106 protein-coding genes (1 of these 106 cut by a window edge) are annotated in these 106,895 nt (G+C 68.4%); 35 read left to right on the top strand and 71 right to left on the bottom strand.

Features of this window, described 5'->3' with window-relative positions:
* Positions 1 to 207 precede the first annotated feature (207 nt).
* Complete coding sequence (locus tag AC0685_RS27920) at positions 208 to 1,002, bottom strand: TetR/AcrR family transcriptional regulator (RefSeq protein ID WP_478228247.1); 795 nt, start codon at positions 1,000 to 1,002, stop codon at positions 208 to 210.
* Between the two features lie 68 nt (positions 1,003 to 1,070).
* Between AC0685_RS27920 and AC0685_RS27915 the strand changes: the two genes are divergently transcribed.
* A complete protein-coding gene (locus AC0685_RS27915; protein WP_478228246.1) occupies positions 1,071 to 3,788 on the top strand; it encodes a DEAD/DEAH box helicase in 2,718 nt (905 codons plus the stop codon).
* Positions 3,785 to 4,945, top strand: coding sequence for an SWIM zinc finger family protein (locus tag AC0685_RS27910; protein ID WP_478228245.1), 1,161 nt, complete (start codon positions 3,785 to 3,787; stop codon positions 4,943 to 4,945). The genes AC0685_RS27915 and AC0685_RS27910 overlap by 4 nt, the downstream gene beginning before the upstream one ends.
* Here the strand turns inward: AC0685_RS27910 and AC0685_RS27905 are convergent.
* The 6 genes from AC0685_RS27905 to AC0685_RS27880 all read right to left on the bottom strand — a co-directional run bounded on the left by AC0685_RS27905 (position 4,882) and on the right by AC0685_RS27880 (position 9,549).
* Positions 4,882 to 5,529, bottom strand: coding sequence for a DUF4865 family protein (locus AC0685_RS27905; protein ID WP_478228244.1), 648 nt, complete (start codon positions 5,527 to 5,529; stop codon positions 4,882 to 4,884). The genes AC0685_RS27910 and AC0685_RS27905 overlap by 64 nt on opposite strands.
* 25 nt (positions 5,530 to 5,554) lie before the next feature.
* A complete protein-coding gene (locus AC0685_RS27900; protein ID WP_478228243.1) occupies positions 5,555 to 5,983 on the bottom strand; it encodes a hypothetical protein in 429 nt (142 codons plus the stop codon).
* Positions 5,984 to 6,295: 312 nt separating this feature from the next.
* Complete coding sequence (locus AC0685_RS27895) at positions 6,296 to 7,915, bottom strand: acyl-CoA dehydrogenase family protein (RefSeq protein ID WP_478228242.1); 1,620 nt, start codon at positions 7,913 to 7,915, stop codon at positions 6,296 to 6,298.
* Positions 7,899 to 8,504: a TetR/AcrR family transcriptional regulator gene (locus tag AC0685_RS27890; RefSeq protein ID WP_410646765.1), complete on the bottom strand. Its 606-nt coding sequence runs from the start codon at positions 8,502 to 8,504 to the stop codon at positions 7,899 to 7,901. Before AC0685_RS27890 ends, AC0685_RS27895 begins: the two co-directional genes overlap by 17 nt.
* Before the next feature lie 32 nt (positions 8,505 to 8,536).
* Entirely contained in the window at positions 8,537 to 8,995 is a 459-nt protein-coding gene (locus AC0685_RS27885) for a peroxiredoxin family protein (protein WP_478228241.1), read from the bottom strand.
* 20 nt (positions 8,996 to 9,015) lie between these two features.
* Positions 9,016 to 9,549 carry an RNA polymerase sigma factor gene (locus tag AC0685_RS27880; protein ID WP_478228240.1) on the bottom strand — a complete coding sequence of 178 codons (534 nt, stop codon included), beginning with the start codon at positions 9,547 to 9,549 and terminating at the stop codon, positions 9,016 to 9,018.
* Between the two features lie 144 nt (positions 9,550 to 9,693).
* Here AC0685_RS27880 and AC0685_RS27875 point away from each other — a divergent pair, with 144 nt between their 5' ends.
* The 4 genes from AC0685_RS27875 to AC0685_RS27860 are packed head-to-tail and all read left to right on the top strand — an operon-like array spanning position 9,694 to position 12,227.
* On the top strand, positions 9,694 to 10,050 hold the full coding sequence (locus AC0685_RS27875) for a mycothiol transferase (protein ID WP_478228239.1): 357 nt from the start codon (positions 9,694 to 9,696) through the stop codon (positions 10,048 to 10,050).
* A gap of 2 nt (positions 10,051 to 10,052) precedes the next feature.
* Positions 10,053 to 10,820, top strand: coding sequence for an NAD(P)-binding domain-containing protein (locus AC0685_RS27870; RefSeq protein ID WP_478228238.1), 768 nt, complete (start codon positions 10,053 to 10,055; stop codon positions 10,818 to 10,820).
* Entirely contained in the window at positions 10,817 to 11,575 is a 759-nt protein-coding gene (locus AC0685_RS27865) for a putative protein N(5)-glutamine methyltransferase (protein ID WP_478228237.1), read from the top strand. Before AC0685_RS27870 ends, AC0685_RS27865 begins: the two co-directional genes overlap by 4 nt.
* Positions 11,576 to 11,585: 10 nt before the next feature.
* Positions 11,586 to 12,227 (top strand): class I SAM-dependent DNA methyltransferase, encoded by a 642-nt coding sequence (locus AC0685_RS27860; protein WP_478228236.1) that lies wholly within the window; start codon positions 11,586 to 11,588, stop codon positions 12,225 to 12,227.
* 1 nt (position 12,228) lies between these two features.
* Here the strand turns inward: AC0685_RS27860 and AC0685_RS27855 are convergent, their stop codons facing one another.
* From AC0685_RS27855 to AC0685_RS27845, 3 genes are all read right to left on the bottom strand, one after another.
* On the bottom strand, positions 12,229 to 13,068 hold the full coding sequence (locus tag AC0685_RS27855) for a class I SAM-dependent methyltransferase (protein WP_478228235.1): 840 nt from the start codon (positions 13,066 to 13,068) through the stop codon (positions 12,229 to 12,231).
* 95 nt (positions 13,069 to 13,163) lie between these two features.
* Positions 13,164 to 13,520, bottom strand: a complete 357-nt coding sequence (locus AC0685_RS27850; protein WP_478228234.1) for a VOC family protein — start codon at positions 13,518 to 13,520, stop codon at positions 13,164 to 13,166.
* Positions 13,521 to 13,546: 26 nt separating this feature from the next.
* Positions 13,547 to 14,071, bottom strand: coding sequence for a DUF4303 domain-containing protein (locus AC0685_RS27845; RefSeq protein WP_478228233.1), 525 nt, complete (start codon positions 14,069 to 14,071; stop codon positions 13,547 to 13,549).
* Positions 14,072 to 14,690: 619 nt separating this feature from the next.
* Here AC0685_RS27845 and AC0685_RS27840 point away from each other — a divergent pair.
* Positions 14,691 to 15,671, top strand: coding sequence for a tyrosine-type recombinase/integrase (locus AC0685_RS27840; RefSeq protein ID WP_219151799.1), 981 nt, complete (start codon positions 14,691 to 14,693; stop codon positions 15,669 to 15,671).
* Position 15,672: 1 nt separating this feature from the next.
* Here AC0685_RS27840 and AC0685_RS27835 read toward each other — a convergent pair whose 3' ends face one another.
* Complete coding sequence (locus AC0685_RS27835; protein ID WP_478228232.1) at positions 15,673 to 16,056, bottom strand: hypothetical protein; 384 nt, start codon at positions 16,054 to 16,056, stop codon at positions 15,673 to 15,675.
* Between the two features lie 66 nt (positions 16,057 to 16,122).
* On the opposite strand from AC0685_RS27835, the gene AC0685_RS27830 reads away from it, so the two are divergent.
* The gene (locus AC0685_RS27830; RefSeq protein WP_478228231.1) at positions 16,123 to 16,902 is read left to right on the top strand and encodes a glycerophosphodiester phosphodiesterase family protein; all 780 of its coding nucleotides are present in this window, start codon (positions 16,123 to 16,125) and stop codon (positions 16,900 to 16,902) included.
* Positions 16,903 to 16,961: 59 nt separating this feature from the next.
* Here AC0685_RS27830 and AC0685_RS27825 read toward each other — a convergent pair whose 3' ends face one another.
* Positions 16,962 to 17,636, bottom strand: coding sequence for a transglycosylase family protein (locus AC0685_RS27825; RefSeq protein ID WP_378436328.1), 675 nt, complete (start codon positions 17,634 to 17,636; stop codon positions 16,962 to 16,964).
* A gap of 270 nt (positions 17,637 to 17,906) precedes the next feature.
* Here AC0685_RS27825 and AC0685_RS27820 point away from each other — a divergent pair, with 270 nt between their 5' ends.
* From AC0685_RS27820 to AC0685_RS27810, 3 genes are all read left to right on the top strand, one after another.
* Entirely contained in the window at positions 17,907 to 19,307 is a 1,401-nt protein-coding gene (locus tag AC0685_RS27820; protein ID WP_478228230.1) for an MFS transporter, read from the top strand.
* A gap of 30 nt (positions 19,308 to 19,337) precedes the next feature.
* Positions 19,338 to 20,096 carry a thymidine kinase gene (locus AC0685_RS27815; RefSeq protein WP_478228229.1) on the top strand — a complete coding sequence of 253 codons (759 nt, stop codon included), beginning with the start codon at positions 19,338 to 19,340 and terminating at the stop codon, positions 20,094 to 20,096.
* Between the two features lie 226 nt (positions 20,097 to 20,322).
* Positions 20,323 to 20,670 (top strand): RNA polymerase-binding protein RbpA, encoded by a 348-nt coding sequence (locus AC0685_RS27810; RefSeq protein ID WP_005151365.1) that lies wholly within the window; start codon positions 20,323 to 20,325, stop codon positions 20,668 to 20,670.
* 83 nt (positions 20,671 to 20,753) lie between these two features.
* Here the strand turns inward: AC0685_RS27810 and dapA are convergent, their stop codons facing one another.
* Positions 20,754 to 21,644, bottom strand: a complete 891-nt coding sequence (gene dapA, locus AC0685_RS27805) for a 4-hydroxy-tetrahydrodipicolinate synthase (RefSeq protein WP_478228228.1) — start codon at positions 21,642 to 21,644, stop codon at positions 20,754 to 20,756.
* A gap of 73 nt (positions 21,645 to 21,717) precedes the next feature.
* Between dapA and AC0685_RS27800 the strand changes: the two genes are divergently transcribed.
* Positions 21,718 to 22,719 (top strand): LysR family transcriptional regulator, encoded by a 1,002-nt coding sequence (locus AC0685_RS27800; protein ID WP_478228227.1) that lies wholly within the window; start codon positions 21,718 to 21,720, stop codon positions 22,717 to 22,719.
* On the opposite strand, the gene AC0685_RS27795 is transcribed toward AC0685_RS27800, so the two are convergent.
* From AC0685_RS27795 to AC0685_RS27785, 3 genes are all read right to left on the bottom strand, one after another.
* Positions 22,612 to 23,397: an SDR family NAD(P)-dependent oxidoreductase gene (locus tag AC0685_RS27795; protein ID WP_478228226.1), complete on the bottom strand. Its 786-nt coding sequence runs from the start codon at positions 23,395 to 23,397 to the stop codon at positions 22,612 to 22,614. The genes AC0685_RS27800 and AC0685_RS27795 overlap by 108 nt on opposite strands.
* A 67-nt stretch (positions 23,398 to 23,464) precedes the next feature.
* Positions 23,465 to 24,730, bottom strand: coding sequence for a sigma-70 family RNA polymerase sigma factor (locus AC0685_RS27790; protein WP_478228225.1), 1,266 nt, complete (start codon positions 24,728 to 24,730; stop codon positions 23,465 to 23,467).
* 43 nt (positions 24,731 to 24,773) lie between these two features.
* Positions 24,774 to 25,157 carry a DUF4406 domain-containing protein gene (locus tag AC0685_RS27785; RefSeq protein ID WP_478228224.1) on the bottom strand — a complete coding sequence of 128 codons (384 nt, stop codon included), beginning with the start codon at positions 25,155 to 25,157 and terminating at the stop codon, positions 24,774 to 24,776.
* Positions 25,158 to 25,208: 51 nt separating this feature from the next.
* On the opposite strand from AC0685_RS27785, the gene AC0685_RS27780 reads away from it, so the two are divergent.
* A complete protein-coding gene (locus tag AC0685_RS27780) occupies positions 25,209 to 26,006 on the top strand; it encodes a DeoR/GlpR family DNA-binding transcription regulator (RefSeq protein ID WP_340681915.1) in 798 nt (265 codons plus the stop codon).
* Here AC0685_RS27780 and AC0685_RS27775 read toward each other — a convergent pair.
* Genes AC0685_RS27775 through AC0685_RS27765 form a run of 3 tightly spaced genes read right to left on the bottom strand, consistent with a single transcriptional unit; the run spans position 25,960 to position 29,966 of the window.
* A complete protein-coding gene (locus AC0685_RS27775; RefSeq protein ID WP_457954448.1) occupies positions 25,960 to 26,727 on the bottom strand; it encodes a polyprenol monophosphomannose synthase in 768 nt (255 codons plus the stop codon). The two genes, AC0685_RS27780 and AC0685_RS27775, sit on opposite strands and share 47 nt — an antisense overlap.
* Before the next feature lie 26 nt (positions 26,728 to 26,753).
* Entirely contained in the window at positions 26,754 to 28,346 is a 1,593-nt protein-coding gene (gene lnt / locus AC0685_RS27770) for an apolipoprotein N-acyltransferase (protein WP_478228223.1), read from the bottom strand.
* A 9-nt stretch (positions 28,347 to 28,355) separates the two neighbouring features.
* A complete protein-coding gene (locus AC0685_RS27765) occupies positions 28,356 to 29,966 on the bottom strand; it encodes an amidohydrolase (protein WP_478228222.1) in 1,611 nt (536 codons plus the stop codon).
* Positions 29,967 to 30,108: 142 nt separating this feature from the next.
* On the opposite strand from AC0685_RS27765, the gene AC0685_RS27760 reads away from it, so the two are divergent.
* Positions 30,109 to 31,515: a KamA family radical SAM protein gene (locus tag AC0685_RS27760; protein WP_478228221.1), complete on the top strand. Its 1,407-nt coding sequence runs from the start codon at positions 30,109 to 30,111 to the stop codon at positions 31,513 to 31,515.
* Positions 31,516 to 31,969: 454 nt separating this feature from the next.
* On the opposite strand, the gene AC0685_RS27755 is transcribed toward AC0685_RS27760, so the two are convergent.
* From AC0685_RS27755 to AC0685_RS27720, 8 genes are all read right to left on the bottom strand, one after another.
* Positions 31,970 to 32,149: a hypothetical protein gene (locus tag AC0685_RS27755; protein WP_478228220.1), complete on the bottom strand. Its 180-nt coding sequence runs from the start codon at positions 32,147 to 32,149 to the stop codon at positions 31,970 to 31,972.
* Complete coding sequence (locus AC0685_RS27750) at positions 32,146 to 32,823, bottom strand: hypothetical protein (protein ID WP_478228219.1); 678 nt, start codon at positions 32,821 to 32,823, stop codon at positions 32,146 to 32,148. Before AC0685_RS27750 ends, AC0685_RS27755 begins: the two co-directional genes overlap by 4 nt.
* 40 nt (positions 32,824 to 32,863) lie before the next feature.
* A complete protein-coding gene (locus tag AC0685_RS27745) occupies positions 32,864 to 33,220 on the bottom strand; it encodes a hypothetical protein (RefSeq protein WP_478228218.1) in 357 nt (118 codons plus the stop codon).
* A 20-nt stretch (positions 33,221 to 33,240) separates the two neighbouring features.
* Positions 33,241 to 33,540, bottom strand: coding sequence for a hypothetical protein (locus AC0685_RS27740; RefSeq protein WP_478228217.1), 300 nt, complete (start codon positions 33,538 to 33,540; stop codon positions 33,241 to 33,243).
* Positions 33,537 to 33,815: a YbaB/EbfC family nucleoid-associated protein gene (locus AC0685_RS27735; protein ID WP_478228216.1), complete on the bottom strand. Its 279-nt coding sequence runs from the start codon at positions 33,813 to 33,815 to the stop codon at positions 33,537 to 33,539. The genes AC0685_RS27740 and AC0685_RS27735 overlap by 4 nt, the downstream gene beginning before the upstream one ends.
* A 149-nt stretch (positions 33,816 to 33,964) precedes the next feature.
* Positions 33,965 to 35,638 (bottom strand): cation:proton antiporter, encoded by a 1,674-nt coding sequence (locus tag AC0685_RS27730; RefSeq protein ID WP_478228215.1) that lies wholly within the window; start codon positions 35,636 to 35,638, stop codon positions 33,965 to 33,967.
* Between the two features lie 159 nt (positions 35,639 to 35,797).
* Positions 35,798 to 36,493, bottom strand: a complete 696-nt coding sequence (locus tag AC0685_RS27725; protein WP_478228214.1) for a glycoside hydrolase family 12 protein — start codon at positions 36,491 to 36,493, stop codon at positions 35,798 to 35,800.
* Between the two features lie 38 nt (positions 36,494 to 36,531).
* Positions 36,532 to 39,519 (bottom strand): glycoside hydrolase family 3 protein, encoded by a 2,988-nt coding sequence (locus AC0685_RS27720; protein WP_478228213.1) that lies wholly within the window; start codon positions 39,517 to 39,519, stop codon positions 36,532 to 36,534.
* A gap of 249 nt (positions 39,520 to 39,768) precedes the next feature.
* Between AC0685_RS27720 and AC0685_RS27715 the strand changes: the two genes are divergently transcribed.
* Both AC0685_RS27715 and AC0685_RS27710 read left to right on the top strand, forming a co-directional pair.
* Positions 39,769 to 41,976: a glycoside hydrolase family 3 C-terminal domain-containing protein gene (locus AC0685_RS27715; RefSeq protein ID WP_478228212.1), complete on the top strand. Its 2,208-nt coding sequence runs from the start codon at positions 39,769 to 39,771 to the stop codon at positions 41,974 to 41,976.
* A 38-nt stretch (positions 41,977 to 42,014) separates the two neighbouring features.
* Positions 42,015 to 43,022 carry a LacI family DNA-binding transcriptional regulator gene (locus tag AC0685_RS27710; RefSeq protein WP_478228211.1) on the top strand — a complete coding sequence of 336 codons (1,008 nt, stop codon included), beginning with the start codon at positions 42,015 to 42,017 and terminating at the stop codon, positions 43,020 to 43,022.
* A gap of 260 nt (positions 43,023 to 43,282) precedes the next feature.
* Here AC0685_RS27710 and yicI read toward each other — a convergent pair whose 3' ends face one another.
* The 5 genes from yicI to AC0685_RS27685 all read right to left on the bottom strand — a co-directional run bounded on the left by yicI (position 43,283) and on the right by AC0685_RS27685 (position 49,912).
* On the bottom strand, positions 43,283 to 45,535 hold the full coding sequence (gene yicI / locus AC0685_RS27705; RefSeq protein WP_478228210.1) for an alpha-xylosidase: 2,253 nt from the start codon (positions 45,533 to 45,535) through the stop codon (positions 43,283 to 43,285).
* The gene (locus AC0685_RS27700; RefSeq protein WP_478228209.1) at positions 45,532 to 46,344 is read right to left on the bottom strand and encodes a carbohydrate ABC transporter permease; all 813 of its coding nucleotides are present in this window, start codon (positions 46,342 to 46,344) and stop codon (positions 45,532 to 45,534) included. The genes yicI and AC0685_RS27700 overlap by 4 nt, the downstream gene beginning before the upstream one ends.
* Positions 46,341 to 47,225 (bottom strand): carbohydrate ABC transporter permease, encoded by an 885-nt coding sequence (locus AC0685_RS27695; protein WP_478228208.1) that lies wholly within the window; start codon positions 47,223 to 47,225, stop codon positions 46,341 to 46,343. Before AC0685_RS27695 ends, AC0685_RS27700 begins: the two co-directional genes overlap by 4 nt.
* A complete protein-coding gene (locus tag AC0685_RS27690) occupies positions 47,222 to 48,499 on the bottom strand; it encodes an ABC transporter substrate-binding protein (RefSeq protein ID WP_478228207.1) in 1,278 nt (425 codons plus the stop codon). The genes AC0685_RS27695 and AC0685_RS27690 overlap by 4 nt, the downstream gene beginning before the upstream one ends.
* A gap of 237 nt (positions 48,500 to 48,736) precedes the next feature.
* On the bottom strand, positions 48,737 to 49,912 hold the full coding sequence (locus AC0685_RS27685) for a carboxylesterase family protein (protein ID WP_478228206.1): 1,176 nt from the start codon (positions 49,910 to 49,912) through the stop codon (positions 48,737 to 48,739).
* A gap of 26 nt (positions 49,913 to 49,938) precedes the next feature.
* Here AC0685_RS27685 and AC0685_RS27680 point away from each other — a divergent pair, with 26 nt between their 5' ends.
* Positions 49,939 to 50,862 (top strand): LysR substrate-binding domain-containing protein, encoded by a 924-nt coding sequence (locus AC0685_RS27680; RefSeq protein ID WP_478228205.1) that lies wholly within the window; start codon positions 49,939 to 49,941, stop codon positions 50,860 to 50,862.
* Between the two features lie 10 nt (positions 50,863 to 50,872).
* On the opposite strand, the gene AC0685_RS27675 is transcribed toward AC0685_RS27680, so the two are convergent.
* From AC0685_RS27675 to AC0685_RS27640, 8 genes are read right to left on the bottom strand one after another with little or no spacing between them, the layout of a single operon-like run.
* The gene (locus tag AC0685_RS27675; RefSeq protein ID WP_478228204.1) at positions 50,873 to 51,868 is read right to left on the bottom strand and encodes an amidohydrolase family protein; all 996 of its coding nucleotides are present in this window, start codon (positions 51,866 to 51,868) and stop codon (positions 50,873 to 50,875) included.
* 1 nt (position 51,869) lies between these two features.
* Positions 51,870 to 52,391 carry a 3-hydroxyanthranilate 3,4-dioxygenase gene (locus tag AC0685_RS27670; protein ID WP_478228203.1) on the bottom strand — a complete coding sequence of 174 codons (522 nt, stop codon included), beginning with the start codon at positions 52,389 to 52,391 and terminating at the stop codon, positions 51,870 to 51,872.
* Positions 52,388 to 52,816: a RidA family protein gene (locus AC0685_RS27665; RefSeq protein WP_478228202.1), complete on the bottom strand. Its 429-nt coding sequence runs from the start codon at positions 52,814 to 52,816 to the stop codon at positions 52,388 to 52,390. Before AC0685_RS27665 ends, AC0685_RS27670 begins: the two co-directional genes overlap by 4 nt.
* Positions 52,813 to 53,580 (bottom strand): 2-keto-4-pentenoate hydratase, encoded by a 768-nt coding sequence (locus AC0685_RS27660; RefSeq protein ID WP_478228201.1) that lies wholly within the window; start codon positions 53,578 to 53,580, stop codon positions 52,813 to 52,815. The genes AC0685_RS27665 and AC0685_RS27660 overlap by 4 nt, the downstream gene beginning before the upstream one ends.
* Positions 53,577 to 54,584, bottom strand: coding sequence for a 4-hydroxy-2-oxovalerate aldolase (gene dmpG, locus AC0685_RS27655; RefSeq protein WP_478228200.1), 1,008 nt, complete (start codon positions 54,582 to 54,584; stop codon positions 53,577 to 53,579). The genes AC0685_RS27660 and dmpG overlap by 4 nt, the downstream gene beginning before the upstream one ends.
* Positions 54,581 to 55,513 carry an acetaldehyde dehydrogenase (acetylating) gene (locus AC0685_RS27650; RefSeq protein ID WP_478228199.1) on the bottom strand — a complete coding sequence of 311 codons (933 nt, stop codon included), beginning with the start codon at positions 55,511 to 55,513 and terminating at the stop codon, positions 54,581 to 54,583. Before AC0685_RS27650 ends, dmpG begins: the two co-directional genes overlap by 4 nt.
* Positions 55,510 to 56,301, bottom strand: a complete 792-nt coding sequence (locus tag AC0685_RS27645; protein ID WP_478228198.1) for a 2-keto-4-pentenoate hydratase — start codon at positions 56,299 to 56,301, stop codon at positions 55,510 to 55,512. The genes AC0685_RS27650 and AC0685_RS27645 overlap by 4 nt, the downstream gene beginning before the upstream one ends.
* Complete coding sequence (locus AC0685_RS27640) at positions 56,298 to 57,767, bottom strand: 2-hydroxymuconic semialdehyde dehydrogenase (protein ID WP_478228197.1); 1,470 nt, start codon at positions 57,765 to 57,767, stop codon at positions 56,298 to 56,300. The genes AC0685_RS27645 and AC0685_RS27640 overlap by 4 nt, the downstream gene beginning before the upstream one ends.
* A gap of 673 nt (positions 57,768 to 58,440) precedes the next feature.
* Here AC0685_RS27640 and AC0685_RS27635 point away from each other — a divergent pair.
* Complete coding sequence (locus tag AC0685_RS27635) at positions 58,441 to 59,787, top strand: MFS transporter (RefSeq protein ID WP_478228196.1); 1,347 nt, start codon at positions 58,441 to 58,443, stop codon at positions 59,785 to 59,787.
* Positions 59,788 to 59,797: 10 nt separating this feature from the next.
* Positions 59,798 to 60,526 (top strand): dienelactone hydrolase family protein, encoded by a 729-nt coding sequence (locus tag AC0685_RS27630; protein ID WP_478228195.1) that lies wholly within the window; start codon positions 59,798 to 59,800, stop codon positions 60,524 to 60,526.
* On the opposite strand, the gene AC0685_RS27625 is transcribed toward AC0685_RS27630, so the two are convergent.
* The 3 genes from AC0685_RS27625 to AC0685_RS27615 all read right to left on the bottom strand — a co-directional run bounded on the left by AC0685_RS27625 (position 60,513) and on the right by AC0685_RS27615 (position 62,045).
* Positions 60,513 to 60,746 (bottom strand): DUF6480 family protein, encoded by a 234-nt coding sequence (locus AC0685_RS27625; protein ID WP_478228194.1) that lies wholly within the window; start codon positions 60,744 to 60,746, stop codon positions 60,513 to 60,515. The two genes, AC0685_RS27630 and AC0685_RS27625, sit on opposite strands and share 14 nt — an antisense overlap.
* A 62-nt stretch (positions 60,747 to 60,808) precedes the next feature.
* Positions 60,809 to 61,750 (bottom strand): glycoside hydrolase family 43 protein, encoded by a 942-nt coding sequence (locus tag AC0685_RS27620; RefSeq protein WP_478228193.1) that lies wholly within the window; start codon positions 61,748 to 61,750, stop codon positions 60,809 to 60,811.
* Between the two features lie 37 nt (positions 61,751 to 61,787).
* Positions 61,788 to 62,045 carry a hypothetical protein gene (locus tag AC0685_RS27615; protein ID WP_478228192.1) on the bottom strand — a complete coding sequence of 86 codons (258 nt, stop codon included), beginning with the start codon at positions 62,043 to 62,045 and terminating at the stop codon, positions 61,788 to 61,790.
* A 95-nt stretch (positions 62,046 to 62,140) separates the two neighbouring features.
* Between AC0685_RS27615 and AC0685_RS27610 the strand changes: the two genes are divergently transcribed.
* A complete protein-coding gene (locus tag AC0685_RS27610) occupies positions 62,141 to 62,437 on the top strand; it encodes a DUF3040 domain-containing protein (RefSeq protein WP_478228191.1) in 297 nt (98 codons plus the stop codon).
* Positions 62,438 to 62,445: 8 nt separating this feature from the next.
* On the opposite strand, the gene AC0685_RS27605 is transcribed toward AC0685_RS27610, so the two are convergent.
* Genes AC0685_RS27605 through AC0685_RS27585 form a run of 5 tightly spaced genes read right to left on the bottom strand, consistent with a single transcriptional unit; the run spans position 62,446 to position 66,793 of the window.
* Positions 62,446 to 63,372: a universal stress protein gene (locus AC0685_RS27605; protein ID WP_478228190.1), complete on the bottom strand. Its 927-nt coding sequence runs from the start codon at positions 63,370 to 63,372 to the stop codon at positions 62,446 to 62,448.
* 20 nt (positions 63,373 to 63,392) lie between these two features.
* On the bottom strand, positions 63,393 to 63,758 hold the full coding sequence (locus AC0685_RS27600; RefSeq protein ID WP_478228189.1) for a dienelactone hydrolase family protein: 366 nt from the start codon (positions 63,756 to 63,758) through the stop codon (positions 63,393 to 63,395).
* Complete coding sequence (locus AC0685_RS27595; RefSeq protein WP_478228188.1) at positions 63,755 to 64,084, bottom strand: DUF8129 domain-containing protein; 330 nt, start codon at positions 64,082 to 64,084, stop codon at positions 63,755 to 63,757. The genes AC0685_RS27600 and AC0685_RS27595 overlap by 4 nt, the downstream gene beginning before the upstream one ends.
* Positions 64,085 to 64,139: 55 nt before the next feature.
* Entirely contained in the window at positions 64,140 to 65,234 is a 1,095-nt protein-coding gene (locus AC0685_RS27590; protein ID WP_478228251.1) for a M20 family metallopeptidase, read from the bottom strand.
* A gap of 50 nt (positions 65,235 to 65,284) precedes the next feature.
* Positions 65,285 to 66,793, bottom strand: coding sequence for an AbgT family transporter (locus tag AC0685_RS27585; protein ID WP_478228250.1), 1,509 nt, complete (start codon positions 66,791 to 66,793; stop codon positions 65,285 to 65,287).
* Between the two features lie 159 nt (positions 66,794 to 66,952).
* Here AC0685_RS27585 and AC0685_RS27580 point away from each other — a divergent pair, with 159 nt between their 5' ends.
* A complete protein-coding gene (locus tag AC0685_RS27580) occupies positions 66,953 to 67,951 on the top strand; it encodes an Lrp/AsnC family transcriptional regulator (protein ID WP_478228187.1) in 999 nt (332 codons plus the stop codon).
* Here the strand turns inward: AC0685_RS27580 and AC0685_RS27575 are convergent.
* The 3 genes from AC0685_RS27575 to AC0685_RS27565 form a co-directional block, all read right to left on the bottom strand.
* Entirely contained in the window at positions 67,932 to 68,963 is a 1,032-nt protein-coding gene (locus AC0685_RS27575; protein ID WP_478228186.1) for a TolB-like translocation protein, read from the bottom strand. The genes AC0685_RS27580 and AC0685_RS27575 overlap by 20 nt on opposite strands.
* Before the next feature lie 16 nt (positions 68,964 to 68,979).
* Positions 68,980 to 70,539 carry a discoidin domain-containing protein gene (locus AC0685_RS27570; RefSeq protein ID WP_478228249.1) on the bottom strand — a complete coding sequence of 520 codons (1,560 nt, stop codon included), beginning with the start codon at positions 70,537 to 70,539 and terminating at the stop codon, positions 68,980 to 68,982.
* Positions 70,540 to 70,958: 419 nt separating this feature from the next.
* Entirely contained in the window at positions 70,959 to 72,527 is a 1,569-nt protein-coding gene (locus tag AC0685_RS27565) for a discoidin domain-containing protein (RefSeq protein ID WP_478228185.1), read from the bottom strand.
* 175 nt (positions 72,528 to 72,702) lie between these two features.
* On the opposite strand from AC0685_RS27565, the gene AC0685_RS27560 reads away from it, so the two are divergent.
* The 5 genes from AC0685_RS27560 (at position 72,703) to AC0685_RS27540 (ending at position 76,853) form a co-directional block, all read left to right on the top strand.
* Entirely contained in the window at positions 72,703 to 74,238 is a 1,536-nt protein-coding gene (locus AC0685_RS27560; protein ID WP_478228184.1) for a PucR family transcriptional regulator, read from the top strand.
* A 109-nt stretch (positions 74,239 to 74,347) separates the two neighbouring features.
* Positions 74,348 to 75,613 (top strand): NAD(P)/FAD-dependent oxidoreductase, encoded by a 1,266-nt coding sequence (locus AC0685_RS27555; RefSeq protein WP_478228183.1) that lies wholly within the window; start codon positions 74,348 to 74,350, stop codon positions 75,611 to 75,613.
* Positions 75,610 to 75,780: a transposase gene (locus AC0685_RS27550; RefSeq protein WP_478228182.1), complete on the top strand. Its 171-nt coding sequence runs from the start codon at positions 75,610 to 75,612 to the stop codon at positions 75,778 to 75,780. Before AC0685_RS27555 ends, AC0685_RS27550 begins: the two co-directional genes overlap by 4 nt.
* An 89-nt stretch (positions 75,781 to 75,869) precedes the next feature.
* Positions 75,870 to 76,328, top strand: coding sequence for a GreA/GreB family elongation factor (locus AC0685_RS27545; protein WP_478228181.1), 459 nt, complete (start codon positions 75,870 to 75,872; stop codon positions 76,326 to 76,328).
* Between the two features lie 81 nt (positions 76,329 to 76,409).
* The gene (locus tag AC0685_RS27540; protein ID WP_478228180.1) at positions 76,410 to 76,853 is read left to right on the top strand and encodes a DUF6389 family protein; all 444 of its coding nucleotides are present in this window, start codon (positions 76,410 to 76,412) and stop codon (positions 76,851 to 76,853) included.
* 76 nt (positions 76,854 to 76,929) lie between these two features.
* Here the strand turns inward: AC0685_RS27540 and AC0685_RS27535 are convergent, their stop codons facing one another.
* Genes AC0685_RS27535 through AC0685_RS27525 form a run of 3 tightly spaced genes read right to left on the bottom strand, consistent with a single transcriptional unit; the run spans position 76,930 to position 80,505 of the window.
* Positions 76,930 to 79,107, bottom strand: a complete 2,178-nt coding sequence (locus tag AC0685_RS27535) for a xanthine dehydrogenase family protein molybdopterin-binding subunit (protein WP_478228179.1) — start codon at positions 79,105 to 79,107, stop codon at positions 76,930 to 76,932.
* Positions 79,104 to 80,066 (bottom strand): FAD binding domain-containing protein, encoded by a 963-nt coding sequence (locus AC0685_RS27530; RefSeq protein WP_478228178.1) that lies wholly within the window; start codon positions 80,064 to 80,066, stop codon positions 79,104 to 79,106. Before AC0685_RS27530 ends, AC0685_RS27535 begins: the two co-directional genes overlap by 4 nt.
* Complete coding sequence (locus AC0685_RS27525) at positions 80,053 to 80,505, bottom strand: (2Fe-2S)-binding protein (RefSeq protein WP_478228177.1); 453 nt, start codon at positions 80,503 to 80,505, stop codon at positions 80,053 to 80,055. Before AC0685_RS27525 ends, AC0685_RS27530 begins: the two co-directional genes overlap by 14 nt.
* 222 nt (positions 80,506 to 80,727) lie before the next feature.
* On the opposite strand from AC0685_RS27525, the gene AC0685_RS27520 reads away from it, so the two are divergent.
* Entirely contained in the window at positions 80,728 to 81,303 is a 576-nt protein-coding gene (locus AC0685_RS27520; RefSeq protein WP_478228176.1) for a TetR/AcrR family transcriptional regulator, read from the top strand.
* A 32-nt stretch (positions 81,304 to 81,335) separates the two neighbouring features.
* On the opposite strand, the gene AC0685_RS27515 is transcribed toward AC0685_RS27520, so the two are convergent.
* The gene (locus AC0685_RS27515; RefSeq protein ID WP_478228175.1) at positions 81,336 to 83,075 is read right to left on the bottom strand and encodes a pyruvate dehydrogenase; all 1,740 of its coding nucleotides are present in this window, start codon (positions 83,073 to 83,075) and stop codon (positions 81,336 to 81,338) included.
* Positions 83,076 to 83,427: 352 nt separating this feature from the next.
* Positions 83,428 to 84,018 carry a cysteine hydrolase family protein gene (locus AC0685_RS27510; protein WP_478228174.1) on the bottom strand — a complete coding sequence of 197 codons (591 nt, stop codon included), beginning with the start codon at positions 84,016 to 84,018 and terminating at the stop codon, positions 83,428 to 83,430.
* A 120-nt stretch (positions 84,019 to 84,138) separates the two neighbouring features.
* On the opposite strand from AC0685_RS27510, the gene AC0685_RS27505 reads away from it, so the two are divergent.
* Positions 84,139 to 85,095 (top strand): helix-turn-helix domain-containing protein, encoded by a 957-nt coding sequence (locus AC0685_RS27505; RefSeq protein WP_478228173.1) that lies wholly within the window; start codon positions 84,139 to 84,141, stop codon positions 85,093 to 85,095.
* Between the two features lie 456 nt (positions 85,096 to 85,551).
* Here AC0685_RS27505 and AC0685_RS27500 read toward each other — a convergent pair whose 3' ends face one another.
* Positions 85,552 to 85,917 (bottom strand): ArsR/SmtB family transcription factor, encoded by a 366-nt coding sequence (locus tag AC0685_RS27500; RefSeq protein ID WP_478228172.1) that lies wholly within the window; start codon positions 85,915 to 85,917, stop codon positions 85,552 to 85,554.
* Positions 85,918 to 86,184: 267 nt separating this feature from the next.
* Here AC0685_RS27500 and AC0685_RS27495 point away from each other — a divergent pair, with 267 nt between their 5' ends.
* Positions 86,185 to 86,844 (top strand): hypothetical protein, encoded by a 660-nt coding sequence (locus AC0685_RS27495; RefSeq protein ID WP_478228171.1) that lies wholly within the window; start codon positions 86,185 to 86,187, stop codon positions 86,842 to 86,844.
* A 14-nt stretch (positions 86,845 to 86,858) separates the two neighbouring features.
* Here the strand turns inward: AC0685_RS27495 and AC0685_RS27490 are convergent, their stop codons facing one another.
* The 7 genes from AC0685_RS27490 to AC0685_RS27460 all read right to left on the bottom strand — a co-directional run bounded on the left by AC0685_RS27490 (position 86,859) and on the right by AC0685_RS27460 (position 97,105).
* Entirely contained in the window at positions 86,859 to 87,008 is a 150-nt protein-coding gene (locus AC0685_RS27490) for a hypothetical protein (RefSeq protein WP_185927105.1), read from the bottom strand.
* Positions 87,009 to 87,399: 391 nt separating this feature from the next.
* Complete coding sequence (map, locus tag AC0685_RS27485; protein ID WP_478228170.1) at positions 87,400 to 88,206, bottom strand: type I methionyl aminopeptidase; 807 nt, start codon at positions 88,204 to 88,206, stop codon at positions 87,400 to 87,402.
* A gap of 80 nt (positions 88,207 to 88,286) precedes the next feature.
* Complete coding sequence (locus tag AC0685_RS27480; RefSeq protein ID WP_478228169.1) at positions 88,287 to 89,657, bottom strand: aspartate aminotransferase family protein; 1,371 nt, start codon at positions 89,655 to 89,657, stop codon at positions 88,287 to 88,289.
* Complete coding sequence (locus tag AC0685_RS27475; protein WP_478228168.1) at positions 89,654 to 93,706, bottom strand: Pls/PosA family non-ribosomal peptide synthetase; 4,053 nt, start codon at positions 93,704 to 93,706, stop codon at positions 89,654 to 89,656. The genes AC0685_RS27480 and AC0685_RS27475 overlap by 4 nt, the downstream gene beginning before the upstream one ends.
* Positions 93,703 to 94,971, bottom strand: coding sequence for an aspartate kinase (locus AC0685_RS27470; RefSeq protein ID WP_478228167.1), 1,269 nt, complete (start codon positions 94,969 to 94,971; stop codon positions 93,703 to 93,705). The genes AC0685_RS27475 and AC0685_RS27470 overlap by 4 nt, the downstream gene beginning before the upstream one ends.
* A 329-nt stretch (positions 94,972 to 95,300) precedes the next feature.
* Positions 95,301 to 96,026: an ABC transporter ATP-binding protein gene (locus AC0685_RS27465; RefSeq protein ID WP_478228166.1), complete on the bottom strand. Its 726-nt coding sequence runs from the start codon at positions 96,024 to 96,026 to the stop codon at positions 95,301 to 95,303.
* On the bottom strand, positions 96,023 to 97,105 hold the full coding sequence (locus AC0685_RS27460) for an ABC transporter permease (protein ID WP_478228165.1): 1,083 nt from the start codon (positions 97,103 to 97,105) through the stop codon (positions 96,023 to 96,025). Before AC0685_RS27460 ends, AC0685_RS27465 begins: the two co-directional genes overlap by 4 nt.
* A gap of 171 nt (positions 97,106 to 97,276) precedes the next feature.
* Here AC0685_RS27460 and AC0685_RS27455 point away from each other — a divergent pair, with 171 nt between their 5' ends.
* On the top strand, positions 97,277 to 98,443 hold the full coding sequence (locus AC0685_RS27455; protein ID WP_478228164.1) for a sensor histidine kinase: 1,167 nt from the start codon (positions 97,277 to 97,279) through the stop codon (positions 98,441 to 98,443).
* On the top strand, positions 98,440 to 99,075 hold the full coding sequence (locus AC0685_RS27450) for a response regulator (protein ID WP_478228163.1): 636 nt from the start codon (positions 98,440 to 98,442) through the stop codon (positions 99,073 to 99,075). The genes AC0685_RS27455 and AC0685_RS27450 overlap by 4 nt, the downstream gene beginning before the upstream one ends.
* A 209-nt stretch (positions 99,076 to 99,284) precedes the next feature.
* Here AC0685_RS27450 and aztD read toward each other — a convergent pair whose 3' ends face one another.
* The 4 genes from aztD to aztB are packed head-to-tail and all read right to left on the bottom strand — an operon-like array spanning position 99,285 to position 103,424.
* The gene (gene aztD, locus AC0685_RS27445; protein WP_478228162.1) at positions 99,285 to 100,457 is read right to left on the bottom strand and encodes a zinc metallochaperone AztD; all 1,173 of its coding nucleotides are present in this window, start codon (positions 100,455 to 100,457) and stop codon (positions 99,285 to 99,287) included.
* A 26-nt stretch (positions 100,458 to 100,483) separates the two neighbouring features.
* The gene (aztC, locus tag AC0685_RS27440) at positions 100,484 to 101,383 is read right to left on the bottom strand and encodes a zinc ABC transporter substrate-binding protein AztC (protein ID WP_478228161.1); all 900 of its coding nucleotides are present in this window, start codon (positions 101,381 to 101,383) and stop codon (positions 100,484 to 100,486) included.
* Entirely contained in the window at positions 101,380 to 102,576 is a 1,197-nt protein-coding gene (locus tag AC0685_RS27435; protein ID WP_478228160.1) for a hypothetical protein, read from the bottom strand. The genes aztC and AC0685_RS27435 overlap by 4 nt, the downstream gene beginning before the upstream one ends.
* Positions 102,573 to 103,424, bottom strand: a complete 852-nt coding sequence (gene aztB / locus AC0685_RS27430) for a zinc ABC transporter permease AztB (protein ID WP_478228159.1) — start codon at positions 103,422 to 103,424, stop codon at positions 102,573 to 102,575. Before aztB ends, AC0685_RS27435 begins: the two co-directional genes overlap by 4 nt.
* Positions 103,425 to 103,471: 47 nt before the next feature.
* Here aztB and aztA point away from each other — a divergent pair, with 47 nt between their 5' ends.
* Together aztA and AC0685_RS27420 are read left to right on the top strand one after the other, a co-directional pair.
* The gene (gene aztA / locus AC0685_RS27425; RefSeq protein ID WP_478228158.1) at positions 103,472 to 104,191 is read left to right on the top strand and encodes a zinc ABC transporter ATP-binding protein AztA; all 720 of its coding nucleotides are present in this window, start codon (positions 103,472 to 103,474) and stop codon (positions 104,189 to 104,191) included.
* 40 nt (positions 104,192 to 104,231) lie between these two features.
* Positions 104,232 to 104,813 carry an SMI1/KNR4 family protein gene (locus tag AC0685_RS27420; protein WP_478228157.1) on the top strand — a complete coding sequence of 194 codons (582 nt, stop codon included), beginning with the start codon at positions 104,232 to 104,234 and terminating at the stop codon, positions 104,811 to 104,813.
* Here the strand turns inward: AC0685_RS27420 and AC0685_RS27415 are convergent.
* Positions 104,800 to 105,312, bottom strand: a complete 513-nt coding sequence (locus AC0685_RS27415; protein ID WP_478228156.1) for an alpha/beta fold hydrolase — start codon at positions 105,310 to 105,312, stop codon at positions 104,800 to 104,802. The genes AC0685_RS27420 and AC0685_RS27415 overlap by 14 nt on opposite strands.
* The gene (locus AC0685_RS27410; protein ID WP_478228155.1) at positions 105,309 to 105,467 is read right to left on the bottom strand and encodes a hypothetical protein; all 159 of its coding nucleotides are present in this window, start codon (positions 105,465 to 105,467) and stop codon (positions 105,309 to 105,311) included. Before AC0685_RS27410 ends, AC0685_RS27415 begins: the two co-directional genes overlap by 4 nt.
* A 297-nt stretch (positions 105,468 to 105,764) precedes the next feature.
* On the opposite strand from AC0685_RS27410, the gene AC0685_RS27405 reads away from it, so the two are divergent.
* A complete protein-coding gene (locus AC0685_RS27405; protein ID WP_478228154.1) occupies positions 105,765 to 105,947 on the top strand; it encodes a hypothetical protein in 183 nt (60 codons plus the stop codon).
* Here AC0685_RS27405 and AC0685_RS27400 read toward each other — a convergent pair.
* Entirely contained in the window at positions 105,893 to 106,507 is a 615-nt protein-coding gene (locus tag AC0685_RS27400; RefSeq protein WP_478228153.1) for a TetR/AcrR family transcriptional regulator, read from the bottom strand. The two genes, AC0685_RS27405 and AC0685_RS27400, sit on opposite strands and share 55 nt — an antisense overlap.
* An 87-nt stretch (positions 106,508 to 106,594) precedes the next feature.
* On the opposite strand from AC0685_RS27400, the gene AC0685_RS27395 reads away from it, so the two are divergent.
* Positions 106,595 to 106,895, top strand: the 5' portion of a protein-coding gene (locus AC0685_RS27395) for a nuclear transport factor 2 family protein (protein ID WP_478228152.1). Its footprint extends 161 nt past the window's final position; 301 of the gene's 462 nt are visible here — the first part of the coding sequence; the start codon lies at positions 106,595 to 106,597; its stop codon lies off the right edge, out of view.

Here is a 106,895-nt window from a genome sequence, read left to right as displayed (position 1 = left end):
ACGAGAGCGGCGACCCTGAAGGTCCGTGAAGGCCTCCTTCACTACCTTCAGGGTAGGCAAGGAGGCCTTCACGGACACATGATCAGCCCCAGCCAGATCCAGTAGGCACCCAAGATGCTCTTGGCCCTGACCCGAACCGCCACTCACGACCCCACCTCGGCTCTGCCGGCCCCTGGGGTCAACCGAGGGAAGGAGGCCTTCACGCGCTCAGGACGGCAGTTCCCGCTCGGACCCGCGTGCCTGCCCAGTGATCAGCTGCTCGACGCCGTCCAGGATCCGCGCCAGCCCGAACCGGAAGGTGTGCAGCGGCGCGCTCGCCGCACCGTGCGTCTCGCCGGCCGCCTGCCCGATCCGCGCCGCGAGCGGGAACAGCCCGGCGTCGGCTTCGGGGATCTCCGCGAGCACGGGCGCGCTGGCCGTCCACCACTCCATGTCCGTCAGCCCGGATCGCCGTACGAGACTCGCCGATTCAACCGAGCCGCGCGCGATGCCCTGGACGAACCCGTTGACCATCGCGACCACGGCATCCATTTCCAGGTCGGTGAGCCCGATCGCGTCGACGGCCCTCAGTTCGCGTTCGTGTTTGGCGAAGGTGTGCGGGCCTAGGGGGAGACGGCCGGTGGTGAGCTGGAGCATCCACGGATGCCGGTGGTACATCTCCCACGCGTCCTCGGCGAGGATCGTCATCGTGACCCGCCAGTCGTGGCTCTCCGGTGGATCGGTCAGTTCGCCGTGGACCCGGTCGATCATCAGGTCGAGCAGTTCGGCGCGGCCGGGGAGGTAGGTGTAGATCGTCATGGGGGAGACGCCGAGCCTCTCCGCGACCCGGCGCACCGACAGCGCGGTGATGCCCTCGGTGTCGGCCAGTTCGATCGAGGCGGTGACGATCTCATCGACGGTGAGCTTCGGTTTGGGGCCGCGGCGGGGTTTCTCGCGCACACCCCAGAGCAGTTCGATGGTCCGCCGTGGATCGCCCGTGCCGGTGTGGTCCGCGTCTGTCATCACGTTCTCTCTACGGTGTACAGAGTTGTGTTATCCTGAACTGTACACCGTACAGAGATTGGGGTTGAGTGGCGTCTCACGACGGTTTCGGCAGTGTTGTTTTCGAACCGAAGAATCCCCCTCGGACCAGCGGATTCGTCTTCTGGAACGCCGAGGGGAACACGCCGGGGACCGGGGAGGTGACAGTCGCTCTCCCCGAGGTCACCACGGTGCCGTGCGTTCGGCTCCCGATGGTCGAGGCGCTCCCCGCGCTGCTGCGGCTTCGTGAGAGCGGCGATCCCTCCGCGCGTTTCTGGAGCGCAGCGGCCACTGCGGCGTTGAAGCTCGCCGAGGCGGGCAGGCTGCTGCCCGGGCTCACGGAGTCCGATGTGGACGCCTGGCGCGCGGGGCCGCTGGAACCCGCGGACGCCGCTTGGCTGCGCGAGTTGTCCGAGGCCATGCCGGCGCGGGCACGAGCGATCCCGGGCGAGGGAAACCTGCTTCCCGCGCGGTATCCGTTGCTGCGTGCGTTCCTCGACGCCGTGGCCGACACCCTTCCCCGCACGCCCGCGGCCGCGCAGGCGGCGGGCGTCAAGGCGTTCGCCGCCGCACCCGCGCATCGTGTCCCGCAGTTGCGGGACTGGGCGGCCGAGGTCGCGGCAGGGCTGGACTCCGGCGTCCGGGTCTCGGTGCGGATCGAGGCACCGGGTGACGACTTCACGAGCGGCCGCTTCAGCGGGGTCGTCCAGGTGCACAGCCTCGCCGACCCCGGCGTCCTGATCGACGCCGCCGCGCTCTGGGCGGGCGACGACCGGTTCGGCCCGCGAGCACGGATCGACGTCATGCTGGCACTTCGCCGCGCCGCCCAGCTGTGGCCACCGCTGGAACCCCTGCTCAGCGCCGCGGTGCCCGATGAGGTCGTACTCGGCGACACCGACATCACCGAACTGCTCACCACGGCCGCGCCCCTGCTGGCCACGGCGGGTATCGACGTGCACTGGCCCGCCGATCTCGTCCGTGACCTGAGCGCGAAGGCCGTCGTCGGCGGCGGTGCCGCGCCGCCTGCCGACCTTCCGTCGTTCTTCGCCGGCGGCACGTTGCTGCAGTTCGACTGGCAGCTCGCGCTCGGCGGCGCACCCCTCACCGCGGCAGAGATGGACGCGCTGGCCGAGGCCCACCGACCTGTCGTGCGGTTGCGCGATCAGTGGGTGCTGGTCGATCCGGCGTTGGCGGCGAAGGCGCGGGATCGCGCGTTGAAGCCGCTCACGCCGATCGACGCGCTCGGCGCCGCCCTGAGCGGGACGGCCGAGGTCGACGGTGAACGCGTCGACGTCCTCACCGACGGCTGGCTCGCCGTGTTGCGGGAACGGCTGCTCGCGCCACCTGAGCCGCAGGCACCGCCGCGCGGGCTGGCCGCGACCTTGCGCGACTACCAGATGCGCGGCCTGCAATGGCTCACCGCCATGACGTCGATCGGGCTCGGTGGCTGCCTCGCCGACGACATGGGTCTCGGCAAGACGATCACGCTGATCTCGCTGCACCTGCATCGTGCGGACGGACCGACGCTGGTCGTCTGCCCGGCTTCACTGCTGGGGAACTGGGAACGCGAGATCACCCGGTTCGCCCCCGGTGTCCCGGTGCGCCGGTTCCACGGCACCGAACGCTCGCTCGAGGATCTCGACGGCGGCTTCGTGCTCACGACCTACGGCACGCTGCGCGCCGACCCGGAACCGCCGGCGAGTGTCCACTGGGGATTGCTGGTCGCCGACGAGGCCCAGCACGTCAAGAATCACCGCTCCGGCACGGCGAAGGCGTTGCGGACGCTGACGTCGTCGGCGCGGGTGGCGCTGACGGGCACCCCGGTGGAGAACAACCTCGCCGAGCTGTGGGCGATCCTGGACTGGACGACACCGGGCCTGCTCGGCACCATGGCCGACTTCCGCCGAGTGTGGGCGAAACCGGTCGAGTCCGGGAAGGACCCCGAGGCCGCGGAGCGCCTGTCCCGGCTGGTCCGGCCGTTCCTGCTGCGCCGCCGCAAATCCGATCCGGGGATCGCGCCGGAGCTGCCGCCCAAGACCGAGACCGACCGGCCGGTGACGCTCACCGCCGAGCAGGCGGCCCTCTACGAGGCGACGGTGCGCGAACTGATGGCCGAGATCGCCGGGAGTGAGGGCATCGCGCGCCGCGGCCGGATCGTCAAGCTGCTCACCGGACTCAAGCAGATCTGCAACCACCCCGCGCAGTACCTCAAGGAGCCGTCGGAAGCGGTGCTGGACGGGCGGTCGGGCAAGCTCGAGCTGCTCGACGAACTTCTGGGCACGATCCTCGCCGAGGACGGATCGGTGCTGGTGTTCACCCAGTATGTCGCCATGGCACGGCTGCTGGAACGTCATCTCGCGCAGCGCGGGATCGGCACGCAGCTGCTGCACGGCGGCACACCGGTGCCCAAACGCGAGGAGCTCGTGCGCCGGTTCCAGGCCGGTGAGGTGCCGGTGTTCCTGTTGTCGCTCAAGGCGGCGGGGACCGGGCTCAACCTGACCCGCGCCGATCACGTCGTGCACTACGACCGCTGGTGGAACCCCGCGGTGGAGGACCAGGCGACCGACCGCGCGTACCGGATCGGGCAGACCAGGCCGGTGCAGGTGCACCGGCTCATCGCCGAGGGCACGGTCGAGGACCGGATCGCGGCGATGCTGCGGGAGAAGCGTGCGCTCGCCGACGCGGTGCTCGCCGGCGGCGAGGCCGCGCTGACCGAACTGACCGACGCCGAGCTGGCCGAACTGGTCGAGTTGAGGAGCCGCCGATGAGCACGCCAGGCGACCGCGTCCGCGGTTTCCCCGCCTTCGGCGCCCAAAGCGGACGCGGCCAGTTCGCCCGCTCGTGGTGGGGCCGCGCGTGGATCAGCGCGATGGAGGACACCGCGCTGGATCTCCGTCAGCTCAAACAGGGCCGCAAGTACGCCGCGGCGGGCCGGGTCGGTCCGATCACGGTCAGCCCTGGGCGGATCGCCGCCGTGGTCGACGACCAGGAGGGCCAGTACCGCACCGAGGTCCGTCTCGCGGAGCTGACCGGCGACGAGTGGGACCGGTTCCTCGACCGGGTCGCCTCGCGCGCCGGGCATCTCGCCGCGTTGCTGGACCGGGACATGCCGCACGACCTCGTCGAGGCCGCCGACGACGCCGGGGTGCATCTGCTGCCCGGGATCGGCGACCTCGACCCGGACTGCGACTGCCCCGGCTGGGAGCTGCCGTGCCGCCATGCCGCCGCGCTGTCGTTCCAGGCTTCGTGGTTGCTCGACGCGGATCCGTTCGTGCTGCTGTTGATGCGCGGCAAGGGGGAGCGGGAACTGCTCGACGAATTGCAGCGACGCAACGCTCCCCGGTTCGTGCGCACCGGCGACGACGAAGTCCCGGCCGAGCGCGCGTACGCCGACGAGCCGGGTTCGTTGCCGGATCTCGCCGGATTCGCTCCCACTGGAGGCCCGACCGTGCCGGGTGCGCCCGGCATCCCGGCCGAGACCTTCGCCCTGCTGGTCGCCAACGCGAGCCAGATGGCAGGTGCGCTGCTGACGTCGCGGCCGAAGCTCACCCGTAAGCAGGACGCCGTCCGCCTCGCTGCGACTCATCCGGAGACCGTCGACAGGCTGCGCCCGGCCGAGAGCGCTGAGGACTTCGACCGTGCGGTGCTCGCCTGGCGGTACGGTGGCCGGACCGGTCTCGACGTCCTGGAGACCACGTGGACCCCGCCGCCGCAGGCGATGGGCCGGGCACGGGCCGCGTTCGCCGAAGTCGTGGACGACCCCGGCCAGGGGCTGGACGTCGAACGCAACCACTGCACCGTCCACGGAACCGGGGTGCAGGTACGGCTGGGCAAGGACGGTCTCTGGTACCCGTACCGGGATCAGTGGCCCGCCGGCCCGCCCGAAGCCGATCCCGGCGCGCTGTTCGCCGCGTTGCTCGGCTGATCCCACTGCCGTCCTCGCCGCAGCTGATCCAGGTGCGGCGAGGACAGGTGGAGGATCCGGTAACGAACCTCGTCCGACTCCGGCGCCTCGCCCGCCCACAGGCTGTAGCGGACGACCTGCCAGGTCCGCGGATCGACGGCGAGCGCGCCCGAATGCGCGCCGTCCTGGCGCAGATGCTCGCGAAGTCCGTCGAGTGCTTCGCCGAGGAAGGCGACCGGGTCGGTCTCGTCGGGGATCCGCACGACGTGCTTTCCCGCCGCGACCGGGGTCGAGCCGAAAGCGGGTCCTTCCTCGAACCCGAGCACGGTCCAGTGCTGCACGGCGGGACGCCCGAAGGATTCGACGATGCCGCTGAACGGACCGCCGAACAGGAAGGCGTTCATCCCGGCCTCGTCGTGCCACAGGTAGAAGGGCGAGTACTGGTTCAGCGTCGAGCCGTCGACGCCGCGCTCGCGGATCCCGTAGACCTTCAGCCCCAGACCGCCGAAGTCGTCGAGCAGATGCCCGCGCGTGGCGACGCGTTCGCGGATGATGCCCATGTCGTAGTCGGCGGGGAGGGTGATCTCGTACTGCATCGCATGCATGTCGTACATACTAGTAGGTACAGAGCTATTTCCGGTTGAGCCGGACGATCCCCTCGTCACCCTGCACCGCGACGACGGCGATCACCTGCCGGTTGATCTGGTGCACCATCCCCGGCGGACCCGACACCGCCTCGCCCATCCCGCCGGAAGCCGGAGCGAGACCCACCTTCCCGGACTGGACCGTGACCGCGAGCGGGCCGGCGCCGCCGTCGTTCGGGATCTGGTCGCCGGTCCGGACCAGCACCTCACACTCCCCATCCGAGCAGGCTTTCAGATTCCGCCCGTCCACCGCGACGAACGGCGCGCCGGACGGGGCCGCCGCCTCCATCAGCACACTTCCCGCGGAAGGCCTCGAACTCGCCGCGGCGAAGATCGGCGTCGGAGTCGCTGTCGCGCAGCCGGCGGCGAACAGCGCCAGGGGGACCAGGACCAGGCATCTTCGGCGATCGACCATGACCGACGAACGTAGCCGAAGCGCGAGCCCTTGCATGCACCCGAATTCCGCAATCGTGCGGTTGTTCGCAGTGCTCGGCGCCGGTCCGACCGGGGGAGTCGGCCGGACCGGCGCAGCACGTGGTCATGCGGGCACCGAGAGTCCGGAACGCGCGAAAAGGACTCACTTACCTGCGCGACACCTCGACATACCTCGGCAGGGCCGCCACCCAAGGAACTCAGCGAGGAGTGAAGGCCTCCTTGCCTACCTTCAGGGTAAGCAAGGAGGCCTTCACGGACGAGCCGTCATCGGGAGGCCGACCCTCCCGGCCGCTCAGACCTCCGCACGGGCGATGATCGCCCGCGTGTCCACTCCGGACGGAAGCGTCCCGAACGCGACACCCCAGTCGCCGCCCAGCCGCGACGCGCAGAACGCGTCGGCCACCGCCGGCGTCCCGTGCCGCACCAGCAACGAACCCTGCAGCACGAGCGCCATCGACTCGACCAGCCGCCGCGCCCGGTACTCGATGTCCGACAGATCCGACAGTTCCTTGCGCAGCCTGCCCACCGCGTCGTCCAGCCGCGCGTCGGCACCGGACGCCTGCTCGACCTCCGCGAAATACGCCGCCACCGACTCCGGCTGCTTCGCCATCGCCCGCAACGCGTCCAGCGCCGCGACGTTGCCCGAACCCTCCCAGATCGACATCAGCGGAGCCTCACGGTAGAGCCGCGGCATCCCCGACTCCTCGACGTACCCGTTCCCGCCGAGGCATTCCAGCGCCTCCACCGCGTGCGACGGACCGCGTTTGCACACCCAGTACTTCGTCGCCGCCAGCCCCAGCCGCCGGAACGCCTGCTCCTGCTCGTCCTCCGGCCGGTCGGTGGCCGACGCGAGCCGCATCCCGACCGTCGTCGCCGCCTCGGACTCCACGACGAGGTCCGCCAGCACGTTGCCCATCAGCGGCTGATCCACCAGATTCGCCCCGAACGCGCGACGATGCCGCGCGTGGTGGACCGCCCGCACGGCGCCGTACCGCATACCCGACGCGCTCCCGACCGCGCAGTCCAGCCGGGTGTTGTTCACCATCTCGATGATGGTGCGCACCCCGCGGCCTTCCTCGCCGATCAGCCAGCCGATCGCGTCGTCGTACTCGATCTCCGAGGACGCGTTGGACCGGTTGCCCAGCTTGTCCTTCAGCCGCTGCAACCGGATCCCGTTGCGCGTGCCGTCCGGCAGGATCCGGGGGAGCAGGAAACACGACAACCCGCCCGGTGCCTGGGCCAGCGTCAGGAACATGTCCGACATCGGCGCCGAGGTGAACCACTTGTGCCCGACGATCACATAACCGCCGTCGCCGAGCGGCCGCGCCGTGGTGGTGTTCGCCCGGACGTCGGAGCCACCCTGCTTCTCCGTCATCGACATCCCGGCGATGAGCCCGCGCTTCGAACTCGGCTCACGCAACCCGAAGTCGTACTCCGTCGCCGCCAGCAGCGGCTCGTACCGCGCGGACAGCTCGGGATTGAACCGCAACGCCGGAACCGCCGCGTACGTCATCGAAATCGGGCACGTGTGCCCCGCGTCGACCTGGCCCCAGACGTACATCTTCGCTGCCCGCGCCGCGTGCGCACCCGGCCGGGAATCCCGCCACGGCGCCGCGTGCAACCCATGGGACACCGCGACGTCCATCAGCTCGTGCCAGTGCGGGTGGAACTCGACCTCGTCGATCCGGTTCCCGACCCGGTCGTGCGTCCGGAGCACCGGCTCGTTCTCGTTGACCAGCCTGCCCCACTCCTGGGCCTGCTCGCTCCCGGCCAGCCTGCCGAGGGCGTGGACCTCGGCCACCGCCCAGCCCGCGCCCGCCCGCTCCAGCCCTTCCAGCAAGGCCGGGTCGGCGGCGACGTCGTACTCCGCCAGCGGCGGGACCTGATTGGTGACCTCATGAGTGCTCGGCATCGGAACCTCCCAAGGAACGCAGGACGAAAGTGCGCAGCCCGGACACCTCGTCCGCACTGCCGGTGGTCAACGGGCCGATCAGCACCTCGGCGGCCGCCCCGACGAGCGCCGCCGCGGTGACGTCCGCGTCCTGGGCGGGCAGCGCCCCGGACCGGACGCCGTCGGCCACGTGCTGGGCCACGACGTCACGGAAGGCACGCCGGAACACCAGCCGCTCGGCCTCGATCGGCGCGTCGACGGGCTCGGCCAGCAGCGCGTACGCCATCCGCGGCGTCTTCAGCGCCCGGCTCGCGAAGGTGTCGAAGACCGCCACGACCCGCTCGGCAGGCGTGCCGGGCCGCTCCGACACCTCGCGCACCGCCTCGACCTCACGCGTGACGACCTTGCGGAACAACTCCACGACCAGGGCGGCCTTGGTGGGGTAGTGGCGGTACACGCTCCCGACCGCCACGCCCGCCCGTTCGGCGACCGCCGACACCGAGCAACCCGCGTACCCGCGCTCGGCCAATTGCTCCATGGCGGCGGCGAGAACGGCGTCGCGCTGGGCGTCCAGGCGCTCCTGGACCTTCGGTGTACGTCGATACGGCACCCAAGAAGTGAAGCACTGATTCACACCTTCAGTCAACGCACCCTGGCGAGCCCCTCCACCGCCCTGGCGATGCCCTTCTTGTCATAAGCACTCGTCGGCATGGTCGCCGCATGGGCATGCCGGACCACCCCGTCCCGGTCGATCAGCACACTGCCCGACTGCTGCAGCATCTTCTTCGCCAATCCGAACGCCTCATGCGGCGTGCCGTTCCGGCCCGAGACCACCGGGAGCGACAACCCGCGCTTCGCCCGCCACGCCTTGGCCTCCGCCCGGCCCTCGGGAACCGCCACCAACACCCGCACACCGGCCGCCGCCAGCTCCTCGGACCGCGCCGCCAGGTCCTTCACATGGCCGGTGCACACCGGACACGTGGTCGAGCGCATGAAATAGATCAGCACTCCGGCCGTACCGCGGAACTCCGAAAGCCGCACGACCTGCCCGGTCGTGTCCTCCAGCGCGACATCAGGGACCGTGGAACCGATTTCGAGCATGAAAACTCCTCAAAAGAAGGTCAGGAAGCGGGGTCGTCGAGAAAGGCACGGACCGTCGCCCGCGCACGGTGCAGCCGGGACTTCATCGCGGCCGTGCTCAGACCGAGCGCGTCGGCGACCGCCCGGCCCGAATGCCCCTGGATGTCACGCATGATCAAGACGCGACGCTGGTCGGCGGACAACTCGGCGATCGCCGCGGCCACCCGCTGCGCCTCCAGCCGATCCAACGCGTCTTCCTCGGCCGAAACCACCGCGACGGAATCCGCCGGACCCGCACCACGCACCACCCGGCGCGCCCGACGGAGGCATTCGTTGCGCACGATCCGGAACATCCACGACGCGAGCGCACCCGTGGCCCGCAGCGTGCCGATCTTCCGGTACAGGATGATCAGCGCCTCCTGCGCCGAATCCTCCGCGTCCTCCGGCGAAGCACACAGCGACCGCGCGAACCGCTGCACATGCGGATGGGAACCCGAGACCAGCGCGGCGATGGCGGACGCGTCCCCGCCCTGCGCCGCCACGATCAACGATTCCCTCGGCCACTCGGCCTCCACGACAACCTCCTCCTGCGCCGAGCTTGTCCCGGCCCCTACAAGAGCCGCGACCCTCGCGAAAGGATTCAGCAGCCTCCACGTGACCCCGCTCACCCCAGCGGGCGCACCACGAACCCCACGTCACCCGATGGCATGATCGCCGCTATGACATGGACCGCCCCCGAGGTGACCCGGCCGTCCGGCGACACCGCCGCCGACGAGCCCCGCCTGCGCTACGCCGCACAGGACATCGAACCCCTCTACGACCCCGCCCTCGGCAAGGACCACGACTTCGAAGTCCTCGACGCCGCCAAAGCCGAAGAGGCATACGACATCCTCCTGGACGAGATCCGGCTCGCCGACGAAGCCGCCGCCGAAGGATCCCTCGACGACACCTTCGACCTCGGCGGGAACCCGTTCTCCCTGCGCATGCTCTACCTCCACATGATCGGCGAATACGCCCGCCACAACGGCCACGCCGACCTCATCCGCGAACGCGTCGACGGCCACACGGGAGCCTGACCATGGACTACGGATTCGTCGGCGCGGGCGAGATCACCGCCGCCATCGTCGAAGGCCTCAGCAAGGACATCACCGACCCGCCCTCGATCTTCCTCTCACCCCGCAGCCGCAGCGTCGGCCAAGAACTCTCGGCACGCTTCGCCAACGTCGAAGTCCGCGACAGCAACCAAGCCGTCCTCGACAGCGCCACGACCATCGTGCTCGCCGTCCGCCCGCCGATCGCCGAAGAAGTCCTCCGAGACCTCACCTTCCGGCCCGACCACGTCCTGATCAGCGCCCTCGCCGGCGTCCCCCTCGACCGGCTGCGCGACTGGGCCGCCCCCACCCGCGAAGTCGTCCGGAGCATTCCCCTGCCCCCGGCCGCGCGCCGCCAAAGCCTCACCGCGATGTACCCCGACAACCCCGAAGCCCGAGCCCTCTTCGACAGCATCGGTGGCAGCGTCGTCCCCGCCGCGGAGAAGGACCTCGACGTCTTCAGCGGCGCCACGGCCACCTTCGCCGCCCACCTCGACTACCTCGGCACCATCGCCGCCTGGATGACCGACCAAGGCATCGAGGACACCACGGCGACCGCCTTCACCAGCCACATCTTCGGCCAGCTCGGACACTCCCTCGTCCAGCAGAGCGGCTCCCTCGAAACCCTCACCGGCAAACACATGACCCCCGGCGGGCTCAACGAACAATTCCTCACCGACCTGCGCACCAACGGCGTCCCCGACACCGTCCGCCAGGCCCTCGACGGAATCCTCACCAGACTGCGAAACCAGTGACCGTCATCGAAAAGCTCCGGGCCGCCGGATGCGTCTTCGCCGAAGACGAAGCCCACCTGATCACCGCCGAAGCCCGCACCCCCGACGAACTCGACACCATGATCCAGCGCCGCATCGACGGCGAACCGCTCGAAGTCATCCTCGGCTGGGCGGAATTCCACGGACTGCGCATCACCGTCGAACCCGGCGTCTTCGTGCCACGGCAACGATCAGAACTCCTCGTCCGCCACGCCACCACCCTCGCCGGACCAGAAGCGGTCGTCCTCGACCTCTGCTGCGGCACCGGCGCACTCGGCGCCGCCATCGCCGCCGAACTCGGCGACATCCGGCTCTACGCGGCCGACATCGAGCCCGCCGCAGTCCGCTGCGCCCGCGTCAACGTCGCCCAAGCCAGGGGAGAGGTCTTCGAAGGCGACCTCTACACACCACTACCCGCGACGCTACGAGGCCGGGTCGACATCCTGGTCGTCAACGCCCCGTACGTCCCCACCGACGCCATCGCGATGATGCCGCCCGAAGCACGCGACCACGAACCTCGCGTCGCCCTCGACGGCGGGCACGACGGGGTCGACGTCCACCGCCGCGTCGCCGCCGAAGCCCCACAATGGCTCGCACCGGGCGGGCACCTGCTGATCGAAACCGGCGAAAGCCAGGCCGCGAGCACCGCGGAAGCCATGGCACACAACGGATTGACCCCCGAAGTGGTCACCGACGAAGCGCTGTACGCGACGATTGTTGTCGGTGCCCGGGTCTAGGGTCGCCGCCGTGACCGACTACCTCCAAACCACCCGCACCGCCTACGACACGGTCGCGGCCGACTATGCCGAACTGCTCCGCGACCACCTCGCCGGATCCACCTGGGACCGCGCCGTGCTCGGCGCGTACACCGAACTCGTCCAGGCCGCCGGAGGCGGCCGCGTCGCCGAAATCGGCTGCGGACCCGGCCGCATCACCGAGTACCTCCACCAGCTGGGCCTCGACATCCACGGCATCGACCTCTCCCCGGAAATGGTCGCCGTCGCCCGCAAGTGGTACCCCCACCTGGACTTCCGGGTAGGGGAGATGCCCGGTTTGTCCATTGAGGACGGTGCATTGACCGGCGTCGTCGCGTGGTACTCCATCATCCACACACCACGAGAGCGGCTGCCGGAGATCTTCGCCGACTTCCACCGGATCCTCGCCCCGGGCGGCCACCTGCTCGTGGCCTTCCAGGTCGGCGACGAAGTACGCCACATCGAGCACGCCTATGGGCACGACATCTCTTGCGACGCCTACCGCCTGTCGCCCGAGAAGATCACCGAGCAGCTGGGGGAGGCGAAGTTCAGCGTGCTCTCCACCCTCGTCCGTGAGCCGTCCGAGGAATTCGAAAGCACGCCACAGGCTTACTTGATCGCCCGCAAGCAGTAGCTCAAGGACGCCGAGCCTCGACGAGCCGGGCCGCCGAGCCGTAGAAAACGCCTCGGTCGGTCTGGTGCTCGGCGAGATCGGCTCGCAAGGCATCCACAGCCGCGGCGCGAGCGGCCTCATCCAGGTCGCTCAACCGGCCACCATGCTGCTCGACGATGAAGTCGGCCGCATCATCCACGTCGCGGCCGAAGTACATCGGCTTGTTCACCGCGGTACACCGGACGTCGGAGTACCCGGCAGACACCAGCAACTTCTCGGTCTCGCCCGGGTCGCTCAGCGCGAGATCCGACGACGGCACCGCACGGCCCGCCGCGAAGATCGTCCGGAACGTGGTGATCCATTCGTTGAGCCGCAACGGCTGCCACGTCAGCAGGACCAGACGGCCACCGGGCCGGGTCGCCCTGGCCAAGTTGGAGAACGCGGCCAGGGGAATACCGAAGAACATCGATCCATGCCTGCTGATCACCACATCGAACCGCGCCTCGGCGAACGGATGGATCTGCGCGTCCACCTGCGCGAAAGAGACATTGGGAACGCCTTCATCCTCGGCGAGCCGACGAGCGAGAACCAGCATCTCACCGGAGAGGTCGACACCCAGCGCGGAACCGTCACTGGCGAACCGTGCGGCGTCCCGCGTCGTCTGACCCGCACCGCAACCGACGTCGAGGACGTTGTCAGTCGGCCTGATGCCGGCCGCGGCGAAGAACGTGTCGCGATAAGCAGCGACACCGTCGTTGAAACGCTGCGCGCGCTTCGCCCAAAGAGCGCCGTCGTCACCGTCCCACGCCATCAACATCCGCTCGTTCGACGGATCGACATGCACAGCGGCGCTCTCGGACATTTCGACTACCCCCAGGTTCTCTTCCGAAAAACGACCCTAGCTGACGGAGTTCGGCCGGGACGTCAGCGAGCCTTTGATGGAACTGTTCGACCGGATCACCCGGCGTCTGGTCCCGTCCGACGCGAAGTAGCGTTGGCGATGTTGACCATCCAGGTGATCCCGAACTTGTCCACGAGCGCGCCGGCCTCGTCGCCCCGCACCTGCTTCTCCAGCCGCATGGTCACCGTGCCGCCGACGGACAACTTCTCGAAATGGCCGCGGAGTTCGCCATCGCCACCGAGGTAGACCGCGACGTTGTTGCCAGGGGAGTGCGGCACGTCCTCGACCTGGCCGTCAACGTCGCAAGCCATCAGCGTGTATCCGTGCGGGGTGTCGAGCTGGGCGTGCATGACCTTGTCAGCGTCGGGGGAGTCCGGCGAGCCGAAGTCCGCGATCCACCGAATACACGACATCCTGTGGCGGGTATTCGCCGCAGGATTCAGGCCAGGCCCCAGTAAGCCAGCCAAGCGTCCAACGCCGGCCCGGGCGGGTTGAGCCGACGAGCACGGGCGACGTTCTCCTCGTCGTCAGGAACGACCTCGGCCAGAACCAGCACGTTCCCGCGAGCTTCGCCGACACCGAACAGACCTTCGTCAGAGAGCCTGCGCAGCGCCGTCTCCATCGCACGAAGCCGAAGATCGAACTCCGCGTCGGAGGCATCGTCGTCGGCGATGTCGAACACCTCCGGCCGGGCGGCGAACAGCTCGCGGACCGGCTTCAGATGTTCCTCACCACCGATCGAAAACGGTGAATCGGCGTAGGAGTAGCGGACGTCGTCGGCGTCTGGTCGCTGTGTCAGCGCCTCGTGCGACCACGCCGACAGAGCCGGACCAAAGGCTTCGCCGGGCGTGGTCAGCGTGACGTAGTAGAACGTGTGGCCGGGGTTGTCGCGGAACAGGTCTGTGACGGCTGCACGAGTGGCCGTGGTCAACGCGTCGGCAAGGTCGGCTTCGGTAGGAATCACCAGGGCATCGAACCATGTCCCGCTTCAGCCTGAGGGAGGACATGTCCTGACCTTACTTGACCTTACTTGACATAATGTACATTATCGGCACTTTGGCTGACCTGGATAACGCTGGCCGAGAGGGGCCTCGATGCAGGCGCGAAGGGGTCCTTCGTCGCATTTCATGCAGTGAAAGCGCCCTTCGCCACGCCTGATGCGGGCATGGCTCCCTTTGGCTCACCCTGAACCGGGTCGCCACAGATCTCCTGAGGCGACCCATGGCACCCCCGGCGACGCGAAACGGAGGTCCGATCACCCAGCCTCAATACGTCACTGTGACGAATCGATGTGGGTCTCACGGAGCCATTGATGATCAATGGAGGCGTCAGGCGCGGTTGGATCTCGTCGAGTCGGCCAGTCTGGCGACGACATGGACCCAAGTGTCGCCTAGGTGGCACAAGTGTCACGAAAGGGTCGTTCCTGACGCTTTTCGTCCTGAATGACCCTTTCATGACACCCCGGAGAGCGACGGGCGAACCGGGATCCCCCGCGAGGGGTTTCCGGACCCATCACTCCGTTTCATGCATAATCACTATTATGCATGAAACGGAATATAACCGAGTGTAAGACTGTCGGTGCCATGCGGTACAAGATGTTCATGAGGGTTTCCGAGGCACAGCAAGCCTTTTTCGCCGCACGTCGTCCCCGTAAGGATTCTCCTCACACCACCGACGCCTACCGCCGCGACCTCGCCGGCATCACCGCACTTCTGCTTCGCGAACTGGACCGCTCCCCTGACGAACTCACTGTCGAGATGCTCACCGCCCAGGCGCTCCGCAACGCCTTCGGTGCCTTCGCAGACACCCACGCGAAGAGTTCGGTGCTCCGCGCCTGGTCGACCTGGAATCAGTTCCTCACCTTCTGCGTGTCCGACGGGTTGCTCGCGGGCAATCCGATGGGCGCGGTCGCCCGGCCGAAGGCGCCTCCGCTGACGCCGAAACCGTTGCGCGGTGAGGAAACCCCGGAGCAGCTGCTCGCTGCCGCCGCCGACGGCTCGCGCCGGACACGAGATCCATGGCCGGAGCGGGACGTCCTGGTGATCGCGCTGGGGCTGGTCGCCGGGCTGCGTGCCGCCGAGATGCGGGCCCTGACGGCGCGATCGCTGGTCGGCCGTCAGGGCGAGATGCGGCTGCACGTCCATGGCAAGGGAAGCCGCGACCGGTCGATCCCGGTGCAGCCGATCATGGAGAAGATCATCGAGGAGTACCTGGCCTCCTGTCGTCGGCGGTTCCCGCAGCAACGGTTCGGGCCCTCCACTCCCCTCCTCCGGGATCGTGCGGGCGAGCCGATCGGCCGCGGCGCGCTCGAGTACCTCGTCAAATCCTGCTATCGGTGGGCAGGCCTGCACGACCGCGTGCCGGTCGGGGCGAACCTCCACGCGTTGCGGCACACCTTCGCGACAAGGCTGGCGGAGGACGGCGCGACGGCGTCCGAGATCATGGCTTTGCTGGGGCACGCGAGCCTCGCGACCAGCCAGAACTACATCGAGGCGACCGGACGTGAGCAGCGCGCGGCGGCCGCGAGCAACCGGACGTACCGGGCGCTGGACGGGATCTTGTAGCTCAGCGGAGTTGTTCGAGGTTCTTGGCGGCCTGGGCGATCTCGCCGGCGAGGCCGCGGAGTTCGGCGACGGAAGCGCCGTCGTCGGCCGCGGTGACGACGTCTTCGGCGGCGCAGCGGAGTTGGAAGAGCCTGTCCTGCAGGGTGGCGATCTCGGTGTCGGAGAGGACGACAGCGTCTTCGGGGAGTCCGCTGCGTTGGAGGGCGGTGCGGCGTTCGTAGGCGCGCTGGCGGCAGGATTGCCCGCAGTAGCGGCGGCGCCTGCCGACGTTGCCACCTTGTTCGAGTCGCCGGCCGCACCATCCGCAGTGTTTGGGTACCCCCGCGCGGCGGAGTTCGGACACCTCTTCGGCGGATGTCTTCGGGTGTTCGGCCACTTCCCTCACGGATCAGACCCTAGCTGGCCATCCGGCGATCATGCCGAGGCCACGACCGAAGTGCACACTAGTGGGGTGCCGACACCGTTTCCGTACCTCGCCGACCCGCTCCCGCGTGCCTTCGCCCATCGGGGCTGGCACCTCGGTGACCTGGAAGGACTGGAGAACTCGTTGCCTGCCTTCCAACAGGCGGTGACGGAGGGTTATCGCTACCTGGAGACGGATGTGCACGCGACGTCGGATGGTGTGGTGGTCGTTCATCACGACGCGTCGTTGGACCGGACGACGGACGGCGCGGGGTTGATCTCCCGGCAGACGTGGGCTCAGTTGCGGACGGTCAAGGTCGGTGGCCGTGCGCCGTTGTCGCGGCTGGAGGACGTCCTCGAGGAGCTGCCGGAGGCGCGGTTCAACATCGATGTGAAGTCGAACGAGGCGGTGGCGCCCTTCGTGCGGGCGATCGAGCGGACCGGGGCGTACGACCGGGTCGCGGCGGCGTCGTTCTCCGACGCGCGGCTGGCGCGGATCCGGAAGCTGGCGGGGCCGAAGCTGGTTACCGCGATGGGGCCGCGTTCGGTGGCGGTGATGTGGGCGAACGGGTTCTTGCCGCTGGTGTCGTTGCGGGCCTTGTCACGGGGTGCGATGGCGCAGGTGCCGGTGCGGCAGGGGCGATTGAAGGTGGTGGACCGGGCGTTCCTGCGGCAGGCGACGCGTGGGGGTTTCGAGGTCCACACGTGGACGGTGGACGATCCGGCGGAGATGCGGCTGTTGCTGGATCTCGGGGTGCACGGGATCGTGACGGACCGGCCGGATCTGCTGCGTGACGTTCTTCGGGAACGCGGCGCTTGGCCTTCCTGATCCGCGTTTAGTCCTCTAAATGCGTTGTAAGCGCATTTAGAGGACTAAACGCGGGGACGTCATCGGGGTGCTTTTCCGTTCCAGGCGGCGTCCCAGGTCTTGGGTCCGAGCCGTCCTGAGTCGTTGATGCCGTTGGCTCGCTGGAGGGCGAGGACGGCTTCGCGGGTTTTGTCGTAGTAGCAGCCTGTTCCGGTGAAGCCGTAGCCGAAGGCGTTCATCCGCAGCTGGAACTGCTTCAGGGGTACCGCGCAGTCGCCGTAGGCGTAGACGACGCCGGGCCAGGCGGGTTTGGGTCCGCCTGGCGGAGCGGGCGGGGTGGGCTTCGGCTTGGGCGGAGGCGGTGGGGCGGGCTGTCCTCCCCCGCCGATGTAGGCGGAGTCGGCGTAGGACGGGACGCGTTTGCTGCGGCCGTCGCTGTCGTTGCGGAAGCCGAGTTTGCCGGCGCATTCCCAGGGTTGCCAGCCGCGCATGCGGTAGAGGTAGAGGGCCCGGTAGTCCTGCTCGCGGGGGGCGGCCTGGTCGGGTCGCCCTTGGCCGCCGACGCTGCGCCAGGTGGGCAGGTCGAACTGGTAGGCGCCGTAGTAGCCGTTGCCGGTGTTGATGTTGTAGCGCCCGCTCGATTCACACATGCGGAGCTTGGCCCAGTGGGAGCCGTGGGGATCCGCGGCGGCGGATCCGGTGGTGGCGATCTGCAGGCCCGTCACGGCGAGGGCGAGCAGGAGTGTTCTCGCCACTACGCGGTGTGCTGTGCGAAGGCGATGGGTCCTCATGAGCGGAACAGTAAGTATCAGCCCCGTGCTTCACAAGAGTCACAGATCGCTCACCAGCCTCACACGAAACACACGGGGATCGTGGCAGCGACACGCCGACAATGGTCGGGAAGGTGTCCGGGAAGGGTTCGTCCCGCGTCGAAACGAACACGGTCCGGACTCGTGCCGGACAGGTGGGTGTGATCACCAGTAGTCTCCCGCTGACCTCGACGTTCTCGACTTCAGGAGCAGTGCATGACGGTGGCCGGGACCCGTGATCGCAAGCGGGTGTGGCGGGCTTGGTACCTCTATGACTGGGCCAATTCGCCGTTCTATTCGTCGGTGATCACCGTCTTCGGTGCGCTCTATTTGAGCGAGATCGCGTCGGCGGACGCGAAGACGAATTTCACCCTTAACGGGGACAGGGCGTGCACCGATTCGAGTGGAGCTTCGAGCACCCTTCAGAACTGCGACGTCTCCTTGTTCGGGCTCCACTTCCCCGCTGGTTCGCTGTGGGGGTATCTGCTGTCGATCGCGACGGTGACGCAGGTGCTGGTGCTGCCGATCGCCGGCGCGATCGCGGACCGGAGCAGGCACAAGCGGCGGATCCTCGGCGGGTTCGCGTTCCTGGGTGCGGTGGCGTCGGCGTTGATGTTCTTCATCGCGGGGACGAACTGGGAGGTCGGGGTCTGGACGTTCATCCTGGCCAACATCGGTTACGGCGGTGCGCTGGTCGTCTACTACTCGTTCCTGGTGGACATCGCGGAGCCCGATGAGCGGGACGCGGTGTCGTCGAAGGGATGGGCTTTCGGGTATCTCGGCGGTGGTCTGGCGCTGGCGCTGCAGCTCGGGTTCTTCATGGGGCACGAGTTCTTCGGGGTGAGTGAAGGACTGGCGATCCAGATCTGCTTCCTGACGTCGGGGATCTGGTGGGCGGTGTTCACGATCCCGGCGGTGCGGGCGCTCCCCCAGACTCATGTGCCGAAGTCGGGCGAGCGTGGCCTGTCGGTGCTGACGGCCGGGTTCAAGGAGTTGAAGCAGACGATCAAGGAGGCGAGGGCCTATCCCCTGACGCTGGCGTTCCTCGGCAGCTATCTGGTCTTCACCGACGGGATCACGACGGTGGTGGCGGTGTCGGCGCAGTACGGCAAGGACGAGCTGAAGTACAGCACCCAGGTGCTGATCGTCACGATCCTGGTGATCCAGTTCCTGGCGTACGCCGGGGCGATGATCCACGGGGCGATCGCGGCGCGGATCGGGGCGAAGAAGACGATTCTGGGCAGTTTGGTGGCCTGGGTGGCCGTGCTGTGCTTCGCGTTCTTCATCGAGGCTGGTCAGCCGTTGCAGTTCTACGCGGTGGCGGTCGGGATCGGGCTGGTGCTGGGGGCAACGAACGCGTTGTCGCGGTCGTTGTTCGGGCAGATGATCCCGGATGGGAAGGACGCGCAGTACTTCTCGCTGTACGTGGTCGGTGAGCGGGGGACGTCGTGGCTCGGTCCGCTGTTGTTCGCGGCGGTCGGGCAGATCACCGGCTCGTTCCGGTACGCGATCATCGCTCTGGTGATCTTCTTCGTGCTCGGTTTCGTGTTCGTGTGGCTGGTGCCGGTGCGCCGGGCGATCGAGGCGGCGGGCAACCGACCACCGGCGGTGCTGTGAGGGAGGAGCGTGCCGATAGGGTCGGGCGTCGTGACCGTACTGAAGGAGAGTGGCCCGGATCCCACGGACGCGTTGTCGTCGGTGCCGGTGGCGGGTTCACGGCGGGGTGTGCCGGTCGTCGGGAAGCTGAAGTTCTGTTACGGGCCGATGGACTGCGGGAAGTCGACGCTGGCTTTGCAGATCGACCACAACCACGCGCGGCAGGGTCGTCGTGGGATGGTGCTGGTGCGGCATGACCGGTCCGGGGAGCCGCAGATCACGAGCCGGATCGGATTGACGCGCAAGGCGATCGAGGTGGGGAACGAGACCGATCTGCGGTTGCTGGTGCGTGAGCAGTGGGCGGCCGGGCGGCATGTGGATTACCTGATCGTCGACGAGGCGCAGTTCTTGTCGCCCGATCAGGTGGATCAGCTGGCCGAACTGGCGGATGACGTCCAGATCGACGTGTACTGCTTCGGGATCGCGACGGATTTCCGGAGTGTGTTGTTCCCGGGTGCGGCGCGGTTGTTCGAGCTGGCGGACGAGTTGCAGCCGGTTCAGGTCGAGGTGCTGTGCTGGTGCGGGCAGACGGGGCGGTTCAACGCGCGGGTGTCCGATGGCGAGGTGCTGCGGGCCGGCGACACCGTGGTGGTGGCGGATACCGAGCAGATGGTCGTTGAATCTTCACCGGTATCACGTTCTGAGGGCGAACCGAGTACGGTCCGTTATCAGGTATTGTGCCGTCGCCACTTTCGACTGGGCGACCTGGGGCCCTCCTCGGCCCAACACGGTCAGTTACGGTTGACGTGACAGGCGTACTACTAGCCCATCTGGGGGATATCCGCACCAAGATGGCCGTATTGACGTCACGCCAGAGCGCGAAACCACTCCTACTAGGAGAAGCTGTTGCCACCGGGTGACACAGCTCATCGTGAGCAAGGACATGCTGTCCAGGGAATCCTCTGGCCGTCACTGTCGTTGCATAGGGTGAGCATCACCCTGGCTCCACCCGGAGCTGACTGAAAGGACCCCCATCATGGCCGACCGTGTTCTCCGTGGAAGCCGGCTGGGAGCGGTCAGCTACGAGACCGACCGCAACCACGACCTCGCGCCTCGGCGCACCGTGCGCTACGCCTGCCCCAAGAACCACGAGTTCGAGGTGCCCTTCTCCGACGACGCCGAGATCCCCTCGGTGTGGGAGTGCAGGCTGCACGGCAGCGAGTCCGAGATCGTGGACGGCGGGCAGCCGGAGCAGAAGAAGGTCAAGCCCCCGAGGACGCACTGGGACATGCTCCTGGAGCGCCGTTCGATCCCGGAGCTCGAAGATCTGCTCAACGAACGTCTCGCCGAGCTGAAGGGACGCAGGACCACCCGGTCCGCCTGACGCACGGCACAAGTAGCTAGCCCCACCACGAACCGGCGAAGCCCCCGCGACCTCCCACCGCGGGGGCTTCGCCGTGTCCGGGGTCAGGCGACCGCGACCAGGGGTACCAGTGCGTCGCGAAGGCGCCGCAGGTGCTCGGGTGGCGATTCGAGCAGCGGGAGCCGGACCGTGGCGTTCGGGATGACGCCGAGCTCGGCCAATGCGGCCTTGGCCATGATCGCTCCCTGCGAGGTGCGCATGACGGCCTCCGCCAGTGGAAGCAGCGTGGCGTTGAGCGATCGTGCGGTGTCGAGGTCTCCCCCGCGCACGGCGGCGATGAGTTGGGCGTTGCGGTCGGCGAAGGCGTTGCCCACGACGCTGACCAGGCCGGTGGCGCCGGCGGCGAGATAGGGCAGGTTGAGCTCGTCGATGCCGCAGTAATAGGCCAACGGCGTGCGCGCCATGACGGCCATCGCTTCGAATACGTCGCCCTTGGCGTCCTTCACGGCCCGGATCCTGGGGTGGCGGGCGAGTTCGATCAGGGTGGCCGCTTCCAAGGCCGTCCCGGTGCGGGCCGGGACGTCGTAGAGCATCACGGGCAGGTCGGTGGCGTCGGCGACCGTCAGGCAGTGCGCCACGATCCCGGCTTGTGTCGGCTTGGAGTAGTAGGGGCAGACGAGCAGGAGCGCGTCGGCGCCGGCCGCCTCGGCTTCCTTCGCGCGTCGGATGGAGGTGGTGGTGTCGTAGGTGCCGACACCGGCGATCACGCGCGCCCGGTTCCCGGTGCGGTTCGCCACCGTGTGGACGAGCCGCGCGGCTTCGGTGCCGGTCAGGGTGGGTGACTCCCCGGTGGTTCCGCCGACGACGATGCCGTCGCAGCCGGTGGTCAGCAGGTGGTCGACCAGGCCGGTGAGGCCGGGTTCGCTGAGCACCCCGCCGGGTTCCATCGGGGTGACCATGGCGACGAGGTTGGAGCCGAAGAGTGTTTCGGTCATGCTGCCGATCCTGTCGACGCCGATACCTATGGTCCAACGATGGTTTTTGGACGGTATTGCGTAGCCTGGCTTTATGGTCGAGGTCGGAGCTCTGCGGGCACTGCGGTCGGTGGCCGCGCTGGGGACGCTGGCGCGGGCGGCGGACGAACTGGGATTCACGGCGTCGGCCGTGTCGCAGCAGATCAAACGGCTGGAACGCCAGATCGGGATGCCGGTGCTCGCTCCGGCAGGCCGCGGCGTCGTGCTGACTCCGGCGGGCCAGGCCGTCGTCGACTCCTCTTTGGAGGTGTTCCAGGCACTCGAACGGTGCGTCGAGGCCGCTCAGTCGGTCGCGGAGGGCGCGCCGCGCGGTGTCCTGCGGGTGGCCGCGTTCTCGACCGGCATCCGCGGCCTGCTCGCCCCCGTCCATCCGCGGCTCCTGACGCGCTACCCCGGCCTGCGGCTGCACATCACCGAACAGGACCCCGACCAGGCTCTGCATTCCGTCGAGGCCGGGACCGCCGACCTCGCGCTCATCCATGACGCCGACGGCGCGCCGGTACCGCTGTCCCCCGCGCTGTCACGGCGCCTGGTGCACACCGACCTCGGCGACGTCGTCATGGCCGAGACCCATCCGCTGGCGCGCGCCGAGCCGCCGCTGGACGGTGCGAACCTGGCCGGGCACGCGTGGGTGACCAGTCCGCCGGGCACGGTCTGCCACCAGTGGTTCCGGCGTGTGTTCGCCGGCCTTCCGGAAGAACCCGACGTGCGGCATCTGGTGGACGACTTCTCCACGCAGCTGTCGCTGGTGGCCTCAGGCGAGGTCGTCGCGTTGATCCCGCGGCTGGCGCGCCCGCCCTTGGCCGAAGGGCTCCTCGCCCGGCCGCTGCGGCGCCCGCCGACGCGCGAGGTTCACGCCGCGTGGCGCCGCAGTGCCGAGTCCAGCCCCGCGATCCGGGCGGTGCTGGCGGAACTCGGGGCGGCTCGGTCAGCTGGGGTACATGCTGGTCACGTTGACGAACGTGCCGGTGATCCCCATGGCGTCGCCGGAAGCGAGGAACGCCAGCGTGGAGGCGACCTCGGCGAGACGCGGTGAACGCTTGGTCATCCGGGCCTCGGTGAGGCCGTCGAGGACGTTCTGCATCATCTCGGGACTTGCCGGCAGCTGGTTGTTCACCGCGGAGAGCTTCTCGGGTGTGAAGGTCTCCGGGATACCGGCGACCCAGATGCCGAGCGCGCGGACACCGTGCGGTCCGATCTCGACGGCGAGATTGCGGATGAAGGTGTCCAGCGCGGCGTCGATCGAGCCCGTGGCGCCCATCATCGGGCTGCCGTGGGCGGATCCGCTGTCGAGGGCGAGGATGGCACCGGAGCCCTGAGCGACCATGTGCCGGGCGGCGGCCCGCGCGGTGATGAAGTTCGTCGTGATTCCGGCGGTGATCGGGCGGACGTAGTCCTCGACCGACATCTCCACGAGTGGGATGCCTTGGATGTCGCCGCGCGGGACGAGGTTGAGCGAGATGTCGATGCTGCCCGCCTCGGCCACGACGGAAGCCGCGTGCGCGTCGACCGCGGTTTCGTCGAGGCCGTCGACGACGGCGACTTCGGCCCGTCCCCCGGTCTCCTTGATCTCGTCGGCGAGCTTCGTCAGTGCCGGTTCGTGGCGGCCGGTGAGGAAGACGCGGGCTCCGCGCGCGGCGAACTCCTTGGCGACGCCGTTGCCGATCGCCCCGCCGGCGCCGTAGATGATCGCGTTCTTGTTCTGCAGGCTCATGGGTTTTCCTTCCACGTTGTCAGGTACGACCGTTGAGACGCGGAAGGCGCGGAGATCTCATCGGTCCTCAGATCAGCGTCAGGGGCAGCCCGAACGCGGGGAACAGGTGCGGCTCGAACGCGGTGATCTCGGCGACCTTCCCGTCTTCGATGCGCAGCACATCGAGCACCTGTGCCCGGTAGACCCGGGTGCCCGGCCGCCGGACGTATCCCGCCGCGGCGGGAAGCCCGTTGGCCACGGCCGGAAGGTGTTTCCACTCCCCGAAGTACGTCGGCGAGGCGGGATCGAGGGATTGGGCGACGAACTCGAGGAAGACGTCCCGTCCGGAGAACCACAGCGGATTCGGCGGCATCGTGACCAGCACGTCCTCCCTCAGCAGCTCGGCCATGACCCGGCTGTCCCCGTTGGCGGTCGCGGCGGCCATGTAGCGCCGCAGGATCGCCTGCTCCTCGTCGGTCGGCCGCACGGTCCTGGCCCAGTCGGTGCGGCGTTCCGGCAGGCGTTCGCGCAGTGTGGGGCGTGCGCGCTGAAGGGCGCTGGTGACCGAAGCGACGGTGGTTTCCAACAGGTCCGCGGTTTCGGCGGCCTTCCAGCCGAGGACGTCGTTGAGGATCACCACGGCCCGCTGTTTCGGTGGGAGGTGCTGGATCGCGGCCAGGAAGACGAGCTCCATCGTTTCCCTGGTCTCGGCGATCTCCGCGGAGTCGTCCGGGAACGGCTGCAACCAGGGCAGGAACTGAGGCGGTTCGCCCTGTTCGACGTCAGGCAACGGGTCGTAGGGACGTGGGACCCGTTTGTTGCGCCGCAGGAAGTCGAGGCAGGTGTTGGTGGCGATGCGGTAGAGCCAGGCGCGGAAACTCGACCGGCCTTCGAACCCTTCGCGGCCGCGCCACGCTCGCAGGAACGTCTCCTGGACCAGGTCCTCCGCGTCGTCGTAGGACCCGACCATGCGGTAGCAGTGCACGCGCAGTTCTCGCTGGTGCTCCTCGATCCTCCCGGCGAAGGCGACCTCGTCCACGGTTTCCGTCACGGGCGCCGGTGTGACGTTTTCGTCCTTGGTCCGCAGCGCCAGTTGAGCGATGCGCCGCAGCCTGCCGACGTCGGAGGTGAGCGAGGCAAGGTCGGTGAGGAACACCTCCGGCGGCTGAGGTGCCAGCCGGTTCGCGACGCGGCCGACCTCGGCGATGAGGGTTTGCACGTCGGGGGCGGGGTCGCGCCGTGACCGGTAGGCCCGCTGGCGGCACGCGGCCGAGCAGTAGACGGCCGTACGCCCGCGCGAATCCGCCTTCGACGGCAGCGGGCCTCCGCACATCCCGCAGACCTTCCCGGTCACGGCTCACCTTCCCCGAAAACGTCACGCCCGATCAAGTTACGCATTATGCCGATGCGGCGGGCAGGTAGCCCGGGATGTCCTCGACGCGGTGGTAGACGTCGAGCCCGCGGGACAAGGCGATGGCGACGTCCTGGTCGGCGCCGGTGGATTCGCCCGGCAGCCGCAGGACGGCGTCGCAGTGATGCAGCAGCCTGTCGGCCGTCGGATACATGACCTCCTTGGCGATCGGGTCGGCGACGGTCTTCCCGCCTGCGCCGCGCAGCACCGGGAGCGCGACCCACTCGCCGATCATCGGCACGTGCCCGCTGCGGAAGATCGGCCAGGCCGCCTCTTCGAGCCGGGCGAGATTACGGGCGAGGAGTTCGGGGTCGTCGCCGGTTCCGGAGCGGAACGGTCCGGCGATGAGGATCATCAGAGGTTTGCTCATACGCCGGAGCATAATGTGCAACAATCGGCAGGAACAAGGAGGAACGTGCACATGTTGGCTGCGCAGCGACGAGACCTGCTGATGGAACGACTCAAGACCGAAGGCCGCATCGTGGCGAAGGACCTCGCCGCCGAACTCGGCGTATCGGAAGACAGCATCCGCCGTGACCTGCGAGAACTCGCGGACGCCGGGCTCTGTCAGCGGGTCTACGGCGGAGCCCTGCCGGTCTCCCCGGCCACCGCGGACTACGCGACGCGCATGGCGGTCAGCGTCGCAGGCAAGGAACGGATCGCGAAACGTGCAGCAGCGTTGATCCGGCTGGGATCGACGGTCATCCTCGACGGCGGCACGACCGCGCTCGCGCTGGCGAAGGCACTCCCCGTCGACCTCGAAGCGACAATCGTCACGCACAGCCCCACGGTCGCGGCCGCGCTCGTCACGCATCCGAAGGTCGAGGTGTTCCTCATCGGCGGACGGCTCTTCAAGCACTCCGCCGTCACCTGCGGGGCGGCCGCGGCCGAGGCGGCCGAGGGCATCAATGCCGATCTGTTCTTCCTCGGCGTCACCGGCGTGCATCCCGAGACCGGGCTCACCACCGGCGACTCCGACGAGGCCGCGATGAAGCGCACCCTCGCCAAACGGGCCGCCGACACCTACGTGCTGGCCAGTTCGGAGAAGATCGGCGCGGCCTCGCCGTTCACCGTGCTCCCCCTGTCCGACGTCGCGGGCGTGATCACCGACGCGGCGCCGGACGAGCCGACGGTGAAGGAACTGGGAAAGCTCGGGGTGAGCGTGCTGGGGGTCAGCCCTTCTTGGCCAGCCCGCGAAGCTGCTGCCAGCGACGCTTGAGCCCCCACAGACCGACCAGGACGATCGCCTCGCGCACGACCGAACCGCTCATCTTCGACTGACCGACCTCGCGTTCGGTGAAGGTGATCGGCACCTCGACCACCTCGAACCCGGCGAGCGCCGTGCGGAACGCCAGGTCGATCTGAAAGCAGTAGCCCCGCGAGGCGATCTCGTCGAGCGGGAGCTTCTCCAGCACCGTGCGGCGGTACGCGCGGAAACCCGCCGTGATGTCCTTGATCTTCGTGCCGAGCGCGATCCTCGCGTAGAGGTTCGCCACCCAGGAGAGCGCCTTGCGCTGGAACGGCCAGTTCACCGTGCTGCCACCGGGAACGTACCGGGAGCCGATGGACAGATCCGCGTCCTCGAGGGCCGCCAGTACCCGCGGCAGATCCTCCGGCGCATGTGAGCCGTCGGCGTCCATCTCGACGATGGTGGCGTAGTCACGAGCGAGTCCCCAGCGGAAACCCGCGACGTACGCGGCGCCCAGGCCGGCCTTCTCGGTCCGGTGCATGACGTGGATCCGCTCGTCGGCCTTCGCGAGCTCGTCGGCGACGTCGCCGGTCCCGTCCGGGCTGCCGTCGTCCACGACGAGGGCGTTGACCTCCGGGAGTGCTTCGAGCAGGCGTTCCAGGATCGGGCCGATGTTCTCCCGCTCGTTGTACGTCGGGACCACCACCAGCACCGGGTCGATTCCCTGGGCCCCCCGTGGCGCCTGCGCCATCCGCTTTTCCTCCGTGTTCCGGCGGGTCAGCCCGCCGCTTCCCTCGTTGCCTTGGCGACGCTCGCGCGCCGGGTGCGGAAACGCAGCACGTACCCGCCGGTAACCCCGGCGATCGCCAGGGCGAGCAGCCCGTACTCCGTCGTCACACCGAGTAGATCCGACAGCGTAGTCTGCTGCTTCAGCGGTACGCGCCCCACCAGGGAGTCTGCGGTGAACAGGCTGGTGGAGGCCGTGATCGAACCGTCCGGCGCGACGATCGCGCTGACCCCGCTGGTGGCGGAAACGATCACGGCGCGCCCGTGCTCGACCGCTCGCAACCGCGACATCGCCAGCTGCTGATAGCTCATCTCCCCCGGTCCGTACCAGGCGTTGTTGGTGGGTACGACGAGCAGTTCCGCGCCATCGGCCACCGACTCCCGCGCCGGGTGGTCGAAGGCTGTCTCGTAACAGATGAAGACGCCGACCTTGGTACCCGCGACCGACAGGGCGGCGTTGGCTCCGTCGCCCGGCTTCATGTCGGCGACGCTGTCGACGAACGGGGTCACCAGCTTCGCGACCTCACGGGCCGGGATGTACTCGCCGAACGGCACGAGCTGTTGCTTGGCGTAGCGCTGGCCCGGGCCGGTGACCGGATCCCAGACGAGCGCGGAGTTCTGCGCGCTTCCGTCGGGCAATCGGACCAGCGCACCGATGATCGCCTGCGTGCCGTAGTCGCGGACCAGCTGATCGACGCCGGCATCGCCGGTGCGCATGGCCATCGCGGTCTCCGGCCATACGAGCAGATCGACCTTCGTGTTGCTCGCCTTGAGCTTTTCCAGCAGCCGGGCACTTTCGGCGAGGTGGTTGCTCCGGAGTTCGTCGCGGCGGCCTTCCAGCGCCAGGCCGATGTCCGGGGCGTTGCCCTGCACCGTGGCGACGGTGAGCTCGCCGTCCTGGGCTTCGGTGCCGATCGTCGGCCACACCGCGAGCCCCGCCACCACTGGAACCAGCGTCAGCGCCGACGCCGCCACCAGAGAACGGCGCGGATCCGCGCCCTTCAGTCGCAGGCACAGCGCCGCGAGCCCGAAACCGGTCGCCACGACGGCGAGACCGACCAGCGGAGCACCGCCGATAGATGCCAGCGAGACGAACGCGCCCTCAGGCTGGCTGAACGCGACACGACCCCACGGGAAACCGCCGAAGGGGAACCAGGTGCGAGGAGTCTCCAGCGCGATGATCACCAGTGCCGCCCACAGCGGCCCGAGCGGCAGCCTCCACACCACGGTGGCGAAAGCCCCGCCGAAACCGAGATACACCGACAGCGCCATCGCCAGCCCGAGCCACGGCCACGGCCCGAAGCCTGGGCCGAGGAAATCCAGCAGCCACGTCAGCAGCGGCAGGAAGAACCCCATCCCGAACACGAACGCGTAACCGAACGCGCCCCGGAACCTTCGTCCGTGCACCACCATGGCGAAGCCGGTGAACGCCAGCGGCGCGAGCCACCACAGCGGACGCGGAGCGAAACTGAGGTACAGCGTGAATCCCGACGCCGCGGCGACGAGGAAACGCACGAGCCAGGCGCGGGAGAAGCGCTTCCGGGGCGCCGCTTCGGGGTCCGGATCGGTCACGGTCGTGGACACTCCTGAACCCTAGGCCGTCCGGGTGAACAGATCGTGGATGACCTGTCCGTCGCGGACCGTGCGCAGACAACGGGGCAGTGTCGCGCCCTGCGCGAGGTTCGGCAGCGGGGGCACGCCCGCGCGCGGGTCGGTCGACCAGCGCTGTACACGTGAGTCCGGTGTCGCGACGACGAGGTCTTCGGCGTCCCAGATCGCGTAGTGCGCGGGAGCGCCCGGGACCAGGCTGCCGGTGACGCCGTCGTTGACGCCGGCGGCGCGGTGTCCCGCACGGGTGTGGGCGGTGAAGGACGCGCGGGCGGACAAGCCCGAGCCCGGCGTGCGGTGATAGGTCCCGGCGCGGACGGTGGCCCACGGGTCGACCGGCGTGACGGGTGCGTCGGAGCCGAAGGCGAGCAGGAGCCCTTCGGCGGCCATGGCGGCGAAGGGATTGAGCTTCGGGGCGCGTTCCGCGCCGAGGCGTTCGGTGTACATGCCCTGGGTGCCGCCCCATTCCGCGTCGAACTGCGGCTGGACCGAAGCGACCACACCCCAGCCCGCGAGCGCCTTCGCCTGGTCGACGTCGATCATCTCCACGTGTTCGAGCCGGTGGTGGCGGGCGGCCAGCGCTCGACGGCCGACGGTCTTCTCCGCGAGCCGGAACCCTTCGACGACCTCCGCGACGGCGGCGTCGCCGATGACGTGGAAACCGGCCTGGAGTTCGGCCTCGGTGCAGGCGCTGATGTGCTCGGCTATGGCGGGGGCGTCGAGGTAGAGCGTCCCGGAGGTGCCATGGGCGTCGGCGTACGGCTCGTGCAGGGCGGCGGTGCGGGAGCCCAGCGCGCCGTCGACGAACAGGTCGCCCGCGACTCCCCTGGCGCCGAGCGCGCGGGCGGTGTCGACACCACCGCGCTCGCCCCAGTAGCCGACGACTTCCGGCAGTCCGGGTTCGGAGGCGAGCGCGAGCAGATCCGTGAGGTCTTCGGCGCCGGAGATGTCCGGGCCCGCGCATTCGTGGACGCTCACGACTCCGCGCGCGGCGGCTTCGGCGAGGAACGCGCGCTGGGCTTCGCGGCGCTGCTGCGGCGTGATCGCCTCGCGCATCGCGGCGCGCACGAGGTGGTGGGCGTCGCGGGTCAGCGGTCCGTCGGCCGACCAGCCCGGCGCCTCGTGCACGCCGGCGGCGAGCGCAACGAGGGCGCTGGAGACGAGCGCCGAGTGGACGTCGACCCGGCTCAGGTACACCGGGGTGCCGTTCGAGGCCTCGTCGATCTCCGCGCGGCTGGGCAGCCTGCCGTCGCTCCAGCGGGATTCGTCCCACCCGTGCGCGACGAGCACCTGGCCGGGGCGGGCGGCATCGCGGACCGCGGCGAGGAGCTCTCCGGCACCGCGGATGTTCGCGAGGTTCAGCCCGGTGAGGTGCAGGCCCGTCGCGGTGGCGTGGACATGTGCGTCGACGAAGGCGGGTGCGACGAAGGCGCCGTCGAGGTCGACCAGTTCGGCGTCGGGATGCAGGGCCCTGGCCGGGCCGTCCTGTCCCACCCAGACGACGGTGCCGTCGGTGATCGCCATGGCGGTGGCGTCGGGGGCCGAGGGGCTGTAGATACGCCCGCCGAGCAGGAGCGTGGTTCGCGCGTTCGTCACGCTCCCGAGTTTGCAGCGTGCGGACGACCAGGTGACCGGCGGGTCGGTGACATTTCGACACGCCACGCGAGACAGGAATATTTACGTCTTCCGAACGATGTGACAGGATATTTTCACGCGTTTCCGACGACGAGGAGTACAAGTGACTGCGATCCAGGAACCGACCTCGCCGGTGGCCGCCTACGATCAGCCCTACGACTACACCCGTGTCGAGCTGATCGAACCCGACTGGCGCCGCTTCCCCGGCTGGCACGACGTGACCGAGGCAGAGTGGCGTGACGCGCAGTGGCAGCGAGTGCACTGCATCCGCAACGCCAAGCAACTGCGCGCCCTCATGGGCGACCTGCTCGAGGAGCGCTTCTACGAGGACATGCTCGCCGACCAGCGAGAGATGGCCACGATGTCGATGCTGCTGCCGCCGCAGATGATCAACACGATGGCGCCCAACGCGGGCACCGACCCGGCGAAGGTGACCGAGGCCTGGTACGCCGACCCGATCCGCCGCTACATGCTTCCGGTGCGCAGCGACCGCGACACCGAGTGGCCGAGTCACCCGCACTCCGAACGGGACTCACTGCACGAGGCCGAGATGTGGGTGGTGGAGGGGCTGACCCATCGCTACCCCACCAAGGTCCTCGCCGAGATGATCTCCACCTGTCCCCAGTACTGCGGGCACTGCACCCGGATGGACCTGGTCGGCAACTCCACCGAGCAAGTCGAGAAGCACAAGCTCTCGCTCAAACCGGTCGACCGCCAGGACGCGATGATCGAGTACCTGAAGAAGACCCCGGGCGTGCGTGACGTCGTGGTCTCCGGCGGCGACGTCGCCAACGTGCCCTGGCCACAGCTGGAGTCGTTCCTCATGCGGCTGATGGACATAGACACCGTCCGCGACATCAGGCTCGCGACCAAGGCGCTCGCCGCCCTCCCGCAGCACTGGATCCAGCCGAAGGTCGTCGAAGGGCTCGAACGCGTCGCCGGCACCGCGCAGCGGCGCGGCGTCAACCTCGCGATCCACACCCACGTCAACCACGCCCAGTCGGTGACCCCGCTGGTCGCCGAAGCCGCCAGGACCGCCCTCGACGTCGGCGTCCGCGACGTGCGCAACCAGGGCGTGCTGATGAAGGGCGTCAACGCGACCCCGGCCGACCTGCTGGACCTGTGCTTCGCGCTGCAAGGCGAGGCGAACATCCTGCCGTACTACTTCTACATGTGCGACATGATCCCGAACGCCGAGCACTGGCGGGTTTCCGTGCACGAAGCACAGGAACTCCAGCACGCGATCATGGGCTACCTGCCCGGCTACGCGACTCCCCGCATCGTCTGCGACGTGCCCTACGTCGGGAAGCGGTGGGTTCACCAGCTGGCCGAGTACGACCGGGAGTTGGGCATCTCCTACTGGACCAAGAACTACCTGACCAGCGTGGACAGGGAAAACGTCGCCAACGCCGACGAGGCACTGCAGCAGCGCTACCCCTACTACGACCCGATCTCCACCCTTCCCGAGGCCGGTCAGCGCTGGTGGCGCGACCAGCCCCGGACGGCCTGACCCGGCCGACCCGTCAGGCAGGTCCCAGAGGGGGCGTTCAGGCTCATGTGCGAGCTTCAAACGCCCCCTCTGTCGTACCGGCTGTTTGTGCTGGCCAGAACCGGTTGGTACCGGTTGCGACCGGACGTCGAACGGCCCAGAAAATCCGTGGCTGCCTGTCGGTACGCGATGGAATACCGGCTGACGTGACCGGGTCGCCTTCGCGCCGATGACCCCCGCGTGGTCGAGGTCCGGCACGCCGTCCACGGCCACACCCCGTAGCACTTGTCCAACCCAGCTCCACGACGACCACGCGTTCCCCCGCGGCACGGCGTCGCAGCACCAACTGCGTCATGAACGCCGGTCGTGCCGCCGACGGCGCGCATCCCGTCCATCGGCTGAGGTCCTTTGCGCGCGAGCGTGCCACGAGGGGTCCCCATAGGACATTTCGTCCTATGGGGACCCGCCGGGGTCACTACCAGGCCTTCCCGAACTTGAGCCGGAACTCAGGATCCTCCTCGGCGGGCTTGCCCGCCCCCTTGATCCTGGCCTTCGGCTTGCCCGCCTTCTTGCGTTTGGCGGCGAGTGTCTCCGGATCCCACGGGTTCTCGAGCAGGCGTTCGCCGTCGGGCTCCTTCGTCGGTTCGTCCGTCACTGCGCGGCCGCGGGTTCCTTCGGCACCGGCTTGACCCCCCAGAGCTCGGGGTTCCCGGCCGCCTCGGCCATCTCCTTGACGTCACTGAAGTCGTTCGCCTGCCGGGCGAGGAACACGCCCATCTGGCGCAGGTCGCCCATTTTGCGGACGGAGGCCTCGACCAGATCGCTGACGTTCTGGACGAAACCGTTGAGCAGGCGGATGACGTTCGCGGCCTCACCGAAGGGGTTGATGAGGTCTTCGAGGAAGTTCGCCGAAGCCTCGGCGATCTGGTTGGCGCACTCGCTGATGAAAGCGATCGCGTCGCCGTAGGTCTCGTAGACGATGTCGATGCAGCTCTCCATCGTGCCGGCGATCTCGTTGAACACACCTTCGTTGCGGGAGATGCGCTTGGTGGCGTTGATCGCGTAGGTGTTGTAGGAGTCGTACCCGCCGCCCTGCCAGTACGCGGCGAGGTTGTTGCGCGAGTCGTCGATCGCGGTCTCCGAGTCGACCATGTACCAGGCCTGGCCCCACCACACGGCCAGTTCTTCCATCCGATCGGCGTTGCCGAAGAGGAGATCCCGGATCATGAACAAGGTGTCGAGGGCACCCTTGTGCTCGTGCTCTTCGGCCTTCGCCTGGACTTTATTGGCCGCGTTCTCAGGCCACTCGGCCTTCTGGCGTGTCGCCATGCTCTGTTCTGTTCCTTAAGTTTCGAGTGTGTGCCGGGGCCTAGAAGCGGCTGTCCGCAGCGTCGTCGTCGCCACCCATGTATCCGAACTTCTCGTAGTACTCGGCGTCGCGGTTCTCGTACTCCTTGGCGACCTTGTCCAGGTTGCCGCGGACCTCGTCGATCTGCTCGATGCCGATCCGAGCGGTCTTCAGGATGGTCTCGCGGGCGACGTTGTAGTCCGTGGGGAAACCGGTCTTCATACCGAGCAGCCCCATGTCGGCGGGGGCCATGACCGCGTAGTCGCTGCCGCGGTCGACGAACTCCCGCCAGGCGTCCCCGGTGGTGACCCACGCCTCGGTGTTCTTGCGGAGGGCGTCCGGTACGACGTAGTAACCGGTGCCTTCGATTCGAGCCAAAGTCGTTCTCCGTTCGGTGATCAGCGGGGGCGCGAGGCGGTGAGGGCCTGCTGCCTGAGTTCTTGCGCGTGCTCCTCGGCGGCGACGATCGCCTCCAGCAGGCTCTCGCTCAACGCCTGGGCCGTGGTGTAGGGGAGGTTTTCGAGGTCGATGTCGATGCGTTGCAGCTGGCCGGAACCGGAGACCTCGACGACGCCGAGCTCGCCGGGGATGTCGACCTCGATGGCCTGATCCCTGGCGTTCGCGAGCGCTGTCGTGAGCGCGGCGTCGCGCTCCTCGATCTCGCTGACCAGGTTCTCCAGCCTGCGCCGGCGGCTCAAGCGCGCACCCCCGGGAGGATTCCTTCGGCCTTCTCGCGGCCTGCCGCGCCGGCCGCGGCCCGGGCTGCGACGATGGCTTCGATGGTGTCCGGGCCGATGTTCTGCGGGTAGGCCTGACGCAGCGCCTCGGCGCTCACGTCGAGGTCCGTCAGCCGTCCGTTGCCGTCCACTTCGGCCTCGACGAGGCCGCTATCCGAACGACCGGTAAAACGTTCTTCGGCCTGTTCGGCGGCGAGGCGTTCGAATTCCGCGGCCTTGGCCTCCCAAACGGCCATTTCCGCATCCGTGGGCGGAGCCCAGTCGTATCCGTTCATACCGCGCATGTAAGCATCGTTGACTTTGTCGATGCGGACGGTTCGGGGCAAACGCCGGAGACATTGTGTCCTAGATCACTATCGCCGCCTTGTTGGCTCCAGCTTGTCGGTCACGACGCCGGTTTATCCGCCAGCTGCTCGAGGCGGGCCATCTCCACGTCGAGGGCTGTTTGCGCCCGGCTCACCGTCTCCGAGCTGTATCCGCCGCTCGACCGGGCTCGCTGGAGGCGTTCGGACTGTTCGGTGAGGACACGCAAGCGCAACCGCAGATATTGCTGCACGCTCTCGACCTGTTCCGGCGCCGGACGGCCCGCGGTCGCTTTGCCCGGGACGCGCACGTCCGAGCGCACCCGGTCCAGGACCGCCTCGCTGAACGGCCCGTCGGCCGGATCGTCCAAAACGGACTTCGCCGCGTCGGCGAGCTCGGCCATGAGCCGGAGGTACTCCTGGCGCGCCCGGTCCGGATCCTCCTCGGGCACACGCGCCGCACGGATGACCGCCGGGAGGGTCATTCCCTGTACCAGCAGCGTCGTGGTCGCCACCACGTAGGCGATCAGGACCAGCAGGGCGCGGTCCGGGGTGTCCTGCGGAAGGGTCTGCGCCGCCGCGAGGGTGATGGCGCCGCGCATCCCCGCCCAGCCGAGCACCACACCGCCGCGCCAGCCCAGAGTCTCGGTGAGCCGGAACTCCACGTCCGCGGCGGCGCGATCGAGCCGTTTCCGGAAATGCGCCACCCGTCTCGGTGACGCTTTGTCCAGCCGCTCGGTGACGGCGGGATTCGACTCGTCGCCCCGCAGCACCGCCTGCGTGGTTTCCAGTCGCGGTTTGAATCGCGCGGCTTTTCGCTGCTCGCGGTACAGGCCGGCGACCAGCGGTCCGACGAAGACGACGCGCGCGACGATGACGAGCGCCGACGCGGCCAGGCCGATGGCGAGCGCGCGCCAGACGCTCGAACCGTCCTCGTGCACCTCGTCGACGAGGGTCTTCACGCTGAGTCCCATGAGCAGGAACATCCCGCTCTCCAGCAGGAACGCCGCGGTGCGCCAGTTGACGGTCTCGGCGAGGCGGTCCGTCGCGCGCAGATGCCGCGGGGCGAGATGACCGGTCACCAGGCCGGCGACGACGACGGCGAGCACGCCCGAGGCGCCGGCCTCTTCCGCGGGCAGGAAGGCGATGAACGGGACCACGAACGAGATGGCCGTGTTGAGCACGGCGTTGCCCAGCAAGGCGCGCGCCCGCACGTTGACGACCCCGACCAGGATCCCGATCCCGACCGCCACGACGACCGAGAAGGCGAACTCGCCCACGACGCCCCAGACGGACACCGACCCTGCGACCGCGGCGACGGCGGACCGCAGCAGCCGGGGTGGCAGACCGAGTCGCCGCCCCACGGACGTCGCCGCGACGGCGTCGGTGGGGCTGATGACCGCGCCGAGCGCGAACGCGGCGGGCCACCCGATCCCCGGCACCAGCCAGTGGAACAGCCAGCCGGCGCCCAGTGTCGTCCCCACCACGAGAAGGACCGCGAGGCCGGTGATCGGCCGGATGTTCCGCCGGAAGTCGACCATCGGCATGTTCACCGCCGCCGAATACAGCAGCGGAGGGAGCACCCCGGCGAGGATCAGCTCGGGTTCGACCTCCGGATGTGGGACGCCCGGCAGAAAGCTCAGCCCGATCCCGGCCACCACGAGGCTCAGCGGAGCAGCCAGGTTCAGCCGTTCGGAGAACGCCGCCACCACCACGATGAGGACGACGCCGAGCACGGCGACGAGAGTCAGGTTCACAGGGCTGTACGTGTCCTCTCGCCGTTCGCGCCACTCAGAACATGTCCATTGGTGACACGACGGCACCGGGCCCGCAAGTCGGAGCGGTACGGTCGGGCATCTCCGCCGGTGCGGATCTGATCCAGGCGGGGTCGGGCGTGGTGTGAAGGTGGCTACCGATCAGGACGACGAGACGGAATAACTGTTCGACGAGAAGTTCATGCCGCCGCTGGACGACGTGATCTCGAAGCCGAACTGCACTTCACCGACCGTCACGTCGCCGTACCAGCCGCGATTCTTGATCCAGTTCAGCACGGCGAGCACGTCGACCGAACCCGCGTTCGTGTTGGAGGTGCGCAGGAAGGAGAACACCGCGTTGGCGCCGTTGCTCCCCCGGTAGACGTCCCAGGTGTGGCCGCCGACCGACACCGTGGTCTCCTTCGAACCGATCGCGCCCACGGCACCCTGCTTGTTCATCCACAGCATGATCTCGTAGGCGTTGTTGTTCGCCCAGATGTCGTACGCCGTCGCGTAGGCGCCGCCACCCGGCCTGGAGACGTTGAAACTGCTGGAAAGGCTCCGCAGTCCGCTCAACTGGCGGCCGACGTTCTTCGCCGAATGCGGATACGACTTCACTCCGCCGGTGTTCGGGTGGTTCGCCCAGACGCCGAAGTTGCTGTAGGAGTTCGCCCAGATCGACTGCGGGCCGGCGCCTCCGCCCCAGACGTTGTTGCGGACGGTGTAGCCGCCGTTCGACCAGCTCCCCCACTTGTCCGAAGAGCTCCAGGTGGCGGCCTGCGCCGTCCCTCCTATCATCAGGGTGGCGACCAACGCCATGACGACACTGCTCGACAAGGATCGTGCTTGCCTGCGCATAGCCGGGCTCCTTCCGTGTCTTTTCACCAAATGGACCGTTACCGCAGAGAAAACGTGCTGATTCTCGAATCGGCGGTGAAGACGAGGTAGACGTCGTGCCGCCCGTTCAGCCCGGACAACGTCGCGGTGGTCGTCGAGTACGTGTACTTGTCGCCGGTACTGGCGATCTGCGCGGTGCCGGCCAGCCTGCCGCGTGGGCCGCCGAGCCGGATTTCCACAGTGGACGTTCCTGGTGCGGCGCGAGCCGTTCTGGCGGTGAACGTCCGTGCCCCGGAACGGAAGTCCACGTCGCTGAAGCGCAGCCAGTCTCCCGCGCCGACTCCGACCGCGTCGCCACGGACCTTGCTTTCGTCGACCAGTTCGACGCCCGAGTAGTCGTCGAAGTCGATCGCCCTGGTGTTCCGCGTCAGGTCGCGCGGCGGGATCTGCTCGCCACGAACGGGGATCGCCGAGCGCAGCCGGATGTCGGCGGCGGACGCACCGACCATCACCTCGTGGACGGACGATTCCAGCACCCATTTGCCCCGGGTGACGTCCCAATGCCGGAGGTCGGGCACCGACAGGCGCACCGTCTTGGTCTGCCCTGGTTCCAGGTGCACCCGTTCGAAGTCGCGGAGCCGCTGATTCGGCTGCTTGTCGCGGGACACGAGTTGATGGGAGTAGAGCTGCACCACCTCGTCACCGGCACGTTTCCCGGTGTTGGTCACCTTCACCGTCGCTTCGAACGTCCCTTGTGGACCCGGCTTGCCGAGGCGCAGGTCGCTGTAGCGGAAGTTCGTGTAGGACAGACCGTGGCCGAAGGCGTAGAGCGGATCACCGGTGAAGTACTGGTAGGTGCTGCCGCGTTTCATGATGTCGTAGTCGAGGATGTCCGGGAGCTCGGCGTCCGAGCGGTACCAGGTCTGGGTGAGACGGCCGGCCGGGTTCACGTCGCCGTACAGCACGTCGGCGAGCGCGTTGCCGGTCTCCTGGCCGGCGTGCGAGGTCCACACGATCGCCGGGATGTTCTCCTGCTCCCAGTTCAAGGTCGTGGGATAGCTGTTCTCGACCACCACGACGGTGTTCGGATTCGCCTTGCGCACGGCCTTGATCAGTTCGCTCTGGCTCTGGGCCAGCGCCGTCGTGGTGCGGTCGTGGTCTTCCCGGCCGTTGATGAACGGCATGCTGCCCACGACCACGACCGCCGTTTCGGCCGATCGTGCCGCCTTCACCGCGCTGTCGATCCCCGAGGTGATCTGCTCCTTGCGGAACTTGGTCGCTCCCGCCGCGTTCGGCGAGCCCAGGGTCAGTGTGCCGTCGGCGGCTACGGTGAGATAGCTGTTCGGCCCGTCCCAGTCGTTCGGAAGCTCGTAACCGGCGTACCTGATCACGACCGTGCCGTCACCCGCGTCCTCCAGTTTGAACTGCTGGTGGACGAACCAGTCCCGCGGCTGCGGCGCCTGGTTGAGGAACGGACTGGTGGCATCGGCGAGGTTCTGCCGCTCGACGTACTTCCCGTTCGCGACACTGCGCAACGTCAGCACACCATCGCCCCACTCGAAGGCGTCGAACTGCTCCGTGGCCCCGGCACTGGTGGCGCCGGTCTTGAGCACCGCGCCCGCCTCACCCGCGCCGCCGCTGAGGTACCTGCCGGTGGCGGCGTCGCGCAAGGCGATCCTGTCGACGGCCTCGGTGTCGGTGATCTGTGCCCCGCCGCCGAGCCGCGCGCGGATCCCGTCCACCGGGGTCACCTTGTACGGCAGTCCGCCGGAGTACCAGTCGGTGTACAGGGTCTTCTCCAACGGCCCGATGACAGCGACTCCGCGCTTCGGGTCCAGCGGCAGCGCGCCGCGGTCGTTCTTCAGCAGCACCATGGCCTCGCCCGCCGCCTTGCGGGCGAGCTGCCGGTGCGCCGGACTGTTGACCACGTCCTTGCCGATCTTGGCGTACGGGCCGCCGTCCGGATCGAAGTCGCCGAGCCGGAAGCGGACGCTCAGGACGTGCTTCACCGCCTTGTCGATGTCGGCCTCGGCGAGCAACCCCTTGGCCAGCGCGGACGTGATGATCTTGATGGTGGGGCCGGGGTTCTGGTTGTCGACGGTGAAGCCGTCCAGACCGGCTTTGAGGGTGGCCGCGAACCCTTCCTCGTTGGTTCCGTAGTACTTCTCGGAGCCTGTCAGGTTGTACGGGGCGGACGCGTCGCTGACGTTGTAGAGCGTCTTGTCGGTCCACGTCCGCACGACGTCGTCAAGGTCGGGGTTGACCGTCGCGGGCCGTCCGTTGACGAGGTTGTACGACCCCATCACGCCGGTCGCCGCGTCGGCCGCGATAGCCGGTTTGAACGCCTGCTCGTCGTATTCGCGCAGCACTCGCGGGCGCAGGTTGGACGACGTGGTGTCGCGGCGGATCTCGTTGTTGTTGGCCAGGTAGTGCTTCAGCACCGGAGCGGTCTTGAGGTACTGGGGATGGTCGCCGGTCATCCCCTTGCCGTACGCCGTCGAGATCGCCCCGGTCAGCAGAGGATCTTCCGAGTAGCCCTCCTCGTTGCGCCCCCATCGCGGATCACGCAGCAGGTTCACCACCGGCGCCCACAGCTGGAGCCCCCAGAACCCGGGGTCCTGCGAGTGGTAGCCCCGCGCCTCGTCACCGACGACCGCCCCGACCTGTTCGATCAACGCGGGGTCCCACGTCGAAGCGAGCCCGATCGCCTGAGGGAAGACCGTGGCGCTCGCGGTCACGACGGCGCCGTTCGTGCGCTCCGTCGTCCAGCCGAGACCGTGGAGGGCCTCGGTTCCCGTCTTGAATTCGGGGATGCCCAGCCGCGGGATCGCCGGCTGGAACTGGTGCAGCAACGACACCTTCTCCGCCAGGGTCAGCCGCCGCACCAGATCGTCCACGCGCGTGGTCAACGGGAGGCCCGGATCACGGAACGGAAGAGCGTTCAGCTCGTCCGCGACCGCGGGTGAGGCGAGGCCCAGCACCAGGGTGATCGTCGTGGCGAACATGCCGATCCGGCGGAGGCGGACGGGGAGAGCTGCTCTGCTCATGAAGTCTCCATCGCGAGTAATCGAAGCGCTTCGACGAAACGGGCGGCGATATTCGGCGAGTTTCGAGCGGTCGTGATCGGGTGGCGATCGAGCAGGAGATCCGACTGTCGAAACGATTCGACAGTCGCGTTACGGCGATGTTAGCGGACAGGACACGACGAGACAATGCTCTCGGCCGCGTCGTGCCAGCGGTGTGTCCGTCTGGCACTCTCGAACACAGTGGACAGTTGCCGGCCGGAAGGAATCCCGTTGACCTCGATCGAACCCACCGGCCTCTCGCTCGAGCAGAAGGCGTCGCTGCTGTCCGGCCGCGACTTCTGGCACACCGAGGCGATCGAGGTCGCGGGGATCCCGTCCATCCTGCTCTCCGACGGCCCGCACGGCCTGCGACGGCAGGACGACGAGGCCGACAATCTCGGCGTGCACGACAGCGTGTCCGCCACCTGTTTCCCGCCGTCGGTCGCGGTGGGTTCCAGCTGGGATCCCGAGGTCGCCGCGCGGGTCGGCGCGGCCATCGGCAGGGAAGCCCGCGCGGCAGGGGTCTCGGTGGTGCTCGGCCCCGGTGTGAACATCAAGCGGTCCCCGTTGTGCGGCCGCAATTTCGAGTACTACTCGGAGGACCCGTTGCTGAGCGGGGCGCTCGCCGTCGCCTACGTGCGGGCCATGCAGGCCGAAGGCGCGGGAGCCTCGGTGAAGCATTTCGCGGCCAACAACCAGGAGACCGACCGGATGCGGGTCAGCGTGGAGGTCGACGAACGGACCCTGCGCGAGATCTACTTCCCGGCGTTCGAACGCGTCGTGACCGAAGCGCACCCGGCGACGGTGATGTGCTCGTACAACCGGGTCAACGGCGTCTACGCCTCCCAGAACCGCCGGCTGCTCAGCGACGTCCTGCGCGACGAATGGGGTTTCGACGGTCTGGTCGTCTCGGACTGGGGTGCGGTGAACGACCGGGTCGCCGCACTCGCGGCGGGGCTCGACCTCGAGATGCCGGGCACCGGCGGCAGCGGCGACGCCGAGATCGTGGCGGCGGTCCGGCGCGGGGAGCTGGACGAAGCCGTCGTCGACCGGAGTGTCCGCCGCGTTCTCGCCCTCGCCGGCAGGTCGTTGCCGCCGAGTGGCGACGTGGACCCCGACGCGCAGCACCGGGTGGCGAAAGAAGTCGCCGCCGGCTGCGCTGTCCTGCTGAAGAACGACCGGGACACGTTGCCCCTGACCACGCGATCCGCGGTGGCGGTCATCGGCGAGTTCGCCGCGAACCCCCGCTTCCAAGGCGGCGGCAGCTCCCACGTCAATCCCACCCGGGTCGATACCGCGCTCGACGCGATCCGGGAGCTCGGAGAATCCGTGACCTACGCGAGCGGCCTGGCCGACAACGCCGTCGAGGTCGCCCGTGAGGCCGACGTCGCGGTGGTCTTCGCGGGTCTGAGCGAAAGGGACGAATCCGAGGGGTTCGACCGGGACACCATCGGCCTTCCCGCGGCACAGGTCGAGCTCATCAAGGCGGTCGCGGCAGCGAGCACGCGCACCGTGGTCGTCCTCTCCCACGGCGGCGTGGTGTCACTGGAGGGTTGGCACGACGACGTCGACTCCATTCTCGACGGCTGGCTGCTCGGCCAGGCAGGCGGCAGCGCGCTCGCCGACCTCCTCTACGGCGTCACCAACCCGTCAGGTCATCTCGCCGAGAGCATTCCGTTGCGTTTGCAGGACAACCCCAGCTATCTCAACTTCCCCGGCGAGTCGGGCCACGTCCGGTACGGCGAGGGAGTCATGGTCGGCTATCGCTACTACGAGACCGCCGAGGTCGCGGTCCGGTACCCCTTCGGCCACGGCCTGTCCTACACCACCTTCGAGACCACCGGCCTGACGGTCACGGCGACGGGCGACGACTCCGCCACCGTCGCGGTGACCGTTACCAACACCGGAACCCGCGCCGGTAAACACGTCGTCCAGGTCTACGTCGCCACCAACGCCGCTCCCGTTCGCACCCCGGCGCGGGAGCTCCGCGCGTTCGCCAAGATCTCGCTCGAACCGGTCGAGACCCGCCGCGTCGAGCTCACCCTCGATCGCCGCGCTTTCGCCTGGTACGACGTCGAACTGAGCCGCTGGGTGGTCTCGCCGGGCGACTACACCGTCCAGATCGGCCGGAGCGCCGCGCATATCGTCGCCGAAGCGCTCGTCACGCTGGCCGGCGACGTCATCATCCCGGTCCTGTCGATCGACTCGACGGTCGAGGAGTGGTTCGGTCACCCGATCGTGGGTCCGGAGCTTGGCGAGTTGCTCGCCGGCCAGAGCAATCGGGCCGAGAGCAGCGCGGACTGGATGCGCATGGTCGCTTCGATGCCGATGCGCCAGTTCACCAAACTCATGGCCTACCGGGGTGTCTCGCTGCCCACTGACGCGTTGCCGCGGTTGATCGAACTGAGCAAGGGCGGTGCGCGACCCTCTCGATCCTGAATCCGTCGAATCGATTCGACGCGCACTATCATCGGCTGATGGTCACCATCGCAGACGTCGCCCGGGCGGCCGGGGTCTCCCCGAGCACCGTGTCCTACGTGCTGTCCGGACGGCGTTCGATCTCGGAGGACACCCGCCGCCGCGTCCAGCACAGCATCAGCGAACTCGGTTACCACCCGAACGCGGGCGCCCGCGCGCTGGCCAGCAGCCGCACCAACGTGCTCGCGCTCGTCGTCCCGCTGCGGACGGACCTGAACGTCCCGGTGGTCATGCAGTTCGTCGCGGCCACCGTCACCGAGGCACGCACCTACGACCACGACGTGCTCCTGCTGACCAAGAACGAAGGCCCGGACGGCCTGCGCCGGATCGCGGCGTCCGCCATCGCGGACGCGCTGATCGTGATGGACGTCGAAACCTCCGAGCCGCGTCTTCCGGTGCTGAGATCCTTGCACCGGCCGGTGGTGCTGATCGGAGTTCCCGCCGACCCCGGCGACCTCACCTGCGTCGATCTCGACTTCACCGCCGCCGGCGCCGCGAGCGTCACGCATCTGGCCGACCTCGGCCATCGCGAGGTCGCGCTGATCGGCCCATCCCCCGCGGTCTACAAACGCGGCACGAGCTACGCGGGACGCTTCCTGCGCGGCTTCCGCCAGACGGCCACGAAACGCAAGGTGCGCGCCGGTTCGTTCCCGTGCGCGCCTTCCTACGACGCGCTGCGTGCCTGCCTCGACGACGTGTTCGCCAAGCAACCCGGCGTCACCGGGCTGGTCGTGCACAACGAGGCCATCCTCGGCCCGTTGCTGTCCGAACTGAACCGTCGCGGCAAGCAGGTGCCCCAGGACATCTCGGTACTGGCCGTCTGCCCGGAGGACATGGCCGAGGCGCAGTCGGTACAGCTGACGTCGATCGCCATCCCGGCCGCCGAACTCGGCAGCCTCGCCGTCGAAATGGCGATGCGCCGTCTCGATGACGGAGGCCAGGCCGAGGTCCGGCTGCTGTCACCTCGCCTGACCGAACGGGGCAGCACCGGCCCGGCCCCTTCCTAGGCCCGACCGGCTCGGTACCAGTGTTCTTGCCCGCCTGAATACATGAAGGCCCCCTTCATGTACTCGGGCACGGTGTGAAGGTCGAGTTTCCTCGGCGCCCCCGTTGCGACTGCTGGTGCACCTGGGGCGAACGTGGCGATTATGGAGTCCGTGAAGGCCTCCTTCCCTACCCTCAAGGTAGGCAAGGAGGCCTTCACGGACAGGGCCTGGGACCAACTCCGCCCGGAATCCACGGAGCCCTTGGCTCCGCTTCGCGACACTCAGTTCGGTGCCCCAGCGCCGCGAATCGTCAACGCGCTTCCCGTCGCCACGATCGTCTCGTCACCCCCGGGAAAGGCCACCTGCCAGCCATCGGGCGCGGCGTCGACGTCGATGTGGACGCTGTCGCCCTCCCTGCGCGTGCGGAACGTCGAGCCGCCGACGGTGGTGGTGATCCCGGCGCCGTCCTCCAGCCGGTACAGCCGCAGCGTGACGCCGTCGGCATAGTCGTAGTCCGGCCGGTCGTCGACGGCACCCAGCGGCAGAACGGTGTTGGGACGCACGAGCAGCGGGACGGTGAGCATGTCGCAGACGGTCGTCACCCACCGCGGCCCCTGGATCTCGTCGCCGGTGAAGAAGTCGGTCCACACACCGTCCGGGACGTAGTAGGTCACTTCGCCCTCGTCCGAAAACACCGGTGCCACCAGGAGCGAGTCGCCGAGCATGTACTGCCGCTCCAGATGGGCGCACGCCGGATCGGCCGGGAACTCCAGCGCCATCGCCCGCATCATCGGCGTACCCTCGGCCGCCGCCTGTGCCGCCGCTTGCCACAGGTACGGCATCAGCCGCGCCTTGAGCTTGGAGAACACCCGCAGGACGTCAACGGCCTCCTCATCGAACAGCCACGGCACCCGGTAGGACGAACTGCCGTGCAACCTGCTGTGCGAGGACAACATCCCGAACGCGATCCAGCGTTTGAACAGTGCCGGATCCGGGGTGCCTTCGAAGCCGCCGATGTCGTGGCTCCAGTACCCGAAACCGGACAGACCGAGGGAAAGGCCGCCACGCAGGCTCTCGGCCATCGACTCGTACGTCGACTCGCAGTCGCCGCCCCAATGCACCGGGAACTGCTGAGACCCCGCGGTCGCCGAACGCGCGAACACCACGGCTTCGCCCTCCCCGCGCCGTTTGCAGAGCACGTCGAAGACCGTCTGGTTGTAGAGATAGGTGTAGTAGTTGTGCATCCGCTCGGGATCGGATCCGTCGAAGTAGACGACGTCCGTCGGCACCCGCTCGCCGAAGTCGGTCTTGAAACAGTCCACGCCTTGTTCGAGCAGAGCGTCCAGTTTGGACGCGTACCACTCACGCGCGGCGGGGTTGGTGAAATCGACCAGCGCCATCCCCGGCTGCCAGAGATCCCACTGCCACACGTCGCCGTTCGATTTCCGCAGCAGGTACCCGCCCGCGACGCCCTCGGCGAACAACGGTGACCGTTGCGCCACATAGGGGTTGATCCACACGGAAATGCGCAGGTCACGCGCTTTCAGTCGCTCCAGCATGCCGACGGGGTCCGGGAACGTCCGCGGATCCCATTCGAAGTCACACCAGTTGAACTCGCGCATCCAGAAGCAGTCGAAATGGAACACGCTCAGCGGCAGGTCGCGTTCGATCATGCCGTCGACGAATCCCGAGACGGTCTCCTCGTCGTAGGACGTGGTGAACGACGTCGACAGCCACAGCCCGAAGGACCACGCGGGCGGGAGCGCCGGTCTGCCGGTCAGCGCCGTGTACTTGCGCAGGATCTCCTTCGGGCTCGGGCCGTAGATGACGAAGTACTCCAGCGACTGGCCCACGACGCTGAACTGCACCCGCGACACCGCTTCCGAGGCGACCTCGAAGGACACGCGCCCCGGATGGTCGACGAACACGCCATAGCCGGCGTTGGTCAGGTAGAACGGGACGTTCTTGTAGGCCTGTTCGCTGCTCGTGCCCGCGTCGGCGTTCCAGATGTCGACGACCTGCCCGTTGCGCACCAGTGGCCCGAATCGCTCGCCGAGCCCGTAGACCTGGGCTCCTACCGAGAGGTCCAGCTGGTCACGGACATGGTGCTCGCCGTCGAGGCTCATGAAGCCCATGCCCTTGGCCCCGCTGGTGGTGAGCACCTTGTCGTCCGCGACGAAATCGACCTTCCATCCTTCGCCGCGGTGGAGCCGGACCGACAACGCGCCCGCGGTGAGCGTGTGCCCGTCCTCGGAGACTTTCGCCTCGTCGTCGACGGCCGACAGCTCGAAATGGGGCTCTCGCGGCAGCCCGCCCTCGAAATGCGTGACGCTCACCCCGATCACGTCCGGCATCGGCGAGGAGAACCCGACCGTCGCCACCGGTCCCTTCAACAGGTCCCCACGGTGGCGGATGCGATGGGTCGGCGCGTGCACCACCATCCGGCCGTCCCCCGCGGTGAGGTCGTACACCTCCACCGGATGCGCCGCCTGTACCCCGTCACGCAACAGCCAGTATCCGTTGCTGAACTTCATTTGCCCGCCCCTGCCGTGATGCCACGTGTCAACGTCCGCTGGAAGATCAGGAAGAAGGCGATCGCCGGGATGACCCCGAGCAACGCCGAGGCACTGGTCATGGTCGCGTCCATCATCCGCTGGCCCTGCAGCACACCCAGTGCGACCGGGACGGTCTGAGTGTCGTTGGAGATCAGCAGGATCAGCGGCAGGAAGAACTCGTTCCACGTCCAGATGAAGAAGAACACGAACAGCACACCCAGCGTCGGCCTGCTGATCGGCACCACGATCCGCACCAGGGTCTGCCATTTGTTCGCGCCGTCGAGATAGGCGGCTTCGAGCAGCTCGTGCGGGAATCCGACGAACGTCGAGGACAGCAGATAGGTGCCGAACGCGGCCTGGATGATCGTGAAGATGATGATCACGCCGAGCTGCGTGTCGTAGAGACCGGTCTCGTTGGCGAGGAAGTACAGCGGGTACGCCAGTGCTTCCTGCGGCAGCGTGTTCGCGATGAGGAAGGCGACCAGGATCCACGTCCGGCCGCGGACCCGGCCGATGCCCAGCGCGTAGGCGTTCAGCACCGAGATCACCACCGCGAGCACCGCGACCGACCCGCTGATCACGACGCTGTTGAGCAGCTTCTGCCCGAACCCGACCCGGACCCAGAAGTCGATCAGCCCCTGCAGGTACACGCCGTCCGGAAAGGACAGCGGGCCGTCCGCCGCGTATTCGGCCGGAGACTTCAGCGCGTTCAGCGCCACGACCAGGAACGGCGCCAGCATCACGACCGCGAGAACGATCAACGACCAGAGCGTCACGTGCCGTTTCACGCGTGCTCACCCCGCCTCTGGATCCGGAGGAACACCGTGGTGAGCACGAGGATCAGCACGGTGAGCACGGTCGCGATCGCCGCGCCGTAGCCGACCTGCGTCTTCTCGAAGAAGTTCTGGAACGAGTAATACGACGGCACGTTGGTGGACCCGCCGGGGCCTCCCCTGGTCAGCACGTAGATCGGCCCGAACACCTTCAGCGCGGCGATGGAGCAGGTCAGCAGGACCACGAAGACCTCGGGCCGCAACTGCGGCACGGTCACATGCCAGAACCGGCCCCACCACGACGCGCCGTCCAGTTCCGCCGCCTCGTGCAGTGAGGGATCGGCACGCTGCATCCCGGCCATGAAGATCACCACCGGATAGCCGACCTGGATCCACACCATCACGCCCATCACGCTCCACAGCGCGACATCCGGATCGCCCAGCCAGTTCTGGGCGAGCGAGCCGAGCCCGACGGCGGAGAGGAGTTCGTTCACCGCGCCCTCGGGGGCCAGTATCCAGCTCCACACGATGCCGGCGACCGCGATCGGCAGCACCTGCGGCAGGTAGACACAGGCCCGCAGCACGCTGGCCGCCCGCGTCCCGAACCGCTTGGCCACGAAATCGAACAACGCGGCCGCGATCACCAGCCCTGCCACCGTCGGCACGATGGCCATCGCCACCACGAGCCCGAGGTTGTGGCGGAACGACGCCCAGAAGACGTCGTCCGCGAACAACCGCCGATAGTTCTCCAGCCCTGTCCACTTCGGATCGCCCGCACCGGACCACTGGGTGAAGCTGATGCCGATGTTCATCGCGAACGGCACCAGGATCACCGCGATCAGCAGCAGCGCGCCGGGGATCAGGAAGAGCAGGTAGTTTCCCCGTCCCCTGGTCATTTGCCGACGTTCGCCAGATTCTCTTCGTAGGGCTTGGCGAGCTCGTCGAGCACCTGCGACGGCTGAGCGCTCGAGGTGATGAGCTTCTGCGTCGCCGAGACATGGACGTCGTAGTACCCGGGAGCGGGCCAGTCGGGATAGAACGCCAGCTTGTCCTGTGTGGACAGAGCGGTGAAGTCCTCGACCAGATCCTTCAGGCGCGGCTCGGCCGGTGGCGTGGGGCCGTTCACCACCGGTACACCGCCTGCCTCACGCAGCTTGTCCTGGATGGGCTGGGACATCGTGATCGCGATGAAGTCGAGCGCGAGGTCGCGGTTCTTCGCCCCCTTGGGGATGACCCACATATTGCCCGCGGAACCCGAGGTCATCCCCGGCCACGGGACCGAACCCCACTGGAAGTCCTTGATGCTCTGCACCAGCCTGCCGTACCACCAGCTGCCGCTGATCATGATCGGGTACTTGCCCTGCATGAACGACATGCCCATGCCCTCGGCGTCGACCCCGGCGGAATCCTTGCTGATGTAGCCCTTCTTCACCCAGTCGGCGAAGGTCGTCGCGCCGTAGGTCCACGCGGCGTCGTGGAAGTCGACCTTGCCGGTGTAGCGCTGGTAGCGGTCCACCCAGCCGCGATCGGCTTTGGTGAGGGCGAGCTGGTACAGGACCTGGTGCGCCGGGTACTCCGAGCCGCCGACGGCCAGCGGGGTGATCCCGGCACCGGTGAACTTGGCCATGGCCGTGGTCAGCTGCTCGATGGTCGTCGGCTCTTCGAGGCCCTGCTGCGCGAACATGTCCTTGTTGTAGAAGATCTTCACGTACTCGGCGTAGTTCGGGACGCCGTACCAGTTGCCGGATCCCATCACGCCGTTCTCGTCGTAACGGGCGGTGGTCTGGAGCGCCGGGGTGAGCTGCTTGTCCCAGCCGCGTTTGGCGACCTCTTCGCTGATGTCGGTCAGCAGTCCCTGTTTGGACAGCAGTCCCGCGGTGGCGTTCCCCTTGTTGTATTCCAGGAGGTCCGGCGCGTCGCCCGAATTGAGCACCATCGGTGCCGTCTTCTGGATCTGTTCGAAGCCCTTCTCCTCGAAGGCGACCTTGACGCCGGGATGGCTCGCTTCGAACTGCTTGATCGCCTCGGCCCAGGCCACGCCCATCGCGCTGTCCGGGGGCTCGTAGTGCCACAGCTTCAGGGTCTTCGGGTCGCCACTGCCGGATCCGGACCCGCAGCCCGCGATGGCCAGCATGGCGACCATCGCGGCGGCCAGTACTCGCTTCGACATCAGAGGTTCCCTCCAGAGAAGTCGGTGATGCTCGCCGGCCATCGTGGCCTCCCTCGGAATCCGCGGTGATCCGAACTGTCGAAGCGCTTCGATCGACACGATAGGACCGCGCGGCCGGTCAGCACAACGTCTTGACCGGGCGCGCTCCCACCTCTACTGTCAGGCCCTTTTCACCAGGCATGTGAGGGCCTCACGATGCGTGAGTTACGCCTTCAATCACGCGAGTTACGGCTTCGATCACGCGAGTTGCGCGCCGAACCGGATGGGGTAGCCCGCGACCGGAGCGGGGTCGAGGGTGCCGGTGCGGGCGAAGGTCGCCCAGACGGCACGGAGGGCAGCGCCGAAGGCGTCGACCTCGGACCACGGGACTTTGCCGAGCATCGGGCTGTCCTCCCAGGCCCGCCGGGTACCGAGCAGCAGCGGCAGTTCCAGGCAGTGGGTGGCGCCGAACTCGGATCCCTCGGGGCGCCAGTCCAGGCGATACGAGAAGACGTCCGCTCCGGCTGAGCGCAGACGGTCGCCGAAAGCGGCCAGTGGTTCGACGTAGATCTCGTCGGTGCCGGCGGCGCCGGGGAACGCGGTCATGTCGTCGGCGTTCCAGCCGTACAGCACGCCGAGGTCGCGCACGTTGTCCGCGAAGGACGCCTTGTCCAGCGTGTCCACCGGAATGAACGCGGGCTCCATCGGGTCGCCGGTGAGCCGCAGGTTGGTCAGCGCGGTTTCCTTCTGCGCGGCAAGGATTTCCGAGATCCCGGCGGTGCGCGGGTCGGTGCCGAGCGCGTCGGCGAACACCTGGCCGAGTTTCTCCGCCTGCTCGGGCCGGCGGGCGCCGAGGCCGAGCGGCGCGCTCTGCAGGATCGCCCGCCGGAACAGGCCGCGTGCCTCGGGCAGATCCATCAGCAGCCGGATGGAGATGCCGCCCGCGGACTGCCCGGCGACCGTCACGTTGTCCGGGTCCCCGCCGTAGGCCGCGATGTTGGCCCGCACCCAGCGCAGCGCCTCCAGCTGGTCGGCCAGCCCGAGGTTGCCGGGGCTGACGCCGTCCAGATACAGGTAGCCGAGCGCGCCGAGCCGGTAGTTGACGCCGACCACCACCAGGTCACCTTCGGCCGCCAGCGCGCCGCCGTCGTACCAGTCCAGCAACCCACCACCGCTGGAGAATCCCCCACCGTGCAGCCACACCAGCACCGGCCTGCGTCCGTCATCCACGCCGGGGGTGCTGATCATCAGGTTGAGACAGTCCTCACCCTGAGGCAGGCGATCGCGCGGCGGGCCCATCACGCGGTCCAGCCGGGACGGCGGTTGCGGACTGAGCTCACCGCTGGACGGCGTCTGCTCCGAAACGGCGACCGGCAGCGCGAACCGCGCCGCTGTGGCATAGCGAATCGGTCCTGTTCGGACAATCGTGGTCATACGCACCTCGCGGGTAGGATCGGCTGGTGATCTTGCCTCGCCTGCTGGACGGCCGACTGAAGTTCCGCCACCTCGTCCTGCTCGACGCGCTGGCCAGGCAGGGCACCGTGGTCGGGGCCGCCGCCGAGTTGCACGTGACGCAGCCGGTGGCGACCCGAAGTCTGCACGAACTCGAAGAGATCCTCGACGTGCGGTTGTTCGAACGCGGCCCGCGCGGTATCACCCCGACCGTGTTCGGCGAGGCGTTCACCGGGCATGCCCGCGCGGTGCTCGCCCAGCTCGAGCAGGCCGGGCGGCACGTCGCCGAGCTGGCCGACGCCGAACGCGGCACGGTGGTGGTCGGCACCCATCTCGCGGGATCGAACATGCTGCTGCCGCGCGCGATCGCGGCGATCAAGACCGAGCGGCCGTACCTGACCATCGTGGTCCGGGAAGGTTCTCCCGAAGCCCTGCTGGTCGAGCTGGAGGCCGGCCGGGTCGACCTGATCATCGGCAGGCTGACAGCGCCTTCGGACGAGCGGATCGAGCGGCGCAAGCTGTACGACGAATCGGTGGATCTGGTCGTCCGCACCGCGCATCCGCTGGCCGGCGCGACCGGCGTCGAGCTGGCCGACCTCGCCGAGTACCCGTGGATCCTCCCCGGAGCGGAGACCGCGCTGCGCCGCGAGCTGGAGCAGCTGTTCACCCGCAACGGCTTCCCGCTGCCCGCGAACCGGGTGGAGACCACCTCGTTCCTCACCGTGCGGCAGCTGCTGCTGGAGACCGACGTGATCGCCGCCCTGCCCAGCCTGATCACCAAGGACGATCCGAGGATCACCAGGGTCGCACTGGCGCTGGAACCCATCGGGCACAGCGTCGGACTCACCCTGCCCGCCCAGCGCACGCTCAGCCCGTCGGTGGACGCGCTGATCCGCAGCCTGACCGACGTCGCCACCGCCATGTCGCATTAGGACTGTCCGATCACGACAGGGACAGGAAGCGTTCGGCGTTCCCGCTGGTGATCAGCTGACGCTCGGTCTCGCTCAAGAAGCCGCTCTTGCGCACCACCTCGCCGACCGGACGTTCGCCGAGCGGGTACGGGTAGTCGCTGCCGACCATCACCCGCTCGGCGCCGAGCGTGTCCACGAGCAGCCGCAGCGCCCGCTCGTCGAAGACCACCGAGTCGACGTGGAACCGATCGAGGTAGTGCGACGGCGGGAACTCCGAAGTGCCGATCACGTCGTTCCGCCGATGCCAGGCGTTCTCCATCCGGCCGAGCCAGAACGCGAACGACCCGCCGCCGTGGGCGAAACAGATCTGCAAGCTCGCGTCGATCCGGTCGAAGACCCCGCCGAGCACCAGCGCCAGGATCGACAGGTGCGTTTCGGCGGGCATCGCGGTCAGCCACCGGGCCATCCACCGATCCAGCCGGGGCGAATCGGTCATGTCCCACGGGTGCACGAACACCGGAACCCCGAGCGACGCGCAGTGCTGCAGGAAGGTCTCCACCCCGGCGCTGTCCAGATCCTGATCGCCGACGTGGTTGCCGATCTCCACCCCGCGATGCCCCGCTGCCAGGCAGCGTTCCAATTCGCGGCACGCGGCGTCGGGATCCTGCAACGGAACCTGGCAGAACGGGATCAGCCGGTCCGGCGCCGGTGCGACGATCTCCAGCGCCAGATCGTTGAAGATCCGGGCGATCCGGCCCGCCTGCTCACCAGTCCGGCCGTAGTTGAAGAACGCGGGCGTCGGGGAGACCACCTGGGAGCGCACGCCGTCGGCGTCCATGTCCAGCAGCCGGGTCTCCGCGTTCCAGCAGTCCGCGGCGATCCGACGGAACTCCTTGTCCCCCATCATGATCATCGCCTCGGACTCGGTCTCCGCGCGCAGCCACGGCGCGTCCGGTCCGGCGTCCGCGCGCAGATCCGGCCAGCCGTTCGGCACGTAATGCGTATGGATGTCGATCAGGCCGGTCATCTCAGCCCTTCCCGGGGTGAAGGGCGCCGCAGCCGCCGCAGGTGCGGGCCTGCTCGTCACCGTAGAAGGCGGTGAAGACCGGTGGCAGATCCTCGACGATGTCGCGCACCTGAAGTTCCACCTCGTGCACCAGCGCGGCGCATTCGAGGCAGTACCACTGGAACTTCTCCAGCGTGCCCTCCTCACGGACGCGTTCGATGACCAGGCCGATCGAGTCGGCCTCCGGGCGCTGCGGCGAGTGCGGGATATCGCCCGGCAGCAGCCACGTGTCGCCCTCGGAGATGCGGATGGTCTTCTGGCCTTCGCCGGTCATGATGTCCACGTGCATGTTGCCCTTGAGCTGGTAGAACCATTCCTCATAGGGGTCGACGTGGAAGTCGGTGCGCTGGTTCGGCCCACCGACGATCTGCACGATGAAATCGTTGCCGAGCGCCATGGTCCGGTTGTTCACCGGCGGCTTGAGCAGATGCTCGTGCTCGGCGATCCAGGCCTGGAAATTGACGACCTCGGGAATGTCGGTCATCGCGGGACCTCCGTGTTCTTCGGTAGATGAGCGATTGCCTGGATTTCGATCAGCAGATGCGGATGCGGCAGCTGATGCACCGCGACCGTCGTGCGGGCAGGGCCCGTTTCGTCGAAGTATTCGCCGTAGATCTCGTTGTAGCCGCCGAAATCGTTCATCGAAACCAGGAAGGTGGTGATCTGTGTGATGTCGGCGAGGTCGGCGCCGACGTCGTGCAGGATGCCGCGGATGTTCTCGATCACCGCGCGGGTCTGTGCCCGGATGTCCAGGTTCGTGGTGCCGAGTTCGTCCACCTCGACGCCGGCGAACGTGTTGTCCGGGCGTCGGGAGCTGGTACCGGACACGAAGACCAGATCTCCCGCGACCTTCACATGCGGGAACCGGCCCCTCGGCTTGGCCAGCCCCGAAATCACCCGCCCGCTCATGCCAGCCCCCGTATCGAAACACGGCCGAGTCCGGCGATGTCCGCCTCGGCGACGCCGGGCGCGAACGGCACCGCTTCGGTCGCCGCCCCGGCCAGCACCACCTGCCCGGCCCGCAACGGGATGTCCCGTTTCCGGCACAGCTCGACCAGCGCGTGCAGCGCACGCACCGGATCGCCGAGGATCGCCGCCGTCGAGCCGATCACCTCACGGTCCCCGGACCGCAGCCGCACCGCCCGGTTCGCTGCCTCCCCGAACGCGCGCCACGGTCCGAGCACGAACCCGGCAGCCGAAGTGTTGTCCGCGACCACATCGGTATAAGTGAACCGGAAGTCCCGGTACCGGGAGTCGATGATCTCGATCGCCGGCGCCATCGCATCCACAGCGGACTCCACATCGAACGAGGGGTCGTTGAAGTCGACGTCTCGGGCCAGCCGATACGCGACCTCCGGCTCGACCTTCGGATGGATGAAGCCCGCCAACGAGACCTCGCCGCCGTCGGCGACCCGCATCTCGTCGGTGAGCCTGCCGGCGATCACCTCGGACACACCCATCTGCGCCATCTTCGCCTTGCTGGTCAGCCCCAGCTTGACGCCGAGCACCCGCTCGCCACGCGCCTCTCGGCGGGCCACCAGCTCGGCCTGGATCGCGTACGCGTCGGCGATGCCGATCTCGTGATCGTCGGCGAGGCTCGGCGTGTCCGCGCACGTGGTCCGCGCGGTGTCCAGCCGATCGGCGAGCGCCGAGATCTCCGCGGTGGCCATCATGTGCCGCTCCGTACCAGGTCGAGTGCGATGTCCACGATCATGTCCTCCTGCCCGCCGACCAGCTTCCGCCTGCCGACCTCGGTGAGAATCCGCCGGGTGTCCAGTCCGTAGCGCGCGGCCGCGCGTTCGGCGTGCAGCAGGAAGCTCGAGTACACCCCGGCGTAACCGAGGGTGAGTGTCTCGCGGTCCACCTGGACCGGCCGTTCCCGCAGCGGGCGGACCAGATCGTCCGCCGCGTCCTGCAACGCGAACAGGTCCGCGCCGTGCTCCCAGCCGAGCAGGTCGGCGACCGCGACGAACGGCTCGGCCGGGCAGTTGCCCGCCCCCGCGCCCTGCCCGGCCAGCGCGACGTCCACCCGGTAGGCGCCGTGCTCGACCGCGGTCACGCTGTTCGCCACCGAGAGGGAAAGGTTCTCGTGCGCGTGGATGCCGATCTCCGTCTCCGGGCCGAGCACCTGCCGGTACGCGTCGATCCGCTCGGCGACCCCGCCCAACGTCAACCGCCCACCGGAATCGGTGACGTACACACAGTGCGCGCCGTAGGACTCCATCAGCCTGGCCTGTTCGGCGAGCGCGGCCGGCGTGGAAAGGTGGCTCATCATCAGGAATCCGGACACGTCCATGCCCTGCTCGCGGGCCCAGGCGATGTGCTGTGCGGCGACGTCGGCCTCGGTGCAGTGAGTGGCGATCCGCACGCTGCGCACCCCGAGGTCGCGGACGCGGCGCAGCTGGCCGATGGTGCCGATGCCGGGCAGCAGCAACGTGGTCAGCGTGGCGTTCTCGATCACTTCCGCGGCCGCGGTGATCCATTCCGCGTCGGTGTGCGCGCCGAATCCGTACGTCGCGCTGGACCCGCCGATCCCGTCGCCGTGCGCGACCTCGATCGCCGCCACCCCGGCCTTGTCCACGGCGGACACGATCCGCCGGACTTGGTCCACTGTGTACGCGTGCCCCATCGCGTGCATGCCGTCGCGCAAGGTCACGTCCTGGAGGTAGACCTTCATACGAGCCACCCCCTCAGTTCGGCGATCCGCTCGGCCGTGCGCAGCGCCGCCGAGGTCATGATGTCGAGATTCCCCGCGTAGTCCGGCAGATAGTGGGCCGCGCCGAGCACTTCGAGGAACACCGAGACCTTGAACCCGGAGATCTCCCGGCCGAGCTCGGGCACCCATTGCCGGTGCACCTGGTCGAACTGCACTTCCTGTTTCAGGGCGTAGCCGGGCACGTACTCGCGCACCTGCTCGGCCATCTGCCGGACCGACGCCGCGATCTTCTCCCGGTCCGGCTCCCCCTCGACCAGGCAGTACACCGTGTCGCGCATGACGATCGGCGGGTCGGCCGGGTTCAGCACGATGATCGCCTTGCCCATCGCGGCACCGCCGACCTCGCGGATCGCGGCCGCGGTGGTCTCGGTGAACTCGTCGATGTTCGCCCTGGTTCCCGGCCCTGCCGAGCGGGACGAAATGGACGCGACGATCTCCGCGTACGCGACCGGGGCGACCGAGGACACCGCGGCCACGATCGGGATCGTGGCCTGTCCGCCGCAGGTCACCATGTTCACGTTCGGCGCGGTGAGGTGCTCGTCGAGGTTCACCGGCGGCACCACGAACGGACCGAGCGCGGCCGGGGTCAGGTCGATCATCAGCTTGCCGTGCGCCTCGGCCACCTCGGCGTGCCGCCGGTGCGCACCCGCCGAGGTCGCGTCGAAGATCACCCGTACGTCGGCGAACTCCGGCAGCCCGGCGAGGCCGTCGATACCGCCGTGGGTGGTGGCCACCTTGAGCCTGGCGGCCCTGGCCAGCCCGTCCGAGGCCGGGTCGATACCCGCCATCGCGGCCATCCGCAGCGTCTTCGACAACCGCAGCACCTTGATCATCAGATCGGTGCCGATGTTGCCGGAGCCGATGACGGCGACCGGAACCGTTGCTGTCACTGAGTCTCCTCCTCGATCACCGCGTCGACCTCGCCGAGCCCGTCCAGCCGCAGCCGGAACCGGCCCGCTCCCGTGACCGGCACCATCGGGCCGAGCGCCCCGGACATCACGACATCGCCCGCGCGCAACGGCTGCTCGCGGGCGGCCAGCTCGCGAGCCAGCCAAGCGACCGCGACCACCGGCGAGCCGAGGCAGGCGTGGCCCGCGCCGTACGACACCGGTTCACCGTCCAGCTCCAACGTCATCCCGATCGCGGCGAGATCCCGGCCGGTCAACGAGACCGGGGTGCATCCCAGCACCACCGCGCCACTGGACGCGTTGTCCGCCACCGTGTCCACGATGGACAGATCCCAGGCCTCGATCCGGGAGTCCACGATCTCGATCGCGGGCAGCACGAACTCCGTCGCCCGCAGCACGTCCACGACCGAGGCGCCCGGCACGTCCAGATCGCGGCCGAGCACGAACGCGATCTCGCCCTCGGCGTGGGGTTGCAGGAACCGCCGATACGGAACGGGTTCGGTGTGCGCGTACAGCATGTCGTCGAAGAGCACGCCGAAGTCCGGCTGGTACACGCCGAACTGCCGCTGCACCGAAGGCGCCGTCAGCCCGATCTTCGCCCCGGCCACCCTGGCACCCGCCGCGACCCGCTCGTCACGCAGTCTGCGCTGCACCGCATAGGCGGTGTCGACGTCTTGCATGCCCAGGAATTCCCGCACCGGCGGGCACGGGGTCGCGGTGCTCGCCGCGGTCGTGAGACGGGCGGCGGCCGCCTCGATCGGCGCGCTCACAGCCGCACGCACACATTCGTCGGCTCGGTGTAGAAGTGCAGCGAAGACGCGCCGCCCTCCCGGCCGATACCGGAAAGCCCCATTCCGCCGAACGGCGAGCGCAGGTCGCGCAGGAACCAGGTGTTCACCCAGGACATGCCGACGTGCATGGCCTGCGCGACCCGGTGCCCCCGGCGCAGGTCCTGTGTCCACACCGAGGAAGCCAGCCCGTATTCGGTGTCGTTGGCCAACGTGATCGCCTCGGCCTCGGTGTCGAAGGGGATCAGCGCGGCCACCGGGCCGAAGATCTCCTCCCGCACCGGCAGGTCCTTGTTGGTCAGGCCGGTCCACAGGGTCGGCTCCAGCCACGAGCCGCCGTCGAGTTCCGGTCCTAGCTCGGGAATCCCGCCGCCGGTCAGGGTTTTGGCGCCGGACTGCTCGGCCAGCGCGAGGTAGTCCAGCACCTTGCGCCGGTGCTCCGGCGAGATCAGCGGGCCGGTGGTGGTCTCCTCCGCCGAAGGGTCGCCGAGCCGCAGCTCGCGCGCCCGCTCCACCAGCCCTGCCGCCACGTCCTCGAACACCGAACGCTGCACGTACACCCGCTCGGTGCACAGGCACACCTGCCCGGTGTTCGCGAACACCGACCGGGTCAGCCCGGCGAGCGTCTCGTCGAGATCCGCGTCCTCGAACACGATGGCGGCGTTCTTACCGCCAAGCTCGAACGAGACCGGCCGGACCCGGGGCGCTACCGTGCGCATCACCTGGGTTCCCGTGGCCGACGAGCCGGTGAACGTCACCCCGTCGATACCGGGATGCTCGGTCAGGAACTGGCCCGCCGAGTCGCCCCCGAACCCGTGCACCACGTTGTAGACACCCGCGGGCAGGCCGACTTCGGCCAGTACTTCGGCCAACAGGGTCGCCGTGGAAGGGGTCTGGTCGCTCGGCTTGACCACGACCGCGTTGCCGCAGCCGAGCGCGGGCGCGACCTTCCAGGTCAGCAACAGCAGCGGCAGGTTCCACGGCACGATCACCGCGACCACACCGAGCGGCTTGCGCACCGCGTAGTTCAGCGCCTGCGCCCCACCGGGCAGATCGGTGACGAACGATTCCTGGCCGGCGGCCGCGATCACGTCGGCGAACGTGCGGAAGTTCGCCACCGCGCGGGCCACGTCCAGTTCGCGGGCCTGGGTGACCGGCTTCCCGGTGTCCGCGACCTCGGCCGCGACGAACTCCTCGAACCGGGCCTCGATCCGGTCGGCCGCCCGGCGCAGCAACGCGGTCCGCTCCCGCACCGGAGTGTCCGCCCAGCCGTTGTGCAACGCGGCGCGCGCACCGGTGACCGCGCGGTGCACCAGCTCCCGGTCGGCCTCGTGCACCCGGGCGAACTCCGCGCCGGTCGCCGGATCGACCGCCGGGAACCCCGGCCCGTCCGGCGCGGCGAACTCACCGTCCACGAAGTTGCGGATCCACCGCACTGACTGCGTCATGGCGTTCACTCTGACGGGCCGCGCCATGCGGAACAAATGCGTATCTGCTCGCTAGCTATACCCTGGAGGGCATACCGCAGCGTTGGGTTCCGGAGGTTCGCGATGGACGACACGCGTGCTTGGACGTACGACTCGTGGAGTCGTCCACTCAGCCACGCGAACGCCACCCCGGGCCTGGTCCGTGAAGGCCTCCTTACCTACCCTGAGGGTAGTGAAGGAGGCCTTCACGGACCTTCAGGGTCGCCGCTCTCGTCCCAGGTGTACCAGCGACCACGGCAGGCACAGCGGCCGCGCGTGAAGGCCCCCCTTCCCTCGGCTCAGGCGAGGAAACTCGACCTTCACACCTTGCCGAAGTACATGAAGGCCCCCCTTCCGTGCGCCTGGCACAAGGAAGGGGGGCCTTCATGTACTTCGGGCGGCATCGGCGCTCCGGTACCGAGCCCACCGAACGCCTCGTGAGTGGCGATTCGGGTTAGAACACGAATCGTCACTCACGACGGTCCAGCGAGCGTGTTGCGGGACCGGGCGCATCCCCACCCGCCCAAGCTATGCCCATTTAGACATGGCAGACCGCCAATTCGGCATTTGTGGCCTATGCCTCACGGTGTCAGGCTTCTGCCCAATCGCCAGCAGCCGCGATCGGCTGTCGCCCGAGTCGATTGGGTTTTCGCAGATGAACGCACCCGCGCCCCGCAAGATCGCCGCCGCCACGCTCGCCGGGACCACCCTCGAGTGGTATGACTTCTTCCTCTACGGCACCGCGTCCGCGCTGATCTTCAACAAGCAGTTCTTCCCCTCGCTGAGCCCCACGGTCGGCACCCTCGCCGCGTTCAGCACCTTCGCCGTCGGGTTCATCGCCCGCCCGCTCGGCGGTCTGGTGTTCGGCCACTTCGGCGACCGGATCGGCCGCAAGTCCACGCTGGTGGTGTCGCTGATGTTGATGGGCGTCGGCTCCACGTTGATCGGGTTGATCCCGAACTACGAGGCGATCGGCATCTGGGCGCCGATCCTGCTGGTCGCGATGCGGATCGTGCAGGGCATCGGGCTCGGAGGCGAAGGCGCGGGAGCGACTCTGATGTCGATGGAACACGCGCCCGCCGATCAACGGAACCGGTATGCCGGCTTCCCGCAGATGGGCACGCCTGCCGGTCTGGTGCTGGCGAATCTGCTGTTCCTCGGCAGCAGCGCGGTGATGCCCGCGAGCGCGTTCGCCGCGTGGGGCTGGCGAATCCCGTTCCTCCTGAGCTTCGTACTGGTCGCGATCGGCCTGATGATCCGGCTGAGGATCACCGAATCACCGTCGTTCACCCGGGCGGCTCAGGACGACAAGGTGGTCCGGTTCCCGCTCGGCGCGGCACTCAAGGTCGGCTTCGGCAGGCTCGCGCTCACCTTGCTGGTCGGCGTGGCGAACTCGGCGGTCGCCTACGTGTTCATGGTCTTCACCCTGTCCTACGGAACCCAGAACCTCCACTACGACCGGCAGTTCCTGATCCTGTCGGTGACCGGATCGGCCGTGCTGTGGTTCGCCACCATTCCGATCTGGACCCGGATCGCCGACCGCCACGGCAGGCGCACCATGTTCGTCGCCGGGTCTGCCGCGCTCCTGCTGTGGTGCCTCGCGTTCTTCCCGTTGCTGAACACCGGGAACACCGTTCTCGCGATGCTCGCGCTGGCGGGTATGGGCCTGGTCGTCCCGATCACCCACTGCGTGCAGGGCGCGATCATCGCGGACACCTTCCCGGTCAACGTCCGGTTCTCCGGTATGTCCCTGCTGCTGCAGGGCGGTGCGATCCTCGGCGGCGGGCTCGCTCCGATGATCGCCACCGCGGTGCTCAACGCCACCGGCTCGACCGCCGGCATCACCTGGTACCTGGCCGCGATCTGCGGCGTCAGCATGATCAGCGCGATGGCTCTGTTCCGCCTGATCCCTTCTCGCGCCGAGGAATCCACAGTGGACGGACCGCACGACGCGGTTCCGCTGTCCGTGAACACCCGCCCGGCCGGGTCCGGCGATCATTAGAGTCCGGTTCATGCCGGTCACCACACGCACGGTCGAGTACCCCGCCGACGGACTGACGATGGTCGGGCACCTCGCGCTCCCTACCGGTGCCGACCGCCGTCCCGCGGTCCTGATCGGGCCGGAAGGACCGGGGCTGAACGATTTCCAGCGACGCCGGGCCGACGCTCTCGCCGGGTTGGGGTACGTGGCGCTGGCCTTCGACATCAACGGCGGGCGCTGGTTCTCGGACCCCGACGAGATGCTGGCGTATGCGATGCCCCTGCTCGCCGACCCGGATCGGATGCGGGAGATCGGCCACGCGGCCCTCGAGGTGCTGCGGTCGGAGCCGCGGGCCGACCCGGACAGGATCGCCGCCATCGGCTACGGCACCGGCGGCGCGATCGCGCTGGAACTCGGCCGGGACGGTGTCGACCTGCGCGTGATCGGAACGATCAACGCACTGACCACGGGCCGTCCGGGCGAAGCGGCGCGCATCCGCTGCCCGGTCTGGGCCGGCGTCGGATCCGAAGACCCGATCATGCCGCCCGCGCAGCGAGAGGCGTTCACCGCGGAAATGCAGGAGGCGGGCGTCGACTGGCGGCTCGTGGTCTACGGCGGCGCCCAGCACGCCTTCCATCATCCCACGGTCGACCACGCCGTGCTCCCGGGCGTCGCCTACCACGCGCGGCACGCGGAACGGGCGTGGCGCGACGTCGTCGGCCTGCTCGACGAATGCCTGCCCGTGGTCAGCCCAGCTTGAGCCATCCCAGCGCCAGCGCGACGACGAACCCGCTCGCCAGGACGACGAGAACACCGATGAGGATCAGCCAGGCGACAGGCATCGCCTTGGAGGGCATCGGCTGCGGATGCGATAGCCCTGACGTCTGAGCCGAGTCGGGCGGCGTGTCGCCCGGTGCGACACCACCTCCTGGTTCGCGGTGTGTTTTCTCGGGTTCCGGGTCGGGCGGCTGGGCTGTCATCGCCGGTGCTCCTTCGGTCGGTTTCACCGTGCGGATACCCGAACGTCGGCGATGAAACCTTCTCAGCCGAGCTGGGGAACATCGTTCGGGAATCCGATGGGCAGCTGGTACATCCCGCGGGCGGTGCGGCCACCCCCGAGCCAGCCGTGGAAGTGGATATGGCCGTCGACGACGTCAGCCCCGCCCGGTGCGTCGACCTTGCCGCCGAGCAGATCGGTGGACAGGAACGGTGTACCGGCTTTCACGAACGGCCCGCTCAGCGCGGGCGCGGAGGCATATCCCTTGTGGTAGCCGGAACTTTGGAACGTGTCGGCGGAGTAGAACAACAAGTACCGGCTCGCCGTCTTCACCACCGACGGTGCTTCGACGACCGCGTTCTCCGACGCGAGATCGGCGCGCAGGAGCTCGATCCGCGGACCGTCCGGTGTCCGCCCGTCGGCGAGCAGTTTCTGTGACCAGATCGCGGCAGGCGGACCGACCGCCGCGCCGTCACTCTTGTAGATCAGGTACCGCGAGCCGTCCGAGTCCACAAAGGTCTGCGGGTCGATGTCACCGCCGTCGCCGGGGACACAGATCAGTGGACCGTCTCCGGCAGGCGTGTACGGCCCTTCGGCCTTCGCGGCGGTCGCGACGCCGATGCACATCTCCCCTCCGGGAGCCACCGCCGCCGAGAAGTAGAGCAGGAACGTACCGTCGGAAAGCCGGGTCACATCGGGAGCCCAGGACCCGCTGTCCGGTTTCGCCCACCGCGGTGCGGCCGCGAGAGCGTCACCGGCCACCCGCCACGGACCTTCCGGCGCCGGAGCGTGCGCATAGGGCACTTTCACCGCACCGGTGCTCGTGGAGAAGGCGAAGTAGCCGGAGTCGGTCTTGACGATGTCGGGGTCCGGGAAGTCCTGTCCGATGAGCAGCCTCGGTGTGCCGATGGCGGAGGCCGGAGGCGAGCTGAGAAGTGTCGCGGCCATGACCACGGCGAGGGTCAAGAGGCGATGCATGAACTTCATGACCGATTCTGTCGACGGGACGACGCGGTCGGCAGCGTCACCGGGGCCCTGCCACGCAGCAGTGCAGCCGATGGCAGTCCGGCCAGTCACCTTCCACGGCTACGAAAGCGAAATCCTGTTCGGCCAGCAGCCGTTTCGTCAGTTCGGAGCGCCACGAGCAGAACTCCGAAGTACCGTGCGACGCCTCGCCGATCAGCACATATCGAGCTGACGAGGTCCTCTCCAGCACCTCGTCCAGATCTCGCGGATCACGGAGTGGCCACGCCGCCCGCCTTGCCTCCGACACCGGGTCCATGGCGTTCGGCTCCCCGGAAGCCGACGCCGCGAACCGGCCTGTTTGTTCCGGGCCTCGACGGGTACGCGCGGGTACACGACGACAAAGGAGGCATCGTGCTACACCGAGACCGCCGCGTCCTGCAGAAGATCGAGGAAGACCTGACCGCGAGCGATCCCGACCTCGTGGCGGCCTTCGACCAGGTGAAGCGTCCGGCGAGCGTCCAGACCTGGTGGGCCGTGCTCGTCGTCGCCGAAGTCACCGCGATCCTCATGATCATGGTGGGTCTCTTCAGCGACAGGGGTTTGGTGTTCCTGGGCGGAGTCGCCGCCGCGAGCGCGCTCGTGTGGACGCACAACACCTTCCGGACGAAGCCGGCCGACTCCGCGGATCGAAGTGGTTCCGGGCCCTGACACCGGTCTCAGTCCTTGTGGTGACGGACCACGGCGACGGGACAGGGCGCGTGGTGAACCATGGCCCGGCTGACCGATCCGAGCAGAGCACGGCGGAGCGGTCCGCGTCCATGACTGCCGACGACGAGCAGCGCGGCACACTCGGCTTGCTCCGCCAGCGCATGAGCGGGCCGGTCCACGGCGATCACCCGGTGGACGGGGACGTCCGGATACCGTTCCCGATATCCGGCCAGCGATTCGTCGAGCAGGGGCTTTCCCCGTTCCTCGATGATCTCCCTGTCGTGCTCGGTAGGACTCACCGCCATCGCTTCGAGCGGAAGATCGGACCAGACGTGCAAGGCCACCAGCACGCAGCCGTGCCGGTCGGCGAAGTCGTAGGCGAACCCGATGGCCTCCACACTGGTCTCGGATCCGTCGACGCCGACCACGACCTTCCGATCGCAGTCCGCCGGCGGTTCGTCACCGGCTCGTACCACCACGATGGGCCGGTGGTAGTCGTGCAGGAGTTCGTTGGCCGTCGACCCGACCAGGAGCCTCGGCAGCGCGGTGAGCCCCGACGACCCGATGACCAGCAGATCCGCGTTCTCCGCGGCACGGGCCAGCGCGTCGGGTGCGCGGCCGGACAACAGCCGGGTCGAAACGGCCAGATCCGGCCATGCTCGGCGGCATTCCCGCGCGATGTCGCCGAGCATGACTTCGGCGTGCCGCTGTGCTGTTTCCTGACCTGCTTCGAGAAACCCCGGCCGCGGCCACGCCCCGCCACCCGGGGCCGCCTCGGGTACGGACGGGAACCCGACGACGTGGGCTACGACCAATCCACAGCCGCGGGCAGCGGCTTCCCCCGCGGCCCAGCGCACGGCCTTCCGTGCTTCTTCGGAGCCGTCGTAGCCGGTTACGACGGCTCCCTTGTCCATTGTGGATTCCGGTGCTGACATCACTGCTCACGTCCTGCCGGTCATGGCAAGTGCCGGTCGAACCAGTCCGTCGCCGGCCTCGCCACTTCGGCCAGCGCTCCCGGTTCTTCGAACAGATGGGTGGCCCCGGCCACGACCTCGATGCGGTTCGGCGCGACGAGTCGCCCGGCGGCGAGCCGGTTCAGCTCCAGGACCGGATGGTCAAGGCCGCCGACGATCAGCAGCGTCGGAGCTCTCACCTCGGTCAAGGCGCCGCTCGCCAGGTCCGGCCTGCCACCACGGGACACCACGGCACGAACGGATTTCTCCCTGGCCGCGGCGATCAGCGCCGCCGCGGCACCCGTACTGGCACCGAACAACCCGATCGGCAAGCCGCGGACCACCTCGTGGTGCCCGGTCTCGTTCACCGCGGTGACCACTCGGTCGGCGAGGAGCGGAATGTCGAAGCGCAACTCGCCGGTGCTCCGGTCGGCGCGTTCTCGTCCTCGGTCAGCAGATCCAGCAACAGCGTGGCGAACCGGTTGTCCTGCAGCACTTCGGCCACCGCACGATTATCGGCGACGACCTCGTCGAGACGGACCCGCAGCAATTCGAGGACCCGAGTACGCCCACCGTGTTCCTGCTCGTAGTCGATCAGTTCGCGCAGCTGTGGTCCCGTCAGTGCACGGATGCGGTGCTGAAGCGTCCCCGCGGGCAGTTCGTCGTAATTCGCCAACGGCAAGTGGTCGGCCATCGTGACCTCCTTTCGACAGCTCCGGGGATACCCACGCGGGAGGCGGGCAAACTCTTCAGGCGAGTGCCGCGATCAGCCCGATCGTCAGCGCCGTCCGTTCCGGGATGTGCCTCACGAGGATGTGTTCGTCGCGCGCGTGGGCGCCGCCTCCGACCGCACCGAGCCCGTCGAGCACCGGGCGGCCCAGCGCGGACACGAAGTTGCCGTCGCTCGCCCCTCCCACCGCGGTCTCCTCCAGCTCCCAGCCCTCTTCGGCGGCCACCTTCCGAGCGGTCGCGAACAGCGCCCGCGACGGGTCGTTCGGCGTCATCGGTGGTCGATTCCACTCCCCTTCGACCGAGACGGTCACGCGAGGATCGGCGGCCTCCAGGCCGGCGAACACCTTGTCTATCCGGTCCATTTCGGACGGTTCGGCGACGCGGATGTCGACGCCGCAGCTCGCGCCGCCCGCGGTGACGTTACGACCGGTACCGCCGGAGATGGTGCCGACGTTGACCGTGGTCCCGTGTTCACGCGAGCCCGCGGCCGCCAGCTGTCCGACGATCTCGGCGAGGGCGTGGATCGCGCTCGCTCCCGCGTACGGGTCCAGGCCCGCATGCGCCTCGACGCCGGTGGCGGTCACGTCGAACAGGCCGACCCCCTTGCGCGCGGTCTTCAGCTTGCCGTCCAGTGACGCCTCGAAGACAAGCGTGGCCAGCGCGCCTTCACTGGCCGCTTCGATGTACGGCCGCGAGTGGGGGCTGCCGATCTCCTCGTCGCCGTTGAAGAGGAACTTGACCGACGGATGCGGAAGGCCGAGTTCGCGGAGGCCTCGCAAGGCCCAGACCGACTGCACCAAGCCGAGTTTCATGTCGAACGCGCCCGGCCCGGTGACGCGGGCGTCCTCGTCGGTGTACGGCCATCCGGCGAGCGTCCCGGTCGGCCAGACCGTGTCGTAGTGGCTCAGCAGCAGCACCATTCCCGGCGCCGTCCCCGCATAGCTCAGTTCGAGCACGTCGCCGCGGACCGTGTCGGTGTGGCGGGCCTCGGCATCGGGTGCGCCGAGGCGGTCGAAGACCCAGGCCCGGATCGTGTCGAGGCCTTTGTCCAGCATCGGCTTGTCGTAGCTGTGCGTCTCCAGTTCGACGATCGTCCGCAGATCGTCGAGCATGGCCGGCAGTGCCTGGCGGGACCAATCCGTGTGTGACAAGAGAATCCTTTCTACCGAACGGGGGCACCGGGGCCGAGCGGGATGCCGAACACCCAGAACACGAAGAACAGCAACGTCCACACCACCAGCAGGGCGAACGAGAGCGGGACCGTCATCGAGAACAGCGTGCCGATCCCCGCCGAACGCCGATAACGCTGCAGGAAACCCAGCGCCATCACGAAGTACGGGCTCATCGGGGTGATCGCGTTCGTGCACGAGTCCGCGATGCGGTACAGCGCCTGCGTGGTCTCCGGCGGGATGTCCAGCAGCATCAGCATCGGCACGAACACCGGGCCGATCAGCGCCCATTGGGCGGAGCCGCTGGTGACGACCAGGTTCACCAGGGTCACCACGACGAGGATGCCCAGCATGATGACCGGTCCGGAGACGCCGGCGGATTTGAGCAGACCGGCGCCGTTGATCGCGGTGATCTCGCCGATACCGGTCCACTTGAAGTAGGCCAGGAACTGGGAGATGGCGAAGAACAGCACCAGGATCGGCGCCACCTCGCGGAATCCGTGTGCCATGAACCCCGGGATGTCGCGGCTGCTGGTCACCGTCCCGGCGACCTTTCCGTAGGCCCAGCCCGCCGCGAGGAAACCCAGCGCGAGGAAGATCGAGATGGAGGTCAGCAACGGTGACTCGATGATGCTTCCGCCCTTGCCGCGTAACGGCGACGACGCGGGCAGCACCGCCAGCACGAGGGCGATCACGAAGACGGCCAGCGCGATGAGCGCGGCGAGCAGGCCCCGTCGTTCCTGGCGGCTGAGCTGGAGCGAGCCGAGATCGTCCTCCTCCGCGTCGTCGTCGACGGGCATCGCCTCGGCGCGCCGCGCCAGGACCTTCTCGGTCACGAGCGTGATCACCGCGGCCAGCACGACCGACGAGGCGAGCGAGAAGAAGTAGTTGGCCAGTGGCGTGACCGAATAGGCCGGATCGATCGTCTGCGCCGCCGCCGTGGTCAGCCCGGACAGGATGGCGTCGGTCGGCGTGATCAGCGGGCTCGCGTCGTACCCGGCGGAGATGGATACGAACGCGACCACGATACCCAGGATCGGGCTGCGCCCCACCGCGCGGAAGGCCAAGGCCCCCAACGGGATCAGCACCACGTAGGCCGCGTCGGAAGCGACGTGGGACACCATTCCGGTGAATGCCAGCGCGAAGGTCACCCACCGCGGCGAGACCTTCGAAACACCGGACCGGAGCACGGCCGCGAGCAGACCGGACCTCTCGGCGACCGCCACGCCGAGCATCACCACGAGGATCGTGCCCAGCGGCGGGAAGGACGTGTAGCTCTTGACCGCGTCGGTCACCATCATCCGCACGCCGTCTGAGGACAACAGGTTCTTCGCCTCAACGGTCTTGCCCGTTGCCAGGTTCACCGCGGACACCCCGGCCGCGCTGAGCCCCCAGCTGGCCAGAGCCAGCACTGCGCTCAGGATGACGAAGAGCCAGAACGGGTGCGGCAGCTTGTTGCCGAGCCGCTCGACGCCGTCGAGCGCGCGCAGCAGGAGGTTCATCGGACGTGAGGTCGTTCTGGCCTGGCTGGAACTCACCGGCGCGGCTCCTTCCTGATCGGAGGCCCATTACAAACTCAAGCGAACGAATAGTGCAACCCTGAACTGTATTCCGCACGGAACAGTCACATAGGCGCGCCAGATGACTGATATATTCACCTCATGTTGACCGAACCCGAGCTGGACCTGATCGCGGCGCTCCAGATCGCCCCGCGCGCCTCGGTTGCCACGCTCGCCGAGGCGCTCGACGTCTCCGCCAGCACGGTGGGACGACGGCTGGTCCGCCTCGAGGAACAGCGGATCCTCCGGGTGATCGGCCAGGTCGAGTGGACGGCGAGGGCTCGCGGAAACCCGCGGCATGTCTGGGTCACGACCGAACCGGGCGCGTCCGGTTCGGCGGCGAAGGCGCTCGCGCGGTTTCCCGAGGTCCAGCTCGCGGCGGAGACGGCGGGCCGGTCGGACGTCTACCTGGCCGTGCACGTTCCGGACCGAGCCGAGGCACGCGAACTGCTCGCCGAGCGCATCCCCGGGGTGCCGGGCGTGGCGGGGACCCATTCGGAACTGGTGCTGCGGGCGCTGACCAGGGCCGACTCCTGGCGTCTGCACCGGCTGAGCGAAGAGCAGCAGAAGATCTTGTCCCGCGATCAGGTGATACCGGCCGCGCCGGACGGATTCGACGCCGACGAGGTGGGCTCGGACGAGCGGCGGCTCATCGGGCTGCTGGCGGGGAACGGGCGGATCACCGCGGCCGAAGCGGGCCGGAGCCTCGGCCTCAGCCAGTCCACCGCCTACCGGCTGATCCAGTCGACGTTGCGGCGCGGCATCGTCCGGCCACGCGTCGAGGTGGAACCCGCGCAGCTCGGCTACGAACTGGAGGCGGTCATCGCGCTGACCATCACCCCGGGCGCCATCCAGGCCGTGGCCCGGGAATTGGCGCGGCATCCGTCGGCGCGGTACGTGTCGATCGTCGCCGGCACCGCTTCGGTCATCCACCAGGGCGTGTTCCGGAACGAGGACGAAATGGCCGACTTCCTCACCAGGGACCTCGCTCCCTTACCCGGGATCACCGCACTGCAGGTCTCCGTGGTGTTGCGCATGCTGCGCCGGTACTGGCTGTACCGGGAGGACGGGAGATTCGCCGTTATCGACGAGCCGTCGTGACCGACGGCGACGACGCCAAGGGGACCAGAAGGCGCGGTGATCCGGTGCCGTCGGCGGGCACGGACCAGATGTCGCTTTCCTTGCCGTCCCCGCGCGGCAGGCCGTAGGCGATCGTGTCGTTGTCGAGCCAGACCACCTGGTCGTCGATGCTGCGCGCCTCCGCGAGCGGGGTCTCCCGCATCGTGGTCAGGTCCAGCACATGCTCCCGCCAAGGCCGGACGTCGCCGTCGGCCACGCGTTTCTTGAACGCGAGTTTCGTGCCGTCCGGCGACAACGACGGACATTCCGCGTTCTCCCGCAGGGTGCGCGCCTTCCACGCCTCGTTGTCGCCCTCCACGAGATAGGTCCGCCCGCCGGTGGCGACCGTGGCGAAGAACGTCCGCTCGTCGGTGGCGAACGTGACACCCCAGTAGTTGACGTCCTCGCCCCGGTGGACCGCGTCCCCGATCCGCAGCGGGATGCCCTCGATATTGCTCGAAAGCTCGTTCCGTTCGCGATCCATGATGGCCGTTCGCGTCGAGAAGGTGCCGGGCGTCGAGTACGAGTCACCGGTCACGAAGGTGGTCCAGCTCCCCATCCGGCCACCGGGTGAGAGTTTCGCGCGGTTGGGGATGCCGGGGACGTCGACGCGCTTGACCTCGCCGAGCGCGGAGTCGACGAATTTGGCGACCGCGCCCGGCAGCGGCGTGGGTTCCTTCGCCAGGCACAGGCCGCCGTCGACCGCCGTGTAGAACCGTTCGCAGCCGAGTGAACTGATCCGTCGCGGGCCCCCGGGTTCGAAAACGGGGACCGATGCGACGTTCCCGTACCCCGGCCCCGGCGCGCCGTTGCGGAACAGCAGCCTCCCCGGCTCGCTCAGTACGACCCGCCCCGAGGAATCCACCGCGACCGCCGCGTCGGCCGTCCGCCGCTCGGGGCTGTTCGCCTTGGCCTGCACCACGTACACCACCGAGGCGGCGGCGAGCGCGGCGACACCCGCCAGCGCCACGACGAACTTCACCGGGAGCTTCATTCCGTCCCCTTTCCTGTCACCGGCAGGTGTACGGGCCCGCTTTGTCAAGCAGTTCCCCGTTGGTGCCGATGATCTCCCAGGAATAGGTCTTCCCCTTGAGCACCAGCTTCATCACCCCGTGCTTGCCCAGGATCTTCTCCACGCCTTCACGGGCCTTGTAATCGAGATAGAGACTGTCTCCGCCGATACCGGCGATGACCGACCGCATACCGTTGGCCTCGTCGACATGCCCGTTGACGTCCAGCGGCTTCGTCCGCTCGTAATGGTGATCGTGCCCGGCGAACACTACGTCCGCCTTCGCCCTGGCCAGCACGTTCCACAACGGCGCGATACTCTTCGCGTCGCCGGAATTCCCCGAGTTGAAGCGCGGGTGGTGCCAGTATCCGGCGATACAGGACTTCTTCGTTTTCGCCAGATCCTTGCGCAGCCACGCCACCTGCTCAGCGCCCCCGCCGTTGTACACCGGGTCCGAATCGAGCGCGACGAAGTGGAAGGCGCCGACGTCGAAGCTGTAGTATGGCTTCCCCTTCGGTGTCGCGATCTTCCCAAAGTACTGCTTGTATCCCGCCAGCTCGTTGTTCCACTCGTGGTTGCCCGGTGTGGGTTTGGTGATCTTCTTGAACTTGCCCCAGGTCTTGTCGTAATAGGTCCGGAACTCCTCGATGGTGCCGTCGACGTATTGGTTGTCGCCGACCGTCAGCACGTACCGGGGGTTGATCTTGCTCACCAGCTCCGCCGTCCGCTGGTGCTCGGACGGCAGCTCCGCCTTGGCGATGTCGCCGGCGAGCGCGATGACGATGCCGTCGGACGCCGTCGGCCGGGTGGACGCCTTCACCGGCACGGTCGATCCGGACAGGTTCCCCGCCGCGTCGCGCGCCCGCACCGCGTACTGGAAGTCGAAGCCCGACGCCAGCGACGTGTCGGTGTAGGAAGTCGTCGTGGACCGGCCGATGACGTTGCCGTTGCGCAGGACTTCGTACTCGGTGACCCCGACGTTGTCGGTGGACGCGGTCCAGCCGAGCGTGATGCTTTCGGTGGTGGACGACGTCTGCCGGAGCCCGGTCGGCACCGACGGCGGCTGGATGTCGCCGTCACCGGTCCGGGCGCCGTAGACCTCCAGCTCCCACAGCGAGTACCCGTAAACGGTCGCCCGCGCCGTGCCGAAGATCCGGACGTGCCTGGCCGAGGTGTTCAGCCCGGTGAACTCGTCGAGGCCGCCGTCGCTGCCCACCACGGTTTTCACGTCGCTCCAGTTCTGGCCGTCGTCGGACGCCTGGACCTGATAGTCCTTCGCGTGGGCTGATTCCCAGAAGACCTTGATCCGGCTGATGTCCGCCGGACCGCCGAGGTCGACCGCGATCCACTGTGGATCGCTCTCCAGACTGGCCCAACGGGTCGTCGAATCGCCGTCGACGGCGAGCGCGCCACTGAAACCCTCACTCTCCACGGTGGAGGTCGTGGTGCGTTTGCCGACCGACAGCAGGGATTCCGCCGGTCCGGCCGCTGCACTGGAAGCGATCACGGGCTGAGCGAGCAGGACGATCGCCGCGATCGCGGCGGTGCCCGGCTTCACCATTCGATTCACCTGTACTCCTGGATGGACTTAAGGCGTGTTTCATGTTGAGGGGTAAGCAATGTGTCATGTCTTGACTAGGGGCTACCGATGGCGAGTCGGTGGTGGAGCCTGGCGCGTTCTTGACCATCCACAAGGGACGCCGGCCAGGCAGTAATGTTCGTTTTGGACACTTTGCGCGGGGTCGTGAGTGGTAATGAGCGTTCTAACCGTCATTATCACTCACGACCTCGCCCGAAAACCGCACATTCATACACGAACAAGACATATCACCGTCCGAAAGTGTCCCTTGTGGACACTTAACGCCCGGCGGGCTCCCGTGGTCAGTCCGAAACTCGCCACGTTCGCCCTTCGGCTCGATAGCCCGAATCGCCACTCACGACACCGGGTCCGGTGCCGCGTTCGGCACCGGACCACGGCGATCAGCGGCAGGTGTACGGTCCCGCCTTGTCGAGCACATTCCCGTTGGTGTCGTGGATTTCCCAGGAGTAGGACTTCCCGTTCAGCATCAGCTTCATCACCCCGTGCTTGGCGAGGATCTTCTCGACCCCTTCACGCGCCCTGTAGTCCGTGTAGAGGTAGTCGCCACCGATGCCGGCGATGACCGAGCGGACGCCGTTGGCCTCGTCGACGTGGCCGTTGACGTCCAGCGGCTTCGTCCGCTCGTAGTGATGATCGTGTCCGGTGATCACCATGTCCGCCTTCGCGTTGGCCATCTCGTTCCACAGCGGCGCCATCTGCCTCTTGTCCCCGGAGTTCCCCGAGTTGAAGCGCGGGTGGTGCCAGTACCCGATGACGCAGGACTTCGTGTTCTTCGCCAGGTCGTTGCGCAGCCAGTTCACCTGGTCGGACCCACCGCCGGTGTAGATCGGGTTCGAGTCCATCGCGACGAAGTGGAAGTCACCGATGTCGTAGCTGTAGTACGGCAAACCCTGCGGGTACGCGATCGCGCCGAAGTACTCCTTGTAGCCCCTGAGCTGGTCGTCCCATTCGTGGTTGCCCGTTGTGGGCTTGGTGATGCTCTTGAACTTGCCCCACGTCTTGTCGTAGTGCGAGCGGTATTCGGAGATGGTGCCCTTGTGGTACTGGTTGTCGCCGACGGTCAGCACGTACTTCGGGTTGATTCTGGCGACCTGGTTCGCGGTCCCCTGGTGCGTGGAGAAGAGCTCCGGGTTGGCGATGTCACCCGCGAGCGCGAGGGTGACGGGGCCGGTGCCGCCCGGCTGGGTCGCGGCCCTGATCACCGGACTCGCCGCGGAGACGTTGCCCGCCGCGTCCCGTGCCCGCACGGAGTAGCCGAACTCCACTCCGGACGCCAGGCCGCTGTCGGTGTAGGTGGTCGTCGCCGTGGTCCCGACGACGTTCCCGTCGCGGAGCACCTCGTACTCGGTGACCCCGACGTTGTCGGTGGACGCGGTCCAGCCGAGGGTGACGCTGTCCGTCGTGGTGGCGTTCGTGGCGAGACCCGTGGGCACCGTCGGCGCCTGCGTGTCACCGCCGCCGACGCGATCACCGTAGATTTCCAGCTCCCACAACGAGTAGCCGTAGGTCGTGCCGCGAGCCGTGCCGTGGACGCGGATGTGGCGTGCGGTGGCGTTGAGGCCGAGGTGTTCGTCGATGCCGCCGTCGCCGTCGACGACGGACTTGATGTCGGTCCAGGTCCTGCCGTCGGCCGAGCCCTGGATCTTGTACGTCTTGGCGTAGGCGACTTCCCAGTTCAGTCTGACCTTGGTGACGGTCGCGGTGGCGCCGAGGTCGACGGCGATCCATTGCGGATCGACCATCTCCTCGCTCGCCCACCGGGTCGTGGCGTTGCCGTCGACGGCGTTGGCGCCGCCGAACTCGACGCCCTCGACCGACGAGGTCGTGGTCGGTTTGCCCCCGGACAGCAGTGATTCCGCTTGCGCGGTGGTACCCGACGAGATCAAGGTCTGCCCCAGCAGGGCCAGCGTCGCCACCGCGACACCGGCCAGGGGTGTTCTCCGTTTCATGCGAACTCCTCGACGTTGCGGAGTCGGCGAGTACCGGCGGTGGGCGGCGACTTGTCAGCCGGAGTCGCTTTAGTTAAGTAAGTTTCCTAACGATTGCAGTGTAAAAGGTTCCTAAACTCACAGTCAACGGGTGAACGCGTCGTGCCCGGCACCATTTGATGGCAGGGTCGCGGCCATGGTGACGCTGGATCGGCTCGTGAACGTCTTGGGTGGGTACGGGGCACGGCTGTGGTGCTGCCCGGTGTCGCGCGAGGCGGCCTTGCGCGATGTGGTGATGCACGACGCCGCCGACCCCCGCGACCTGCGCGGGGACGTGTACCTCGCCGTCGGGACTGACTCCGTCGCGACGGCCGTCGAGCTGGCCGCGGCGGCACGGGCGTCGGTCGTCCTGGTCCGCGGGTCGGCGCCCGATCCGGCGGCGGCCGAACGTGCGGAGCGCGGCGGCGTCGCGGTGCTGCTGGTGGAGCCGGATGTGTCCTGGGGTCAGCTCGCCGGCGTGGTCTACGGCCTCGTGTTGGAAGGCCGCGAGACCGAGTCGGGACGCGGTCCGACCGATCTGTTCGCGCTGGCCGACAGCCTGGCGGACGCGCTCGGCAGCGCGGTGACCATCGAGGACCGCCTCTCCCGGGTCCTGGCCTACTCCAGCCGGCAGCACCTGGCCGACCGGGCGCGATTGGAGACGATCCTCGGCAGGCGGGTACCGGAACCGGTCCGCGAACTGTTCGAACGGCGCGGCGTGTTCGCGCATCTCGCGGAATCCGACGAGCCGCTGTTCGTCGAAGCCGATCCCGAACACGGACTGACCGGGCGCATGGTCGTCGCGGTCCGCGCGGGCCGGGAGCTACTGGGCTCGATCTGGGTGGAATGCGACCGGCCGTTGACCGACGCGCGGCGCGCGGTCCTGCGGGACAGCTCGCGCACCGTCGGCCTGCACCTCCTGCGGTCTCGGGCGAGCGCGGACCTGGAGCGGCAGGTCGAGTCCGATCTCGTGATCAGGCTGGTGGAGGGAACGCCGGACGCCGCCGCCGTGCTCAGCAGGCTCGGCCTGCCTCCCGGCCGGTTCCGGGTGATCGCGCTCCAGGCCCATATCGGCGACGAGCGTCACGCCGCGCTCCTGCTCGCGTTCGAGCGGGCGACGACGGGTTTCGGCTGGTCACGGCCCGGCCGCAGCACGTTGTTCAGCAACACCGTCTACACGGTCCTGCCCGGGGACGATGTCGGGGCGGCCAGGGCATGGGTGCGTTCGATCCGCGAGGCGCTGCCCCGGCAGGTGACGATGCTGGCCGGGATCGGTGCGGGCGCGGCGTCGGCCGAACTGCCGGCCAGCAGGCTGGAAGCGGACGAATGCCTTGCGTTGCACGCCGTGCGGCCGGGCACGAAATCCGCGATCGCCTACGACGAGGCCTGGGACGACATCCTCGTGCAACGGCTGCGAGCCGCCGCGGCGTCCGGCAGGGCACCGGCCCGCGGCCCGATCACCGAGTTGCGGCGGCACGACAGTGCCAACGCCACCAGTTACGTCGCGACGTTGCGTGCCTGGCTCGAGGCACAGGGGGATCTCGCGGAGGCCGCCGAGCGGCTGGAAGTCCACCCGAACACGATCCGCTACCGGCTCCGGAAGATGGCGGAGGTGACCGAACTCCGCCTCGACCAGCCCGCGAAACGGCTGGCGATGATCATCGAGCTGGCCGTGTCCGATCCGGCCCCTTGACCGTTCCGGCCAAACCGACCCGCCCGGATTGTCGGAACCGGACAATCTCCACCGTCCGGATCCGAGCCATCCTGACCGCGACAGCACCACTCGTGCAGCGGAGGAATTCATGGGCGAGCTCGACCGGATCGACGGCGGCCCGCGTTCGGCGATCGTGATCGGAGCCGGCGTGGTCGGCCTGTCGACCGCGTGGTTCCTGCAAGAACGTGGCGTCGGCGTCACGGTGCTGGATCGCGAAGGCATCGCGGCGGGAGCGTCATGGGGCAATGCCGGCTGGCTCTCCCCTGGCCTCGCGATCCCGCTCAACGATCCCGGCGTCCTTCGCTACGGGCTGCGTACCCTGCTGGACCGGCAGGCACCGCTGCACGTCCCGCCGTCCCCCGATCCGCGGCTGTGGTCGTTCCTCGCCCGCTTCGCCGCGAACTGCACCGGGCGATCGTGGACTCGCGCGGTCGAAGCGAACTCGCCCCTGAACGAAGAGTGCCTGGAAGCCTTCGGCGTCCTCACCGCGAACGGGGTGGACGCGCCGACCATCGAAGCGCCGATCACGGCGGCGTTCGAGACCGCGGACCAGGCCTCGGCGCTGATCTCCGAACTGCGGCGCGTCGCGGAGACGGGTCAGGACATCTCCTGGACACGACTCACCGCGGCCGATCTCGCCGAGCGGTTCCCCCAGGCCACGGCCCGGCTCGGCGCCGCCGTCCGGATCGACGGTCAGCGCTACGTGGACCCTGGCCGGTTCGTCGAGTCGCTCGCACGGGCGGTGGTCGGCCGGGGCGGCACGATCCGCCACAAGTTCGAGGTCGCCTCCCTGCGCGCGCACCGGCACGCGCTGAGCGTGCGCTCGAAGACCGGCCAGACGGTGAACGCCAACGCGGTCGTGCTGGCGACCGGGGCCTGGCTGGGTGACCTGGGCCGGAAGTGGGGAGTCAAGATCCCCGTCCGCGCCGGACGCGGCTACTCCTTCACCGTGCCGACCGACCGCCCGGTGCCCGGCCCGCTCTACCTGCCGGACATCCGTGTGGCGTGCACGCCGTACCGGGACGGCCTCCGTGTGGCCGGGACGATGGAGTTCCGGAAGCCGGACGCGCCGCTGGATCCGGCCCGGATCGCCGCGATCATCGCGTCAGCACGGCCCTTCCTCACCGGCCTGGACTGGGAGGGGCACACCGACGAATGGGTCGGCTCCCGCCCGGTCACCACCGACGGGCGGCACGTGATCGGCGCGACGAGCACCCCGGGGCTCTACGTCGCCGGCGGGCACGGGATGTGGGGACTGACCCACGGCCCGATCACCGGACGACTCCTGGCCGAGCACATCACCACCGGCAAACAACCTGAGGCCCTGCGCCCCTTCGACCCGCTTCGCCGATGACTCCGGACAACGAAACGCCGCCGGCCGAACAGTCCGAAGTGGACCGTCTTCGCGCCGAGAACGCCCTCCTCCGCGCCGAGAAGGACCTTCTGCTGAAGGCCGCGATCGGGTTCGCCACCGACGCCGGCGTCTTCCGGCACAAGTCACCCGAACCCGAGGCCCGCTGACCGACGCGGGCTTCACCGAAGGTCTGTGGGGGGCGGGCCGTTTCCGCGCCCGGCCCCCACAGACGTATCCCCGAAAGGCGATCACCATCATGTCCACCGTCTCGTCAGGCCCTTGGCTGACCCCGGAAGCGCACGCGCGCCTGGTGCGGGAACTCGCCACGTTGCGGCGCCCCGGCACCGGCGACCGGTACGGTGACGACGAAATCGCGCACAACACCCACCGGCAGGCCCGGATCCGGCAGATCGAGGACATGCTGCGCGGCGCCGTCGTCGGACAGGATCCTCCCGACGACGGGATCGCCGAGCCCGGCATGGTGCTCACCGTCCGGTACGACGACGGCGACACCGAGACCTTCCTGCTCGGCACGCGGGACGAGGCCGGCCACGGCGCACTCGAGGTCTACTCCCCCGACTCCCCGCTCGGCCGCGCGCTTCACGGCGCGCAACCGGGCGAGAGGCGGGAGTATCGCGTGCCCAGCGGCGGGGCGGTGGGCGTCACGCTTATCGACGCCAAGCCTTACGGACGCCATAGGGAGACCGCGCATTGACGGACCGGCGATGCGGAGTTCCGGGGTCATGAGTGACAAGGGGCGCTAGTGCGGTCACACGGGCGCGCTAAATTGTCCTGTGTGGACCAGGAAGAGTACCGCCGGAGACTGCGCCGCGTGCTCGACGCGCATTCCGAAGACGTCGCCACGCGGCTGAGGAGGATCGTCGAGGCGATCGGGGACACCGTCGAAAGCCTGCAGATCGAGGTCTTCCCCGACCAGGACGGCGAGGGCACCTTCGACGTCTGGGCCCGGTTCGAAGGCCGGGATTCCTACGTGCTGAACAAACCGATCGACGAACACCGCCATCTGTTCGGCGTCGTCCACCACGAAACAGGCTGGGAACCCGACGTACCGCCGCTTCCGCGAGGGCTCTCGGCGGACCTCGTCGTCGACACGGCCGCCGACTGGATCGACTCGGTGTGGACCCGGACGGTCATCCGGCCGCTGTCGATTCCGGTGGAGGTGTCCTCCCCGGACGGTTACGGCACGGCCACCCCGATACCGCGGGTACGCCCGATGTGACGTGGCTCAGTGACCTTGGCGACCGTCGCGTTCGTGGAGATCCGGGACGTCACGTGTCCCGAATCTCCACGATCTCCTAGGACTCGTCGAGGAGGTCCTCGATGAGGATGGGGATGTGCCGGACCCGGATGCCCGTGGCGTTGTGGACGGCGTTCGCGACGGCCGCCGCCATCCCGACGATGCCGATCTCGCCCAGCCCCTTCGCGCCGACCGAGTTGTGCAGGGTGTCCGGATACGCGAGGAAGTGGACGTCGACCTCGGGGATGTCCGCGTTCACCGGGATCAGGTAGCTCGCGAAGTCACCGTTGGCGAATCGCCCGTTCTCCTCGACCTCCAACCCCTCGTGCAGGGCTGCCGAAACACCCCAGATCATGCCTCCGAGGATCTGGCTCCGAGCCGCCACGGGGTTGATGATCCGGCCGGCGTCGAACACCCCGAGCATGCGGGACACCCGGATCTCGCGGGTCCACTCGTGCACGCGGACTTCGCAGAACTGCGCACCGAACGAGCTGAACGAATGTTTCGTCAGCTCCTCGCCGGGAGCCGAGGAACCGGTCACGGACAACGAGGGTCGGCCCAGTGCCCGCAACAGTTCCCCGAAGGACATCGTCCGGTCTCCAGCCAGCACCCGGCCGTCCGCGTAGGAGACGTCCATGCCGTCGAACGGCGCGCCCGGTGCCGACGCCAGTGCGAGCAGCTCGTCGATCGCCTTGGCCGCGGCGATCATGATGGCCGTGCCCGCGCTCGCGGTAGCCGTGGAACCGCCGGACATGCCTCCGGGCGGCAGGGTCGAATCGCCGAGCCGCGGCACCACCCGGTCCGGCGGGATGTCCAGCGACTCCCCGCCCACCAGCGAAAGCACGGTCAGCAGGCCCGTCCCGGGGTCCGCCCCGCTGGTCTCGACGACCGCCGTGTCGTCGGGCAGCAGGGTGATCCCGACCGTGGCCGGGAACCGCAGCGCGGGGAACATGGCGGTGGCCGTGCCCATGCCCACGAGCCAGTCGCCGTCCGTGCGCCCGTGGGGCGCGCGATCCGCCCAGCCGAATCGCGCCGCGCCGACGCGGAAACATTCGTCGAGGTGTTTGCTCGACCACTGCAGATCCTTGCCGGGCGGAGCGGTCGAATTGTTCCGCTGCCGCAGCTCGATCGGGTCCATGCCCAGCGCGACCGCGAGTTCGTCGATCGCGCTCTCCAGCGCGAAGGATCCCGGTGCCTCACCCGGCGCCCGCATGAAGGTGGTCGGCGGGATGTTGAGCGGCACCATCTTCTGGCTGATGGCCAGGTTCCGGGTGGCGTACCACTCGCGCGACGTGCCGTGTGACGTCGGCTCGACGAACGACCGGTCCAGGGGCGTGCTGCACCACGAATCGTGCCGCAGCGCGTTCAGCGTGCCGTCGTGCTCCGCGCCGAGGGCGATCTTCTGCACCGTCGCGGCGCGGCCCGCGGTCGCGGTGAAGACCTGCTCCCGGCCGAGCACGGCTTTCACCGGCCTGCCCAGCACCCTGGCCGCCGCCGCGGCGAGGAACGCCGGGGTGGACGTGCGGCCCTTGCCCCCGAACGCGCCGCCGACGAAGGGATTCACCGCGTGCACCTCGGACGGCTTCGTGTCCAGCGCCATCGCCAGCTCCGCCGCCTGGAGGTCGGATCCCTGGTTGCCGCTGTGGATCGTCAGGCCGTCGGGCCCCCACACCGCGACCGCGGAATGCGGTTCCATCGCGGCGTGGTGCTGAGGCGCGGTGGTGTACGTGGCTTCGACGACCACCGGGCTCTCGGCGAGCGCGTCCTCGATGGACTCGACACCCGGGGCGAGCACTGCGAGGGCCGACGGGCCACCATCTCTCGCGGCGGGCGGCTCTTCGGCCGAGGCGAGGCCGTCCTCCAAGGACGTCTGGGCCGGCCTGGTCAGGTAGGAGACCTCGACCAGCATCGCCGCGTCGCGCGCCTGCTCGTAGGTCTCGGCGACCACGAACCCGATCGGCTGGCCGTAGTAGGTGACTTCCTTGTCCTGCAACGGAACCCAAGTCTCGCCCATGAACGGCGTGGCCGGAGTGCGCAGTTCCAGCGGATCGAATGGCGTGTACACGCCGACCACGCCGGGCGCGCCCTTCGCCGCCGTGACGTCCATCGTGTCGATCTCGCCGTGGGCGATCGTGCTGAGCACGACGTAACCGTGGACGAGTCCGGAGAAGGTGTGGTCCGCCCCGTACTCGGCCCGGCCGGTGACCTTCAGCGGCCCGTCCACCCTGCTGGTCATGAGCGGCTCCCCTCGGTCAGTTCGAGCAGCGCGCGGACGATGGTCCGCCGCAGCAACGACGTCTTGAATCCGTTCGCGGCCAACGGGCGTGTGCCCTCGGCGGCGAGTGCCGCGGCGTCTTCGAAGGCGGCGACCGTCGCGGGCGCACCCCGCAAGGCCTCCTCGACCGCGGGCAGCCGCCACGGTACGGTGGCCACGCCGCCTGCCGCGATCCGGGCGTCGACGACGCGCGAGTCTTCCACCCGCAGCGCGACCGCCGCGGAGCACAGCGCGAACTCGTAGGACTGCCTGTCCCGCACCTTGACGTAGGTGGAGTTCGACGCCCAGTCCAGCCGCGGGACTTCGACCTCGGCGATCAGTTCGCCGGGCCGCAGGTCGTTCTCGAGCTCAGGAGTGTCGCCGGGCAGGCGATAGAAGGAGCCCAGCTCGACGGTGCGGCTCCCGGTCTCGCTGACCAGGCGGAGCCGCGCATCGAGGGCGACCAGTGCGACGGCGACGTCGCTGGCGTGGGTCGCCACGCACGAATCGCTCGTGCCCAGCACCGCGTGCATCCGGTTGGCGCCCGAGATCGCCGGGCAGCCGCTGCCGGGGATTCGCCGGTTGCACGGCATGGCGACGTCGCGGAAGTACGAGCAGCGCGTGCGCTGCATGAGGTTTCCGCCGATGCTGGCCATGTTCCGGATCTGCTGGGAGGCGCTGAGCAGCAGCGCACGGGAGATCGCCGGGTACACCCCGGGATGTCCGGCGATGTCGGCCATGCGCTCCAGCGCCCCGAAGCGGAGCCCGTCGGTGGTGTCGATGCCACGCAGCGGTACCGCGTTGATGTCCAGCACCTGCGGTGGTGTCAGGACATTGAGCTTCATCAGGTCGACGAGTGTGGTCCCGCCCGCCAGGAACGTGCCGGACGAGCCGACCGCGTCTTCGACGGTCTCGGGTGCGAGCAGCTCAAAGGGACGCATCGGCTCTCCTCGCCTGCTCGACCGCGGCGACGATGTTCGGGTACGCCGCGCATCGGCAGAGATTGCCGGACATGAACTCCCGGACGTCCTCGACGCCTTGCTCGACGGCGGCGACGGCCGACATGACCTGCCCGGAGGTGCAGAATCCGCACTGCAGGGCGTCCTGATCGACGAACGCCTGCTGAACCGGATGCAACCCGTCCTCTGTGGACAGTGCTTCGACCGTGGTCACCGGCTGCTTCACGGTGGCGGCCAAGGTCAGGCAGGAGAGCACCGGACGGCCGCCGACGTGCACCGTGCAGGCGCCGCACTGCCCTCTGTCACAGCCCTTCTTCGGGCCCGTGACGGCGAGCCGCTCCCGCAGCGCGTCGAGCAGGGTCACCCCGGGATCGACCCCGAGATGTTCCGTACTGCCATTGACTTCGAGTGAGATGTCCACTGGATCTCTTTCCGCAGGTCGTCCGGGCCGGGCCCGACGGCGTAGGTTGAGGTGGTGGGAAGTCCGTTCGCGAAGTGAAGCGGATATTCATCCGCTTCGATTTTCAAGTTAGCGGATTACAATCCGCTCGGCAAGGTCGATGCTCGCCCTGGAGCCGCTCCAGGTCCGACGGGTTCCTCGGCTACATTCACCGGAGAACGAGGTCGGCGGACAGGAGGGACCATGACGACGGGATCGGTCAATCCCCGGCGTGCGGACACCCGCCGCAACCACGAGCGCATCCTCGCCACCGCGGCGAAATCGCTGGCCTGTTCCGGCGAAGTCTCGTTCAACGCCATCGCAAAGGAGGCCGAGGTCGGCGTCGGCACGGTGTACCGGCACTTCCCCACGCCGGAGGCCCTCATCCTGGCGGTGTACCGGCGTGAGGTGCGCCAGCTCGTCGAGATCGTGCCGAGCCTGCTCGAGAAGTACGCACCGGAGCAGGCGTTCCGCGTGTGGACGACCGACCACCTGGCGCACTACATGATGACCAAACGCGGCCTGGCCGACGCCCTGCGCGCCGCGACCGCCTCACGCGGCGAGCTGCCCGCGGGGGCCTACCAGGACATGGTCGGCGCGGTTTCCACCTTGCTGCAGGCCAACATCGACGCCGGCACCGTGCGCGCGGGCCTGGAGCCCGAGACCGTCCTACGTGGACTGGGCGGACTGCTGTACCTCGACCCGAAGGGCGAATGGCGGCGCGACGTCGCGAGCCTGCTCGACCTGCTGTGGCGCGGGATGGGCACCGGCCGGGCCTGACGCGCGACCTGCACCCCGGTGCCGCGAAAGCGTCACGGCCGCGGGATGTTGCGAAGGTTGGCCCGGGCGAGGTCGATCATCCGGCCGACCCCGCCTTCGAGAACGACCTTGCTCGCGGCCAAGGCGAATCCGCCGAGCTGACCGGCGGTGATATGCGGCGGGACGGACAGCGCGTTCGGATCGGTCACGACGTCCACCAGTGCCGGGCCGTCGTGGCTCAGCGCTTCCTTGAGCGCGGCGCGCAACCGGGTCGGGTCGGTCACCCGCTCGGCGCGCAAACCCGCACCACTGGCGATGGCGGCGAAGTCGACCGGGCGGTGGTCGGTCTGATAGTCGGGCAGGCCGTCCACCAGCATCTCCAGCTTCACCATGCCCAGCGAGGAGTTGTTGAACGTCATGATCTTGACCGGGAGGTCGTGCAAGGCCACGGTGAGCAGTTCGCCGAGCAGCATGCCCAGCCCACCGTCGCCGGACATCGACACGACCTGGCGTCCCGGATAGGCGAACTGCGCGCCGATGGCGTGCGGCAGGGCGTTGGCCATCGTGCCGTGCAGGAACGACCCGATGACCCGGCGGCGCCCGTTGGGGGTGAGATACCTGGCCGCCCAGACATTGCACATGCCGGTGTCGACGGTGAAGATCGCGTCGTCCGCGGCCAGTTCGTCGAGGAGATCCGCGGCGAACTCCGGGTGGATCGGCACGTGCCGCTCGACGTTGCGGGTGTAGGCGTCGACGACCTGTTCGAGCGTTTTGCAGTGATCACGCAGCATGCGGTCCAGGAACGTCCGGTCGGTCTTGCGCCGCAGGAGCGGCTGCACGGCCCGCAGGGTCTCCCGCACGTCGCCGTGTACCGCCAGTTCCAGCGGGGTACGCCTGCCGAGTCGGGTCGCGTCGTGGTCGACCTGCACGGTCCGGGCCTGGGGAAGGAAGGAGTCGTAAGGAAAATCGGTGCCCAGCAAGACCAGCAGATCCGCGTCGTGCATGGCCCGGTAGCAGGCGCCGTAGCCGAGCAGCCCGCTCATCCCGACGTCGTAGGGATTGTCGTACTGGATCCATTCCTTGCCGCGCAGGCTGTGGCCGACCGGCGCCTGCACGGTCCCGGCCAGCTCCATCACCTCCGCGTGCGCGCCGCGCACCCCGGCGCCGGCGAACAAGGTGACGGTCTCGGCGTCGTTGATCAACTCGGCGAGCCGTGTCACCTGGGGTTCGGGTGGCATGACCGTCCCGTGCTCGGTGACCGGCTTCCCGGTCCCCGTGGGCGCGACAGCGTCGAGGTGCGCGATGTCGCCGGGCAGCACCAGCACCGAAACCTCGCCGCGGGACAACGCGTGCTGCATGGCGATCCGCAGCACCCTGGGCATCTGAGCGGGCCTGCTGATCTGTTCGCAATAGCCACTGCAGTCGACGAACAGCCGTTCGGGATGGGTTTCCTGGAAGAACCCGGTGCCGATCTGGCCGGACGGGATATGCGAGGCGAGCGCGAGCACCGGGGCGCCGGTGCGGTGGGCGTCGTAAAGCCCTTGCACCAGATGGGTGTTGCCGGGGCCGCAGCTCCCCGCGCACACCGCGAGCCGTCCGGTCAGCTGGGCCTCGGCGGCCGCGGCGAAGGCACCCGCCTCCTCGTTGCGGACATGGACCCACTCGATGCCCGGGGTGCGGCGGATCGCGTCGACGACGGGGTTGAGGCTGTCTCCGACCACGCCGTAGATCCGTTCCACCCCGGCCTGCACCAGGACTTGGACTAATTGCTCGGCGACGTTGGGCTTGGCCATCACGACCCCTTCGATGCTTCGGCGGCGAATACCCTCATGATCCACGTGCGGACCCCACCTCGCAGGTCCTGTTGAGGCATAAGGCAAGAATGGCCTGATCGAGGCAGCGGTGGGAGTGGGCTCGCCAAGGACCGGCTGAAGCTTGACCGCGTCGGTGCCATTGCCCCCTTGCTCGCCCGAAGTACATGAAGGAGCCCTTCCTGTACCTAGGCGCAAGGAAGAGGTCCTTCATGTACTCGGCAAGGTGTGAAGGTCGAGTTTCCTCGGCTGAGCCGAGGGAAGGGGGCCTTCACGCGCAGCTGCTGTGACTATTGGTGGACGTGGCGCTTGCCGGGTCCGTGAAGGCGCGGCCCTAGCCGAGTTCCGCCGAGGAACCGACGACGACGGCGTAGAGATCACCGATCGTCGCGAGCGCCGCGCGGTGCTGTTCCGCGGCGGTCACCGGACCGGCGACGGAAGGAAGCGCGCGCGTGGCACAGGCCGCGGCGACCACGGTCGGGGTGTTCCCGCGCAGGAACGCGCCCTCCGCGGTGAACGTGACGCACATATGGGTCATGAACCCGGCCACGACGACGTCCTGGTGCCCTGCGGCATCGACCAGCTCCCCCAGCCGGGTTCCGACGAACGAATTCGGCGCGGTCTTCACCACGACCTCCTCGCCCGGAACGGGGGCGACACGTTCGTGGATCCGGCCGATGTCCTGCCGGAGGTCGTACGGGCTGCCCTCGCCGCCGTCGTGCATGACGTGGATGACCGTCGCGCCCTCGGCACGAGCGCGCTCCAGCAAGGTGGCCGCCTCGTCGAGTGCCGCTCCCCAGCCGTCGAGCTCCATCACGCCGCGCGTGTAGGTGTTCTGGTAGTCGACGAGGATCACGGTCGCGTCCGAGAGCGTCGCGGGGGTCGTCGGCAAGGTGCTGATTTCGCGGAGAGTGGTGCTGGTCATCGTGTGTTCCTTCGCTTTCCGGTCGGTACGGCTACCATGATTGCTGACCCGATCCGATAGTGAGATACGGATTCGGGTCAGCTGTGGTCGAGATCGGCCGACATCCGCGGGAAGGGAACGATGCGCGCTCCGAGTGTGGCCGTCCTGGCGTTCGAGGGGATCAGCCCGTTCCATCTCGCCGTGCCGTCGCTGGTGTGGGGACCCGAATCGCCGGCGGGCGACATGGAGCCGTGGCCGATCACGGTCGTCGCCGTCGAACCGGGCAGACTCACCACGAGCGCCGGTTATTCGATCGACGTTCCCGCCGGTCTCGGCACCCTCGCGGAAGCCGACATCGTCGTGGTGCCATGGTGGTCCGACCCGGAAACCTCGACGCCCTCGCCCGTGGCCGCCGCGTTGCGAGCCGCGCACGAACGCGGAGCGCTCGTCGTCGGGCTCTGCCTGGGAGTCTTCGCTCTCGCGGACGCGGGCATCCTCGACGGGCGCGCCGCGACCACCCACTGGAAATGGGTCGAAACCTTCCGGAGGCGCTTCCACTTCGTAGAACTGCGTCCAGAGGAGCTATACGTCGACGAAGGTGACGTCGTGACCGGCGCGGGCGCGACCGCTGGGATCGACACGTGCCTTCACCTGCTCGCCCGCACGGCCGGGCAGGTCGTCGCCAACCGGGTCGCCCGGCGGATCGTCGCCGCGCCGCACCGTCCCGGCGGCCAGGCCCAGTTCATCGAACTGCCCGTCCCCGCCGCGGACGAGGATCCGCTCACCACCGTGATGAGCTGGGCGCGGTCCCATCTGGACGCGCAGCACAGCATCGACGACCTCGCCGCCCGGGCACATATGAGCCGCAGCACCTTCACTCGCTCGTTCCGCGCCCGCACCGGGACCACCGTCCACAGCTGGCTCGTCGCACAACGCCTCGCCCGGGCGCGCCAACTCCTCGAGACGACCTCGCTCGGCATCGACGCGGTCGCCGCGCAGTCCGGCTTCGGCACCCCTGCCCGTCTTCGCGAACACTTCGCCACCGCGCTGGGCACGACGCCGACGCGCTACCGAGTCGAGTTCTCCGCCCCGCGCTGATCGCCACGGGTTAGACACGCGGGCCGCCCGAGGCGAGAGAAATCCTTTTCTCGCCCGCTCATGGGAAAGTGGAATCCTTATTTCCGCAAACCGGCGGGACTGAGTGCGCGCGCGGAAAGAGTCGTGTCATACACTCGGCTTTTCACATCAGCGAATGGCTCACCCCAGAGGGTGATCTCTATCGAGTGCATTGCCCGGCGGAACTGGATCGAAGAAGGCATTCCGGGGCAAGATGGCCGGGCACGAAGACCGGCACGATGGAGGACCATGTGGAGCTGTGCGGAACCCCCATCTTCGACTCTCTGGTCGAGGAGACGAGGAGGACGGCCGCCGGAAATGGCACGCTCCACCGCGATGACAATTCAGAATCGAGCGAGCAACGCGCGGACGCCGTCGACGAAAACAAATGACGATCACCTGACGCCATGAGCAAACGAAATAGACCGTTTTCGATTTTCATCCCTTTTCGGATGAAGACACATCACCGGAAAATCCGGCGGAGTTCTGCAGATCGTCGAGCAACTCCAGCCGGCCGGCGATGACCCCGGTCAGGATCCCGCGAGCGACGGTGAGCAGTTCGGTGACCGACGGACTGGTCAGCGAGTAGGAGACGGTCGCGCCTTCCTTGCGGGGCACCACCAGGTTGGCGCGACGCAGGACGGCGAGCTGCTGCGACAGGTTGGCGGGCTCGATGCCGAGGTCGGCGAGCAGCTCCGAGACGTGATGCTCCCGCTCGCTGAGCAGTTCGAGCACACGGATCCGGACGGGGTGCCCCAGCGTCTTGAAGAACTCCGCCGTCGCCTGATACAGGGGGCTGTTCATCGGCATCCCTTCCCCGCAGGTCCAGCCGTCCGCACACCCCTGATCGTGCCCGATTTCCGGAGCCGCCGAACCTCACTCCGCGCCGATCGGGCGCGACCACACCCGATCAGGGCACAAAAACGCGTTATTTGAGCACCAGCACACGGTCACGAATTGCACAATTATGCAAGTCTGCATATCAGAGAAGGTGAGAACACCTGTGAGTCACGGCATGCGGGATTCCGCGAGCCTCTTGTCGATCCCCCGGCCCGCCACGAGGAGTGGACGGTGACCACCCGCCACTCCATCCCCACCGCCGCCACCCGGGCTCACCTCGTCCTCGCCGCGCACGCGGCGGAGCTGGCCGATCTCGCCGCGAACGCCGCCCGGGAGGACGCGTGCTCGACGCGGGATCATTCCGGCTTGATCGGGATGGCACAGCAGATCCTCGAGGCGGCGGTGGTCGCCGCGAGGCTCGACGGGAAGACTTGGCAGGAGATCGCGTGCGGACTCGACGGCGCGACCCCGCGGTCCGTGCGGACCCGGTACTGGCCCTCGGTCGCGCGGTTCCGCGCGGATCCCTTCCCCTCGCAGAACGCGCGCCGCGAGGGTGTGCCGGAGCACACCGAGCAGACGGCCTTCCACCTACGACGGCTGCCGACTCCGGAACAGCGACCCGACACCGCCGAGTCCGCGACGGAACCGGCCCGTTCGCCGGCCGGGCACCTCGCCCTGGTCACGATCCCGGCTGAACAGGGCGAAGGCGAAGCGGTACGCGAACCGGCGGCCGCGGACGCCCGGTTGAAGATCGCGGAAAGGCTGGTCGCCGCCTACGAGCGGATCGCGACCAGCGACCGTCAGCCCCCGCAATGGATCCTCGACGGTCTGGCCCACGCCCGCCGCACGGCCGCGGAACTCCGTGCCCACACGGGCACGCCACCTGAATGACTCTCGGCGGGAAGCTACACCGAGGTCGCGAGACCGGCTTCGCGGTCGAAGTCGTGCTCATCCTCGGTCTGCGTCCGCGCCACCATCTTCGCGACCAGGTCGAAGATCGGCGTGGCTTCCTGCGGGAAGGTCACGCTCTGCTGGTTCGCGCTCTCGGCGATCATGAACCGCTACTCCTCATGGGTGATGACAACAGCGACCATTCACTCTAACGGTCGCGCCGTGACGACGGGCCGTATTCGGAGTTTTCGGTCGAACATCACCCAGGGGCGACCAGGACGGAGGCCGGGCGATGCCACACCGCCCGGCCTCCGTGCCGGTGACGCCGGCGTTCGCGAAGCACCGGTTGGTCCCATCCCGTCGCCAAACGAGATGTCCGGCTTCACGAAATCATCCCTGTTGCCACAGACGACGGTGTTGATGGCGAAGGCCGATGATCGCCCGGTTGGGTGACCGGACGCGAGCGAGCCTATTCACGCCGGCGGCACCGGAGAACGAGAACCCCGCGACGCCGCCTGGTACGCACACCGGCGCTGCCCGAAAAGGCGAACGGGCTCAGGAATCCTTTGTGGACACACGGTCGGCGGCAACGTCGTCCTCGCGCCTGGTGAGCACCAGCGGAGCGCCTTCGGTGATCGCCACCGTGTGCTCGGAATGGGCCGCGCGGGAACCGTCGGCCGAGCGGATGGTCCAGCCGTCGTCGTCGAAGACGATCCGGTCGGTCGTGCGGGCGAACCAGGGTTCGAGCGCGACGGTGAGTCCCGGCTGGAGCTTCAGACCACGGCCCGCCTTGCCCTTGTTGGGAATGTGGAGTTCCTCGTGCATGGTGCGGCCGATGCCGTGGCCACCGAACTCGGTGTTCACCGGATAGCCGTGGGCACAGGCCACCGCCCAGATGGCCGCGGAGATGTCGCCGAGGCGATTGCCCGGACGCGCGGCCTCGATCGCGGCCTCCAATGCCTCCTCGGTGGCGCGGACGATCCGCAGATCCTCCTCGGCGGGCGTCCCGACGATGACCGTGCGCGCCGAGTCGGCCGCCCAGCCGTCGATCTTCACCGCGAGGTCCGCGGTGAGCACGTCCCCGTCGCGCAGCGTGTAGTCGTGGGGCAGGCCGTGCAGGACGGCGTCGTTGACCGCCAGGCAGATGACGTTGCGGAACGGGCCTTTGCCGAAGGACGGCGCGTAGTCCCAGTAGCACGACTCCGCGCCCCGCCGCTCGATCATGCCGCGTACGTGGTGTTCCAAGTCCATCAGGTTGACGCCCACGTTCGCGAGGTCGCCGACCTCGGTGAGCACTTCGGCGACGAAACGCCCGGTCACGTGCATGCGCTCGATCTCGGCGGGCGTCTTCAGTTCGATCATCGGATCCTCGTGTCGCTGATTGGTATTATTATACCGGCACCCTAGCAGTAGGCGGTATAATAATACCAATCAGCGGTGCCCTACCCTGCCGGGCAGCAGCGCTCGATCGCGTCGAGCAGGATCCCGCACGCGAGCTCGATCTCCTCGGCGGTCACGGTGAGCGGTGGCATCAGCCGGATCACGCTGTCGTCGCGGCCGCCGAGCTCGACGATCAGCCCATGCCGCAGCGCGTGGGCCCGCACGGCGCGGGCATATCCGCCTGCCGGGCGGCCATCGCTCGGATCGGCCAGCTCGATCCCCCACATCAGGCCGAGGCCACGGACCTCACGGACCCAGACGTGCTCGTGCAGGGTGTCGAGTCGTCGTGAGAGCTGCCGCCCGCGCTGCCGGACGTTGCCCAGCACGTCGTCCCGCCGGACGACGTGAACGGCCGCCGCGCCGGCGGCGAACGCGGTCTGGTTGCCCCGGAACGTGCCAGTGTGCGCGCCGGGCGCCCAGCCGTCCAGTCGCCGGTCGTAGAAGATCACCGCCACCGGAAGCCCCATCCCGCTCAAGGCCTTCGAAGCGATGATCACGTCGGGCTCGATGTCGTAGTGCTCGAAGGCGAACCAGGTTCCGGTGCGGCCGCAGCCCGTCTGCACCTCGTCGACGACGAGCGGGACGTCCAGTTCCGCGGTCAGCGCGCGGACACGCCGTACGAAGTCACGGTCCGCCGGGATGATCCCGCCTTCGCCTTGCACCATTTCGAGAATCACCGCGGCGGGAAGGGGGATACCGCCGTTGGGATCTCGCAGCGATCGTTCCAGCAGGCCAACGCAGTTGGTCTCGCACGTGTCGGGCGCAAGGCCCACCGGACACCGGGCGCAGTAGGAGTACGGGAAGAAATGCACGCCGGGTACGCCGTTGACGATCGGTCGTTTCTGGTCGACGAGACCGGTCAATGCCATCGCCGCGTGGCTCGAGCCGTGGAACCCGCCCTGGAAGGACACCAAGTCGCCACGGCCGGTCGTGGTCTTGCAGAGTTTGATCGCGGCGTCCACCGCGTTGGCCCCGCCGGGACCGCAGAAGTGCATCCGCATCCGCGAGCGCAGGCCAGGCGGCAGCATGGACAGCTGAGCGTCGACGAAGTCACGTTTCGCCGGCGTCGGGAAGTCCAAGCCGTGGGTGAGCACGTGGAGCTGTTCGGTGGCCGCGTGCACCAGTTCGGGATGGTTGTGGCCGAGGGAGAGCACACCCGCGCCCGCCAGGAAGTCGATGAAGACGTTCCCGTCCACGTCCCACAGGTAGCTTCCCGCCGCACCCGCGATCGCGATCGGCAGGTGGCGTGGATAGGCCCGCGCACTGGATTCCCACTGGCGCTGGTGTTCGAGGAACTCCGCGGAGCGCGGCCCCGGCAGGGAGCCCTCGACGCGAGGTGCCAGCGCCGGCCTCGTCGTGGAAGCGTGGGTCATGGCGACCTCCTTACCGCGGCGATCTCGGCGGCCGCTTCGAGTTCGACCGCCGGATTGGCGTGCCAGCGGGTTCGCGCCGGGGCCACGGTGCCCTTCATCAGGAACGCGTCGGCCTCGGCGATCACTCCTTCCTCCATCGTCACTCCATAGTGGACGAAGGCGCCGACACCGAGCGTGCATCCCGCGCCGATGGTGATGTGGTCGGATTTGAAGGTCCCGTCCTCGAGCGAATGTCCTTGCACGACGGTGTGCAGGTTGAGCACGCAGTCGTCGCCGATGCTCACCAGGGACCGTTCCGGGATGGCACATCCGTCGTCGAAGACACGGCGGCCGATCCGGACGCCGAGACGGCGCAAGAGGAACGGCTTGAACGTAGTCCCGTCGAACAACGCGAGATAGCGGGCGGGGCTGAGTTTCCAGAACCGTTCGTGCCGCCAGAAGGCCGGATCGTAGATCGAGCAGAACAGCGGCCGCATCGACCGGAAGCCCTGTACGGCCAGTTCCGCCAGCATGAGGAACGCGACCGAGAACACCAGCGTCGCCACGATGCCGCCACCGACGGCGAGCGGGCCGAACCGCGCGTGCAGGACTCCGGCCGCCGCGCCGATCAACAGGATTCCGAACAGGTGCAGCCAGTGCACGAGCAGGTAGACGCCGATGGTGACGGTGTTGTGCCGGTTCTTCGCCCTCAGGCCCCGGCGCAGCGCGTCCCCCGTGCCGAGGTGCTCGAACCCGGTGTCACGGCGGACGGTGCGAGGGATCTCGAACGCCGGCGAGCCCAAGAGGCCGACGTTCTCCCGGACCGGTCCGTCCAAGGGAACGAGGACCTTGGTGGCCAGCAGGCAGTTTCGGCCGATCTTCGCGCCCGGCGGGAAGGCGATTTCGTTGCCCAGGAACGCCTGCGGCGCGACGGACGTCCTGCGCAGCCGGAACGACGAAGCGGAGAAGTCGGCGTTGAGCAGCGAAAGGCCGTCAGAAACCATCGTCCCGGTGCCGACCGTGCTCAGGAACGGTGTCTCGTGCTTGACCTCGACCCCGAAGTTGGATCCGGTCTGCTGGACCTTCGACAGGTCGTACCCCAGCGCACGCAGGTAGTACACGATGTAGCTGCTGTCACCGAACAGGTACGTGTACGCGCGCAAGTTCGTCAGCCGCGCGATCAGCCGCTGGATCGCGAAATGCCTGCCATAGAGCGGGTAGACACGGTCCGGCCGGAGGAACAGGCCGAGCAGGCGCGGGATCGTGAGGACGACCACCAGCCCGGCGAGCAGCGCACCGAAGTACATCAGCGCCGAGTCGGCGATCCGGCCGAGGTAGAAGGCCCAGCTCGTGAAGTCCACCGTCGTCGTGAACCACTGTTCGACGAGCACACCGGCACCACCCAGCGTCAGGGGAAGCGTGCCGAGCAGCAGAAGCAGCACGCTGGCCACGCAGAAGACGATCGGCCTGAGCCTGCCGCGCGCGACCGTGCCCAGCGCCCGGTAGTCCACGCTGGAGAGGCGAGCGGGCGACCCGTGCCAGCTCTCGCCGCTGGGGACGGACTGTCCGGAGTGCAAGGACGACGAGTGGCCGAGCTGCGCGTCGTCTCCGAGCGCCGTGCCGATGTCGAGCACGGTCATCTCGCCGACGAAGGCGTTGGCGCCGAGCGTGACCGTGCCGGTCTGGATCCGGCCCGCTCTGGCGCGGTAGCCCGAGAAGTAGGCGTCCTTCCGGATGACCGCCCCGGCACCGACGCTGAGCAGATCGGTGCAGACCGGCGGGTTCCTGGAGAGGATCAGGGCGCCCTTGCCGATGTCCGCACCGAGCGCCCGCAGGTACCACGAGTACAGCGGAGTGCCGACGAACAGCATCAGTGGGCTGAACCTGACCAAGGTCTTGACTGTCCAGAAGCGCAGGTAGCCGACGCTCCACAGCGGGATCTCCCCCGGCTTCCACCGGCCGACGATCGCCCACTTCGCCAAGACCGGCACCACGGAGAGAACGACGAACACGGCGAGCCCGAGCCCGGCGGCGCGCGCGTAGCTCTCGGCGAAGCCCGTCGCGGCGTCGATCCAGGCGAATCCCGTGTCCAGGAGCCAGCCCGAACCGGCGGCATAGGCGAGGAAGGCAATGAGCTGGAACACTCCACAGAGGACGTACGACGCGGTGGACGCCCGGCGTGGCTCCTCGGCGCGAGCGACCATGACCTCGGCCGCGGAGGTGGCCGACTCGGCGAGGCCGCGAATGGTCGGGTTGAGGTACACCTCTCTGGCCGACAGCGGCGCGACCTCGCCACGATCCCGGATCACGGCGCAGAACTTGGCCAGCAGCAGGGAGTCGGCACCGTAGTCGTCGAAGAAGTGCCCCGTCACCGAGACCGGATCGATCCCGAGGACACCGCTCAAGGCCTCCGCCAAACGCAGTTCGGTCTCGGTGGCGGGCGCCACGTAGTCGACGTCGCTCGCCGCTCTTCTCGGGTTCGTGGGTGCCGGGAGATGCTTACGGTCGGCTTTGCCCGCCGGTGTCAACGGGATGTGGTCGAGCTGTTCGAGATAGGCGGGCACCATGTAGCCCGGCAGTAGTTCCGCCAAGCGGCGACGGAGTTCTCCGGGATCGACGTCCTCGTTGTCGCGCCGCAGGCTGTAGTAGGCGACCAGTTCGGTGGTGCCCGCGTCCGGATGGTGGGTCTCGACCACCGCCTGGGCGATGCCGGATATCCGCAGGAGGACCGACTCGATCTCGGTGAGCTCGACGCGGTAGCCACGGATCTTCACCTGTGTATCGGCACGGCCGTGGTATTCGATCTCCCCGTCCGGGGTGATCCGGCCCAGATCGCCGGTGCGGTAGATCCGGCGGGACGGATTGTGCCCGATGCCGAGGAAGTCCGGGATGAACGCGCGCTCGGTCAGGTCCGGCCGGTTCAGATAGCCGCCGGCGAGCCCGATCCCCGCGATACCGATCTCCCCCAGCTCACCCGCGGCCAGCGCCCTCGGCTCGTCCGGATCGAGGATGACGACCGAATAGGTGGGCAGGGGCACCCCGATGGTCACCGGCCGGTCGGGGCGCAGCACGGACCACGTCGCGGTGACCGTCGCCTCTGTCGGACCGTAGACGTTGAGGAATCGCCTGTCCGCGCGATACCAGCGACGTACGAGGTCTTCGGGACACGCTTCGCCGGACACCAGGAGGAACCGCAGCAGCGGCAGGTCCTCGTCGAGGCTGGCCAGCAGGGTCGGGACGCAGCACAACGCGGTGACCCGGTTCTCCCGCAGGAATTCGAGGAGATCGTGCCCGACGAGGGCGGCACCGCCGGGTTTCGGCACGAGCGTCGCACCGCTCAGCAACGGCACCCAGATCTCCTCGACCGAGAAGTCGAACGCGATCGTCATGCCCTGGTAGACCCTGTCGGTGTCCCGGATGCCGTAGACGTCGGCGGCGACCAGGACGAAGTTGCAGATAGAGGCGTGGTCGATCGTCACGCCTTTCGGTCGTCCGGTCGAGCCGGAGGTGTAGACGACGTAACAGAGTTCGTCGGCAGGTGTGCCCTTCTCGGCCGTGCTGAGCCGTGTTCCCGGCAGCGCGGCGATCCGGTCCGAGTCGTCGTCCAGGCAGACCAGGTCGACACTGCCCGGTTCGAACCGATCGCGCAGCCCGGAGGTCGAGATCACGAGCCGGACGCCGGCGTCCTGGACGATGTAGGCCAGACGGTCGTCCGGAAAGCCCACGTCCAGCGGCACATACGCCGCGTTGACCTTGAGCACGGCGAGCATCGCGACGTAGGGATGCACCGGTTCGGCGAACAGCAGCCCGATCCGGTCACCGGGCCGTACCCCTCGCGCCAGCAGGTGCCGGGCGAGCCGATTGGCTCGCTCGTCCAGCCCGTCGAACGTGACCTTCACGCCTCCTGCGTCCACTGCCAGGCGGTCTCCGAGCCCGTTGGCGCGCAACCGATCGCAGAGGCGCTCGTACAGCAGCTCCAGCCGGTCACCGGCCCGCCATCGAACCCGCTGTTCGTGGCCGTCGCAGGTCAGTACCAGGCCGTCGGTGGTGAACTGTCCGTACGGGCTCATGTCCTGTCCTCCGCCAAGCCGAAGGAGTCGTGCAGGGCTCGGACGGTCGTGTCGACGACGTCGGCGGGGATCACGGCGGTGAGGCGCGACTGCGACGTCGTCATCGACGGCACCGTGACCCGGTGACGGGCGAGGACCCGCAGCAACTCGGGCAGGAAACCGGGCGGATCGAGCAGTGCGGTACCGACCACGGATACCGAGCCGAGCTCCTCACAGACCGTGGAGCGGGCGTCCAGCTCCATCGCGAGCCGGGTGATCGGCGGACCGAGCGGCTCCGTACCCCGGACGGTGAACCTGAGTTCGCCGGGGTCGGGCCAGCTCAGATTCGCCGGTCTCACGCCGCAGCCGGCCAGCATCGTGAGCACGCGTGCGTAGCGATCGGGGTCCGCGGCCGAAACTTCGACCCGGACCAGCCGCACGTCGCGTTCGTGCGCGATACCGATGACGCGGGGAGTGCCTTCCAGCGGCTCTTCGCCCGCCGTGACGACGGTGGACGGGCCGGGATCCGAAGAATGCTTCACCCGCACCGCCACCCCGTGACGGCGCGCGAGCTCGACGGATCGGGGATGCAGCACGCGGGCGCCGAGCTCGGCGAGCTCGACCATGGTGTCGTAGGAGATCGTCCGGACCGGCCGGGTGTCCCGCACGATCCGGGGGTCGGCCGTGCGAACGCCGTGGACGTCGGTGCGGATCTCGCATTCGGAGCCACCGAGCGCGGCCGCCAGTGCCACCGCGGTGGTGTCGGAGCCACCTCTGCCCAGAGTCAGCAGTTCACCGTCGGCGGTCCGTCCCTGGAACCCGGCGACCACGACGACCCGCGCGTCCCGCAGCCGCGCGACGATCTTGCCGGGATCGACCCGGACGATGGTTCCCGCTCCCGGTTCGCCCGCGACCTCGATCCCCGCCTGATCACCCGACAGCGAGACGGCTTCGACCCCGCGCTCGGCCAGCGCCATGGCGAGCACCGCCGCGGAGGCCTGTTCGCCGGTCGCCATCAACTGGTCGAGTTCCCGGGGAGCGGGCGGTTCGGCGAATTCGCCTGCCAGCGCGATCAGCCGGTCGGTGCTGTCTCCCATCGCCGACACGACGAGGACGACCCGATGTCCCGCTTCGGCGATCGCCGCCACCTCGGCGGCCACCTGGTTCACCAATGCCGGGGTGGCCAGCGACGATCCACCGTATTTTCGTATGACCAGTCCTTCGCTTCGCGGATTACGTAAAGGTGCGTCCGGGCCGACATCGAGTTCCGGGGTATAATTCACCATTTTCCTTCATGGGGTCGTCGCCGCGAATGGCCGCATTCGCGGCTGGACATACGACAGGGTCCGGGAGTCCCTGCCGGACAAGGCGCCTTGGCAGGGATGACAGGTTTGGAAAGTAGTGCGGGACGCATTCCACGGATACCTCCATAAGTACGAAAGATCGGCCGTCCGTTTCTCGTGGGCCATAACCCGGCGACAGCGTGCAAGATTATGGCGGCAAACAGCCGAGTTCGATGGAATTAGGGCAGAAGAATGACGTATTCGCAGTGGCTTCGAAATCCGGGCGCGCGACAGCGTGACAAAACGGAATGAATTACCCTGCTCGCCGCGTATTACGAGATCCTTTTACGTGTGGATCGGAATGAAGACGGCGGTTCCGAGCGTCCGTCCTTTGTGGAGAGCCGTCCGTCGTGCACTTCGACGATCCGGTCCACCGCGGTGAGATGGACGCGGTCGTGCGTGACCAGGACGGTGGCGGTGGCCCGCTCGCGCGTCAGGCAGGCGATCAGGTCGATGACCGCCGCGCCGCGCTCGTGATCGAGGGCGCTCGTCGGTTCGTCGATCAGCAGCACGGTGGGTTCGTTCATCAACGCGCGGGCGATGTTCACCCGCTGTCGTTGGCCACCGGAGAGCTGGTGCGGGCGACGCCCCGCCTGCGCCGCGAGCCCGACGGCGTCCAGCAGGTCCATGGCCACGGCCCGTGCTCCGGCCGGGGAGCGGCCGTCGATCCGGGCCATGACCTGAAGCTGCTCGGCGGCTGTGAGGGCGGGCAGCAGATTCGGCTGCTGGAAGACGATCCCGATCTTGCGCCGGCGAAGTCCGGTGAGTTCGCCGCGGGTGAGGCCGGTGGTCGTGGTGCCGTCGACCGTGACGGTCCCATGGTCCGGGGTGATGAGGGTGGCCGCGACGGCGAGCAGGCTGGACTTGCCGGAGCCGGAGGGGCCGGCGACCGCGGTGAGCGTGCCCGGTGGGACGTCCAACGTGACGTCATCGAGTGCGGTGAGGCGGGTGTCACCGTCGGGATAGGTGAGGGTGACACCGGTCAGGTTCAGGCTCATCGGGCACTCCCCAGTGCGGTCAGCGGATCGACGGAAGTGATGCGGCGGACGGAAAGCGCCGCGCCCAGCGCGCCGAGCAGGATCATCACGGCGGACGGCACGAGCACGCTGGCCGGAGTCAGCAGGAAGGGCACGGCGGAGCCGTCGACCATCGTGCCGAGCCCGACGGCCAAGCCGGTTCCGATGGCGGTGCCGCCGACGAGAAGGACGACGGCCTGCCCGAGCGCGTCCTTCAGCAGGAAGGCGGTACTCGCCCCCAACGCCTTGAGGACGGCGATGTCGCCGCTGCGCTGGATGGTCCACACGGTGAAGAAGGCGCCGATCACGAGGGCGGAGATGGCGAAAAGGAAACCGCGCATCAGTTGCAGCGAACCGTTCTCCGAGGTGTAGGAGCCGATCGCGGACAGTGAGTCGCTCTTCGAGACCGTCGTCGTGCCTGCGGCGAGGTCGGTGGCCCCGAGATCGGCGTCGGACGTGGTGGTCAGCGCGAGCACGGTCGCGCTCGGCGCGCCGTCGGTGGGTGGCGCCGTCTTCGCCCAGACGTCGAGGCCCGCCCAGATCACCGGTGTGTGGCTGAACCAGGCGTCTCCCGTCACGGCGGCGACCGTCAACGGGCGTCCGGCCACGGCGATGGTGTCCCCACTGCGGACGCCAAGTTCGTCGGCGGCGGACGTCGACAGCACCACCGAGTCGCCGGAGATCCTTTCGGCGCCCGGGGCGAGCGCCGACCCGGTCCGCACACCGAAAACGGAGATCCCGGCGCTGCGGTCGCCCGCGGTGGCCTTGGTGGTGGCTATGCCCAGCGGTTCGGCCGCCGTGACACCCGGGGTCTCGGCCCACTGCCGCCGCTGTGTTTCGGTGACAGCGGAATTGGCATAGGAGAGGCTCTGCCCGGCACCGGGGGCGGCGAAGACGATCTTGTCCGCGGGCAGGCCGGTGATCGCGGAGATGTTCTGCTCGCCCAGCCCCGCGGTGAGCCCGGACAACAAGCCGACCAGCAAGGTGATCAGCACGACGACGGCACCCATCAGGGCGAACCGTCCTTTGGCGAATCTCAGATCTCTCCAGGCGACGAACACGGCTCGGGTCTGTCCTCTCCGGCGGGTGGGCTGGGTACCTCTCCACGATCGCCGCCGGTGACCGTGACGGCATCCGGCCGGAGATGGCACTTCGCCCGCCGGAAGACGGCACGCCGCCTCTACCTTTGGATAGAGGCGCTCGCCGATCCCGCTCCGTAATCTGGACGCACTGTGACCGCCGCGCCCGTTTTGACCCCGACCAGCCGGTTGCTGACCTGGTGTCTGCACCTGCTGCTCGTCGCCCTGCTCGCGCTGGCGGCCGCGCGGGCGGTGGCGGACGGCTCACCCGAAGCGGGAGCGGTCGTCGCGGTGGCGGTGACGTGCGCCGTGGTGTACGCGGCCGGCCCGCTTCTGCCCCGCGTCAGGACGTCCCGGCCGGCCGCCCTGTGGTGGCTGGTCGCGGTGGGCCTCGTGTGGCTGGTCCTGCTGGTGCTGACCGCCGACGGAGTCTGGGTCGCCTTCCCGCTGTACTTCCTGCAGTTGCATTTGCTGCCGCGCCGTCAAGGCCTGGTCGCGGTGATCGCGACCGCGCTGGCGGCGATCATCGCGTTCGCCGTCCACCAGGGTTCCTTCGCCCCGGCGGCGGCGATCGGCCCGGCACTCGGTGCCGCCGTCGCGGTCGCCGTCGTCTGGGGTTACCAGGCGCTGTACCGCGAAAGCGAACGTCGCCGGAACCTGATCGAGGAGCTCACCGCCACCCGCGCAGACCTCGCAGAAGCCCAGCACGCGGCGGGAGTGCTCGCCGAGCGGGAGCGCCTGGCCCACGAGATCCACGACACCCTCGCCCAGGGACTGTCGAGTATTCAACTCCTGTTGCGCGCGGCGGAAAGGACACTGCCCGATACCGCGGGGAACGCCGCCCGCTACGTCGAACAGGCTCGTCAAGCCGCCGCGGACAACCTCGCCGAAGCCCGCCGGTTCGTCGTCGCCCTGTCGCCTCCCGCGCTCGACGACACCACGCTGGCCGACGCGCTGGAACGGCTGTGCGCCACCACCAGCGCCCGGCACCGGACCACCGCGCGCTTCCACCTCGCCGGCGACCCCGTTCCGCTGCCGACCGCGCACGAAGTCGCGTTGCTGCGCATCGGTCAGGCGGCACTGGCGAACACCGTCCGGCACGCCGACGCGTCCACCGCCGATGTCACGCTGAGCTACCGCGGCGAGTACGTCACCCTCGAGGTCGTCGACGACGGCGTCGGCTTCGACCCGGAACACAGCGGCTTCGGGCTCACCGCGATGCGCACCCGGACCGAAGCGCTGGACGGGATCTTCACCGTCGAGTCCTCCCGCGGACACGGAACAACCGTGTCCGCGCGACTGCCCAAGGAATGCCCGTGACCGAACCCCCGATCCGGCTCCTGCTGGCCGACGACCACCCCATCGTCCGGGCGGGACTGCGTGCCGTCCTGGAAACCGAGCCGGGTCTCGTGGTCTCGGCCGAAGCCGCGACCGCTGAGGAAGCGGTGTCCCGCGCCGCCGAGGGCGACATCGACGTCGTGCTGATGGACCTGCGGTTCGGCTCCGGGATGACCGGCGCCGAGGCCACCGCGGCGATCACGGCGCGGCCGGACGCACCCCGCGTCCTCATCGTCACGACCTACGACACCGACGCCGACACGCTGCCCGCCATCGAAGCCGGCGCCACCGGCTATCTCCTCAAGGACGCCCCTCCCGAGGATCTTGCCGCCGCCGTGCGCACCGCCGCCGCCGGACGCACCACGCTCGCCCCGACCGTCGCCGACCGGCTCATGAACCGGATGCGGATGCCCGCCACCGCGCTGACGCTGCGCGAGATCGAAGTCCTGGTCCTGGTCGCCGACGGCCTGTCCAACCGGGCCATCGCGGATCGGCTCCACCTGACCGAGGGCACGGTGAAATCCCATCTGGCCCGCAGCTACACCAAACTCGGCGTCGATTCGCGTACCGCCGCCGTCGCCACCGCGACCGACCTCGGTCTGATCCGGCGCTGAACGGCAGCGCCTCCTCTGCTGAATGTGGCGGTCCGTGAAGGCCTCCTTGCCTACCCTGAAGGTAGGGAAGGAGGCCTTCACGGACTACGTGATCGCCGCCCGCTCTCCCAGCAACACCACCAGCCTCAGCGGTCACAGCGGCGGCGTGGTCGAGCATAGGTCGTGAGTGGTAAGGACGGTTGGAACCGTCTTTACCACTCACGAGTGGGTCAGTGGGCGAGCACGCCGCTGACCTCGTTCGGCGTTCCCGGAATCGTCCCGGTCGCGGTCTTCGTGCCGGACGCGAGGTCCACGGAGTGGATCTCCTTCTTGCCGGGATCGGTGACGTAGGCGGTTCCGCCCCGGACGAAGATCGCCGGGCGCGGCTGCTGCCACTCGATCGGTTCCTGCCAGGTACCGAGGACGGCGATCTTCCGCGTCACCGCACCGCTCACCGGGTCGATCACGTGGATCTGACCGTCGGTGCCCAGCACCAGGGCCTCACCCTGCGGTCCGCGAGCCAGCGACCGGAAGGTGTAGCTGGTCCCGATGTCGACGTGCTTGAGCGTGGCCTTCTCGGTGTCGATCAGGGAGATCCGGGTCGGGCGTTCGAGCTCGGCCGCTTCGTCGACCTTGTAGTCGCCCAAGGTGATCGGGGAGACGTCCGAGCCCGCCTGGTTGCCGATGCGCCCGTACGGGTCCGGGCTGGTCACCTTGGTGATGACGCCGTTGCGGTAGATCAGCGCACCGGTTTGGCAGCCGACCACCACCGCCTCGCCGCGCGCGGCGGCTTCACCGTGCACGCCGGGGCACTGCTCGTTGCGCGCGATCTCCTTCTTGTCCTTGTCCAGCACCACGATCCCGGACCGTTTGTCCTTGTCGCCGACGGTGGTGAGCAGTTCGCCGTTCGCGAGTTCGACGGCCACACCGTGATGCGCCTCGGGCGTCTTGTGCTTCGGCGCGGGGAGCGCCGCGGTGCCGATCGTCTTCGGGTCGAAGACGGTCACTTCACCGGTCCCGTCGGCGAACAGCACCGTCTTGCCGGCGTGCCGGACGACGTGTCCCGGTTTCGCCGCCTTGACCTCGTTGTCCGTGAGCACGGCACCGACGGCGTCGAGGACCCGGAATCCGGTGGAGGTCGAGACCAGGAGGTGTCGGTCGTTCCCGGCGGGGTTGAGCCGGTTGAAGCCTTCCAGTGGGAGGTTCTTCGCCTCCTTCAAGGTCTTCCCGTCGAGCAGGACGATTCCGCCGTCATAGGTGACAGCCACCGGATCGGCGACGACGGGTGCCGGAGCCGCGTCCTTCGCGGGCTCCGCCGCCGGCTGTTCGGTCCCGCAGGCGGCGAGCGCGAGGGTGCTCGCCGTCGTCGCCATCAGCGCGAGATATCGGGCTTTCCGTGCCATTTTCCTGTGCCTTTCGTCTGTTCCGATCAGGAACGGGTCAAACCGGTGGTGATCGATTCGGTGTTGGCGCGCATCATTTCGAGATAGGTGGCCGCGCCCTGGCCTGGTTCACTGAGCGATTCCGAGAACAACGGGGCCACCTGGACGTGCAGCCCTGCCTGCTCGGCCAAGACCCGCGCGAGCCGGTCCGGTTGCGAGGAATCGGCGAAGATCACCGGCACTCCCGCCGCGCGAACGGTGTCGGCGAGTGCCTTCAGATCCGAAGAGCTCGGTGAAGCGAGTGTGGTACCGCCGGGGATCACGGCACCGACGACCTGGAAGCCGAACCGCTGTGCCAGATAGCCGAACACATGGTGGTTCGTGACCAGCTTCCGGCGCTCCGGAGGAATCCCGCCGAACTTCTCGGTCATCGCCTTGTCGAGCGCCTCGATCTCCCCGCGATAGCGTTCGGCGTTGGCGCGGATCACCGCTTCGTCGACCCCGTCGACATGGGCGACGACCTCGTCGGCGATCGTCTTGACCGCGTCGCGCACCCGTGCCGGATCCGTCCAGAAGTGGGGATCGGGTTTGCTGTCGGCGTAATTGATCGGGTTCACCCGCTCCCCGGCGGGCAACGCCGGTACGCCGCTTTCCTCGGCCGTGTGGACAGTGCGCAGGATCCCCTCTTCGAGCCCGAGTCCGTTGTAGACGATCAGACCGGCACGCTCGACCTGGGCCGCCTGCTGTGCGGAGATGCCGAAGGAATGCGGGTCGGCGTTCGGCTTCATCAGCACCGTCACCTCGGCCTGATCGCCGACGACGGCGCGAGTGATGTCGCCGAGGATGTTCGTCGTGACGACGACCGACTTGCCGCCCCCGCCGGTCCCGGAGCAGCCTGCCGCCGCCAGCAGCGCCACCATGCACAGGGCGAGTACGCGGCGCCTCATCGGCCGGTCTCCACGATGTGCCCCGCCTTGCCGCCGACCTTCAGCGTCCTGGCGCGTCGGAGGTTGTCGTTGTAGTCGATTTCGTACACCTCGGCCGAGAGCGGGTTGTTGACGTAGGCGCGGGTCGAATCGACCTGGATCGACGGAACCTCGGCGGCGGTCGCTTCGGGCGTCAGGAGCGGGACGGCCGTCTGTTCCTTTCCGGAGCCGTCGAAGGAGCGCAGCTTTCCGTCCCGGGCGAGGACCAGCAGCGGTCCGCCCTCGCCGACGGCGTTCACCGCGGCGACCGGGCCGGTCTCGACGTACTGCCAGCTGCGTCGGCCGACGTCCAGTGACCACACCGCGGACGCCCCCGCCCGCGCCGCGAGCGTGGAGCCACCGGGCCGGTGGAAGAAGGCGGTGGCACGTTCCCGCGCGGTGACGCTGCGCGGGAACGGGATCTTGACCCCGGCGAACGCGCCGTCCTTTTCGGTCACCAGCAAGGCGCCGTCCGCGCAGCCGAAGACGACTCCGCGCCTGGTCACGGCCTGGCCCTGCAGCTCGGGGCACGGCTGGTCGATCTCGGCCACGGCTTTGCCCTGACGGTCGTGGACGCGCACTCCGCGGGCGAGCGGCTTTCCGGCGTCCGCCACCGTGGCGATGATGTGCTCGCGGTAAGGGATCGCGGCACCCGCGTGCGGCTCGCGCGTGATCTTCCCCAGTTCGGTCACAGAGCCCTTGTCGAGCGCGGCTCGATCCAGCAAGGTCGTCGTACCGTCCGAATAGGACAGTGCGGCGACGGCGGGATCGCTGTAGGCCGCCAAGGGCTGTTTGCCGGGCGCCACGCCGACATCTCGGACCTTCGCCCGGTAGTAGTGGACGTGGTCACCGTGGTCGACCATCCACGAGCCGCTGTCGATCACCCGGATCGTGCCGTCACGAGCGGTCAGGTAACCGAAGCGGCCGTCACCCGTCACGGCTCGCACTCCGTCGACTCGGCCGACCTCGTGCACCTCCTCGGTGATCAGGTCGACGACCCGAACGGCGCCGGTGTCCGTGTCGGCGACGATCAGCCGTGACTGCGCCTCGGCCGCCTCCTCGGCGCCTTCGACGTAGCCGTGCGGGACTTCCGCGGTCACCTCCTTCGGCTGCTCCGAGCCGCACGCCGCCAGGGTCAGCGCCGCGACGACCGCCGTCGCTGCTTTCAGTTTCATCGTGAGCTCTCGATCTCCGGTGTCAAGGAACGGAATCGCTGTCGTACGAAGGACAGGAACGCGGAAAGGAAGAACAGGAGGACCGCGCTGGCGGCGATGGTCGCGCCCGCCGCGGTGCCCCAATGCCAGGACACGAGCAGGCCGCCGACCGTGGCGGCGATACCGAGCAACGCCGCGATGAGCATGATCGTGGTGATCCGCCGCGACCAGAAGAGCGCCGCCGCGGCGGGGGCGATGAGCAGGCCGAACACCAGCAACGTCCCCACGACGCGGAACGACGCGACGATCGTCAACGTGACCAGCCCGAGGAGCACCGCGTTCGCCAAACGTGGACGAAGCCCCAGTGTGTGCGCCTTGCGGACGTCGAAGGTGAGCGCGGTGAACGAACGATGTCCCACCAGTGCCACCACCCCCACGACGAGAAGGGTGATCGCGAGGCCCACCAGGTCGCCCGATCCGACGGCGAGCACGTCGCCGAACAGGAAGCCGGTGAGATCGACCGCGAACGACCGTGAGTGGGACACGATGATCACGCCGCTCGCGAGCATGCCGACGAAGAGCAGCCCGATCGTGGTGTCCTCGGACAGCCGCCGCGAACGGCCGAGCGCGGTCACGCCGAGCGCCATCACCCCGGCGCTGATCGCAGCGCCGATCAGCAGGTTCACGCCGGTCAGCGAGGCGATCGCCACGCCGGGCAACATGCCGTGCGACATCGCGTCGCCGATGAAGGCCATGCCGCGCAACACCACCCAGGTGCCCACGACGGCGCACACCGCCGAAACGAGCGCTCCCGCCACCAGCGCGCGCTGCACGAACGACACCTCGAAGGGGATCAGCAACCACTCCACCCGTCACACTATAGTGGTAATGATTGTCATTATCTGAAAGAGGTGTGATGACCCCGGACACAGCGGCACTCACGATCGACCGCGCGCACGCGCACTACGGCTCCCGCGAGGTGCTGCGCGGGATCACCGCCCAGGTGCCGTCGGCGCGGCTCACCGCGATCGCCGGCGCGAACGGCGCGGGGAAGTCGTCGCTGCTGAACCTCGTCGCGGGCGTGCTCCCGCCGACCACCGGCACGGTGACCCGGCGAGACCCGGGGAGGGTCGCCTACGTGACCCAGCAGAGCGAGGTGTCGCGGTCGTTGCCGATCACCGTCCGCGCCACCGTGACGATGGGGCGCTGGGCGCACCGCGGACACTGGCGGCGGCTGTCGAAGACGGACCGGGAGATCGTCGGGGAATGCCTGGAGTTACTGGAGATCACGTCGATCGCGGACCGGTTGATCGGCACGCTCTCCGGTGGGCAACGCCAACGGGCGCTGGTGGCGCAGGGGATGGCTCAGCAAGCCGGATTGCTGCTGCTCGACGAACCATCGGCCGGGCTCGACCTGCACGCCCGCGGCCTGATCGACGAAGCCCTGCGCGCCACACTCGCCGAAGGCACGACGGTCCTGCGCGTCACCCACGACCTCGATGTGGCGGGCCGGGCCGATCACTGCCTGCTGCTCCAGGACGGCCGCCTCGTCGGCGAAGGTGTTCCGGCGTCAGTGCTGACCCCGGAACGCGTGGCGGAGGCCTGGGGCCTGCCGACCCGCATTTCAGTCACCTGATCGCGTGCCCGAGGCCGCCGATTCTCGCTAGGGTGCACCGGTGGAAGCGACGTGGCGGCGCATCATGGCCTTGTTGTCCGAACACGCACCCGCCACCGCGCGGGAAATCCGGCCCCCGGCACCGGCCGCGCACGTCGCGCGCCTGCGGAATCGCGTCGGCCTCGAACTCCCGCCCGAACTGCTCGCCTGGTGGGCCCTCATGGACGGCGTCGACGACGAACGTGTTCGCGGAACCGGAAACCTGATCCCGAAGGGCTACCAGCCTCTGTCGGTGGCGCGAGCCGAGGAGGAGTACACCCGGCAGTCGCGGTATCCCGCCCCTGACTGCTGCACTCCGGAAGGCACCCACCGCAAGGAGGCGGGCCAGGCCGGATTCCCGTTCTGCACCGCGATCGTCCCCATCGGCCGGGCCATCGACGGAGGTCTGCTGTGCGTCGATCTCCGGCCCGGCGAGCACCATGGTTGCCTCATGGAGTGGTACGCCAGCGAGGGGATCTACTGGTCCGACTGGGCGAGCGTGACCGAGATCCTCGACGAGATCGCCGAGCGACTCGACAACTACGTCCACGGCCTTGGAGAACGGCATCCCGTCCTCAGCGACGGTGCGCTCAGCTGGCTTTGACTCGCGAAAGCCACCGCACGGTGACCTCCAGGGCCTCTTCCGCCGAGTCCCCGAAGCCGTGTCCCGCGCCGGCAAGAGAGTGCCACTCGGTCTCGGGCCGCGCGAGGGCCGTTTCCCGCGCGATGTCGTGAGAGACGTGCTCGTCCCCCGAGCCATGGACGACGAGCGCGGGCGGCCTGGACGCCAGGAAGGCGACCCGCGGGTCGAGTTGAGCGAACTCCTCGAACAGCGGCGCGCCCAGCTCGAACCGGCCTTCGATGTCCAGAAACCCGTTATCAGCCAACGAAGAACGATCCGAGTACAACGCGATCCCCCTGGGCAGCTCCGGCTCCAGGAAGGTCCGCCGCAGGTCGAGCAGCGGCTGCCAGAGCGCGACCCTCCGCACAGGCAGCGACGCCAGCGACAGTGCCGTGCTCACGGCACCGAAGCTCGACGCCACCACCGAAACGGGCTCGTCCACCGCGGCGCGCAGTTCCAGGAGTTCGCCCGCGACGGTCATGTCCCTCGGCCGCCCGTCACTACGGCCGTGCCCGCGGAAGGAACCCTCAGCACCGAGAATCCCGCCGCGGTGATGCCGTGGACGAGCACGACCGTCTCCGGGCCGCCGTCGTGCCGGACGCTGTCGAGCCGTAGCCCGTCGGACGTCGTGATCACAGGTACAGCACCAGGTGTACGGCAGCGTCGAGACCATCGCGCGTTCGGGGCGCACCCCGGCCTACTGCGACGCCCGCACGGTCTGTGTGCTCGTGGGGTCGGAGAGGCTGAACACCTGGTTGCAGGACGCCATCAGCCCGTCACGCGGTGCGAAGTACGTCATGGTCTTCATGATCAACGACAGGAGCAACCATCGCTCGATCGGCTGGGGCCGGTCCGCCGACGGGCGGAATTGGACGTTCTCGCAGACCTCGCTTATCCGCCCCGACCATCGCCCAGCGCGGCACGTTGACGTACGTGATCTACAACGACTTCAGCAAGCGCAAACACCTCGGTGTCTTCCACGCCCCGATGTCGGGAGCACCGGACAACGGGCGCTGCGCGGCTCCGTCGTCCGGGACCATGAACGGCAAGGAGTACATGTTCTACGAGGCCGGGGCACGCCTGGACGGCTCGATCGCGATCGCCCGCGCGGTCTGACTTCCGAGCAACGCCGCGACCACCTCGCGCGCCTGACGGGCAGGCGCCGGGTCCCCGCTGATTCCCGCCGTCACGATGGCTCCTTCGGCGAGCAGGTAGACCGGTTCGGTCACCGGCAGACCCGTTGCCCGCACCCAGGTGTCGATCTGTTCGCGGAACGCCTGTTTGTGCGCCCGCACCTCGGCCAGTACCGCCTCGGACGACGCGCCTAGTTCGCCGTGCGCGTTGATCCAGGCACAGCCGCGGAAACCCGGTTCGGCGAACCACCCCGCGAGCCAGTCGAAGATCGAGAGCACCCGCTCGCGGGGATCCGCGACCCGGTCCACATGTGCGGCCAGGCTGCCACGCCAGCGCTGATCACGGCGTTTGAGCATCGCCACCACGAGGTCTTCCTTGGCTTCGAAGAACCGGTAGATCCGCTTGAGCGAGAGGCCGGACGCCGCGCGCACCTGGTCCATGCCGACTGTCTGGATGCCGTTTTCGTAGAAAAGTTTCTCAGCGGCATCGAGCAGGGCTTCGCGATCGACGCGGTTCTGCTCATCGGTGACGGCGGCCGGCATCGGGTCTCCCTTGACGTTGAGAACGTGCGTTCCCTATCGTAGGCGCCAGACGTGGAGAACGCACGTTCTCAACCTAGGAGGCTCGACATGACCGAAGATCGCCCGCCCTACCCGCCGTTCACCCGCGAGACGGCATTGCGGAAAGTCCAAGCGGCAGAGGACGCCTGGAACACCCGGGATCCTCGCAAGGTGGCGTCGGCGTACACACCCGACTCGGTGTGGCGGAACCGGGAGACCTTCGTCCGCGGCCGCGAGGAGATCGTCGCGTTCCTGACCGGGAAGTGGGAGCGGGAACTCGACTACGCGCTGCGCAAGAACCTCTGGGCGTTCACCGGGAATCGGATCGCCGTCCGGTTCCAGTACGAATGGCACGACCGGGCCGGTCGAT

This window comes from Amycolatopsis sp. NPDC043889, assembly GCF_056435645.1.
The sequence above is the reverse complement of the archived record's forward strand: the minus strand, read 5'-3'. Positions and strand labels throughout refer to the sequence as shown.

Excerpts from the sequence above, each read along its gene's own strand:
- AC0685_RS27435 (WP_478228160.1), bottom strand. The coding sequence starts at position 102,576 with ATGAAACTGAAAGCAGCGACGGCGGTCGTCGCGGCGCTGACCCTGGCG.
- AC0685_RS27780 (WP_340681915.1), top strand. The coding sequence starts at position 25,209 with ATGTTGGCTGCGCAGCGACGAGACCTGCTGATGGAACGACTCAAGACC.
- AC0685_RS27850 (WP_478228234.1), bottom strand. The coding sequence starts at position 13,520 with ATGTCGTGTATTCGGTGGATCGCGGACTTCGGCTCGCCGGACTCCCCC.
- AC0685_RS27840 (WP_219151799.1), top strand. The coding sequence starts at position 14,691 with ATGCGGTACAAGATGTTCATGAGGGTTTCCGAGGCACAGCAAGCCTTT.
- AC0685_RS27750 (WP_478228219.1), bottom strand. The coding sequence starts at position 32,823 with ATGGCGACACGCCAGAAGGCCGAGTGGCCTGAGAACGCGGCCAATAAA.
- AC0685_RS27570 (WP_478228249.1), bottom strand. The coding sequence starts at position 70,539 with ATGGTGAAGCCGGGCACCGCCGCGATCGCGGCGATCGTCCTGCTCGCT.
- AC0685_RS27775 (WP_457954448.1), bottom strand. The coding sequence starts at position 26,727 with ATGGCGCAGGCGCCACGGGGGGCCCAGGGAATCGACCCGGTGCTGGTG.
- AC0685_RS27510 (WP_478228174.1), bottom strand. The coding sequence starts at position 84,018 with ATGACCAGCACCACTCTCCGCGAAATCAGCACCTTGCCGACGACCCCC.
- AC0685_RS27660 (WP_478228201.1), bottom strand. The coding sequence starts at position 53,580 with ATGATGGCCACCGCGGAGATCTCGGCGCTCGCCGATCGGCTGGACACC.
- yicI (WP_478228210.1), bottom strand. The coding sequence starts at position 45,535 with ATGAAGTTCAGCAACGGATACTGGCTGTTGCGTGACGGGGTACAGGCG.
- AC0685_RS27550 (WP_478228182.1), top strand. The coding sequence starts at position 75,610 with ATGACTCCGGACAACGAAACGCCGCCGGCCGAACAGTCCGAAGTGGAC.
- AC0685_RS27735 (WP_478228216.1), bottom strand. The coding sequence starts at position 33,815 with ATGGCCGTTTGGGAGGCCAAGGCCGCGGAATTCGAACGCCTCGCCGCC.
- AC0685_RS27690 (WP_478228207.1), bottom strand. The coding sequence starts at position 48,499 with ATGTCGAAGCGAGTACTGGCCGCCGCGATGGTCGCCATGCTGGCCATC.
- AC0685_RS27555 (WP_478228183.1), top strand. The coding sequence starts at position 74,348 with ATGGGCGAGCTCGACCGGATCGACGGCGGCCCGCGTTCGGCGATCGTG.
- AC0685_RS27670 (WP_478228203.1), bottom strand. The coding sequence starts at position 52,391 with ATGACCGACATTCCCGAGGTCGTCAATTTCCAGGCCTGGATCGCCGAG.
- AC0685_RS27625 (WP_478228194.1), bottom strand. The coding sequence starts at position 60,746 with ATGACAGCCCAGCCGCCCGACCCGGAACCCGAGAAAACACACCGCGAA.
- AC0685_RS27400 (WP_478228153.1), bottom strand. The coding sequence starts at position 106,507 with ATGCCGGCCGCCGTCACCGATGAGCAGAACCGCGTCGATCGCGAAGCC.
- AC0685_RS27630 (WP_478228195.1), top strand. The coding sequence starts at position 59,798 with ATGCCGGTCACCACACGCACGGTCGAGTACCCCGCCGACGGACTGACG.
- AC0685_RS27720 (WP_478228213.1), bottom strand. The coding sequence starts at position 39,519 with ATGAGCAGAGCAGCTCTCCCCGTCCGCCTCCGCCGGATCGGCATGTTC.
- AC0685_RS27530 (WP_478228178.1), bottom strand. The coding sequence starts at position 80,066 with ATGCGTCCCTTTGAGCTGCTCGCACCCGAGACCGTCGAAGACGCGGTC.
- AC0685_RS27885 (WP_478228241.1), bottom strand. The coding sequence starts at position 8,995 with ATGCTCGAAATCGGTTCCACGGTCCCTGATGTCGCGCTGGAGGACACG.
- AC0685_RS27585 (WP_478228250.1), bottom strand. The coding sequence starts at position 66,793 with ATGAACCTCCTGCTGCGCGCGCTCGACGGCGTCGAGCGGCTCGGCAAC.
- AC0685_RS27665 (WP_478228202.1), bottom strand. The coding sequence starts at position 52,816 with ATGAGCGGGCGGGTGATTTCGGGGCTGGCCAAGCCGAGGGGCCGGTTC.
- AC0685_RS27545 (WP_478228181.1), top strand. The coding sequence starts at position 75,870 with ATGTCCACCGTCTCGTCAGGCCCTTGGCTGACCCCGGAAGCGCACGCG.
- AC0685_RS27520 (WP_478228176.1), top strand. The coding sequence starts at position 80,728 with ATGACGACGGGATCGGTCAATCCCCGGCGTGCGGACACCCGCCGCAAC.
- aztC (WP_478228161.1), bottom strand. The coding sequence starts at position 101,383 with ATGAGGCGCCGCGTACTCGCCCTGTGCATGGTGGCGCTGCTGGCGGCG.
- AC0685_RS27640 (WP_478228197.1), bottom strand. The coding sequence starts at position 57,767 with ATGACGCAGTCAGTGCGGTGGATCCGCAACTTCGTGGACGGTGAGTTC.
- AC0685_RS27920 (WP_478228247.1), bottom strand. The coding sequence starts at position 1,002 with ATGACAGACGCGGACCACACCGGCACGGGCGATCCACGGCGGACCATC.
- AC0685_RS27535 (WP_478228179.1), bottom strand. The coding sequence starts at position 79,107 with ATGACCAGCAGGGTGGACGGGCCGCTGAAGGTCACCGGCCGGGCCGAG.
- AC0685_RS27595 (WP_478228188.1), bottom strand. The coding sequence starts at position 64,084 with ATGGCCGACCACTTGCCGTTGGCGAATTACGACGAACTGCCCGCGGGG.
- AC0685_RS27415 (WP_478228156.1), bottom strand. The coding sequence starts at position 105,312 with ATGACCGTCGCGGGCGAACTCCTGGAACTGCGCGCCGCGGTGGACGAG.
- AC0685_RS27855 (WP_478228235.1), bottom strand. The coding sequence starts at position 13,068 with ATGTCCGAGAGCGCCGCTGTGCATGTCGATCCGTCGAACGAGCGGATG.
- map (WP_478228170.1), bottom strand. The coding sequence starts at position 88,206 with ATGATCGAACTGAAGACGCCCGCCGAGATCGAGCGCATGCACGTGACC.
- AC0685_RS27870 (WP_478228238.1), top strand. The coding sequence starts at position 10,053 with ATGGACTACGGATTCGTCGGCGCGGGCGAGATCACCGCCGCCATCGTC.
- AC0685_RS27875 (WP_478228239.1), top strand. The coding sequence starts at position 9,694 with ATGACATGGACCGCCCCCGAGGTGACCCGGCCGTCCGGCGACACCGCC.
- aztD (WP_478228162.1), bottom strand. The coding sequence starts at position 100,457 with ATGGCACGGAAAGCCCGATATCTCGCGCTGATGGCGACGACGGCGAGC.
- AC0685_RS27565 (WP_478228185.1), bottom strand. The coding sequence starts at position 72,527 with ATGAAACGGAGAACACCCCTGGCCGGTGTCGCGGTGGCGACGCTGGCC.
- AC0685_RS27470 (WP_478228167.1), bottom strand. The coding sequence starts at position 94,971 with ATGGTGAATTATACCCCGGAACTCGATGTCGGCCCGGACGCACCTTTA.
- AC0685_RS27820 (WP_478228230.1), top strand. The coding sequence starts at position 17,907 with ATGACGGTGGCCGGGACCCGTGATCGCAAGCGGGTGTGGCGGGCTTGG.
- AC0685_RS27800 (WP_478228227.1), top strand. The coding sequence starts at position 21,718 with ATGGTCGAGGTCGGAGCTCTGCGGGCACTGCGGTCGGTGGCCGCGCTG.
- AC0685_RS27465 (WP_478228166.1), bottom strand. The coding sequence starts at position 96,026 with ATGAGCCTGAACCTGACCGGTGTCACCCTCACCTATCCCGACGGTGAC.
- AC0685_RS27615 (WP_478228192.1), bottom strand. The coding sequence starts at position 62,045 with ATGGACCCGGTGTCGGAGGCAAGGCGGGCGGCGTGGCCACTCCGTGAT.
- AC0685_RS27505 (WP_478228173.1), top strand. The coding sequence starts at position 84,139 with ATGCGCGCTCCGAGTGTGGCCGTCCTGGCGTTCGAGGGGATCAGCCCG.
- AC0685_RS27515 (WP_478228175.1), bottom strand. The coding sequence starts at position 83,075 with ATGGCCAAGCCCAACGTCGCCGAGCAATTAGTCCAAGTCCTGGTGCAG.
- AC0685_RS27605 (WP_478228190.1), bottom strand. The coding sequence starts at position 63,372 with ATGTCAGCACCGGAATCCACAATGGACAAGGGAGCCGTCGTAACCGGC.
- AC0685_RS27795 (WP_478228226.1), bottom strand. The coding sequence starts at position 23,397 with ATGAGCCTGCAGAACAAGAACGCGATCATCTACGGCGCCGGCGGGGCG.
- dmpG (WP_478228200.1), bottom strand. The coding sequence starts at position 54,584 with ATGAAGGTCTACCTCCAGGACGTGACCTTGCGCGACGGCATGCACGCG.
- AC0685_RS27580 (WP_478228187.1), top strand. The coding sequence starts at position 66,953 with ATGTTGACCGAACCCGAGCTGGACCTGATCGCGGCGCTCCAGATCGCC.
- AC0685_RS27810 (WP_005151365.1), top strand. The coding sequence starts at position 20,323 with ATGGCCGACCGTGTTCTCCGTGGAAGCCGGCTGGGAGCGGTCAGCTAC.
- AC0685_RS27910 (WP_478228245.1), top strand. The coding sequence starts at position 3,785 with ATGAGCACGCCAGGCGACCGCGTCCGCGGTTTCCCCGCCTTCGGCGCC.
- AC0685_RS27590 (WP_478228251.1), bottom strand. The coding sequence starts at position 65,234 with ATGCTCGACGATCTGCGGACGATCGTCGAACTGGAGACGCACAGCTAC.
- AC0685_RS27695 (WP_478228208.1), bottom strand. The coding sequence starts at position 47,225 with ATGACCAGGGGACGGGGAAACTACCTGCTCTTCCTGATCCCCGGCGCG.
- AC0685_RS27480 (WP_478228169.1), bottom strand. The coding sequence starts at position 89,657 with ATGACCCACGCTTCCACGACGAGGCCGGCGCTGGCACCTCGCGTCGAG.
- AC0685_RS27500 (WP_478228172.1), bottom strand. The coding sequence starts at position 85,917 with ATGAACAGCCCCCTGTATCAGGCGACGGCGGAGTTCTTCAAGACGCTG.
- AC0685_RS27675 (WP_478228204.1), bottom strand. The coding sequence starts at position 51,868 with ATGACCGGCCTGATCGACATCCATACGCATTACGTGCCGAACGGCTGG.
- dapA (WP_478228228.1), bottom strand. The coding sequence starts at position 21,644 with ATGACCGAAACACTCTTCGGCTCCAACCTCGTCGCCATGGTCACCCCG.
- AC0685_RS27475 (WP_478228168.1), bottom strand. The coding sequence starts at position 93,706 with ATGAGCCCGTACGGACAGTTCACCACCGACGGCCTGGTACTGACCTGC.
- AC0685_RS27560 (WP_478228184.1), top strand. The coding sequence starts at position 72,703 with ATGGTGACGCTGGATCGGCTCGTGAACGTCTTGGGTGGGTACGGGGCA.
- AC0685_RS27710 (WP_478228211.1), top strand. The coding sequence starts at position 42,015 with ATGGTCACCATCGCAGACGTCGCCCGGGCGGCCGGGGTCTCCCCGAGC.
- AC0685_RS27685 (WP_478228206.1), bottom strand. The coding sequence starts at position 49,912 with ATGACCACGATTGTCCGAACAGGACCGATTCGCTATGCCACAGCGGCG.
- AC0685_RS27620 (WP_478228193.1), bottom strand. The coding sequence starts at position 61,750 with ATGAAGTTCATGCATCGCCTCTTGACCCTCGCCGTGGTCATGGCCGCG.
- AC0685_RS27900 (WP_478228243.1), bottom strand. The coding sequence starts at position 5,983 with ATGGTCGATCGCCGAAGATGCCTGGTCCTGGTCCCCCTGGCGCTGTTC.
- AC0685_RS27895 (WP_478228242.1), bottom strand. The coding sequence starts at position 7,915 with ATGCCGAGCACTCATGAGGTCACCAATCAGGTCCCGCCGCTGGCGGAG.
- aztA (WP_478228158.1), top strand. The coding sequence starts at position 103,472 with ATGACCCCGGACACAGCGGCACTCACGATCGACCGCGCGCACGCGCAC.
- AC0685_RS27725 (WP_478228214.1), bottom strand. The coding sequence starts at position 36,493 with ATGCGCAGGCAAGCACGATCCTTGTCGAGCAGTGTCGTCATGGCGTTG.
- AC0685_RS27905 (WP_478228244.1), bottom strand. The coding sequence starts at position 5,529 with ATGCATGCGATGCAGTACGAGATCACCCTCCCCGCCGACTACGACATG.
- AC0685_RS27575 (WP_478228186.1), bottom strand. The coding sequence starts at position 68,963 with ATGAAGCTCCCGGTGAAGTTCGTCGTGGCGCTGGCGGGTGTCGCCGCG.
- AC0685_RS27490 (WP_185927105.1), bottom strand. The coding sequence starts at position 87,008 with ATGATCGCCGAGAGCGCGAACCAGCAGAGCGTGACCTTCCCGCAGGAA.
- AC0685_RS27635 (WP_478228196.1), top strand. The coding sequence starts at position 58,441 with ATGAACGCACCCGCGCCCCGCAAGATCGCCGCCGCCACGCTCGCCGGG.
- AC0685_RS27785 (WP_478228224.1), bottom strand. The coding sequence starts at position 25,157 with ATGAGCAAACCTCTGATGATCCTCATCGCCGGACCGTTCCGCTCCGGA.